This window comes from Candidatus Competibacteraceae bacterium (genome assembly GCA_016713505.1).
Lineage (GTDB): Bacteria > Pseudomonadota > Gammaproteobacteria > Competibacterales > Competibacteraceae > Competibacter_A.
Genome location: JADJPA010000001.1, coordinates 2622873 through 2737538, shown reverse-complemented (window position 1 = coordinate 2737538; position 114666 = coordinate 2622873). Strand labels below are relative to the sequence as shown.

Sequence of the window (114666 nt, the reverse complement as noted above, 5' to 3'; positions counted from 1 at the left end):
GCAAGCGGATCAGCCGCAATTGGCTGACCGGTTCCAGCGGGTGGCGAAGGTTATCGAGGATGGCGACGGCGGCGCGGCGGTCGTTGCAGGCCAGCACCATGTCGCAACCGGCGGCCAGCGCCGCGCGCGCCCGTTCCGGCGGCGGACCGGCTGCAACCGCGCCGGCCATGTCCAGATCGTCGCTGAAGATCACGCCCTGAAACTCCAAGTCGCGACGTAAGATGGCCTTCAGCCAGCGCGCCGAAAAGCCGGCCGGGCGGTCGTCCACTTGCGGATAGAGCACATGCGCCGGCATCAGCGCCGCCAAGCCGTAATGGATCATCCGTTCGAACGCCAGCAGGTCGGCGCCCGCTAAATCCTGGTAGGAGCGCGGGTCCACCGGCAGTTCCAGGTGAGAATCGGCCGCGATGCCGCCGTGGCCGGGAAAATGCTTGCCGACGCCTTCCATCCCGCTTTTCTGCATGCCGCTGACATAGGCGTGGGCCAGATCGGCCACCGCTTCCGGGTCGCGATGGAACGCCCGGTCGCCGATGATGCCGCTGACGCCGTGGTCTAAATCCAGAACCGGCGCAAAACTGAAGTCGACCCCGACCGCCCGCAGTTCGGCGGCCATCAACCAGCCGGTGGCGCGCGCCAGCTGCTTGGCGCGCATCCGATCGCGATCGTAAATCTCGCCGAGACAGCGCACCGCCGGCAGCCGGGTAAAGCCGTCGCGAAAGCGCTGTACCCGGCCGCCTTCGTGATCCACCGCCACCAGCAGGCGCGGTTGCCGCAGGGCGTGGATGGCCGCCGTCAGCGCCGCCACCTGCTCTGGGGATTGATAGTTGCGGGCGAACAGGATGACGCCGCCGACCAGCGGATGTCGCAACAGCTCGCCTTCCTCGGCCGTCAATTCCAAACCGTCCAGCCCCAACATCACCGGTCCCAACGCCATTGTTTGCGCCCCGTAGCGATTCTTGGCAGAAAACAGTTCTATGATAGCGTTTTATCGGACGATGACCAGTTGCCATGTCGATGTCGCGTGCCCTATCCAGCCGTAAGCGTCTCGCTCTTTCGCGGCGGCGCTTTGGGTCGAGCGAGCTGCTGGCGGCGGTGCTCGGCGCGCTGGCCGCGAGCGCGAGCGCTGCGAGCGATTGGTTTGGCGAGCCGATCGGCTCGGGCGTGACGGACGGAAAAATCAATTATACGGTTTTGATTCTGATTCCCGCGATCCTGCTCGCCGTCGTGGCGTTGTTTTGGTGCTGGCTACAGCGTCAGGAGGCGGTGCGACGCGCCCACCAGTTGCAGCGCGAGCTGAACGAAAGACAACGGGTGGAAACGGCGCTGCGCGAAAGCGAAGCCCGTTTCCGCGACGTGACGGAAGCCGCCAGCGACTGGATCTGGGAAATGGATGAAAACCTGCGGTTTATCTATTTGTCCGAGCGGTTTCAGGCTTTGACCGGGATCGAGACCCACGCCGTGCTGGGGCTCACGCGCTGGGAGCTGGCGGGGGTCGGCGCCAGCATCGACTTACAAAAATGGCGCAAACACCGCGAGACTTTGGAAAATCAGTTGCCGTTTCGCGATTTTATCTATCAAACTCAATTGCTCGGCGACCGGCAGAACGGGCGTTATCTGAAGGTGAGCGGTAAGCCTATCCACGACGAGCGGGGCCAGTTTCGGGGTTATCGGGGCACCGGCACCGACATCACCGAACAGGCCAAGGCGGAGGCGGCGCTCTACCAGAGCGAGCTGCGCTTGCGGCGCATCATCGATCTGGTGCCGCACATGATCTTCACCCGCGACCGCCACGGCCATTTCCTGCTGGCCAACCGCGCCACCGCCGCCGCGTACGGCGCCACGGTCGAGGCGCTGGTCGACCGCTCTCATCACCTCAGTCACAGCGTGCCGGAGGAGGTCGAACAAAGGCTGGCCGATGATCGGGCCGTGCTCGAAAACTGGGAATCCAGACTCATCCCCGAGGAGGTGTTCACCGATCACGCCGGTCGCGTCCGCACCTTGCAAACCATCAAGATCCCCTTTAACGAATCCGGCATGAGCGAGGCGGCGGTGTTGAGCGTAGCCATCGATATCACCGAACAAAAGCGCGCCAAGGAAGAAGTGGCGCGGATGCGGCTCTACCTCAAGAACATCATCGACTCGATGCCCTCGGTGCTGGTCGGCGTCGATCCCTGGGGCTACATCACGGTGCTGAACCAACCGGCCGAACAGACCGGCGGCGTGTCCTGGGCAGCGGCGCAGGGCCGGTTCTTCGGGGAGGTTTTTCCGCAGTTGCAAAGTCAGTTCGAACAGGTACGGCAGGCGATCCGGGACGGCCACCCGATCAAGACGCCCCGCATGACGCTGGAAGTAGACGGTGAACTGCATTATGCCGATGTGATGGTTTATCCCCTGATGGCGGACAACGTGAGCGGCGCCGTGATTCGAATGGATGATGTCACCGCCCGGGTCCGCATCGAATCGATGATGGTGCAGACCGAGAAAATGCTTTCGGTGGGCGGGCTGGCGGCCGGCATGGCGCACGAGATCAACAATCCGCTCGGCGCGATCTTGCAGGGCAGCCAAAACATCCTGCGGCGCATCGGGCCGGAGCTGACTCAGAATCGAGCCGCGGCCGACGCTTTGGGCGTCGATCTGAACCAGCTCAACCGCTACCTGCAAGAACGCGGTATTCTGCGCTTGCTGGAAGGCATCCGCGAAGCCGGCGCGCGCGCGGCCAAGATCGTGGCCGATATGCTGTCGTTCAGCCGGCGCAGCGAAGCGCAGTTTGCCCTGGTCGAGGTGGAAGACCTACTGGAAACCGTGCTGCGGTTGGCCGCTAGCGACTACGATCTGAAAAAGAAGTACGATTTCAAGCGAATCCGCATCGAACGCGCCTACGATCCCGCCTTGCGACTGGTGTATTGCGACAAGACCGAAATCGAACAAGTGATTCTGAACCTGCTCAAGAACGCAGCCCAAGCCATGGCCGAGGAAGAGACTCCGTCGCCCAGAATCCTTTTGCGAACCGCGCGCGAAGCGGATTACGCCGTGCTGGAAGTGGTTGACAACGGACCCGGCATGGAGGACAAAACCCTCAAACGCATTTTCGAGCCTTTTTTCACGACTAAGGATGTTGGAGTCGGTACCGGCCTGGGATTGTCGGTGTCTTATTTCATCGTCACCGAACAGCACAACGGCCGGTTGTCGGTGACCTCCAAACCTGGGCAGGGCGCCTGTTTCAGCATCCGCCTGCCGCTGGTGCGGGAGAAGTTGTCATGACGGGCTGGGTTTTGATCGTTGACGATGAGGAAATGATTCGGGAAAACTTGAAAGCGTATTTGGAAGACGAAGGCCTGGGCGTGGTCGCCTTCGAATCCGCGACCCACGCGCTGTTCTGGCTGCAAGCCGGCGTTAGTTGCCCGGTCTGCATCATGGACATGCGCCTGCCGGACATGGACGGCAACACCGCCATCCGCGCGCTTCACGAGTTATATCCCGAGATGAAATTCCTGATTCATACCGGTTCTTCCAGCTACAGCCTGCCCGAGGATTTACGCACCATGGGTCTCGACGACAGCCGCGTTTATCGCAAGCCGTTGGAGGACATGGGGCCGCTGGCGGCGGCGGTGCGGGCGTTGGCGAGCCCACAAGAGGTGCGACCATGAGCGAGCGAGCCGCGCGCATCCTGATGATCGACGACGAGCCCCTGCTTTTGGAAGTGCTCACCGCCTTTTTGGAAGATAACGGATTCGTCGTGCTCCAGGCCACCGATGGGCCGACCGGCCTTGAGCTGATCCGCCAGGAACAGCCCGATCTGGTGTTGTGCGATCTGCGCTTGCCGGGCATGGACGGCTTGCAAGTCTTGGCCGCCGTAACCCGCGATTACCCCGACCTGCCGATTCTGGTGGTGTCCGGTCTGGGCGGGATGAGCGACGCCATTCAGGCGCTCAAGCTGGGAGCCTGGGACTACGTGACCAAGCCGATCGAGGATATGGCGATGCTGGAGCACGCCATCGCCCATGCCTTGGAGCGCGCTCGGCTGCGGCGGGAAAATCGCGAACATCGCTTGCATCTGGAAGCCGTCAACGAGCAACTGCTGCAAACCTTGCGGCGCTTGCAGGAAGACGAAGCGGCCGCGCGGCGCATTCAGTTTCAGCTGCTGCCCGAAAACAACAAGCTCTATCGAAATTACCGATTCAGCCGCCATTTGTTCACCTCCCAATATCTCAGCGGCGACTTCGTGGATTATTTTCCCATCGACGGTGAGCATTTGGGGTTCTACATCGCCGATGTTTCCGGTCACGGCGTGTCCTCCGCGTTCGTGACAGTCATGCTGAAAAGCTATATCGGCCGTTACCGGGAACTGCACCGGCAGAACCGGGATCGCGGCATTCTGAATCCCGCCGAGACGCTGAGCCGGCTGAATCGGGAAGTGTTCAGTTGCCACATGGATAAGTACCTGACCATCTTTTTCGGGGTCATCAACTGGAACACCAACCACCTGCGCTACAGCAGCGGCGGCCAATTCCCCTTTCCGATCCTGTTCGATGGCCAGCAGGCGACGTATGTCGGCAAGAAAAGCCTGCCGGTCGGGCTGTTTGATTTCGCCAGCTACCAGACCGAATCCCTGCAACTCCCGTCCGAATTCGCACTTCTACTGATTTCGGACGGCATTCTCGAAACCCTGCCGCAAGCCAATCTGCGCGAGAAGCAAGCGTTCTTGCTGGACGTGGCGAGCAAGATCGATCTGACGCTCGACGGTTTGATTGCGGCGCTGGGGCTGGAGCACGCCGGCCTGCTGCCGGATGATATCAGCCTGTTGCTAGTCGAGAAGAGAGGTTGAAATGGACGAGGGCGCCGCTTTTTACGCCAAACAGGGAACGACCTATATCGTCAAGCTGGCGGGTGAAATTCGCTATACCATGGGTTGCGCGTTGGCGGATTTTCTAGACGGTTTGTTCGCCCGCGCCGATTATGACGATATCGTGGTGGATATCACGCAAACCCGTTCCATCGACAGCACCAGTTTGGGGTTGCTGGCGAAGATCGCCAATTTCAGCCGCGAGCGCTTCGGCCGCAAGACCACCTTGTTCTCGACGGACCCCGATGTGAATCAACTGCTTGAAACCATGGGATTTTATGAGATATTCGACATCCGCGACACCGGCGAAACCATCTCGGAAACGCTGCGACGGTTGGCGATTGAGGCGCCGTGCAAAGAGGAGCTAACCCGCATCGTATTCGAAGCGCATCGCACCCTCAGCGAACTCAACCCGCAAAATCAGGAAGTTTTCAAGGGGGTGCTGGACAACCTGCGCGCCAAGTTGGACCCGCATTAACGCTGGCGTTCGAGCGCGGGCCACGCGGCAACGGAGCGCGGGTTGCAACGCGCCGACGGAATGCGGGCGCGGCTGGATCGCTCGCTAGCAGCCGGCGATAAAGACGCGGTCGCCCGCCGCTACCCACTCGAACAAGGCGAGCAAGTCAGGGTTGTGCATGCGGATGCAACCGTGCGACAGCGGCACGCCCAGGGGCGCGGTATCCGGGCAGCCGTGAATGTAGATGAAGCGGCGCAAGGTATCGCGATCACCCCCGCGATTGCAGCCCGGTTCCAGCCCGGTCAGCCACAAAATGCGGGTCAGAATCCAGTCCCGTTCGGGATGGCGCGCCGCCAGTTCTGGATGGTAAATTTCGCCGGTCGGCCGCCGGCCGACGAATACGGCATCGGGCGGCAGGCCGTCGCCGATCTTGATGCGGATGCGGTGCCAGCCGCGCGGCGTGCAACCGCTGCCGCGCCGCTCGCCGGGGCCGTTAAGGGCGGTCGAGACCGGATAGCAGGCCAGCGTGCGCCCCCCCACCGCCAGCGTCAGTTGCTGCTCGGGAATGCTGACGCGGATCACCCGTTCGCGATTCACCATGTCGTGTAGGGACGGCGGGCCAGTTGCGAGTTGTAGTAGCGGATGTCGTGTGAAACGTCCTCACCCAGCCAGTCCGGTCGCGCGAAGGGTTCGTCGGGACGGCGCAATTCCACTTCGGCCACGATCAACCCGGCGTTGTCGCCGGCGAACTCGTCGATTTCCCACAGATGTTGGCCGTGACGCACGAAATGACGCGTTTTCTCCAGCAGCGGCTTCTCGCATAAGGCATCGAGGATTTCCTCGGCTTCCGTGGCGGGGATCGGGTATTCGTACTCGCTGCGCTGGATGCCGAGCGTACCGCTCTTGATGTTGAGAAAGCCCTGACCGTCCGCCAGTCGCACCCGCACCGAGCAGCGGGCGTCGCTGGTCAGATAGCCTTGGCGCATCCGCGCCGAACGTTCGACTTGCTGACGCCAGCCATCATTGCGAATCAAAAACTTGTGTTCGATTTCAATCCCCATGCCGCAAACTCCTGGCGACGGATCGCCCCGGTCGGATCGGGCGGGTAACGCGCGCCGCGTGGTGTTGTATGGTGTATGCTTGTTATTCAACTGCCTGGGAAGCGAGCCCCATGAGCGACCTCGATCTCAATGAACTGCCGCTGCTCGATGACGAGATCATCCTCGAATTGCGTGAGGTCATGGAAGACGAGTTCGCCGATCTGCTGCACAATTTCCTCGAAGACCTGCCGCTGCAATTGGATCGCTTGCAAGACGCCATCGCCCGTGGCGATGCCGGACAACTTTATCAGACCGGCCACAAATTTAAATCCAGTTGTGGCAGCCTGGGGGCGTTGCGCTTGGCCGAATGGGTGCAGCGCCTGGAACAGGCCGGCCGCTCGAACGCGCTGGAGGAGGCGCGGCGCTGCTGGCAAGCCGCTCGGGCCGTCGCCGCTGAAACGGCGGCGGCGCTCCAGTCTCAGTTGCAATAAAAGTCGCCGGGCGCGGCGCGACTGCAAACGCTCCCGCTGGCGAGACCGCATCATCGGCGCGATAGCGGTGTCAAACAATTCGGTCACGCCGACCGCCATTGCGAGAGCTCCATCATGTCCGAACCGCGGCACGCCAACCGGCTGATTCACGAAACCAGCCCCTATCTGCGCCAGCACGCCCACAATCCGGTGGCGTGGCAGCCTTGGGACGAAGCGGCGCTCGAACAGGCCCGGCGCGAGGAAAAACCGATCCTGCTGTCCATCGGCTATTCAGCCTGTCACTGGTGTCATGTGATGGCGCACGAATCCTTCGAGGATGACGCCACCGCTCAGGTGATGAACGAACGGTTCGTCAACATCAAGGTGGATCGCGAGGAGCGGCCCGACCTGGACAAGATTTACCAGACCGCTTTTCAGTTGTTGCAGCGCCGGGCGGGAGGTTGGCCGCTGACGATGTTCTTGACTCACGACGATCAAACGCCGTTTGTCGGCGGCACTTATTTCCCCAAGACGGCCCGCTACGGGATGCCGGCTTTCGTCGATATCCTGCACCGCGTCAGCGCGCACTATCGCCAACATCGGCATGATTTACACGAACAAAATCAAGCTTTACTGGACGCCTTGCGCGTCGAGAGCGACCTGCCCGCCGCCGCCGTGTCCGCCTTGGGCGCCGCGCCGCTGCCCGCCGCGCGCGAGCAGTTGCTGAGGAGCTTCGATCCGAGCCACGGCGGGTTTGGCGGCGCGCCGAAATTCCCGCATCCGACCCAGCTGGAGCGCTTGTTGCGGCAGTGGGCGGCCAGCGTCCGCCGCGGCGAACCCGACCGGCAAGCCGGAACCGCCGCTTTTTTCAGCTTGCATAAAATGGCGCTGGGCGGGATTTACGATCAACTCGGCGGCGGCTTCTACCGCTATTCGGTCGATGCCGAATGGCAAATCCCGCACTTCGAAAAGATGCTGTATGACAACGGCCCCTTACTGGCGTTGTACGCGCAAGCGTGGCGAGCGACTCAGGACCCGGTGTTTCGTCAGGTTGTCGAAGAAACCGGGGCGTGGGTAATGCGGGAAATGCAGTCGCCCGAGGGCGGCTATTACGCCACGCTGGACGCCGATTCCGAAGGGGAGGAAGGCAAGTTTTATCTATGGACGCGCGAACAGGCCCAAGCCGTACTGGATGCCGGTGAATACGCGGCGGTCGCTGCCCGTTACGGCCTGGACCGGCCGCCCAATTTCGAGAATCACGCTTGGCACTTGCGGGTCGTGGAGGAAAGCGCGGAACCGCCTTCAGAGCCGGCAATTGACGCCGCGCGGTGCTCCGACCGGCTCGCTAGCGGCCGCCGCAAGCTGTTCGAGAGCCGGGGGCAACGGATTTGGCCGGGCCGCGACGAAAAAATTCTGACGGCTTGGAACGGGCTGATGATGCGCGGCATGGCCATCGCCGGCCGTCATTTGGGCCGGATGGATTTGGTGGCTTCGGCCGAACGCGCCCTGGATTTCGTCCGCTCCCAGCTCTGGCGCGACGGACGGCTGCTGGCGGTCCACATGGCCGGTCAGAGCCGGTTGAATGCTTATCTGGACGACTATGCTTTCCTGATCGACGGCATTTTAGAGCTGCTGCAATGCCGCTGGCGCGACGGTGATTTCGATTTCGCGCTGGCGCTGGCCGATGTCTTGCTCGATCGGTTCGAAGACCGCGACGCCGGCGGGTTCTTTTTTACATCCTCCGACCACGAACGGTTGATCCATCGACCCAAGGCGGCGCACGATGAGGCCCTACCGGCGGGCAACGGCATCGCCGCGCAAGTCTTGCTGAAGCTCGGTCACCTGACCGGTCGAACCGCGTATCTGGACGCGGCCGAACGGGTATTGCGCTGGGCGTGGCCGGTGATCAAGCAAATTCCCTCCTCCTGCAACGCCTTGTTGGCAGCGTTGGACGATTATCTGGAGCCGGGGCAAACCATTGTGCTGCGCGGCGCCGGGTCAGAACTGGAGGCCTGGCGGCAACGCTGCGGACAGCCCTATGCCCCCGGCCGGCTGACGCTGGCTATTCCGGCCAACGCGAGTTTAGCGGTCGGATTGTTGGCCGAGCGGTCAGCGGGCGCGGGGCCGGTGATCGCTTACGTTTGCGGCGGACTGCAATGCCTGCCGCCGATTACCGTGCTGAGCGAGCTGGAGCGCGAGCTGGCTTCGGCCGAGCTGGCGGCGTCTTGAACGCGAGCTAACAGCAGCAACGGATCTGCGGTTGCCTTTGGCGTCGCCGTCATGCGGCGCGGGGAAATGTTGTGAGGTCTAGGCGCTCTATCGCCACACCTCATATAATGAAAGGGGTTAGAATTGAAAGGGCACTAGAAAAACTATACGGCTCTTGCCGAGCGCGCGATATTTTCTGGCGGAGCCATTTCGGAAATCCTGTTTTGGAGAGAATACGCACCATGACGATTCATCTTTATTTTTCGCTCATCCCCGAAGCGCTGATCGCTTCCATGTTGAGCCCGGAACAGTTCGGGCAATATTACTCGACCGGCCACAAGTACAAATCCAAGGGGCAAGCCATCTTTTTCGAGGTCGATCCCAATTTCCGGAATGACTATTTCAACATTGACGAGGGGCTTAAGCGTTGCGTGCCGCGCCCGGACGGGACCCCCAAAAACTCGGTTTACATCTCGGTTTACCGAGTGCTGGAGCACATTCCGGTCAGCGCGTTGGGCAAGCTATATCTCAGCACGGCCTACGGTCAGACCCTCGGCTTGAGCCGTACCGATGCCTTTCCAGCCAAGGAAAAGGGCTTGCACATGTATCAGGATCTCGCGCCGGTCAACAGCTTGGTGGTGAGCGCGCAAGATCCTCGCACGTATTATGAAAGCGTCACCAGCCAGCCGGCCAAATTCATTCGTTTTCCAGGATTGTGCTTCGTCGAGCTCGGCTTGGGCGCGCTGGCGACCGATCCGATCAACGGCGCGGTGGGCGATCTACCGTACTCCTTCATGCATCACTTGCGCGAAGCGCTGCTGGAAGTCGATCCGACCGGCAAGCAAAGCAAGCTGGTGCATCGGGTGCATTCGCTAGAATTCCCCTATCGGATGATCAAGAGCGGCGTCTATATGGGCAACGGTCCCGATCTGGCGTTTTACCAGATGCCGTCGCACGAGGTCTTGCGGCGGGAACATAATGCTTGGTGGCGCTCGGCCAATCTCAGCTGATTGAGCGTCGCTCGAACGCATTTGAAAAGCCGCCGCCAGAATCCTCTGGCGGCGGCTTTTTTTGACGGTTCGGCTGGAAAAACCGGTTCCAACCACGCCCGCAAAAGGCGGTCAGGCGCTTCCTCAATAGGGCGGACGGTCGTAGTAATAGCCCGGCGGTGGCCCGTCGTCGCGATAGTAACGGCGCGGTGGCAGACGGCGGTAGGGCCGATAGGGACCGTCGCTCTGATAGTTGTTCTGGTAATCCATCTGGTTGCCGACCGAACCGCCGATCAGCGCGCCGGCCAGGCCACCGGCGACCGCCCCGTTACGGTGGTCGAGCTGATGCCCGATCACCGCGCCGGCGGTCGCTCCCATCAGAGCGCCGTTCTGGGTGTGATAGTAAGGCGCGCCAGGCGGAGCACAGGCGGTGATCAAGCCCAAAGCCGCAGCGAGGAGGCCAATTTTGAACGGCGTTTTCATGGAAGCATCACTCCGAGTCATCTGGTCATGGGCAGCGATAAAAAATTGACGGCGGTCACTAACAGAGACAAAACGCTAATGACGCCGCCGCCATCAAAGTCCACATACACCCACACTGGTTGCGCGCAGTATTGCGCCGACAAGGTGAATGTTGCCTGAATACATCAGGCGGTGTTGGCGGAGGTTGAGGAAGCGGCGACGATCCGCGCCAGCGCCTCCTTTCCCAGGACCGCCGCCCGCCAGCCGCGCCGCAAGCGGGACTCTTCACCGAGCACCAGGCTTTCGATGTCGCGGCGGTCCGCGAGCGCGCCCGGCGCGATCTGGTAATCAGCGGCGCGGCTCTCGATCAGTTCTCGCAACTGGTTGGCGCGTGCCGTCTGTTCGGCTGAAAGTCGTAGCCGGCGCGGCTGCGTTGGCCAGCGTTCGGGCGGTTCGGCCTTGGCGGCGGCGATGCGCGAGAGCAGCGCGGCCTCATGCTGGCGGCGGAACGCGGCGGGCAAGCCGCGGACGGACGGTAGCTCGGCCGCCGTGGCCGGCATCCGCCGGGCGAGTTCGACCAGCACGGCATCGTCCAGAATCCAGCGGCGCGGCCGATCCTGCTGGATGGCCTGCTCCTCGCGCCAAGCCGTCAGCGAGCGCAGTACCGCCAGCGGCAGGCCGCGCAACCGGTGCTGTTCGCGAATCCGCCGCCACGCTTCTTGCGGCTGGGGGCGGTAGCGCTCGGGATCGGTCAGAGCCTGAAAATCCTCGGCCAGCGCCTCCGACCAGCCACGCTCCCGCAGCCGGGCGAGCTGTCGGGTATAAAGAGCTTCCAGATAGCGCACGTCATCGGCCGCATAGGCCAGCCATTCCGGCGGCAGCGGCCGCTGTCGCCAGTCGGCGCGGGTGTGGGCCTTGGCCAGTTCCACGCCAAGCATTTGCTTGACCAGCGCCGCATAGCCGAGTTGATCGCCGACGCCGAGCACCAGCGCCGCCAGTTGCGTGTCGAAAACGGGTGCCGGAACCGTACCGCCCAAGTAGAAAAAGATTTCCAAATCCTGATAGGCGGCGTGCAGCACCTTGGTGATGCTTGGGTCGTACAGCCTTTCCAGCAGTGGCTCCAGCGACGGCAGCGCCAGAGGATCGATGCAGGCCACTTGGCCGGGAATGGCGATCTGGATCAGACAAAGTTGCGGATAAAAAGTCTGCTCGCGAACGAATTCGGTATCCAGGGCCAACCAGGAGCAGCGATCCAGACGAGCGCAGAAAGCGACGAGCGCGGCGCGATCGACGATGTACAGGGGGTCGCTCATTCCCGCCGCCAGCGGCCGGAGTTGCCGCCGGTTTTTTCCAGCAGGCGGATGTCGGTCATGACCATGCCGCGATCCACGGCCTTGCACATGTCATAGACGGTGAGCAGCGCCACCTGGACGGCGGTGAGCGCTTCCATTTCCACACCGGTCCGGCCGAGCGTTTCGACAGTGGCTTGACAATGAACGGCGGAGAGCTCGGTGCTCGGTTGCAAATCCACCGCCACGCGGGTCAGCGCCAGCGGGTGACAGAGGGGAATCAGGTCGGCGGTGCGTTTGGCGGCCATGATGCCGGCGATGCGGGCGATGCCGAGCACGTCGCCCTTGGCGTGCGCGCCGGCCGCGATCCGTTGCAGGGTGGCCGGTTTCATGCGGATCCAGCCTTCGGCGACCGCCCGCCGGCGAGTGCTGTCCTTGTCGCCCACATCGACCATGTGGGCTTCGCCGGCGGCATTGAAGTGGCTCAGTTCAGCCACGCGGTCTCACTTCATCGCGACCAGCAGCGGCACGATCATCAACGCCACGATGTTGATGATCTTGATCAGCGGGTTGACGGCCGGGCCGGCGGTGTCCTTGTAGGGGTCGCCGACGGTGTCGCCGGTGACCGCCGCTTTATGCGCCTCGGAACCCTTGCCGCCGAAGTTGCCGTCCTCGATGTATTTCTTGGCGTTGTCCCAAGCACCGCCGCCGGCGGTCATCGAAATGGCCACGAACAGCCCGGTGATGATGGTGCCCATCAGCAGGCCGCCCAGCGCCTTCGGTCCGGCCGCCGGCCCCATCAGCCACGCCATGCCGAACGCCACCACGATGGGGGTCAGCACCGGCAACAGCGAAGGGATGATCATTTCCTTGATCGCGGCCTTGGTCAATAAATCCACCGCCCGTGAATAATCGGGTTTGGTAGTGCCTTCCATGATGCCGGAAATTTCCTGGAACTGGCGGCGCACTTCCAGCACCACGGCGCCGGCGGCGCGGCCGACCGCCTCCATCGCCATCGCGCCAAACAAAAACGGGATCATGCCGCCGATGAACAGGCCGATGATCACGACGGGATCGGTCAGCGAAAAATCGACCTTGACATTCGCGATGGCCAGCTTGTGCTCGAAATCGGCGAACAGCACCAGCGCGGCCAAGCCGGCCGAGCCGATGGCGTAGCCTTTGGTGACCGCCTTGGTGGTGTTGCCCACCGCGTCCAGCGGGTCGGTGATGCCGCGAATCTTTTCGTCCATCTCCGCCATTTCGGCGATGCCGCCGGCGTTGTCGGTAATCGGACCGTAGGCGTCCAGGGCGACGATGATGCCCGCCATCGACAGCATGGCGGTGGCGGCGATGGCGATGCCATACAAACCGGCCCAGCTATAAGCGAGACCGATGCTCAGGCACACGGCGAGGACCGGCAGCGCGGTCGCTTTCATCGACACCGCCAGCCCGGCGATGATGTTGGTGGCGTGACCGGTGGTGCAGGCTTCCGCCAGCTTCTGCACGGGACTGAATTCGGTGGCGGTATAGTATTCCGTGACGACCACCATGGCGGCGGTCAGGCCCAGCCCGACCAGCGCTGAACCCCACAAACCCCAGAAATGCTGGCTGCCCATGAACAGAAAGATGACCGGCATGAAAGTTACAGCGGAGATGCCGCCGGCCACGGCGAGACCGCGATAGAGCGCGTTCATGATCTTCTCGCCTTCTCTCGCCTTGACGAAGCCGCAGCCGATAATCGAGGCGATGATCGATACGCCGCCCATCACCAGCGGTAGCACCACGGCGTTTTGCGTCAGCTCGCCGGTGAACATCAGGCTGCCCACCAGCATGGTGGCGATGATGGTGACCGCATAGGTCTCGAACAGGTCGGCCGCCATGCCGGCGCAGTCGCCGACGTTGTCGCCGACGTTGTCGGCGATGACCGCCGGATTGCGCGGGTCGTCCTCGGGAATACCGGCTTCGACCTTGCCGACCAAATCCGCGCCGACGTCGGCGCCCTTGGTGAAGATACCGCCGCCCAGACGAGCGAAGATCGAAATCAAGGAGCTGCCGAAGGCCAAGCCCACCAGCGGGCCGAGATCGGGAACTCCTTCATGACCCATGGCCAGCAAGACGTAATAACCAGTCACGCCGAGCAGCCCCAAGCCGACCACCAGCAAGCCGGTGATCGCGCCGCCGCGAAACGCGACTTCCAGCGCCGCGTTCAGGCCGTTGTGAGCGGCTTGCGCGGTGCGGACGTTGGCGCGCACCGAAACGTACATGCCGATGTAACCGGCGACGCCCGAGCAGACCGCGCCGATCACAAAGCCGATGGCCGATAAGCCGCCCAAGGTGAATAAGATGATGATGCCGACGCCGACGCCGACGATGGCGATGGTGGTGTACTGTCGGTTCAGGTAAGCGCGCGCGCCCTCTTGAACGGCGGCGGCGATTTCCTGCATTCGGGCGTTGCCGGGGTCTTTGGATAAGACCCAGTTGACTGATTTAACCCCGTAAATCAAGGCGCCGATGGCGCAAAGTAACGCTAAGATCAGGCCTACCGTCGCCATGGCAAAGATCCTCCGCAGTGTAAGCAATTCAGAATCATGATTGTTCTCCGAATTATTGTGTGTGTTTCTCTTATTAAAGCGTCGACATGCGATCTTGCAACCGGCATGGCAGCCTCTGGTCCGAACAGCGTGAGAATACCACCGGCTCGTCGGGCATGAGAGACCCAAACCAGCATACCACGCTCTCTATGAAAAATAGGTCAAGATGACCGTCACAAACAGCGGGTTGTCGAGACATGCCAAGCTCCCTGGGAACGAAACGGTCAAACCCCGCCGGTCAAGGATAAACCACCAAAGGTTTGCGGTGACTGGCCGCATTTGACGATTGTGTAGTTTATTGAGGATTGGCGTAGTGTTCCACACACCGCAGAATTTCCGCCTTGGCTTCGTCGGCGTCGCCCCAGCCGTCGATACGAACCCATTTGCCGGAATCGAGATCTTTGTAATGTTGGAAGAAGTGAGCCATCTGCGCCAACTGGGTTTTAGAGACGTGTTCGACTGACTCGATGTGGTCGTAGAGCGCGCATTCCTGCTTGATGGGCACCGCCAGTATCTTGGCGTCGCCGCCGCTTTCGTCGGTCATTTTCAGCACCCCCAGCGGCCGACAGCGCACCACGCAACCGCTGACCAGCGCCAGCGGGGCTATCAACAGCACATCGAGCGGATCGCCGTCCTCGCAAAGGGTTTGCGGGATATAACCGTAATTGCAGGGATAGTGCATGGCGGTGTTCATGAAGCGGTCGACGAACAGCGCGCCGGTTTCTTTATCCACTTCGTACTTGACCGGGTCCGCGTGCGCCGGAATTTCGATGATGGCGTTGAATTCATCGGGAAGGTTATGACCGGCGCCTACTCTATCCAAAATCATGATATCGCCCTTTATATCGCGGTTGGCGGAGGTGTGTTTGCTGGAGCATGGCTATACTACAGTAAGGCCGACTGCTTGGCAGCTTGTCACGGACTGGCAGCGGGCGGGACGATTGACTGGGCGGTTGGCCGGTTCGTCCCTTGCGGGCGGCGCCGACCGCCGCGCCCGCGTTTGGCCCGGTCGCCCCGGAAGGCGATTTTGACCGCCATCGGATTTCCAATCTATTCCTACCCCCCCCACTGAAAGAGTGAAATTATTATGAGAATCGTTCTGTTAGGCGCACCCGGTTCAGGCAAGGGAACTCAAACCGACTCCATCATCGAACGTTACGGCGTTGCCACGGTCGCCACCGGCGATTTGCTGCGCGCCGAGGTGGCCGCCGGCACCGAACTGGGCCGGCGCGCCAAGCCTTACATGGATGCCGGCGATCTAGTGCCGTTCGATATCGTGCTGGGCATGATCGAAAACGGCGTGCGGTCGCTGGCCAAGACCAACCCCAAGGGTTTCATGATGGATGGCTTTCCGCGCGATCTGGCCCAGGCCGAGGCGCTGGATACGCTGCTGGCCAAGCTCGGTCAGCCGCTCGATAAGGTGCTGTTTATCGATGTGGATTACGAGGAAATCGTCAAGCGTTTGTTAGGGCGTGGCCGGGCTGACGATAACGAAGATACCATTCGCAACCGCTTGCGGGTTTTCGAGGAGAAAACGGCTCCACTCATCGATTACTACACCCGAAAAGCTTTGCTAAGCAAGATCAAAGGCACCGGCACGGTCGATGATATCGGCGCGCGAATCCGTGCGGTGCTCGACGGAATTACCTAATCCGACGCGCTGCCAAAGCGGGGATGTCCCGGTCGCCGCTTTGCCGCGGGGCGGGCCGGGGCATTCAGGGCCTGCCCGAACGGTTCGGCCGGCAGTCGTTTTCAACCGCCCAAATACGCCTTCCGCACCTCATCATTGGCCAGCAGGTTAGCCCCGCTATCGGCCAGCACGATGCGGCCGTTTTCCAGCACGTAGCCCCGGTCGGCCAGTTGCAGGGCGCGGTGGGCGTTTTGTTCCACCAGGAAAATGGTCACGCCTTCCTCGCGGATTTCTTTCAGAATTTGAAAAATCTGGGCGATGATGATCGGCGCCAAACCCAGTGAAGGCTCGTCCAGCAGCAGCAGGTTCGGTCGGCCCATCAGGCCCCGGCCGATGGCCAGCATCTGCTGCTCGCCGCCGGACAGCGTGCCGCCGCGCTGGTGGCGGCGCTCCTTCAAGCGGGGAAACAGTGTGAAAATCCGCTCCAGATCGGTGTCCAGCCGCGACTTGTCGGCGAAGAATCCGCCCATCTGCAAGTTCTCCCGCACGGTCAGGCCAGGGAAAATCCGCCGCCCTTCCGGCACCAGCGCCAGCCCGCACTGCATGATGACGTGGGTCGGTTTCTGGGTGATGTCCTGGCCCTCGAACACCACGGAGCCTTTGCTGGCGTGCGGCGAGCCGCAGATGGTCAGCAACAGCGTGCTTTTGCCCGCGCCGTTGGCCCCGATCAGAGTGACGATTTCGCCGGGATGCACGTCCAGCGACACGCCTTTTAGCGCCTCGATCTGGCCGTAGAAGGTGTGAACGTCCTCCAGCTTCAACATCATCACTCTTCTCCCAGATAGGCTTTGATCACCTTGGGATTGTTACGAATCTCCGCTGGCGTGCCGGTGGCGATGGGCCGGCCGTATTCCATCACCAGAATCTCGTCGGAGATGCCCATCACCAAGCTCATGTCGTGCTCGATCAGCAGCACGGCGACCTCGTGGTGGGCGCGCAGATCATTGATGAGCCGATCCAGATCGCGGGTTTCCTGCGGGTTCAAGCCGGCCGCCGGTTCGTCCAGCATCAGCAGCTTGGGGTGGGTGATCATGCAGCGGGCGATTTCCAGCCGCCGCTGCTGGCCGTAAGCCAGATTGCCGGCTTCGCGGTTGGCCACGGCCAGCAGCCCGACCTTTTCCAGCCAGAACGCCGCCCGCTCCAGCGCCTCGGCTTCGGCGCGACGGTATTGCGGTGTCTTGAACAAACCGGGCAGCAAGCGGGCTTCCAACTGAGTGTGCTGAGAAATCAGCAGGTTTTCGACCACGCTCATGGTCTTGAACAGCCGCACGTTCTGGAAGGTGCGCACCAACCCCAGCCGGGCGATGCGATGGCTGGGCAAGTGGTTGATGGCTTGGCCGTCCAGCGCCACGCTGCCGCTGGTGGGGTGGTAAAAACCGCCGACGCAGTTGAACACGGTGGTCTTGCCCGCGCCGTTGGGGCCGATGATGGCGAAAATTTGGCCGCGCCGCACTTCGAAGGCCACGTTATCGACCGCCAGCAAGCCGCCGAAACGCATACTGAGATCGCGCACCGCCAGCAGGGGTTGTCCGGCGGGCTGGGCAGCGGAAGCCGGAGCAGGGGCGAGGCTCATGGCGACCCCTCCGCATGGTCCGGTAATTTCAACGGCGGCCGCGACGCCGGAATCAGGCCCTGCGGCCGCCACATCATCATCAGCACCATCACCAAGCCGAAGGCCAGCATTCGATACTCGTTGAACTCGCGCGCCAGCTCCGGCAGCACGGTGATGGCGACCGCCGCCAGCATCACGCCGAGCTGCGAACCCATCCCGCCCAGCACCACAATCGCCAGCACCATCGCCGATTCGATGAAGGTGAAGGATTCGGGATTGATATAGCCTTGACGGGCCGCAAAAAAGGCTCCGGCAAAACCGGCGAAGGCGGCGCTCAAGGTCAGCGCCGACAGCTTGATGACCGTCGGATTCAAACCCAGCGACCGACAGGCGGTTTCATCTTCACGCAGGGCTTCCCAGGCGCGGCCCAGCGGCATCCGCAGCAGGCGGTTGATGACGAACAAGGTCGCCAGCACCAACGCCAGCCCCAGCAGATACATGAAAATCACTCCGTGATTACCGCTGTAGTCCAGGCCGAAAAATTCGTGAAAAGCTGTCCCACCCTCACTGGCGACACGGTTGAATTCCAGTCCAAACAGGGTGGGGCGGGGGATGTTGCCGATGCCGTCGGGGCCACCGGTCAGGAAATTCAAGTTGTTCAGCAGCAAGCGGGTGATTTCGCCGAAACCGAGGGTGACGATGGCCAAGTAATCGCCGCGCAACCGCAACACCGGCAGGCCGAGCAGAAAGCCGGTCAGCGCCGCCAGGCCGCCCGCGAGCGGCAGACAGAGCCAAAACGACAGGCCGTATTGCTGGGCCAAATAGGCGTAGGTGTAGGCGCCGACCGCGTAGAAGGCGGCGTAGCCCAACACCAACAAACCGGCGAAACCGACCACGATGTTCAACCCCAGTCCCAGCATCACGTAAATCAGCGCCAGCGTCATCACATCGACCGCGCCGCGCGAGGCGGTGAACGGCCAGATCAGGGCGGCGGCCAGCAGCAACAGCCATAGCGCCAGCCGCGCGTTGGGCCGCTCGGTCACCGACCGCAAACTGGTGGCGAGAGGGTTTTCGCGCCAAGTCGCCGGCGGGCGCAGCTTGGCCCAGAGCCGTTGCAGGGGCTGCTGGAACAAGCGCAGCAGAAAGACGATCACCACCGCGACGATGACCGGCATCGGGGTGCGATTGAGCGAGACGTTGACCCCATCGACGCGAAGGTGCAGGCCGAAGATCGGGGTGAGCAGCACGGCGGTCAATAGCGCCGCCAGCACAGCATCGGACAAAACGCGGGGCATGATTACACTTTCTCCACATCGGGTCTTCCGAGCAGGCCGGTGGGTCGCACCAGCAGCACCAGAATCAGCAACGTAAAGGCCACCACATCCTTATATTCGGTTTGCAGATAAGCCGAGGCGAAGCTTTCCGCCAACCCCAGCACCACCCCGCCCAGCATCGCGCCGGGAATGCTGCCGATTCCGCCCAGCACCGCCGCCGTGAACGCTTTCAGCCCGGCGATGAAGCCGATGAAGGGATTCACTAGCCCGTAATACATGCTGACCAACACCCCGGCCACCGCCGCCAGCGCCGCGCCGAGCACGAAGGTCAAGGCGATTACCCGGTCGGTATTGATGCCGAGCAGATTGGCCATGCCGCGATCCTCGGAGCAGGCGCGACAGGCCCGGCCCAGCCGCGAGCGGCCGATAAACAGGGTCAGGCCGCCCATGAACGCCACCGTAATCACCGCGATCAGCACCTGCATGTAGGACACGTAGACCTGAAAGCCGTCGGCCGGGCCGAAGCGCCAGCCGCCGGTCAGCACCGGCTGCATCGACACGTCGCGCGCGCCCTGGCCGATCTGCACGTAGTTTTGCAAAAAGATCGACACGCCGATGGCCGAGATCAGCGGCACCAATCGGGGACTGCCGCGCAGCGGCCGATACGCCAGCCGCTCCACCGTCCAGCCGTAGGAGCCGGTCACCAGAATGCTGATGGCCAGCGTCACCAGCAGAATCGCGGTGATGCTATGGACGCCGAACAGCCCAAGGCCGGTGATGACCATCAGCCCGACGTAAGCGCCGATCATGTAAATCTCGCCGTGGGCGAAATTGATCATGCCGATGATGCCGTACACCATGGTGTAGCCGATGGCGATCAGGGCGTAAATGCTGCCCAGCGTCAGACCGTTGATGATCTGCTGGAGAAATTCGAGAAAGGAGAACCCGGACATGGCCGCCGCGACTGAGAGAGTGGAATGCAAAAGCGCCGAGCGAGCGGCGCGCCAACAAGAAGGGCGAGGTTTTTAATCCTCGCCCTCGACGGTCAGCTCATTTGGCCGGGGTCTTGGTGGCGTCGGCGTGCCAAGTGAACACGACGAATTCGAATTCCTTCAAATCGCCGTTGTCCTTGAAGGCGACTTTGCCGATGGGGGTTTGAAAGCTGTTCTTGCGGACGTAATCGGCGATCTTCACCGCGTCCTCGGTTTTGGTCGCCTTGATCGCGTCGGCGATGATTTGCACCCCGGCGTAGGCCGGCATCACGAACGGGCCAGTCGGGTCTTCGTTCTTGGCCTTGAACGCCTTGACCAGATCGGCGTTGGCCGGATCGGCGCTGAAATCGGCCGGCAGCGTCACCAGCAAGCCTTCGGACGCCGGGCCGGCGATGGCGCTGATGTCCTTATTGCCGACGCCTTCCGGCCCCATGTATTTGGCGTCGAAGCCCTGTTCGCGCGATTGCCGCAGCAGCAGGCCCAGTTCCGGGTGATAGCCGCCGTAATAGACGAAGTCCACCCCGTCCTTCTTCATCTTGGTGATCAGAGCGGAGAAATCAGTTTGGCCTTTGTTGATGCCTTCAAACAGGACGGGTGTGATGCCGGCGGCCTTGACGGTCTTGTCCACTTCCTTGGCGATGCCTTCGCCGTACTGCTGCTTGTCGTGGATGATGGCCAGCTTCTTGGGCTTGATCTTGGTGGTGATATATTTGCCGGCGGTCGGGCCTTGCTGGTCGTCGGTGCCGATGGTGCGGAACACCATCTTGTATTTTTGCTGGGTGATGGCGGGGTTGGTGGCCGCCGGGGTAATCATGAAAACGCCTTCGTCCTCGTACAGCTTAGAGGCGGGCTGGGTGGAGCCGGAACAGAGATGGCCGATCACGAACTTGATTTTTTGGTTGACGATCTGGTTGGCGACCGCGACCGCCTGTTTCGGTTCGCAGGCGTCATCCATGACGACCCCTTCGAGTTTCTTGCCGTTGACGCCGCCCTTGGCGTTGATTTGCTCGACCGCCATCTTGGCGCCCATCATCTGCATGTCGCCGTATTGCGCGACCGGCCCGGTGGTGGGGCCAGCGAAGGCGATTTTGATGGTGTCCTCGGCCCGCGCCAGACCGCCCAGGCCCAGAATGACGGTGGCGACGGCGGCGCTCAGAACGTTGCGGCTGAATTTGTTCATCGACGGACTCCTCTCCAACTGATGGTGAAACCGGGGGATAGGTTTGAAATAATTTTAATCGTTAAGAATTAACCGAAATTTCCGCCCGCGACAAGCGGCGCAAACAAAATTCACGCCGCCGCGGGCGGGCGCCTCGGCGCGAGCAGGATTTGAGGTGTGGAATCAGATGACTTTGGAAAACCGCGGTTGTTGCTGTTCCCGCAAATAGCGGTCGAACGCCATGCAGATGTTGCGGATCAACAGCCGACCCGGCGGCAAGACCTGGATGCCGGTTTGATCCAGCGCCAGCAGCCCGTCGGCTTGCATCTCGGCCAGTTCCGCCAGTTCCGCCGCGAAGTAATCCGGGAAGCGAATGGCGAAACGCGGTTCGACCGCGACGAATTGCAATTTGAAATGGCAAATCAGCTCGGTGATGACCGCCCGCCGCAGCCGGTCGTCGGCGTCCAGCCGCACGCCCCGGAATACCGCCAGCCGGCCCTCGTCGATCCGGGCGTAATACTCCTCCAAGCCTTTGAGATTTTGGCTGTAGCTGTCGCCTACCATGCCGATCGAGGTCGCGCCGAGACCGATCAGATCGCAGTCGGCGTGAGTGCTGTAGCCTTGAAAGTTGCGATAAAGCGTGCCGGCCTGCTGCGCCAGCGTCAGCTCGTCATCCGGCTTGGCGAAATGATCCATGCCGATGTAGACGTAACCGGCATCGGTCAGCCGTTCGATGACGGTTTTCAGAATGTCGAGCTTCACCGCCGGCGACGGCAGCGCGCTGGCGTCAATCTGGCGCTGGGTTTTGAACAAATCGGGCAGATGGGCGTAGTTGAACACCGAAATTCGGTCGGGATTTTGCGCGATGATTTCCGTTACAGTCCGCTCGAAGCTGGCGACGCTTTGCAGCGGCAGACCGTAAATCAAATCGACACTGATCGATTTGAAACCCTCGCGCCGGGCGGCCTCGATCGTCTGTAAGGTAATTTCGCGGGATTGCAGGCGGTTGACCGCCTTCTGTACCGCTGGATCGAAATCCTGCACGCCCAGGCTCAGCCGGTTGAAACCCAGCTCCCGCAGCAGCGCGATGGTCTGTTCGTCGGTTTCGCGCGGATCGACTTCGATGGAGTATTCGCCGCTGTCATCGTCGAGCAACTGGAAATGCTCGCCGGTGACGCGCATCAGCTCGCGCATTTCATCGGCGCTGATGAATGTCGGCGTGCCGCCGCCCCAATGCAGTTGGGTCACCGGCCGAGCGCGATCGAACAGCGCCCCCTGCATCGCGATTTCCCGGTGGAGATGATCGAGGTAAGGCAGGGTATGGCGGCGGTTTTTGGTGATGATCTTGTTGCAAGCGCAGTAAAAACAAACCGTATCGCAAAACGGGATATGCAAGTACAGCGACAGCGGCTTGCCGGCGGCGTTGCTGGCTCGCGCTAGTTCCTGATAGGCCGCATCGCCAAAACCCGCGTGGAACTGCACGGCGGTCGGATAAGAGGTGTAGCGCGGGCCGGCCTTGTCGTATTTGCGAATCAGCGCGGGATCGAAAAGGAGGGTGGCAGTCATCTGGATTGGCCCCACGGCGCGGGTTTGCCGAAAAAATAACCTTGGGCGTAGTCCACGCCCAACTGGCGCAAGCGCTCGATAATCGGTTGGTTGTGCGTGTATTCGGCGACGGTTTGCAGGCCCAAGGTGTGGCTCATCTGATTGATGGCCGCCACCAGGGCGCAATCGCTGGGATTGTTGATGATGTCCTTGATGAAGCTGCCGTCGATTTTCAGGAAATCCACCGGCAGCGTCTTGAGATAATGAAAGGAGGACAGGCCGCTGCCGAAATCATCCAGGGCCAGCTGGCAGCCGTAGCGTTTGAGCACCACCATCAGTTGGGTCGCCTGACGCAGGTTGTGAATGGCGGCGGTTTCGGTGATCTCAAAGCAGACTTGGGCGGGAGCAAGGCCATACTTGGCGAACTGCGCCTCAATGAAATCCAACAACGCCTGATCGCTGAGGGAGGTGCCCGACAGGTTGATGGCCAAGCGGGCGCCGGTCTGGCTGGATCTCACCACGTGCTCGCGAAACGCCGCCTGAATGACCCAACGGTCGATGGCCCCCATCAGACCATAGCGTTCGGCGACCGGAATGAAAGCGGCCGGCAACACCAGTTCGCTGTTCTTTTTCAGCCCGTCTTGATGCGCCACCCGCAGCAACACTTCATGGCGCACGGTCCGATAGCCTTCCTCGCCCAACGCGACGATAGGCTGGTAGTAGAGGCGGAAGCGGTCCTGTTCCAGGGCCTCTTGCAGGCCGGTCGCCCCCAGGATTTCACCGTGACGCGACGCCGGTTCGCCGTCGGCTTGCTGGTAAACGTGCACCTGATTGCGGCCCAGCTCCTTGGCGGTGTAGCAAGCCGCATCGGCCTGGGTCAGCAGCTCGGCGGTGCTGCCGGCTTGGGCGTTGATCGGCACCAAACCGATGCTGACCCCGATCTGGTAGGAGCGTCCTTCCCAGTGGAACCGGTAATTGCGGATGGTTTTGACCACGGTCTGAGCGATGGTGAGCGCGCGATCCAACGGGCAGTTGTCGAGCAACAAGCCGAATTCGTCGCCACCGATGCGCGCCAGCGTATCGCGTTCGCGGAACATGCCGGAGAGCAGGCTGTTGACCTGCTTGAGCAGCTCGTCTCCGGCGGCGTGACCGGCCGTATCGTTGACGGTCTTGAACTGGTCCAGATCCAGATAGCAGACGGCATGACGGGCGCCGTACTGACGGGCGCTGCTCACGGCGCGCTCCAGCCGCTTCTCGAATTCCGCGCGGTTGACCAGGCCCGTGAGGGCATCGTGGCTGGCGTCGTGGGCCATTTGTCGGGCCCACTGCCGGGTCGCGGTGATATCGTGAAACACGAGCACCGCGCCCAAGATACGCTCATCCTGGCCGCGAATCGGCGCCGCCGAATCGTCGATGTCATATTCCTTGCCATCGCGGCTGATCAGCACGGTGTGATGGTCCAGGCCGGCGGTTGCGCCGTTCTGGAGACAGAAAGCCACCGGGTCCGGCGCGGGTTCGCGGTTTTGTTCGTTGACGATATGGAACACGTCCCGCAGTGGCTGTCCGCGTGCTTCATCGTCGGGCCAGCCGGTGAGCTGCTCCGCCACCGGATTCAGGTATTGCACGATGGCGGCCGCATCGGTGGTGATGACCGCATCGCCGATCGAATGCAAGGTCACCTGCGCCCGTTCCTTTTCGGCGAACAGGGATGCTTCGGCTTCCTTGCGCGAGGTGATGTCGACGCCGACCGATTGAAAGTGCTCCGCTTTGCCGCTGTCGTCAAACAGCGCAAAATCATGCCAAAGATGCCAGCGCGCGATGCCATCGGCCCGCACGGTTTTATGTTCGTATTGCCGCTCCGGCCTTTCGGGGGCGAACGCCGCCAGTTGCTCCACCACGTCGGCTCGTTCTGACGGGTTGAGGAAATCGATGAAACGCTTGCCGATCAGGTCTTGGGGCGGCTGCCCGAAGAAACGGGCGTAAGCCGCGTTGACGAAGGTCAGCGTGGTGTCCGGCAGAAACCGGCAAATCAAATCCGGCTGATTTTCGACCAATTGACGGTAATGCGCTTCGGCTTCGCGCAGGGCTGCCTCGGTTTGCGTGCGTTGGGCGATCTGCTGGCGCAGTTTGGCGTTGACTTGCAACAGCTCGGTGTTGCGGGTCAGTAGTTTTGCTTCCAATTCGGTGGCGGTCCGTTCGAGCGTCTGGCGGATTCGCCCGTACTCGCTGACGTCGCGCACGATCGCCACGATAAAAACGCCGGTCGCGGTGCGCAAGGGATTGAAACTGATTTCCGCCGAAAACTCGCTGCCATCCCGCCGCAGGGCCGACAGGGCCGGGCCGGCGCCCACCGGATGGGGATGCGGATGGCCGATATAGTCGGCGAAACGCTGGGTTTGCTGTTCTCGTAAATGCTGGGGGATGAGGCTGGCCAGGGATTGCCCCGCCAGCGCTCCCGGCGGGTAGCCGAACAATGCCTCGGCCAAGCCGTTGGCGTAGGCGAGCCGGCCGGCTGGGTCCACCACCAGCATGGCGTCCGGCGCGATGTCCAACAAACGATTTTCTAGGAACGCCAACTCTGTTGCCATCGCCATGCAGGGTTGCCCTTGATTGTTAATTCTAATTTTTTTCAGCAAGCGCCACCGGGGTCGGTCTGGAACGAAAAGCGGGCGGCTACTTTGGGTCGCAACCGTTCGAAGCGGGCCTACAGCCGCTTTAGCTGGGACGCATTGATCAAGAATACCCCTTGTCCGCCCCGCTCGAATTCCAGCCAGGTAAAAGGTACGTCGGGAAACGCTTCGCAAAGGGGGTACTGGGCCTTGCCGACTTCGACGATCAACAAGCCGTCGCGTTTGAGATAATCGCCCGCTTGGCGCAAGATTTCTGCCACGACATCCAGCCCGGTTTCGCCGGCGGCCAGGCCCAGCCTCGGCTCATGCTGGTATTCGACCGGCAAAGCGTCCAGTTCGGTCAGATCGACATAGGGCGGATTGCTGATGATAATGTCGTAGCGTCGGCCCTTCAGCGCCGAGAACAGATCCGACTGTAAAACCTCGATTTGGTCGTCCAAGCCGTGTTCCATGACGTTGCGCCGGGCGATTTCCAGGGCATCGGCGGAGACGTCCACCAAATCCACCCGCGCTTCTGGAAAGGCATAGGCGCAGGCGATGCCGATACAGCCGCTGCCGGTGCCGAGATCCAGGATCTGCTCCACTTTGCGGTTGCTGGACAGCCAGGGTGCGAAATGCCGCTCGATCAACTCGGCCAACGGCGAACGCGGCACTAGCACGCGCTCGTCCACATAAAAGGGCAGGCTCATAAACCAGGCGCGATTGGTCAGATAAGCGGCCGGTTTGCGTTCGGCGACGCGCCGTTCCAACAAGTGTAGCGCGGCCTGCTTTTCGCTCGGCGTCAGGTAGGACTGAAAATATTCGGTGTGCAGGTCCGGCGGTAAATGCAAGGCGTGCAACACCAGCGCCGCCGCCTCGTCGATGGCGTTGTCGGTGCCGTGGCCGAAATGCAAGCCGGCTTCGTTCATGCGGCTGGCGCCCCAACGAATGAGGTCGCGAATCGTGTGTAAATGGCGTAAAACGTTGTCGTGGCTGGTCATTGAAAGGTTCGGTCCTGAGATGGAAACGCCCGCTTTGCTAAAAGTGCGCGCGGTTCGAGCGAGCCGGGCTGGCCGGCCCGGCCCTCCATCAGGTTGCAGGAGATTCTACCGTTTCGTCGGCGAAGCGGATATGCTCTCCGATCGAGAAGGAAGAAGTAGCCACCATGATGGCTAATATGTAAAGAATAGGTGAGTGAGGCAAACGAAGCATGAGCCATCGGGCAACGTTGACCGGGCTGGCGCTGGCCGGGGTTCTGGCGCTGGGTATGGGCGTCTGGGTGGGGGATTGGCTGTTCGGCCATCGACCCGCGCCGGCTCCCGACATCGCCGGCGCTTACTTGACCGACCGGCAACCGCTTGAGGAGTTTCGCTTGATTCATCACAGCGGTCAACCGTTCACCCGCGCCGACTTGCGCGGAAAATGGACTTTTCTCTATTTCGGCTACAGCTACTGTCCGGATGTGTGTCCGCTGGCGCTGGTGGAGCTGAATCGCTTGCAGAAACTGCTGGTGGAGCGAGGCGTCGATGCGGATACGGCCTACGTCTTCATCTCGGTCGATCCGCAGCGCGATACGCCGCAGCGGCTACAGGACTATGTGAGGTACTTCAATCCGAAATTTCAGGGCGCGACCGGGCCCGCCGATGAGCTGAGCAAGCTGGCCAAACCGCTGTACGTGTTTTACCAGCGCGGAGCCGACGGCAAGGAAACGGGGAATTATACGATCGACCATACCTCGACCATCACCTTGATCGATCCTGACGGGTTGCCGCGCGCCATTTTCACCCCACCGCAAAATCCCGAACGGATGGCGCGGGATTTTCTGAAAATTCGGGCCGCTGCTTCTTGAAGGGCCGCCGGCCGTTTGGGTTTTCCATAGCCACTATTTGATCCTCATGCCTGACTCGCTTCCACCCGCCCCGGCGGTCACCTTCGGTGATCGCTTGCGCAATTTCCCGCAATATCTGCTGCCTCAGCGGTTATTGACCCGCTTGACCTATCGATTGACGCGAGCGCGCTCGCCCTGGCTGAAAGAGGCGCTGATCCGTGGCTTTGTCCGCCACTTTCAGGTTGATTTGAACGAGGCGTTGGAGCCCGACGCGCGAGCCTATCCGCATTTCAACGCTTTTTTCACGCGAGCGCTCAAACCAGGCGCCCGGCCGCTGGCCGCTGGTGAATCGGTAGTGTGCTGTCCGGTCGATGGCGCGGTCAGTCAAATCGGCTGCGCCGAGGCCGACAGGCTGGTGCAGGCCAAGGGCCGAAACTTTTCGCTGACGGCCTTGCTGGGCGGCGATGCCGAGCGGGCGCGGCCGTTCCAGGGTGGCGCTTTCGCCACCTTGTATCTATCCCCCCGCGATTACCATCGCATCCACATGCCGTTGGGGGGGATATTGCGGGAGATGGTGCACGTGCCCGGCAAATTGTTCAGCGTCTCGCCCTTGACGACGCGGGTGGTGCCGGATTTGTTTGCTTGCAACGAGCGGGTGGCGGCGCTGTTTGAGACGCCGTTGGGACCGATGGCGCTGGTGTTGGTGGGGGCGATCAACGTGGCCTCCATCGAGACCGTGTGGGCGGGTGCGATCACCCCGCCGCTGGGTTCCGCGCTGCGGCGGTGGAGTTATCCGCTCGACGGTGAGCGTGCGGTGCGGCTCGACAAAGGCGCCGAGCTGGGCCGTTTCAATATGGGTTCGACGGTGATCTTGTTGTTCGGTTCCGCAAGGGTTCGCTGGGAAAGCGGCATCCAGGCCGGCGCGACGGTGCGGATGGGGCAGCGCCTGGGGCAGAGCGTCAAAGTAACCGATTGAAAGCGGTGTCAGGCGCTGTCGACCGGAAAAGCGATGACTTCTTGAAGCAAGGTCTTGCCCGCCGCCGCCATCACCAGGCGATCGAAACCGAGCGCCACGCCCGCGCACTCTGGCAAACCGCTGTCCAGCGCCGCCAGCAGGTGCTCGTCGACCGGCATCGCCGGTAGCCCCAGCGCCGAGCGTTTCGCGTTTTCCCGCTCGAAGCGGCGGCGCTGTTCGGCGGCATCCCCCAGTTCGTGAAAGCCGTTGGCGAGTTCGACGCCGTGCAGATACAGCTCGAAGCGCTCGCCGACCGGCGGATCGCCTGGTCGCAACCGCGCCAAGGCCGCTTGCGAGACCGGATAATCGTATACGAAGCTCAGCCGCCCCTGCCCCAGTTCGGGCTCGATGCGGTGGGTCAACAGCAAATCCAGCCAGGGATCGAGCTCGGCCGCCGGCATTCCCGGCGGAATCGGAATGAGGTGACTCCGGGCGCAGGCGGCTAATTCTCGCACGCGCGCGCGATAGGGGTCCAAGCCCAGGAAGCGCTGAAACAATTCGCGGTAGCTCAAGCGTTCCGGTTCGGCCAATGCCATGCGTCCGGCCAATAGCGCCGTCACCAACTCCGCGACCTCAGACATCAGCCGGTGATGGTCGAAACCGAGCCGATACCACTCCAGCAAGCTAAATTCAGGATTGTGGCGGCGGCCCGCCTCACCGTCGCGAAACACCCGCGCGATCTGATAGATACAGCCGCTACCCGCCGCCAGCAAGCGCTTCATCGGGAATTCCGGCGACGTGTGCAGGTAAAGCATCTGTCCGTACCGCGGTCCCGGCCCCGAATAAAGCGTGCCGAAACTGGCCAACTGAGGGTCGGTGATCGCCGCCGCCGACAGGGCTGGCGTCTCGACTTCCAACACTTGCCGCTCGGCGAAAAAAGCGCGGATTTGCGCCAGCAATCCGGCGCGCAAACGCAAGGTGGACAGGTCGGCGCCGGGTCGCCAGCAAGCAGCCTGCTCCATGCGTTAAATCGCTGGCGGGTGAGGGCGGGAGGGCGGATCGGGGGCTATGCTATCATCGGCGAAGCAGACCCGGTTACGTCCGGCGTTCTTGGCGTCATAGAGCGCCGTATCGGCGCGCTGGATGAAGTCCAGCAGTAGTTCCCTTTGCTGGCGGACCGCGACGCCGAGGCTCAAGGTGACCGACCGACCGCTCAAGGGAGCGCCGAAGTTCAATTCCGCGATCCGCGCGCGCAGCCGTTCGGCGAAGCTGGCGATATTGGCCAATTCTTCGCCCAGCGAAAAAATCGCCAGCTCATCGCCGCCCAACCGCACCGGAATGTCGCTGGCGCGAATGGCGTGCAAGATTTCCTCCGCGATCCGATGCAAGACGATATCACCCTGATGGTGACCGTAGCCGTCGTTGATCGGTTTGAAGTGATCGATGTCCATTAACGTCACGGTCACCGGGCCGCCGGAGCCACGATCCTGAATATCGCACAAGCGCTGCACCACTTCCCGCATGTGGGCGCGCGTGAACAGCCCGGTCAACGGATCGCGGATCGACTGCTCGTAGACCCGTTGCCGCTCCAGATCGAGCTTGCGATGGATCACCTCCCGCTCCACCGCCACCTGAAGCGGCACGCTGATCTGCTCGACGATCTGGCGCAATTCGTCGCTGGCGGTCACCGCTTCGGAAAGCGCCACGATGGCGACGGCGTGCACCGTGCGCTTGTCGGGCGAAAACAGCGGCAGCATCAGAACGGGCGCGTCGTCGCCGTCGCGGGTCAGCATGAAGCCGGCGGCGCTGCTGGCGTTCAGCTCGTTCCACTGCTTTTGGTCCAGATCCAGAATCCGGGCGACCGCCGCCGGCGGCTCGATCTCCAGGCCGCTGTGCCGGGCCGCCGCCGACAGATTCAACACGCTGCGGTGGTCGAGCCGGGCGTAGAATTCCAGCGAAACCACCGGCAGCACCCGTTGGGTGATGGCCAGCAGGCTGCTGGCGATATCCCGGAAATCCCGATGAATCAGCATGGTGCTGGTGATGTCGCGCAGCGCTTGGTTGATCCGCAACAGCCGCTGGATGTCGGTGTCGCCCCGCGCGATCAGATACAGCCCGCAGTCCAGCGTTTTCAGCTTGTCGATCATCGGCCGGATCAAATGCTCGGGGATGATCGAGCCGTGCTGGGGCGCGATCATCCGGATGGGATGGCGCTCGATGGCGCTCAGGGCGTAATCGAGAATGTCCCGACTGGGCATGTAGTGTTCGTGAAACGGCCGCATGGCCTCGAAATAATGCTCGTCCTTGGCGACCAGCGCGAATTCGGAAGTCAGCCCGCCGAAGATGTCGCTGGAAAAGAGCACGCCGGTCGAGGAATCGAAGGTGCAGATGGCGCCGGGAAAATGGGCGTAAGGGGTGAAGATGAAGTCGAGCCGGCGATCCGGCAGCATCAGTTTCCAGTCGTTGGCGTCCACCAGCCAGAACGGCAGCCGTATCCCGTAGTGCTTGATCAGCATCTGGGCGCGCCAATGGGTGACCAACACCGCGTCGTCGCGGTCGATCAACTGATCGATCAAAGGCAGCGCCCCGGTGATGTCGGGGTCTTGGTGGTGGCAGACGAAATAACGGATGTGGGAAAACGGGATGACCTCCTCGATCTTGCGCAGGGTTTGTCGGAAAGTCAGCACCGAGCCGGGGTCGAACAATATGGATTGATCGCCCTGCTCGATCAGGTAAACGTGACACTGAAACACATCGTTTTTCAGCCGGTGGCCGACCCACCAGACCCGATCGGCAATTTGGACGGCGTGGTTGGTGTCGGCCCGTTCGATATCGTCAATCGTATAGGCAGCCATGCGCGCATTCTCCCGGTCCCGGTTGTCAGCCCAGCGGCGTCCGACGCCGGCGAGCGACCCGCCCGACGCCCGTGCGTCTCGGCCAAATCCAAGTCTTCATGGCTGGAGCCCGTAGCCTCGCTTATTCCTTGACGCGGGAAACGTATTCGCCGGTGCGGGTGTCCACCTTGATCACCTCGCCGCTTTGCACGAACAGCGGAACTCGGACCACCGCGCCGGTTTCCAGGGTTGCCGGCTTGCCGCCGCCGCCGGAGGTATCCCCGCGCAAGCCGGGATCGGTTTCCACGATGGTCATGATCACGAAATTGGGCGCGGCCACGCTCAGCGGCACGCCGTTCCACAGCGTGACCTGACAGAGCGCTTCTTCCTTCAACCACTTGGCGGCGTCGGTCACGGCCGCGGCATCGGCGGTTAGCTGCTCGTAGCTCTGCGGGTCCATGAAGTGCCAGTATTCACCGTCGTTGTAGAGGTATTGCAATTCGACATCGACCACGTCGGCGCCTTCCGCGCTGTCGCCCGACTTAAAGGTGCGCTCGATGACCCGTCCGGTTTTGAGGTTGCGCACCTTGACCCGGTTGAACGCTTGGCCCTTGCCGGGTTTGACGAACTCATTTTCGACGATGGCGTAGGGGTCGCCATCCAGCATGATCTTCAATCCGCTTTTGAATTCATTGGTACTATACGTTGCCATACAACATCCATCTCGGTTGTGGAAGGGTCAAAAAATAGTTGACTATGATACTGACAAAATCGAACAGGCGTCAGGTGCCGCGCTGGCAACGTGAGCTGGCTCGGGCCATCACCGATCCGGTCGAATTGCTGCAAGAATTGGACCTCGATTTGGAACGGTCGTGGCCGGCGCGGGCGGCGGCCGCGCGCTTTCCGCTGCGGGTGCCGCGCGGCTTCGTGGCCAGGATGCGCAAGGGCGATCCCGACGATCCGCTGTTGCGGCAAGTATTGCCGTTGGCGGCGGAACTGGCGCCAGCGCCAGGGTTCGTCGCCGACCCGGTTGCTGACGGGTCCGCGCGGGCCGCGCCGGGTGTGCTGCATAAATACCAGGGCCGGGCGCTGCTGGTCGTCACCGGCGCTTGCGCGGTGCATTGCCGGTATTGTTTCCGGCGCGAATATCCCTATGCCGAGCATCAGGCGGGCGCTGCGGAATGGCGGCCGGCGCTGGCTTATCTGGCCGGTGACGCCAGCATCCGGGAAGTGATTCTCAGCGGCGGCGATCCATTGTCGTTGTCCGACCGACGTTTGGACGCATTATTGGCACGTTTGGACCGAATTCCCCATCTACAGCGCCTGCGCATCCACAGCCGACAACCGGTCGTCCTGCCCGAACGGGTCGATGATGGGTTGCTGGATGTTCTCGCCAAGACTCGGCTGCGCCCGGTGCTGGTGATTCACGCCAACCACCCCCGCGAAATCGATGAAACCGTGCGCGAGGCGCTGGAACGCTTGGCCGCAGCCGGGCTAACGCTGTTGAATCAATCGGTCTTATTGCGGGGCATCAATGACGACGCGGCGGTGCTGGCCGAGCTGAGCGAGGTTTTGTTCGCCGCCCGCGTGCTGCCCTATTACCTGCATCTGCTCGATCGCGTGCGCGGTGCGGCGCATTATGAGGTGAACGAAAGCGAGGCATCAGCTATCATGGACAGATTGTTGCAGCTGTTACCGGGCTATCTTGTACCCCGGTTGGTACGGGAACAACCGGGCTATCCGGCCAAGGTCCCGGTAGGGAGCGCCTCCGCTAAGCCCTGGTTAGCGTCGGATTTCTGGCCATCCGTAGAGGTTGGAACGCGTGTCTGAGCCTTCCGTCATCAATCTGCTGATCGTGGATCGTTCGAGGTCCGCCATCGACCATGTCGTCAAGACCCTGCGGGCGGATGGCTACCAGCTCGAACTGACCGAAACCGACCAGGCCGAGCAGACTCGCAACGCCATTGATTATCAACTGCTGGATCTGATTTTATTGAGGCCGGGCGAAGACTTGCCGACCGTCGCCGAGGTGCGGCTGATGGTGGCCGAATCGGGGCAAGATATTCCCATCGTCGTGACGGTGGACGAGGCTTACCGCCAGCAGCACAAGCCCGCCCGCCTGCTGGAGGAAGGGGCGGACAACTACTTTGATCTGGAAGATGCCGACCATCTGGTGGCGGTGGCGCGCAAGGAACTGGCGCACTTGCGAGCGCGCAAGCGCGGGCAATCCTTCGAAACCCGTTTCAAGGAAAGCGAGAGCCGCGTTCAGGCGCTCTTGGAAAACAGCCAGGAAGCCGTCGCTTACATTCATGAAGGCGTGCATATCTACGCCAATCCGGCATACCTGCAACTGTTTGGTTACGAACACAAGGAAGAACTGGCCAACATTCAATTGGTCCACATGGTGCCTCCCACCTATCGGGACGCGTTAAAGAGCGTATTGCGTCGCAGCATCCGCTCTGGCAAAGCGGTCGAACCGGTCGAGCTGGTCGGGTTGCGCAGCAACGCTAAAACCTTTCCGATCATGTTGGAATGCGCGCCGACCCGGATGAACGACGAACCCTGCACGCAAATCATCGTGCGGGACGCCACCCCGGAGAGCAGTACGATCAGCCAGCAGCAGCTTGAAGATTTGCTCAAGCATGATGAGGTGACCGGTTTGTACAGCCGGCGGTTTTTTATGGAAACCTTGGAGATCGATCACGAAGGCAGCGTGTTGTACCTCTTGTTGACGGACTACGCCGCCATCCGTTACGCCATGGGGTTCGAGGCTGTCGAGCAGTTCGTGAGCGAAGTGGCTGGTTTGTTCAAGGAAATGCTCGCGCGCGAAGATATCGCCGCGCATTTCGCCAGCGGGGTGTTCGCGATTTTTTTGCCCGCCGGCTCGCCGACCGACGCGGTGGTGGTGGGCGGGCGGATTTGTGCGGCCATCGCCGAGCACAGCTTTCAAATCGGCAACAAAATGTTCACCACCACCTGCTGTATCGGGATTTGCAGGGCCAAGGATAGTCAGGAAAGCGCCGTGCAGATTTTGTCGCACGCCGACCGGGCCTGCGAGATGGCCCGGCAAAAAGGCGGCAATCGGGTCGAGGTTTACAACCCGCCCAGTCCTGAAAAGAAGAGCGGTGTGGTCAGCCCGCAGGATGAGGCGGTCATCAGGCTGATTCGAGCTGCCTTGACCAAGGGGCTGTTAAGTCTCAACTATCAACCGATCGTCAGTTTCGGCGCGGCCGAGGAAGCGCGTTACAAAACGTATCTGCAAATTGTCGATGAGGAGACCGGCAAGCCGCAGCCCATGGAAAAAGTAGGCGTGGTGGCAGCGCGCTATGGCGCGATGGCGGCGCTGGATAAATGGACGCTCATCCGCGCGCTGTCGGCGCTCATGGAAATCCGGCAGGATGCCTTGAAGCCGCCGCTGCTTTTCGTGCGGATTTCTCGCAACTCCATCGTGGACAAGCAATTTTTCGATTGGCTCACCAAGAGCGTCAAGGACAGTCGACTGCCGGCCCAGCACTTGGTGCTGGAGATCAAGGAGGACAATCTGGAAGATTGCTTCGAGGAAGCGAAGTATTTGCGCGTCCGCTTGCGGGAGCTGGGGTGCGGCGTGGCGCTGTCTCATTTTGGGGGCAAGCCGCATTCCGACCGCCTGCTGAAGGAGTTGACGCCCGACTATATCAAACTGGACGGCAGCCTGATCGAGCGTCTGGCCAAATCCAAGGACGAAAACAGCCGCCGGGCGATGGCGGATTTGGCCGCCCAAGCGCAGAACCTAAAGATTCGCGTCGTGGCCGCCGGCGTTGCGACGGCGCCGCAGATGGCGAGCATCTGGCAGTTCGGGGTCACGCTGGTGCAAGGCAGCATGGTCGCGGAAGCGAGCCCTAAACTGGATTTCGATTTCCGGCAATACGCCAGCTAAAACCCTCGAACGAAGGTCCGGGCAGCCGCGTGCCGCGGCATTCGTTCTCGTCGTGCCCGTCAGGCCTGCTGGCGCAGCGCGGCGATACGCTCCTCCAGCGGCGGATGCGTCGTCAGCAGCTTGCGCAAGCCCTGGCCAAAGCCGCCGTTGATACCGAACGCGGCCATCTGCGAGGGCAAGCGCGACGGTTCGTGCAACTGCCGCAACCGCTCCAGCGCCGCGATCATCTTGCCGCGACCGGCCAGCCGAGCGCCGCCGGCGTCGGCGTGAAATTCCCGCTGGCGGCTGAACCACATCACGATCAACGAGGCCAGCAAGCCGAACAGCAGCTCCAACACCATGCTGGTCAGGTAGTAGCCGATGCCGGAACCGCGATTGTCCTGGCCGCGAGATAAGCCCTGATCCACCACCGAGCCGACGAGGCGCGACAGGACGATCACGAAGGTGTTCAGTACGCCCTGCAACAGGCTCAGCGTCACCATGTCGCCGTTGGCGACGTGGCTGACTTCGTGGCCGAGCACGGCTTCGGCTTCGTCGGCCGACATCTGTTGCAGCAGCCCGCTGCTGACCGCCACCAAAGCCGCATTGCGGTTGGCGCCCGTGGCGAAGGCGTTCGGTTCCGGCGAGTCGTAAATCGCCACTTCCGGCATGCCGATTCCGGCTGCTTGTGCCTGGCGCTGCACGGTGTCGACCAACCAGCGTTCGGTCTGGCTACTGGGGTTTTGGATGACCTGTGCCCCGACCGACATCTTGGCGATCGACTTCGACATCAACAGCGAAATGATCGAGCCGCCCATGCCGAAAATAGCCGCGAAGATCAAAAGGCTCGAAAGGTTGAGGCCGGATTGATACAAATAGCGATCCACGCCCAGCAGCCGGGCGACGATGCCAAGCAGCAGCACGACCGCCAGGTTGGTGACGACGAACAAGAAAATACGTTTCATGACGGCACTCCGTTGAGGCGATTTTGAACTGTAGGGATGCGCTAGCCGCGATTGCAAGTGGTTTGGCGCCTGTTGGGACCAAAATGCGGCGATTTTGTTCAGGAAGCCGAGTGGCGGGTCAGCAACATGGCGTCGCCGTAGCTGAAAAAGCGGTAACGGCGTTCGACCGCGTGCCGGTAGGCGCGCAAAATCGCGGCATGACCGACGAAGGCGGCCACCAACATCAATAAAGTGGATTCCGGCAAGTGAAAGTTGGTGATCAGCGCGTCCACGCCGCGAAAGCGATAGCCGGGGTAGATGAAAATGCGGGTTTCACCGCGCCAAGGTCGCGGAATACCCGCGTCATCGGTGACGGTTTCCAGCGCCCTGACCGCCGTGGTGCCGACCGCGATCACTCGGCCGCCGCGCGCTCGGGCCGCGCGGATTTGCTCGCACGCCTCGGCGCCGACCTCGATAAGCTCGCCGTGCATGACGTGTTCCGTGATACGTTCGGCCCGCACTGGCTGAAAGGTGCCGGCGCCGACGTGCAGCGTGATGAAGGTTTGTGTAACGCCCGTGGCGGCGAGCCGGTCTAGCAGCGTTCGGTCAAAATGCAGGCCGGCGGTGGGCGCGGCCACCGCGCCGGACCGGCGAGCGTAAACGGTTTGATAGCGTTCGCGGTCCCGTTCGGTCGGTTCGCGGGCGATGTAAGGCGGCAGCGGGATTTGGCCGTGCTGCTCCAGCAGCGCCAGCAAGGGCCGATCGCTCTCGATGCTGATTTCGAACAGGTCGTGGTGGCGGGCGAGCACGGTGGCGGTGAATCCGGCGTCCAGCAGCAGCACGCCGCCGGGTTTGGGCGCTTTGCTGGCGTGCAAGTGAACCAGCGCCCGCCGCTGGTCCAGCAGCCGTTCCACCATTAGCTCGATGCGCCCGCCGCTGGTCTTGCGACCGTACAGTCGGGCCGGGATGACGCGGGTGTCGTTGAACACCAGCAGGTCATTGGGACGCAGCAGGCGCGGTAGTTCCTCAAACCGCCGATCATCGAGCGCCCCGGTGGCACCCTCCAGCACCAGCAGCCGGCTGTCGCCGCGCCGCGCTGGAGGGTGCTGAGCGATCAACTCCGTGGGCAGCTCGAAATGGAAATCCTGACGGCGCCATTGACGGCTCGGTTCCTCCGGTTGGGAGCGGTGATGCGATTCACCGAGCGGGTAGCCGTTGTGAAACTTCGACTTCCGGGTAAACTCTGAATCCATCATCCCGTTGCCATGCTGTAGGTATTGAAATGCGTAAAACCTTATTGATCGTCGCCGCTCTGTATTCCGCCGGCACGCTGGCCGCCGACCCCGCGCCCCCCGCGGCTCCGCCCAAGCAGCCTGATCTGGCCAAGCTGCAAGCGGCTTTGGAGGGCGACAAGCCCGACAGTGTGGCTCCCTCCGCGATTCCGGGCCTTTATGAGGTCGTAATCGGCGGCCAGGTCTTATATGTGAGTGAAGATGGCCGTTTCGCGGTGCAGGGCGATATTCTGGATTTAGGTACCCGCGACAATCTGACCGACCACCGGCGCGGCGAGTTGCGCGGCAAGGCCATCAAGGCGCTCGGCGAAAACAATATGGTGATTTTCGGTCCCGAGGGGCCGGTCAAGCACACGATTACCGTCTTTACCGACATCGATTGCGGTTACTGTCGCAAGATGCATAGCCAGATAGCCGACTATAACAAGGAAGGCATCAAGATACGCTACCTGTGGTTCCCGCGCGAGGGCATCGGTTCGGAGTCCTACAAAAAAGCGGTGTCGGTCTGGTGCGCGTCGGACCGGCGGGAGGCCATGACCAAAGCCAAGCGCGGCGAGAGCATTGAGAACAAGACGTGCGATAACCCGGTTCAGGCGGAATACGAACTGGGCCAGAAGTTGGGCGTGCGCGGCACGCCCAGCATGATTTTGGAATCCGGGGAAATGCTGCCCGGTTACGTGCCTCCCACCCAACTGGCGCAACTGTTGGCGGAGCAAAAAAGCCAAGGCTCCAAAACCACCGCGCAGCCTTGAGCGGCGATCTTTAGGCGGATTTCCAAATCAGCGTCGAGGGCGAACGATGTTTTTCGGCCAAAAAATACATCCCCTCAATTTCGACTATCCCGAACAGCTGAGCGGCGATCCTGAAAAAATTGAGTTGTTGGGCTCCGGTGTTCGGCTGCGGGTCGCTTGCGCGGCCATCTTGGAAGGCTGCCTGCGGTTGCGGTTCGAAAACGCCCAAGCGACCGATCCGGTTCAAGACTCCGACGCCGTGTTAGCGGATTATCGGATCGGCCGCGCCGCGCCGGCCAAGCTGGCGGGCGAGATCGCGATCTTTGAAGCGCCAGACGGCCGGGTCGAATGCAGCGCCAGCCAGCTTCAGGTGACGATGGCGGGCGTCGCGCTAGCGACTGTCGCCAACGGAATCGGCTGTTGCGGTGAGGCGTTGCTGCTGAATTTCGCTTTGACCGGAGCGAGCGGCTGTTACGGGCTCGGCGAGCGCGCCGGCCGTCTCAACAAGTTGGGCGAGACCGCCGATTTCCTGACCGTCGATGTCGTGGCGGTGTTTCGCCACACCTACGCCCGCGACGACTACGATCCGACCTACGTCGCCATTCCCCTGGCGATTCTTAAAGTCGGCGAGCGGTTTTTGGGCCTGTTTTTCGACAATCCCAACCGGGCGATCATGGATGTCGGTAAGACCCGACCGGGTGAATTCTGGTATCAAGCCTTCGGCGGCGTGACCGATCTTTATCTGCTGGCCGGACCGACCCTGGCGGAGGTGACCCGGCGCTATGCGGCGCTGACCGGCCGCGCCCCGTTGCCGCCGCTGTGGGCGCTGGGCTATCACCAATGCCGTTGGGGTTACCAATCCGAGCGGGAGTTTCGCGAACTGGCCGAGCGCTTCGCCGCCGCCGAGGTGCCGGTCAGCGCCTTGTGGTACGACATCGACTACATGGACGACTATCGGCTATTCACCTGGGATCGGACGGATTTTCCCGATCCGGCCGGGTTGAATCGCGACCTGAAAGCGGCGGGGATCCGCGCCGTCACCATCGTCGATCCCGGCGTGAAGCGCGAGCCCGGTTACGCGGTCTACGACGGCGGCCGCGAACAGGCGGTGTTCTGCCAGACCGCCAGCGGGCGCGAGTACGTGGGTAAAGTCTGGCCGGGTGATACGGTGTTTCCTGATTTTACCCTGGAGCAGACGCGCCACTGGTGGTCGCGATGGTTGGCGGATTTTTTGCGCGACAGCGCGGTGGATGGCGCGTGGCTGGACATGAACGACCCTGCCACCGGCTTCAGCCGCGCCGAGGAAATGCGCTTCCAGCACGGCGCGATCCCGCACCAGCGCTATCACAATCAATACGCACATTTCATGGCGATGGCCAGCCGAGCGGCTTGGGAGCGGGTCGATCCCGACGGCCGGCCGTTCTTGCTGACCCGCAGCGCCTGCGCCGGCACCCAGCGTCACACCGCGGTGTGGACCGGCGATAACGCCAGCAACTGGCAACACTTGCGGATGGCCTTGCCGTGTTCGCTCAATTTGGGTCTGTCCGGCGTCGCCTTCAACGGTCCCGATGTGGGCGGTTTCATGGACGATACCAACGCCGAGTTGCTGGTGCGCTGGCATCAAGCGTGCTGTCTGTTCCCGTTTTACCGCAATCACTCCATGCGCGATTCCCGGTTGCAAGAGCCGTGGCAGTTCGGGCCGGCCGCGCTGGCGGCGATTCGCGGCGCCATCCAAACCCGCTACCGGTTGTTGCCGTACCTGTATCAGTGTTTCTTCGCCCATTGGCGGGACGGCGATCCGGTGATCCGGCCGTTGCTGTATCATTACGACAATTCCGAATACGCCCATCTGGACGATCAATATCTGGTGGGTGACGCGCTGCTGGTCGCGCCGGTCTTGAACGGCGAGGGCCGGGGGCCGGAGACGATCCATCATGGCGTCAAATACCAAGAGCGCACGGTGGCGTTGCCGCCGGGTTGGTGGTTCGACCTGAATCACGGCGTTTGGGTGCATGGTGGGCGCGTGTTGCATTATGCCGCCGCGCTGGACGAGCTGCCGCTGTTCGCCCGTGACGGGGCGGTGCTGCCGTACTACGCCGGACCGCTGCATAACAGCGTCATGGATTTGAGTGCGGTCGAATTGCATCTGTTCTGTCGCGAACAAACCGCCCGTTTCGAGTACGCGCTCGACGACCGGGACACGCAGCGTTACCAACGCGGCGCGTGGGGCGGCGCCGAGATCGCCGCTGAAATCCAGGGAGAGCGCTTGAAGGTGCGGATCGCGGAGGCGGGTCATTATCCGCGCGACACGGTGACCTTTACCCCGGTCGTTTACGGCTGGCCGGAATTGGCGGAAATAGAGCTGACTGTCAATGGTAAAATGGTGACCCGCGCGTTGCGAGCCGACCGGCGGCAGTGGTTGTGCCGGGAGTGGGTGGTGCGGCTATGACGCGTCTTGTCGGTGCTGGCGAGGCTGTATCGAATCCTTGACTTAAGCGGCGGGGGCGGAGATACTTTTATTGGCGTAGGCTATTGGATTATCTTCTTTTTTGACCTATTTGTGATGCCTTGAAATTTCCCGCTCGCCCTTCGTTCCGGCAATCCTTGACGGTACCGTATGTAGTGCTGGTGCTTGGAGTGGCCTCGTTGATCGGCTTGCTGTCCTATCGCACGGGCAGTCAAGCGGTGGATACGGTTGCCGACCACTTGCTGCGTGAGACCGTCGGGCGCATCAGCCAGGCGGTGGACCGGCACATCATGGGTTCGGGCGCGGTGCTGGAGGCCGCCTTTCCCGAGGGCATGGCCGCTCCCGAGAACCTCGAAACCCATTTCGACGAGTTGCGCACCCGATTCTGGATTGCCACCTCCTTGCATCTGGACCCGAACAATTACGCCTACTACGGCACGCGGCAAGGCCATTTCTTCGGCTTGTGGCGTCATTCGCAGCAAGACGGCGAACTGCGCATCAAGTTCGACGCCAGCGCTCCGCGCGCGCTGTACCGATTCACCGGTATTAACGGCGCGCTGTCCGAACCGACCTTGGAGACCAAGCTCTACGACCCGCGGGAGAGGCCATGGTACCGGGCGGGCGAAGTCCATCCGTCCTATACGTGGACCTCCATCTACATCGATTTTCGTAACGCCGAGCTAGTAGCCACGAGAGCGCGTCGCGTGCTCGACGCGCAAGGCGCGCTGGCGGGCGTGGTCGCCACCGACGTTTCATTGCGCCAACTCAACGATTTTGTCCGCAAGCTGACCATCAGCAAGAATGCCTTGGCGTTCATCATCGAGCTGGATGGCAACCTCATCGCCTCGTCGCGCACTCCGAACACCAAGCTGCTGGCCGACGGCGCCAGCGTCCGTCTCAATGCCAGCGAGAGCGGTAATGCCTTACAAGTCGCGGCTTTCGAGCGCGTGCGTCAAGCGCTGGCCGCGCCGGCCGCGGCGGCGCCGCGCACGACATTGCACTTTGTGGGCCCGAACGGCGAAGTGATCGAACTCGCCTACGACCGGCTCAGAGATATGTCTGGGCTAGACTGGATCATGGTCGTGGCGGTACCGCGCAGCGATTTCATTCAGGGGGTGACCGAGAATGTGCTTCGGACGGCGATCATCGGCGGGGTGGCGGCCCTGGTGGCGGTCGCGATCGGTCTGACGATCCTGGGCTGGGTCAGTCGCGATCTGAAAAAGCTGGCCGAGGCCGCCCGCGCAGTGGGGAAGGGCCGGATTGATACTCCGTTGCACATCGACCGAGCTGATGAAATCGGCGATCTGGCGGCGAGCTTCCGGCAAATGCAACATTGGCTGCGAACCGATACGTTGACCAAGCTGGTCAATCGCGAAGAAATCCTGCGGACCATTACCGACCGGATTCACCAGCACCGGCGGCGGGCGGACGATACGCCGTTTGCGGTGTTCTTTATCGACTTGAATAACTTCAAGTTCATCAACGACCGTTTGGGCCATGCCGCGGGCGATAGGGTGTTGGTCGAAATTGGCGAGCGCCTGCGCCTGTCGATCCGTTCCGGCGATCTGGTGGCGCGCTATGCGGGGGATGAGTTCGTACTGCTGGCGAACGACATTCATGATGATGGCACCGCGGAGCAAATTCGAGAAAATATCGAAGGGGCCTTAAGGGAGCCATTGACGAGCGTGGATATGAACGGTTTGGCCGGACATGCGCTGGGAGGGGCGGTCGGGCTGGCTCGCTACCCCGCTGACGCCGCCACGGCGGACGGACTCATCAAACATGCCGATGCCGATATGTACTCCCGCAAGCACGCCAGCAAGTTGAAGTCGAGTTTATCGACCTCAATCGGCTCGCCGGAGCGTGGCCGGCGCGAGCTGTGAACGTCTTGCGGACGGCCGAGCAGGATGCGCTGCTGGCCGCTTTGCCGTCCGGCGCTCGATGCATCGCGTTTCCCAACTCCGGTCCCAATACCCATTGGGAGCCACCGCAAGCGGTGGCGGGGGCCATTCGCGCGTTCGTTGCGAATTGAGGCTTGAGCGGTCTCGGGCCTGAGCGCCCGAGCCTTCAGGTTATTGATGATCCCACAGCACATCGGCTTTCGCCGCCGCGGCCGCTTCCAACAACTGAATTAACGGTAACGCGCGCTGCGCTAAATCGATTGGAATTTCTTCCTTCTCCCCGTCCTCTTTTTGAGCGGGCCTTGCCGGTTGTGGTGTCGCCGCTTTATGAGCCGCCACCGCTTTTTTCAAACGATCCAGCGCCCCCGGTACCTCCTCGGCCACGAGGGCGCTCGGCACGGTCCCGCTGTGGCCCATCAGCTTAAGCAACTGGACGGCGATATCGCCAAACATCATGATGTCGGCGTGCGCTTTGGTCTTAAAGGTGACAATCATCACAGCCTCCTCACTGGGTCTCGATCGTTGGAGCGCGCTTCGAACGTACAAAAATTGCTAGGGGCCATTTTATATGGGCGACCGGTTACGACAACTCGAATTTCAGATTGAGATCGCTGCTGAAAGGTTCAAACCATGCTGGAGCTGATTGATAACTTGAACGGTTCGAACGGGCAAGCGTTGGCCGAAGCGCTCGGACTGGCTGAAATCGTCCCCGAGGCGCACGCCGCTTATCGACCGCTGGTGGTGGATGCGATGCTGTTCTTTCTGGAGCGCTTGTCGCCCTCGCGCCTGACCGCCATTACCGCCGAACAACTGGCCTTGCCGCCGAGCACTCACCCGACGCGTCGGCTGGGCCTGTTGTTTCGCCGCTGCCCGACCTTGCACAAGCTGGGACAGATGCTGGCGCGCGACCGGCGCTTGGCCCCCGAATTGCGCGCGAACCTGCAAGAACTCGAATCCCTTGAACCCACCACGCCGCTGGCTGACATCACCGCGCTCATCCAGCGGGAATGGGGGCACGTTGCGGGTCTTGAACTCGGTTCGGCGGCGCTCGCCGAGGCCAGCGTCGCGGTGGTGGTGCCGTTTGCGTGGCGTGGTGAAGGATCGACCGAACCGCGCCAGGGCGTGTTCAAGGTGCTGCGGCCCGGTATCGAGGAGCAACTGCACGAGGAACTGGAAATCTGGTCGGCGCTGGGCGTCTTTCTGGAACAACGCTGCGCCGAACTGGGCCTGCCGGTGCTCGATTATCGCAATACGCTGGATAGCATCCGCAAGCTGCTGGCGCGAGAGGTCCAACTCGACCACGAACAGGTCCATCTGGCGCGGGCGGCGGCGTTTCACGCCGATTCGCCCGGTGTGATCATCCCGCGACTGTTGCCGTTCTGCACGACGCGGATGACCGCCATGGAACGGATCGACGGCTGCAAGGTGACCGATTCCGCTTTGCCGCTCGGCCAACGCCAGCAACTCGCGAAAACCTTGATTGAGGCGTTGGTCGCCAAGCCGTTCTGGCATCCCGCGCCGTCGGCCGCCGTGTTCCACGCCGACCCGCACGCCGGCAATTTATTCGTCACCCGCGACGGCCGGCTGGCGATCCTGGATTGGGCGTTGGTCACCGTGCTGAGCAAAGCCCAATGCGTGGCGGTGGTGCAGGCCGTGGCCGGCGCGCTGACCCAGGATGAGGCGGCCACCGTTCAGGCCATCGAAACGCTGGGGCGCTCGTCCGATCCGGCTGCGTTGCGCGCCGCCGTTGCGACCGGGTTGCGCCAAGTACGGCGGGGAACCTTTCCGGGGTTCGGCTGGCTGATGGGGCTCTTGGACGGGCTGGGAACCGCCGGCGCGATCCAATTCCCCGAAGAACTGACGCTGTTTCGCAAAACCCTGTTGACCCTGGCCGGGGTGACCGATGATGTGTCCGGGCAGGTTTCCGTCGATGAGGTGCTGATTCGCGGCGCGCTCGTTCAATGCTACCGAGAATTGGCGCTGCGCGGGATGGCGCCCTTCGACTCCCGCGAGTTCGGCAGCCATTTGTCCAACGCCGACTGGTTCCGCCTGTGGGCTGGGCTGCCGATGACCGCCATCCGCTATTGGGTCGAAACGTGGCGGGACCTGCTCGAAGTCGGTCATCCGACCGTGGATGGCGGGGGTTGACCGCGCCTCGCCGCTGCGTGCTCCAGCGCGGCCTGAAATTCAGCTGGTCGAAGCGCGCGGGATGAACTGATACAGCCAAGTCTCCGAAAGCGCCTGCTCGCCCAACCGCAAGTAGGCGCGCAAGTCGATGGGTTCGCCGCCCTCCAGTTCGATTTCAAAATCCGCCCGCCAGCGGCGGGTGCCGGTCACTTGAAACGCGCCGGGGCTGCGCAGGGAACCGCGGGTGGCGCTGGCGACCAGTTGGACCGGCTCTTTCGGGTCGAGCCGGTCGAGCGGTCCGCCGGCGAAATCGATGGCGAACCAGATCCTGTGCGCCGGGCGCAAGGGGGCCTTGGGAAGGGCTCGCCAACTGATGCGAGTGGCGACGACCCGGCTGCGGGCCGGCGGGTAAGGCTCGTCGGCCACCCAATGCAGGCGATATTTGAAGGTGCGAGTGTCGCCAGCGCGCACGGGGTCGCGCGGGATCCAACAGGCGACGAGGTTATCATCCGCTTCGTAATCCGTGGGAATTTCAATCAACTGCACCGCACCCGCGCCCCACGGCTCCAGCGGCTCCACCCACAGCGTGGGCCGGCGTTCGTAAAATACCCGGTCGTCTTGATAGTTTTCGAAATTGCGATCCCGCTGGGACAACCCGAAACCCTGAGGATTGTCATCGACAAAAGTGCTGATCTGCACGAAAGGCGGATTGTTGATCGGTCGCCAGATGCGTTCGCCCGCTCCGGTCCACAGCGCCAGTCCGTCGCTGTCGTGCACTTCCGGCCGCCAGTCCCAACTGGGCTGATGGTTGCTTTCGGAGAACCAGTACATGCTGGTCAGCGGCGCGACGCCCAGGCGCTGAATGTCTTTCCGAAAGAACAGCGCCGCTTCGACCTCCATGATGACGCGCTCGTGGCGGATCGCCTGGATGCGATAAGCGCCGGTCAGGCTGGGACCATCGAGCAAAGCATAAATCATGACCGCCTGCGGATCGGCGGTCGGTTCCAGCCAAAACTGACTGAAGCGAGGAAATTCCTCCGGCGTGGGCAAGCCGGTATTGATGGCGACGCCTCGGGCCGAAATGCCGTATTGATCGAGTTCGCCGGCGCTGCGGAAATAGGACGCGCCCAGAAAGGCCAGCCAGTCGCGTTCTTCGGTCTTGGAGTGCATGATCCGAAAACCGGCGAAGCCCAAGTCGTCCGGCAGGTTTGCGGCGAATTCCGCTTCGCCGAAGGCAAACAGCCGAGATGAGTAAAGAAGCTCGCGCGCCGCGCCTTCGCGCACGGCGTGGATTTTGACCGGCGTGGGAAACAGTCGTCCCAAATGAAACAACCGAACCGGATACGGACCATCGCCTTGCCGCCAGAGCGCGGCGTCCGGTCTATATTGAATCTCTTGATGGGCGTCGTAGTCGATTTTTTCGATGGTCTCGGCGTGGCGGGGGACCGGGGCCTGATACGCCTGAGTCGCGAGCTGTTTGGCGTATTCGCGCAGCCTGTCGAAACTGAACGGTTGCGCCGGACCGAGCTGGAGGTCCGCCAGCAGTTTCTGATCGGCCCGAACCTCCGCCCCCAGCAGCATGGAAAGCCACGGGGTCAGGAGGGCGGTACTGAGGAAGGAACGGCGGGTGATCGAGCACTTCATGATGGCAAGGTGGCCCCATTGCAGCGGATGCAGAGCAAAACGGTGCGATGAAGCGATGATAGCTCATGCAGCGCCGTGGTGACAGAGACCTTGACCGTCGCGCTTGGAGCCGCCATGCCCTATGTCGTTACCTCACCCGAGTTGGATCCGGCGGAGCCCGCCGAGCGTGTTCTGTCGGACTGGCGCGATCCTCCAGAGGGGTTTGGATAGCATGTCCCTGTACTCATACAAGAATTTACTGTAGCGGAGTTTGAATGAACGCTTTCCTCCAGCAGATCGCTCTCGCCGCGCCGCTGTTTGTTCTTGTTTTCGTCGGTTATGGGCTGATGCGTTTTTCAGGCTGGCCGAAATCGATGTCGGATGATCTGACGCGCTTTGTCTTTACGGTGGCGCTGCCGGCCATGCTGTTCCGGCTGATGAGCGATTTTTCCAAATTGCCGCCGGTCGATGCCCGGCTGTTGTTGGCCTTTTTCGGCGGCTGTCTGATCGTCTTCGTCATCGGTCGGTTGGTGGCGTGGAAAGTCTTTGGACTGGATGGCGTGAGCCAGTCGGTGTTCGCGCTGGGCGGGGTGTTTTCCAACAATGTGATGCTCGGTCTGCCGCTGGCCAAAGTGGCGCTGGGGGAGACGGCGGTGCCGTCGGTGGCGTTGGTGCTGGTGTTCAACGCGCTGATTCTGTGGACGCTGGTCACGGTGTCGGTCGAATGGGCGCGGCATGGCCATTTTTCGCTGGGCGGTTTCGCGCAAACCACCCGCGCGGTGCTGACCAACCCTATCGTCGCCGCGATTCTGTCCGGCTCGCTGTTCGGCTTCATCGGCTTGCCCCTGCCGGCTTTGATCGAGACGCCGCTGGCGATGCTCGGCCAAGCCGCCGCGCCGCTGGCGTTGGTCGCGCTGGGCATGGGATTGGCGGAATACGGGGTGCGCGACGGCTGGCGGATCAGTCTGGCGATCAGTGCGATCAAGCTGTTGCTGCAACCGCTGGCGGTCTGGCTGCTCGCCCGCGCGCTCGGTTTGCCATCCATGGAAACACAAGTGGTGGTGCTGCTGGCGTCCATTGCGGTGGGGGCTAACGTGTATTTGATGTCGCGCCAGTTTCAAAGTTTGGAAGGCCCGGTGGCCAGCAGTCTGCTGTTGTCCACCGGGCTGGCGGCGCTGACCACGCCGCTGGTGCTTACGCTGCTCCGATTTTGAAATCGTCGCTGGCCCCAGCAAGCCGGTTTGGACGATGCCGGATCAGAAAACCAGCCAGCAACAACCCCATCAGCAGCAAACCGACCCACGTTTCCGGCTCCGGTCCGCCGTGGCCGGTGAACGCGCCGGCGCTGGTGATCGGCGCGGCGGGTTCGCCGTAGGCTTTTTCGGAGACGCCTTTGACCTGCGGCGTCGCCACCGGCAAGGTCGGGGTGTTAGCCGGATCGGGGTTGTAAATCTTTTCCGACACCGCGACGAAGGCGGTCCACGGCGTCACCAGGGCGAAGTTCAAGCCGAGATCGGTGATCCGCTGTTTGAGCGCGTCGGCGTTGGCGGCGTCGCTACCCAGTTGTTGCCTGCCGGTCGTGAGTTGATACTGCAAATCGCCGATGACGGAGCGCGCCCAAACGATCGGCACCGCTTCGCCTTGGGTGCTGCTTTCCGGCAGTTCGATTTTCAAGGGCAAAGTCGCCGGACGGCCGCGCACCAAGCCGCGCACGGTGATTTCATGCGCGCCGGGGCGGTTGTAGCGGCCTTGAATGCGCAACGACTGGCCGGCGAACAAATCCGGGATGCGGTCGGGGCTTTGCTCGCTCGCCTCCATCCCGCCCCAGTCGATCTGAATGTCGGTCAGCACCGGCGATTGCAGGCGTTCGGCCAATTCGCCCGCCACTTTTTCCAAATCCTCGGTCGGGTCCATGAAGCGGGTGAAGCCGCGCCCGACCCGGCCCATTTCGTGCAACAGATAGCGGTTGACCCCGGTGCCGACGCCGAAGGCGTACAGCCGGGCGTCGTTCAAATTAGCCTTGAGCAGCGCCAAAATTTCCGCCTCGTTGCCGATGTAGCCGTCGGTCAAGAAGGTGACGATGCGAATCGCGCCGCTCGGAACCGTCGGAGCCAGGGCTTGACGGATGCCGGCGCTCATCTCGGTGCCGCCTTCACCTTGCAGCGAATCGGTGTAACGCAAGCCGGCTTGAATGTTTTGCGGGGTCGCCGGCAGCGGCTGGCTGGAAAATTCGTTGGCGGAGTCGCTGAAGCGGATGATGCGGAAGCTGTCGGTCGGGCGCAGCTTGCGTAGCGCCGAGCGCATGAAGGCTTTGCTGGCGTCCATCGGCAAGCCGCTCATCGAACCGGAGCAATCCAGCACGAACACCATTTCGCGCGCCGTAACCTCGGCGTCGGCCGGAACTTGCGGCGGTTCCAGCATCAGACTGAAAAAGCCGCCGCGCTGATCCCGATAGGCCAGCAATCCGGCTTGGGTCCGCGCGCCGGCCAAGGTGTAGCGCAACACGAAATCGCGGTTGTCCAAGGTGCGGCCGCTCGCGAGGCGGATTTCGGCTTTGCCGGCTTCCGTGGTTTGCGTGGTGATGGGATGGGTGCGGCTTTCGATGGCCTCAATCGCCATGCCGGCGTTGAGATGAATCGTCAAACCGACTCGTTCCGGGTCGATCTGATCGGGCGCGTTCAGTTCGAACACCGGTGGATAGGCCGGCAACTGCTCGACTTCCCACTGGCCGTAAGCGGCTTTGCTGTCCGCCCTGGTCGCGCCGCCGGACGTGCCGGTCTTCGCGCCCCAATGCTGGATACCGCCGCGCGGCGCGGCCTCGTTCGGCGCGACGCCCGCGCCTTGCGGCTGGTAGCGCGGCCCCACCACCAGCGGCACCACCAACTCATACGCGCCGTCCACGCGCGGCACGGTCTGGGCGTATTTCAGGCTCACCTTGATCGGCAGCCCCGGCATCAGGTTGGCGATGTCCTGGGTGAACATGTTGGGGCGGTGCTGGGTCAGCAGCGCGGCGCTGCGGCCTTCGCTTTGGGCTTTTTTGAAAGTGGCGCGGGCTTCCTCGATCCGTTGAATCTTGGCTTGCACCCGCTCGTCGCCGACTTCCATCACCATCGCGTTGACGGCGGCGGTTTCGTTGAGTGGAAACAGATAGGTCGCGTTGACGGCCTGATTCAAGGGATTGGCGAAAGTCTGGGTCACGGTCACGGTCGCCAGATCGCCTTGCACGTCGGCGTCGATGTCGGTCTTGAGCAGCGGGAAGGTGACTGGCTTGCCGTCCACCTGGGCCTCGATCCGCCCGCCGAGATCGTCGGGGACGACGGCCAGCGCGCCGCTCAGAGGCAGCCAAGCCAGGAGGCCGATGAGGAGTGCTTTAAATTTCTTCATGGGATTTTCCTCGAAAAGTTAGAGTTTCACGGTCAGGGGTTGCGGGGTGCCACGATAGGCGGACGGCGAGAGGTCCAACGCCCGCCATACCGCGACGTCGAAGTTTTCCACCAGGGGTTCCGGCAATTCCCACGGCGCGATCCGCTGGATCATCCGCCAAGTGGTGCCGGGGGCTTGCAGCCAGCGCCAGATCGCCTCGGCGACGTGGGGTGTCCATTCCCCGCGTTCCGAAACGAAGCTGACGGTGATCCGCCAATCGCGGCCTTGCGGGTCGGTGCTGCGGTACACCGCGCTGGGGGTGATTCCGCCGGTTTGGCCGAGATAGCGCACCGTGTGGCCGCTGCCGGCCAGACATTCCTCCGGCGAGTGCAGGTGGCGCAGCGGGGCGGAGGTGCTCACCACCAAGAGGCCGAACGGGCCGTAAGCCGCCCGCGCCGCGCCGCCGCCGTAGCGGGTGAAGTAGCTTTGTTCCCGGTCGGTCAGCGCGCCGGGCAGGGCCGCGAAGATGTCGATCCGGTCGGGCAGTCGCGGCGCGGCCTGCGGGCGGGCGACATCCAAGGGTTGCGGCGGCACGCTGACGATGCCGGCGCAGGCGATCAGGAAAGCCACGCCCGCGAGCGGGCGGACCCTCAACAGGGCCGGCGCGGCAACGGTCGCGGACGCGGCGGACGGCTGAGGGAGGACGGCGCGTCGGCTCCAGTGCGCCCACCACCCCAACGGCAAGGCCGACAAGGCCAAGGTGAGCAGGCCGAGGCCGCTGTGCCAGGGTTCGGCGAAGACATCCAAGCCGCCCAGGGCGTCGCGGTGAACCAAGCCCACCGCGAGGGCGACGATGCGCAGGCTGTTGCCGAGCGCCGCCGACGCCAGTGCGATCAGCGCGCCCCAAACCGCCTGACGCGGCGTCGGTCGCACCCGCGCGGCGAGCGCCGCGAACAACAGCAGCAACAGCAGCAAGCCGCGCGTGCCGGAGCAAGGCAGATCGACCAGCACGACGTGTTCGTGCCATTGGATTTGCAATCCGTCGCAATGAACCGGCGCGTTTCCCAATTTGAGCGCGCCGCACGCGCCGGCGGCGGACGCCTGTTGCAAGGCGAAACCGAAGCCGCGTTGCAAGATGCGCTCGACCGGCAAGGCGAAGGCGAACAGCACCGCCAGCCAGCCGGGCGACAGCGGGCGGGCGCGGCGGCGCAGCCCCAGCAATAGACCGATGGCGCAAACATCCACCGCCAGCGCCGCCGCGCCGACGGTGTTGACGCCCGACCATTGGCCGAGCAAGCGCAACAAGGCGGTCAGCCCCAGCAAACCGACGCCGTTCATGCGCTGGCGGGCGTCGATCCCTTGTAAGGGGCTGGTCGCGCTCCACAGCAGCAAACCGCCGGCCAGCGCCGCCACCCACAAGCCCTGGGAATCGTAGGCGGGATCGAACCAAGTCTGAACCAGCCACAACAGCGGGTGCGCGGCTAGCAGTATGAGTCCCCCGATCAGGGCGGCGGGACCGAGGAGTGGAAGCAGGGGTTGGCGCATGGCGAGTCTCCGTTGGATCGCCAGCGCAGTATGGAAAGCGGAGGTGCGCGCCTGATGGCGCGCTGGTGCAAAAGCGAGGAAGAATCGTGCAAAACCGGTGCAAGCGGTTCCGCCGCTCCCGCAACGGCGCTAAGCTGTTGCCCCGCTGGTATCTGCTGCGTTTAAGCTGACGGACTCATGCCCACCATCCTGGTTGTCGACGACGATCCGCACATCCGCGACGTGATCTGTTTCGCCTTGAAAAAAGACGGCTTCACGACCGTGGAAGCCGAGGACGGCGAACAGGCCCTCAAGCGGTTTCAGGAAACCCGGCCCGATTTAGTTGTGCTGGATATCGTGATGCCGGAGCTGGACGGCACTGAAGTCTGTAAAGCGCTGCGTCGGACCAGCGCCGTTCCCATCATTTTTCTGTCCTCGCGCGACGATGAGGTGGATCGCATTTTGGGCTTGGAACTGGGCGGCGACGATTACGTGACCAAGCCGTTTAGCCCGCGCGAGCTAGTAGCCAGAGCAAAAGCGATCCTGCGGCGCGGCAAGGAAGAACGGCGCGATCCTGCGGCTTCGAGCGGACGCTGGCTCGAACACGGGCGGCTGCGGTTGGACGCGGATCGCTACGCCGCCTTTTGGCAAGGGCAGGAGGTGGTGCTGACCCTGACCGAATTCAGCATCTTGCGTACCTTACTCGCGCATCCCGGCAAGGTGTTCAACCGCGATCAACTGATGGATGGGGGCTATCAGGATTATCGGGTGGTCAGCGACCGCACCATCGACAGCCACGTCCGCCGGGTCCGCGCCAAATTCAAGTCCCTCGGCGCGGACCCCATCGAAACCTTGCACGGGATCGGCTACCGGCTGGGGCCGTGCTAGATGGCGGCGTCCCGGCCCCGGCTCAAGCTGCATCACCTGTTGCTGGCGGTCAATCTGACCGCGCTGTGGCTGCCGCTGTTGGGTTTGGAGGCGCTGCGGCTGTACGACAGCGCCCTGGTCCGGCAAACCGAATCGGAATTGATCGCGCAAGCCGCTTTCGTCGCCGCCAGCTACCGCGCCGCGCTGGAGCGGCTGGCTCCCCAAACGGCGGCCGATCCTGAATATGGGTTGCCGCTCGCGCCGCCCTGGCTCCAGTTTCACACCCGCGAAGCGCGCTGGCGGCCCCGTCCGGCGCGTTTGGATTTAGCGCAGGACACCGTGCATCCGCCGCCGCCGGAAACGGTCGAGGCGTTCGCGTCGCCCGATCCTCACGCCCAAGCGGTCGGTCAGGAGTTGCAAGCCTTGCTGGTGGACGCCCAAGTGATGACCTTGGCGGGCATCGCCGTCACCGACACGCGGGGGACGGTAGTCGCCACCACCGGCCCCAGTCTGGGCCGCTCCCTGACGGGGTTTGACGAAGTGCGCCGAGCCTTGAACGGCGAGCCGCTCAGCCTGCTGCGCGAGCGCCTGCCCGACGCCGCGCCGCCGGCCATCGACTCCATCAGCCGCGGAACGTTGTTACGGGTGTTCGTCGCCGCGCCGATCCTCCACGACCGGCGGGTGGTGGCGGCGGTGCTGTTGTGGCGCACGCCCGCTTCGCTGTCCCAGGTGCTGCACGGCAAGCGCTATCACCTGCTGGCGGCGGCGGGTTTGTTGCTGGCGACCGTGATCGCGATGTCGGTGCTGACCTCGTTCGCGGTGGTGCGGCCGCTGCGGCGGCTGGTCCGGCAAGCGCGGCGCGCCACCGCCGGCGAAAAGGGCGCGATGACGGCGCTGGCTCGGCCAATCACCCGCGAAATCGCCGATTTATCGCAAGCCGTGGTGACGATGGCGGGCCATCTGGAACAGCGCGCCGATTACATCCGCACCTTCGCCGCTCACGTTTCCCACGAGTTCAAGACGCCGCTGACCGGCATCCGCGGCGCGGTGGAGCTGCTGCGCGACCATCTCGACACCATGACCGCCACCGAGCGCGAGCGCTTTCTGGACAATCTCGATCAGGACGCGCTGCGCTTGGAGCGCTTGGTGCGGCGGCTGTTGGAATTGGCCCGCGCCGACGTGATGCAGGCCGCGCCCGCCGACCGCGCTGAAATCGCCGCCGCGATCGGCCGTCTCGTCGCCCGCTATCGCGAGGCGGGTTCAAAGGTCGAAGTCGTCGAACCGCTGCCGGCGTCGAGCGTGGCGATGGCCGAGGAGGTGCTGGATTCGCTGTTGAGCAATCTGCTCGACAACGCCCGCCAGCACGGCGGCGAGGCAGTGACCGTGACCGTGGCGTGCTCGGACTTCAAAACCGAGACGGGCGACGGTCGTTTGCGGCTTGAGGTCGCGGATGATGGTTCGGGCATTTCCACCGCCAACGCGGCGCGGGTGTTCGAGCCGTTTTTCACCACCGCCCGCGCCCGAGGCGGCACCGGCTTGGGTTTGGCGGTGGTCAAATCCCTGCTGGCGGCTCACAATGGGTCCATCGAACTCGCGCCCTGCACGGCGGGCACGCGGTGGTTGATTGAATTGCCGCGCGCGATTTAGGACCCCGCACTCATCAGGTTTCAGAGCCGAATCATTTTCGATTTGCTGGAGGAACCCATGAATCGTCGAACGAGATCGCTCATCGAAGCTTCGGTTTTTGGTTCCGCTCTAGGGTTTGCCCTGCCGGCGCTGGCGGCGGGCGGCGCGCCTGGAGCGCAACAATCCCAGAGTAACGCCACTTGGACCTATGCTGGAAAAACGGGAATCGGCACGTCCTACGAGCGTTACGTCAACCGACAGTACCAAGATAACGGGCCGACCGGACCTATTTCAAAAGTCTGGTTTTCCATCGCGCAGGGCATCATTACCGAGACCGCTTACGGGCGGATCGATGAGGCGCAAATTAAGGATTTGCAGTTTCTGGTCGCGGGAAACGGCTTTTTCGATGAGGAGAAAAAGGCCACCGATCATAAAGTTGAATACTTATATACCGATTCCAGCGGCCGACCCAAATCGCTCGCTTACAAGATCGTCAACACGGCCAATAACGGCAAATACGTTATCGAAAAGAGCGTCTTCACCGACCCGGACCGACAAACCCTGTTCGTGCGCGTGAAGTTCACCGCCAAGGAGAACAACGTCACACCCTATATTTTGATCGATCCGCACATCGGCAATTCCGGTCGTTACGATGTGGCCTATGTCGGCCGGGACGCTCGCGGCGAGGGTTATCTGAACGCCCGCCAACATCAAGACAAGTTTCTCAGCCTGCGCGCCACGGCTCAGTTCGTGAAGATGTCGGCCGGTTTTGAGGGCACATCCGACGGCTGGACCGATCTGCGCGATAACGGCGTCATGGACTGGGATTACGACTGGGCCGATGACGGCGGCGGCAACGTGGTCATGATGGCGAAACTGGAAACCCTCAACGCCAACCAGTCCAAGATCTTCGATATCGCCGTCGGCTATGGGTCTTCGCACGACGCCGCCATGAGCCAAGCCGACGGCTCGCTTCAGGAAGGCTACGATTCGCTGCTGAAGAAATACAACGGGGAAGGAGCCGCCATCGGCTGGGAGGACTATCTGAACAGCTTGCCCAATTTGTCGGCCATGACCGGGGCGACGGCCGACGGCGGCAAGCTGCTGTACGCCAGCGCGATGGTGCTCAAGGCGATGGAGGACAAACAAAATCCGGGAGCGCTGATCGCGTCCTTGTCGATCCCCTGGGGCGAAACCCGGCCGGCCAATGAATTCGAGACGGGCTACCGGGCGGTTTGGCCGCGCGATTTCTATCAATGCGCGATGGCTTTGCTGGCTTTGGGCGATCGGGAAACGCCGCGGGTCGCCTTCGAGTACCTGCCCCAAGTTCAGGTGCGAACCCCTGCGATCACCCGCGCCGGACTCAAGATCGAAAGCAGCCGCCCCGGCTGGTTTCTGCAAAAAACCCATGTCGACGGCAGCCTGGAGTGGGTCCATCTCCAGATGGACCAGACCGCGATGCCGGTCATGCTGGGCTGGAAACTGTGGAAGAACGGCGTGCTTTCCGACAGCGAAATCAACGGCAAGTATTGGTCGATGATCAAGCCGGCGGCCGAGTTTATGTCCAACGGCGGTCAGATCAAGCTGACTTTCCAAGACGGCAACACCAATGACTATGCGGTGACGCCTCCCTGGACTCGGATGGAACGCTGGGAGGAGCAAGCCGGTTATTCGCCCTCGACCGAAGCGGCGATCATCACCGGACTGCTGGCCGCCGCCGACATCGCGCGCCACGCGGGCGATCCCGGAGCCGCCGCCTGGTACGAACAAAAAGCCGATCAAATCAAGAGCAAGCTCGCCAATACGCTATTTACCACCAGCGGCGTTTTTAATAGCGGCCCGGACAACGGCCGGTATTATCTGCGCATCACCAAGAATGAAAATCCGAACGACGGCGATTCCATCGACGGCAGTAATGGCAAACCGGCGCTCAGCGAAAAGGAAGTGCTGGACGCGGGCTTTCTCGAACTGGTTCGTTACGGCGTGCTGCCGGCGAACGATCCCCAGATCATCGATTCCCTGGACGAGTTGGACGACACGAGCCTGCCTGAGAATCTGCGAGTCAAATATCTGTTCACCTTTAGCGGACGGTCCGATTATCCGGGCTGGCGGCGCTACGGCAACGACGGCTACGGCGAACGCACGGATAACGGCGGCAATTATGAAGGCGGAAACACCGCGCAGCGCGGCCGGGTGTGGCCGATCTTTACCGGCGAGCGCGGCCATTTCGAGTTGGAGCGCGTCAAGGCGGCGAACGGCGGCCAAATTACGGTTCAGCAAATCAATGATTTGAAAATGGTCTATGCCGGCGCCATGGAACAGTTCGCCAACGAGGGATTGATGTTGCCGGAGCAGGTTTTCGATGGGGTCGGCGACAATTCGACGCACCATTTCGCAATCGGCGAAGGCACCGACAGCGCGACCCCGCTGGCGTGGTCGCACGCCGAATACATCAAACTGGTGAAGTCGCTGGCCGACCGCGCCATCTGGGATTCTTATTCAGTCGCGCGCAGGCCCTGAGCAAGGTTTTCTCAGTCGGTCGGTCAGGCCACAGTCAGGAGGGTTGCCCGCGCGCTCGCCAATTTCCCTCGCCCTGTGGTTTTGTTGGCTAGACTTTTAACACTCGATTATCCTTATACGGTCATTTTTTTAATGAGGATAAAGACTTAGTAAAATTCTAAGACAATGATCGACGAGCTTTAAAAGCGTCCGTGACCGAATAACAAAACGACAGCGCGAGGAGGTTGCACCATGGGTTCTTACGACAGTATTTACCGCCGTTCCATCACCGATCCCGTCGGATTTTGGAGCGAGGCGGCGGCGGCCATCGACTGGTTCAAACCGTGGGACAAGGTGCTGGACGACAGCCGAGCGCCGTTTTATCGCTGGTTCGCCGGCGGTGAGCTGAACACCTGCTATAACGCGCTCGACCGGCACGTCGCGGGCGGGCGGGCGGATCAAGTCGCCCTGATTTACGACAGCCCGGTGACCGACACCGTCCGTACCTTCACCTTCCGCGAAATGCTGGATTTGGTGTCGCGCTTCGCCGGCGCGCTGCGGAAAGTGGGCGTCAACAAGGGCGATCGGGTGATCATTTACATGCCGATGGTACCGCAAGCGGTGGTCGCCATGTTGGCCTGCGCCCGGCTCGGCGCGATTCACTCGGTGGTGTTCGGCGGCTTCGCCTCCAACGAACTGGCGACCCGCATCAACGACGCCACCCCCAAGGCGGTGGTGTCGGCCTCGTGCGGCATCGAAGGCGCGAAGGTGCTGCCCTACAAGCCGCTGCTCGACGCCGCGCTCGACATGGCCTCTCACAAGCCGTCCGCCTGCGTCATCCTGCAACGGCCGCAGGTTAAAGCGCCGTTAAAAGCCGGCCGCGATCACGACTGGGACGAACTGATGGCGGGGGCGAGTCCGGTCGATTGCGTGCCGGTGGCCGCCACCGATCCGTTGTATATCCTGTATACCTCCGGCACCACCGGCCAACCCAAGGGCATCGTCCGCGACAACGGCGGCCATACGGTCGCCACCTGTTGGACCATGCAGAATTTCTACACCGTCAAGCCGGGCGAGACCATGTGGGCCGCCTCGGACGTGGGTTGGCAGGTCGGCCATTCCTACATCGCCTATGGGCCGATGATCCACGGGGCCACCGCGACCCTTTACGAAGGCAAGCCGGTCGGCACCCCCGACGCCGGCGCGTTCTGGCGGGTGATCAGCCAGCATCGCATCCCGGTGCTGTTCACCGCCCCGACCGCCTTCCGCGCCATCAAGCGGGAAGACCCCCACGGCGAGCTGCTCAAAAAATACGACCTCTCCCACTTCCGCGCCCTGTTTTTGGCGGGCGAGCGCTGCGATCCCGACACCTTGCACTGGGCCGAGGACCATCTGAAGGTGCCGGTGGTGGATCATTGGTGGCAGACCGAAACCGGCTGGGCCATCGCCGGCATTCCGCTGGGGATCGAGCGCTTGCCGGTCAAATACGGCTCGACCAGTAAAGCGATGCCGGGTTGGAACGTGCAAGCCCTGGGCGCGGACGGTCATCCGGTGCCGGCCGGCAACGAAGGTTCGCTGGTGATGAAACTGCCGATGGCCCCCGGCGCGTTCACGACGCTGTGGAACGCCGACAAGCGCTGCCGCGACGCCTATTACGAGGAGAATCCCGGCTACTACACCACCGGTGATTCCGGCTACATCGACGAAGAGGGTTACATCTTCGTCATGGGGCGGGTGGACGACGTGATCAACGTGGCCGGCCACCGGCTGTCCACCGGGGCCATGGAGGAGGTGCTGGCCTCGCATCCCGACGTGGCCGAATGCGCGGTGATCGGCGTCAACGACGAGATGAAAGGCCAATTGCCCTTGGGCTTCATCGTGTTGAAGAGCGGCGTCGATCGCTCGCACGAGGACATCAGCAAGGAAGTCGTGGCGATGGTCCGCGAGCGGATCGGCCCGGTCGCGGCCTTCAAGAACGCGGTGGTGGTCAACCGCTTGCCCAAGACCCGTTCCGGCAAAATCCTGCGCGGCACCATGCATAAGATCGCCGATAGCGTGGAGTACAAGGTGCCGGCTACCATCGACGATCCGGTGATCTTGGATGAGATCAAGGACGCGCTGAAAACCATCGGCTACGCAGCTAAGGGTTAACGTCGCGGCCGAGCGGCGGGCGGCTGATGGCTTTTGCGCCATCGACCGCCCGCGTTTTAGCGGCCACCCCTTCCAAATGGATGCGCCGGGCTTCCACTTTCCGGCTTCTTTCCTGCTGGCGGCAGGGCCGACAGCGCACCGCGACCGTCCACACGTCGCCGTGCGCTTCTTCGTACCACCAGCGCTGCTGCGCCGCTGTCCAGATTTCTTCTTTCCCGCAGCCCTTGCACCGAAACGGATAGTCCTGATAGTAGCCCCGGCGCACGAAATCCGGGGTGCCGTAGCTGTTGGTTGGGGATAGTAAGGCGGGGGTCACTGGCTCGGTGCCGACGGGGCGGTAGATAGGCCGATTCTCTACGCAACGGATTTTTCGCGCGGCGCGTTTGGCGCGGCGTTCCTTGATTTCTTGGCGGCGTTGTTTGGGGCTTTTCATGGCGGCTCCAAGATAGGGCTGTCAATCGGCGTCGCTGGTGGGTTGACTGGCTCCGAAAGCGTGATGCCATTCAAAGCCGCGGTCGGCCAGTTTATAAAATTGGGTTTTTAGCTCAAAAGGTTCGTCGATCTGATAGTTAAGAGCGGCGGTCGCTAAATCTTCTCGCGTCCACGTCAGCCAAGCATTGGCAACAGTCGGGGAGCGCGTGACCAGCGAATCATGCTCAACCCAATCACCGCCTTTTTTCTTCCGCTCCCACAGCTTGAACTTATCTTCTTCAGTCAGCAGCCACGTTTGCTGGATTTCATCTTGATCCCGTAGCGGGTAATTCTCATAAGTTGCTTCAACCATCCAAGCGCGGGGTTTGGCTTCCATGCACAGGATTTTGAGCGGCTCGGCCAGCATCGAAGTCAGGTTTTCATCGTCCAGGCGGGCAAAGGGGTGATCGCGAAAACGCAGACCGGCGTCGAGCGCCGACAGTCGGTTCCAGTCGATGAGATAGGCCAAATTATGTCCGCGTGGATTGCGGCCATAGCGGGAATCGATGTAGGGCATCTCCTTGGTTTCAAGTCCCGGCCGCGTGAAGGCGATGGGACTTTTCCCGCGTATTTTTCGGAAGTTGGCCTGCAATAGCGCGATATTGGGGCCGCTACGCACCAACAGCCGATGGCGGTTAACCCGCCCGGCGGTTTGGACGATGGATTGCGTACTGGACGGCTCGATAACCGCCCAATCAAAATCGTGATCACGCCCGATTTCCTCAACAGGCGTCGCAACCACAATGAAGATGACATTTTGTGCATCCGTGCGCGCGACTCGTTCGCGGATGTCAGGATCGCCGGTGATTTGTTCATCATCCAGCTTCTTCCGGGTCAGCAAGCGATCCAGCGTTCTCTCCTTCATAAAACGCTGAACCTTCAAATCCGCTGCGTGATAGCAGGCGACATGCGCGTTCGGCAACTGTTTGGCCAGATAACAGGCGACTTCTACAGCGGGCCGGATATTGGCGATGCGCACTAATCCAAAGGAAACTCGTTTGCCGGTTTGCGCGAAGGGCCAAGCGTTATGGTCATGTAGTTTCACAACGGCTTGTTGGATAGTGTCTTGCCAAGCCGCGATGCCTGGTTTGGAAACTCTCGCTAGCCACGGGATACGGTACGCCTCGCCGTGTAACGCGCCCAGCAAGCGGTCGATACGAGCGTTATAACGCTGTTCTAGTTCGCCCTGATCCTTGGCAACGAAGACTTCAGGATCGAGCCGATCATCAATTAGCGCGCAAAGAAAATCGCTACTTGTTCGACCGTCCAGCGCCGCCCGCATCGCCATGCCGTTGCGATAGGCTCGACTCAGGGCAAACGCCACCGGCCGGGCCAGGGTCGCGGATGAGGCAATCACATTGCGCCCGAACAGCCCCGCAAGCTGCACCAGCCGCAACACGGCCACCAACGCCTTCGGGTCGTAACTGTCGATTTCATCCAAGATCAGATCGCTATCCACCAACCGCAACAGCGCCAACGCATGATGGCCTTGGCGGTGCGGTTCGCCAGCAGCGATCAAAAAATCGACGGTTGAAACCAACACCGGCGCGCCGATTACCGGCCGCAGTTTGGGCTTGTGCTTGATAAAAGGCTCGACCCATTCCGGGACGAAGAAAGCATGGCCGAAGGTTTCAAACTCGGCTTCCTGCGGATTTTCGTCTTCGTCGGCAAATTCATCGACCGGCGAGCGTGGGCCGCTTTTGAGAGTCTGAACCGCGCTCTGATCGCCGATGACGCAAGCCAGCTCATCCCAGTCAATGTCAAATTGCTCGTGATACGCCATACCGGTTTGTAGGCTCAGCGTGCGCAGATTCAAAGCGGTGGCGAAGCGTACCAGTCGCTCGCCCGCCAGCGCGCAGGCGCATTTGGCGTTCATGCGGGTTTTGCCCGTACCCGTACCCGCCAGATTGAGCACCAACGCGGGCCGTTGCGAATTCCGCCGCGCGTTTTCCAAGGCATTGGCGGCGCGGTTTTGCCAGAGGAAGCGCGTCTCTGTCGTCCGCTCCATGATCCGTTCGACGGCTTCGGGCGATAAGCCCGGTAATCGCAGCGTTCCTAATCGGTAGGTCATCCGTCCAGCCAGGCTGGAAACATCCGATAAATGCTGGTCGAGCGGTTGATTGAGCGGGCGATGGTTTTGGCCTTTGATCTGCTGGGTGTTGGCATACAGTTCGGCCGCCTTCGTTTTGGTCAGGCTCGAAATGGCATGGTCGGCGAGAATGAGACCCGCGCGGGCAATCAGCGATAACGCGCGCCAGTACAGCGGGATAGAAACGTCGGCGGGTGGGGTGATTTTTTCGAGTCGGCGTAATTTCTTATGAAGCAGCGCCAGGCTCAGCACGGGCAATTCGGCATGGGGTCGATACTGCGCCAGTTCAAATGCCGGCGTCGAGCGCACATGATTTTCAGCACTGAGTGCGGCGTCGCCGGCGCGCGGCCCGAATAACCCATGATGGCTGACCACTAGAAAATCAAAAGCGTCAACTACGTTGGTTAATCCGCGTTCGTCAAAAGGTACGCCTTCGCGTTCGGGCTGAGTTTCTAACCGCCGCCAAGCGGTGTCCCAATCCGCGCCTGTGCGGAGTGCCTGAATGATTTTGAGCGACACCCATTCGTGCCGCAGGCTGTCCTTTTGTTCCAATTTGAAATCGCGCAGTTTCAGTTGAAACGCTTTACTGGCTTTGCCGACATCATGACCCTGCCCGGCGGCGTCGGCGAGTAATGCGGCATAGCGTATCCACGACGGAATTTCCGGCTTTTTGCGGCGGGTGGTTCCGGCTGGAAAGTGGCCGTGCGGCCCGAAATGGCGAGCGCTACCGACGATCCACAGCAAGCACATTCGCCGCATTCCCTCATTGCGATAACAGGCTACCGCTGTATGCCGGGACGCCGTGCGTTTGAGCGCTGCCCGCAGTTCCTGCAAGCCTTCGAGGGTGATTGGGGTAGCCCAGGCGCGTTCGCCCGCCCGCAGCGCGTAACTGTCTAGGATCGCTCGCGATCTTTTAAGGGCGCGCTTTTCACAAGCTGAAATCAAGACAACATGCATTCCAAGATTCCTCTGGAGCGGTTCTTGCTAATTCACTTTATTTTAAACAGTGTATTTAAACGAGTAGTCAAAAAACGTAATTTTTAACTTTCAGAAACCTGACTCAAGGAGAAATGATGGCAACTAAGAAGCCAAAAAAATCCGCTGAAGCGAAGGAATGGGTCGAGTTCCCCCTCAATAGTTACCAAGAAGAATCCGCTCGACTCGTGCATTTTTCGGGCAAAACCGTCAATTCCAATGTATCGGCTTGTGGGGTTCGAGTCGGGCCAGAGAGTGGCCTTGATTTGCCGCTAGTTGGAGTCAGAACTTTGTTGGCTGATGGGGTGGCCGTGCCGCTGGATTACACCCAAAACGCTGGTAAGACCGCGACTATTTACAAGCAACTGCGATGGGTTGAGAGCGCCGAAGCGCCAGAAACCGCGCCTACGGAACAGGTGCAAGCTATTCAACGCTTCATGGTTGAGGCCAAGACAAGCGCTTATGAGGAAGGCACTGAGAACCTATCGCCCCGCTTGCGGCAGATTTTGTTGCCGAAAGGCGATGGTCAGTATGTGGCGGTTACTCCCCTGGGGTCCAGCGGGTTTAGCGCGGTCTTGAACCGGAAATTGGCGGAGCGGGCCGAGCAGAAAAAACCGCCGTTCTCGCGCGCGCTACTGGGGATGGGCGGCAGTAATTCCCAGAACGTCGGTGGATTAGTGCGCGAAATGCGCAATCCGTTGCTGTTTCGAGCGCCGCCTGAAAAACCCTTGCTGCGTCGTGCTCTGATCATCCATTACCGGGGGATTTCACTCAAGCCGCCGCCGCGTTTGCTGAAAGAGTACTGCGAGTGGGCCAGGGCGCAGATTGAAAGCACCCACAAAGAGCACATGCCGTCCACCAAGGATATCCGGCAGGAGGAGCAGGAATGGATAGGGCGTATTGCCCACGCCGTCATCGAACGCGGACGGCAGGCGCGAGAAATTTTGGAAGTTCATCATTACGTGTTGCCGCAATGTTCCGACGGAGACTCGTTACTGTCATCAGAAATCGACAGCCTCATTCGCGGCTTGATTGAACCACGGTGGCGTGATGCCGATTGGGCTTACCTCTTTGGCCTGCAACTCGCCCGGATCATTGCCGAGCAATTGAGCGAGCAATGGCAAAGGCCGCTAGCGGATTCCGCTATCGCGCAAATTGCCCGCTGGATTGAGGACGCTATCCGATGAACGGCGTTTATCTGTTGATTCCTCGACTCCGCGTCCAGGGTGCGAACGCGCAAGCGGCGTGGTGGCTGATCAATACAGCTCCAGTGATGGCCTGCACGATGTTCGGCCATGCCTTGGGTCGCCACTTGAGCAAACCCGCTACCGGGGTCGCCATCATCCATCACGCCGCGCAATTGCATGGCGAATATTTCTACGGTCAATTGCGGCCAGAACAGCGCCGGGGTGCGGTTTTCATTAACAAGGATGATTATTCATCCAAGAATAAATACGCCCTGTCGTTGCAGCCAACCGCCAGTTTTTCTGGAGAATTTTCGCTAATCATTGAGTTCGAGGAAATGGCGGAGATCGATCTGGCAAAGGTCAGGGAATTTCTGTTCAAGGCGCGGCTGGCGGGTGGACAAATCATCAAGCACGATGAATGCGAACTGATTAAACCGGGCGACCGCGAAAAGTGGGAAAAGCGTATTCGCCCCGGTTTTTGGCTCATTGATCGCCGCGATTTGATGCAAAAAACCGAAGGTGAAGATTGGCTGGATGTGCTGTTACGGATCACGGCTCGGCCAGAGCGGCGTAAAACTGAGGCTGCGTCGCCAGCGCCAGCGTCGGACGCTGAATCTGAAATAGCTGACGACGAGGATGCCGGAGATTGGCTGGATCGTCCGCCGGTGCGAGCGTCGTTGCCGTCGGCTTGGCTGATTGCAACCACTTTGGGTTATGCCTTGCTGACGCCGACCGCCACGCGCGCGGGCGTGCGCGAAGGTTATCCCCATGCCTTTGCCGAGCCGCTGGTTGGTCCGGCTCAGTATGTGTCTTTTTACCGATTCGGCGATCGCGCTTTACCCATCTGGCGACCCCATTGGCCGCATGATGACGTTTTTCTGCTTTCTCAATCTGATCTGGAGATTTAATTCATGGCGACTGTAACGGCACCTGTTTTCAAGAAGCTTCCTGGCGTTTTGGCGTTTCAGCGTGGTTTGGTGATTTCGGACGCCGAATTGTTCAGCGAGATCAATAAACAGTATGACTCGTATCCGGTGGAAGTGGTGCGTCATGGCATTCGCGGTACGCAAAATGTGAATACCAGTGGAACCGGAGATACGGCGACCTCTGGCGATACCAAGCATCGGGCAGTTTCCAATATCCAACAGACCGATTCCGCCAAACTGGCCAGTGATGCCGAGGCCATGATTGCCCGTTTCTCCATTCGCTTTCTTGATCTAAAAGACGCGCTATTTGCGTGTGCGCCTGGAAAAGACGACGGCAAAAAGGAGACTCAGGAGAGCCGCGATCAGGAGGTTACGGCGTTACGGGATAGCATCTCTGGATTTGTGCAACGGGCAAAAGAGGCCGCTGGCATTGATGAGATTGCCTGTCGGATCGCACGTAATATCGCTAACGGCCGTTGGCTGTGGCGCAATCGCTTGATTGCCAGCGCTATTGAAATTGTGGTGGAGAGTGAGACGAAAGAGCTAGCTCGATTTGAGGATGCCTTAAAAATTTCACTACTGGAATTTGGCAACTATTCTGAAGCCGAGCAGGCGGTGGCCCACGTTATTGCGGATGGATTGCGAGGGCGTAATGTGGCGGCGTTGACTGTCGTCGCTCGCTTGGAATTTGGTTTCCGAGGGGCAATTGAGGTTTTCCCATCGCAGAACTACATCGAGGATAAACCCAAAGGCTTTGCACGTTCCCTCTATCGGCTCGGCCAACCTTCAGAAAAATCAAAGCCAGAGGACGGCCCGCGCATCATGGGCCGGGCGGCGATCCGCGATCAGAAAGTTTCCAACGCATTGCGCACTATCGATACTTGGTATCCCGATTTTGAAAAATACGGCCGTCCGATTCCGGTTGAGCCGAATGGGGCGAATCTGGACGCGCAACATTTCTTTCGAAATCAGAAGGGATTTTCTGCTTTCGATATGGTGCGACGCCTGAATCAAATTGACCCGGCCACGCCAGATGGGATGTTTCTCACGGCTTGTTTGATTCGCGGCGGGGTTTATTCGGAAGGAAGCTGAGTATGAAACCGTTGATCTATGTCGATTTGGAGATTCTGGCGGGTGATCCTGACGGGGAGGCGATGTCCGCGCCGGTGTTAGCGGGTGCGGCGCTAGAGGTTTTGCATGGTGCATTCCGGCGGCAGCCGGGCCGCTATGCGTTGGCGCTGCCGGGTGTATTGATGGAGGAGGCTCGAATACAGCACTGGACTTTGCGAGTGTTCGCAGGTAGCCGCGACGATCTGGATGCACTGGTGGCCGCCGTTGCCGATCATGCGGTGGTCCGAGATTACGCGCGCTTGGGTTATCCGCGTCTGGTGCCGGAAGCGTTTTCCGGGCCGTGGATCGAATATCGCCGCTATCGGATTCCGGCGCAGCGTTCGTTGCGCAAGCCCGCCGATACCTTGCGAGAACGACGGATGGAGGCTGCCCACGAGCAAAAACTGCCGTTCTTCCAGACGCGCAGCCGCAGCAACGAGCAGTTTTTTCGCCTATTTGTGCAGGCACTTGAGGGTACGTCTGGTGGCGCGGCGTGTCAGCCCGACAGTTATGGTTTGTCGGTGTCCAGCCGTCCGTTCGCGGTGCCGCGTTTATGAAACCGCAGATTAAACCGCGCGCCGTTCTGCTGTCCAAGCGCGCCAACGTGTTTTACCTGGAGCATGTGCGGGTGATGCAAAAGGATGATCGCGTGGTGTATCTGACCGACACCGGCGCGGACATTGAGCAGTTTTTCAACATTCCGGAACGCAATACGGCGTTTTTGCTATTGGGCAAAGGCTCGTCGCTGACCGATGCGGCGGCGAGGAAGCTAGCGGATTCCAACGTCGTGGTCGGCTTTTGCGGGTCTGGCGGTTCGCCGCTGTTCTGCGCGGCCGATATGACGTTTCTGACCACGCAAAGCGAGTACCGACCAACCGAGTATATGCAAGGCTGGATGCGGCTGTGGTTGGATGAGGCCAAGCGGGTCGAAGCCGCCAAGCAAATGCTGAAGAAGCGCCTGCGCTGGGCTTTGGAATCCTGGTCGGCTGATGCGGAATTGCTCCGGTGGCGAGTCGTGCTAGATGACGGGTTACTGCGCTGGTTCGAGAGTGGTGTCGATAAGGCGGTTACGACCGGGGATTTGCTATCACTGGAAGGTGCGTGGGCAAAGCGTCTTTTTGCGAAGCTGGCCGAGGGCTTCAAGCTTGCCAATTTCAAGCGTGAGGAGGGTAAGGGGTCGCATGAAAACCGGGAAGATGATGTGAACGGCTTTCTGGATCACGGTAATTACATCGCTTATGGCTATGCTGCGGTGACCTTGAATGGTTTGGGGATCAGTTTCGCGTTGCCGTTACTTCATGGAAAAACACGGCGCGGCGGTTTGGTTTTCGATGTGGCTGATCTGGTGAAGGATGCGTATGTGATGCCGTTGGCTTTTTCCAGAGGTAGTTCCGGAGTCAAGCAGCAGGTTTTTCGTGATGAGCTGATCGAGCGGTTTCACGAGGTGAACATCCTGGATCGACTCTTTACCTTCGTGGAGGAGCTTTCTCAAGAAGATTTATGATTTCAAATACTTGCTGAATGGCCTCGCTCAGGAAGCCAAAAGCTTTTCTGATTGGCTAACTTCATGAAATTTAGGAGGATTATGCATAAAAAACTACAGTTTTCCGCCGTGTAGGCGGTTTAGAAGTCGCCGTCGCTCAGCTCGAACGCTACGCGGAAGTTTTCCGCCGTGTAGGCGGTTTAGAAGGCGAGAAGCAAAAGGCGTTCGAGATACAACTTGTTTTCCGCCGTGTAGGCGGTTTAGAAGAACTAGCACAGGTGTGACGCAGCAGGTGCGCAGTTTTCCGCCGTGTAGGCGGTTTAGAAGGAGTTCAGTGCGAGCGACGCGCGGGCGATGTTGTTTTCCGCCGTGTAGGCGGTTTAGAAGCGAACCGAGAAGCGCAGGCAAAACGAGTAGCGGTTTTCCGCCGTGTAGGCGGTTTAGAAGTCCTTCGAATTTTTGACTTTCCTCCGCTGCTGGTTTTCCGCCGTGTAGGCGGTTTAGAAGGGCAAGAATATCGCGAAATCGGCAGCCGGAACGTTTTCCGCCGTGTAGGCGGTTTAGAAGTGAATGTCGGCGCTCGTGAACTGGCGTCGGACGTTTTCCGCCGTGTAGGCGGTTTAGAAGTTCCGGCAAAGTGGCGGTACACAACCGCCAGTGTTTTCCGCCGTGTAGGCGGTTTAGAAGTGACTGAGAAGGTGATATAGCCCGCACCTTTGGTTTTCCGCCGTGTAGGCGGTTTAGAAGAGCCTCATGCGGAAGCTGGGAGACACCACCGGGTTTTCCGCCGTGTAGGCGGTTTAGAAGGCAAGACGGCGACGTGGTGCCAAAGCGCGCTCGTTTTCCGCCGTGTAGGCGGTTTAGAAGCTGCTCGTGCGCGACATGGAGCGCAACGCCTGGTTTTCCGCCGTGTAGGCGGTTTAGAAGAGATATTCCCGCGCGTTGAGTCGCAGCATGATGTTTTCCGCCGTGTAGGCGGTTTAGAAGATGATCGAGCACCGGACTGAAAATCCGCGTGTCGTTTTCCGCCGTGTAGGCGGTTTAGAAGCAACGCAACCGCGTTTCTGCCTCGCGCATCTTCGTTTTCCGCCGTGTAGGCGGTTTAGAAGGATGCTAGCCTGACCGGTCATGGCTTTCGAGAGTTTTCCGCCGTGTAGGCGGTTTAGAAGTGCCCGGTGCCCCCTCCTTCACACGTTCGCCGGTTTTCCGCCGTGTAGGCGGTTTAGAAGGTGACCGGCTCTAGCCCAGCCCTGACGCTCGCGTTTTCCGCCGTGTAGGCGGTTTAGAAGACGTGATGGGGGAGGACCGGCCCGAACGAGCCGTTTTCCGCCGTGTAGGCGGTTTAGAAGAACTCGCGCAGGTGTGACGCAGCAAATGCGCCGTTTTCCGCCGTGTAGGCGGTTTAGAAGGGCTATTTCTATCAGTACGCGCAAGACGCGAAGTTTTCCGCCGTGTAGGCGGTTTAGAAGACGATCCGGAAGCCAGCCGAGTCAAAAAAAAAGTTTTCCGCCGTGTAGGCGGTTTAGAAGTCTTTTTCCCGGCTCAGCGTGTCGCGCGTTTTGTTTTCCGCCGTGTAGGCGGTTTAGAAGGCGTCGGGCGCGCGCGCGCCGTAAGCCAGCAGGTTTTCCGCCGTGTAGGCGGTTTAGAAGCCGTGCTGTTTTACCGTCTCGACGGCGGCAAGGTTTTCCGCCGTGTAGGCGGTTTAGAAGGACTTTCAAAAGCTGGCGCTCCGACAGCCGCAGTTTTCCGCCGTGTAGGCGGTTTAGAAGCAAATCATGATGAGGCAAAGTGCCAACCTGACGTTTTCCGCCGTGTAGGCGGTTTAGAAGTTTTGCTCTGAGCGCAGCGCGCCGACGCGGGCGTTTTCCGCCGTGTAGGCGGTTTAGAAGGTCATAGCCCTTTGCGAGCAGTCGCAACCGCAGTTTTCCGCCGTGTAGGCGGTTTAGAAGGCAAACCGCATGGCCTGCTGCCGCTCTCCGACGTTTTCCGCCGTGTAGGCGGTTTAGAAGTCAGCGGCAGTCCGCTTTCCAGTTCGGCATCGGTTTTCCGCCGTGTAGGCGGTTTAGAAGGGTAGACGTTGGGCAGCCGGCCGGAACCGTCGGTTTTCCGCCGTGTAGGCGGTTTAGAAGGCGATGCAGGTTTCGGCGAACGCCTTGGGGATGTTTTCCGCCGTGTAGGCGGTTTAGAAGACCCCTGATTCCGCGAGGTGCCGGTCGGGCGTGTTTTCCGCCGTGTAGGCGGTTTAGAAGAGAGCTATCACAATTTTGGAATCGCCTGGGACGTTTTCCGCCGTGTAGGCGGTTTAGAAGGGCCGCGCGTCGCCCCGCTCGGTCCAGTACAGGTTTTCCGCCGTGTAGGCGGTTTAGAAGAGTGTCCCAGCTCGTGAAAGGCGACCGCGTAAGTTTTCCGCCGTGTAGGCGGTTTAGAAGAAGAACAGCTTCACCGTGTCGCCGCCGCTGTAGTTTTCCGCCGTGTAGGCGGTTTAGAAGTTTATCGCGTCGTACAGGTTGGCGGCGGAGTGGTTTTCCGCCGTGTAGGCGGTTTAGAAGCGGTTCGTCTCGGGGCATCTCGCGCGGGTCTCGTTTTCCGCCGTGTAGGCGGTTTAGAAGGAGGTGCCGACCGAAACCTTGCAGGAGATTATGTTTTCCGCCGTGTAGGCGGTTTAGAAGAACCGGCGTCCAGTGGTTGTGCCGGTATAAAAGTTTTCCGCCGTGTAGGCGGTTTAGAAGGCGACCGTATCGCTGTTTCCGCTCCAGTTCAGGTTTTCCGCCGTGTAGGCGGTTTAGAAGTGAAAGGCGCGGCGTTGCAGTCGCGCCTCAACGTTTTCCGCCGTGTAGGCGGTTTAGAAGACGTTCAGGATGCTATTAATGGTGTCGGACGCGTTTTCCGCCGTGTAGGCGGTTTAGAAGGAAAGTGCGTCTGGCTTGGTGGTGCGGCCCGCGTTTTCCGCCGTGTAGGCGGTTTAGAAGCTGGCGTGCAGACCAGTTACACGGGGCTTGTAGTTTTCCGCCGTGTAGGCGGTTTAGAAGTTCGTCCACGTCGACACCGGCCCGGTCAGGACGTTTTCCGCCGTGTAGGCGGTTTAGAAGTACCGTCAACAAGCGAGGTGTCATCTCGCTGAGTTTTCCGCCGTGTAGGCGGTTTAGAAGGCTATCTCGCCAAACTCGCCCGCCTCCATCAAGTTTTCCGCCGTGTAGGCGGTTTAGAAGTGCCGGTAGCGCAAAGATCGGTTATAGACATAGTTTTCCGCCGTGTAGGCGGTTTAGAAGTCATCAAAGCCGGCGCGATGCCGGCGATCCTGGTTTTCCGCCGTGTAGGCGGTTTAGAAGGCCAACAAATACCACCAGTGAGTGTCGTCCGGGTTTTCCGCCGTGTAGGCGGTTTAGAAGCCATCGAACGGCGTCTATGCGCTTCAAGCTCGCGTTTTCCGCCGTGTAGGCGGTTTAGAAGGCCGTGGCCGCTCTAGGACTGCAAAAAAGCGCGTTTTCCGCCGTGTAGGCGGTTTAGAAGAACCGAACGTCCGCTGACCGGATGCGGAACGGGTTTTCCGCCGTGTAGGCGGTTTAGAAGGAGAGCAGGTCACGCCACCGCAAACCGCAAATGTTTTCCGCCGTGTAGGCGGTTTAGAAGGTACACGTATGGAGGATAGGCATCCTGTTCCCGTTTTCCGCCGTGTAGGCGGTTTAGAAGTGGCGCGACGACGCCTCCGGGGCGATCAGCGTGTTTTCCGCCGTGTAGGCGGTTTAGAAGTTGGCCTCTTCGAGGAAACTGTAAACGTTCGGGTTTTCCGCCGTGTAGGCAGTTTAGAAGCTTCAGCCGCAGCCCGGTATTAGGCGAACAAGGTTTTCCGCCGTGTAGGCGGTTTAGAAGTCACTGACTTCCATGATGCCGCTGATGGTGGACTTTTCCGTCGTGTAGACGGAGAAGAATAGAAATCCACCTCGATCATCATTCACTCAGGGTTCCTCCCATCGGAATAAGACATGTGCCCGTGATTGGGTGGATTCGATCAGCGCTGCGTTGGGGTCGTCGGTTCGAGCAACCCAATCTCGCGCCGCTTGGGGCGAGCGGCCAAACTGTTCGTGACGCTCAATCAATCGTTTCCGCCGAAGGTCGGGGTCGACCTCCACATACCACACCTCATCCAGCAGGTCGCGCACCTTGGCCCAGTGGCAGCGATCGAGCAACAGATAGTTGCCTTCGGTAATGACCAACAGCGTGTTGGCCGACACCGGAATGGCGTTGGCGATAGGCTCCTCAATTTCACGACGGAACTCGGGCGCATAAACCACTTCATCAGACGGCTGCGTCCTGAGGCGGCGCAGCAGGGCGACGTAGCCGGCGCTATCGAAGGTATCTTCCGCGCCCTTGCGCGTAGCCCGATCCAGTCGGGCAAGTTCCCTGTTGGCGAGATGAAAACCGTCCATGGGGACCGTCACCGCTCGCTCGCCGAAATGATCGAGCACGGCTTGCGCGAGGGTGGATTTACCCGAACCGGGCGGTCCGACGATCCCCAGTATCTTGCGCTCGCCGCTGGCCAGCAGCGCCTCCAGCCGTGCCTGATAAAGTTGCCCGATCATCTCAACAGGTTCGTCATCTCGAAAATGCGAGCGATCAGGTTCGCTTCAGAAACGCCACCCGGTTGCGCAGCCGCTTCACCCAGCTTTCCGTCAGGCCCACAGCGTCGGCCAGCGCCTGCAATTCTTGTGGGTCGGGACGATGTTGGTTGACGACTGTCCAGAAATAATCCAGGGTCAATTCCGGGTTGGGTCGCGCTTGCAAGGTGATGGCCGCGCCGCGCTCGACCGCGCCTTCCTGGAGCACCCGGTAGTACCAGCCGGTGATGCGTTCGTCCAGCACGAAGCGCGCCAGGTCGTCCTCGCCGAAACGTTGGTTGATCTTCGCGCACGGCGTGCGCGGTTGGGAGATTTCCAGCTCCACTTTTTCTCCAAGCCGGTAACGGTCGCCGATGCACACCGTCTGTTCGGTCATACCGGCGCTGGAAAGGTTTTCGCCCAATCCGCCCGGCGCGGCATGTACCGCCGCCGTCGGGAAGCGCTCCGCGATCCGGGAATAGTGATCGGGCGCATACTGATGTAGCGCTTTCTCCGGGCCGCCGTGGTAGCGGCGGTCGGCTTGGTGATCGCCAACGAGGCCCAGGCGGCTCACCGTCGCTCGTTCCACCGGTTCCTTGAACAAGCCGGTCCGATGACCGGTCGCTTCCAAAATCCGAATTTCGCCGATAAATAAGCCGTCCACGATCAACATCAGAAACTACCCCACTTGCTGGAAAACAGGCCGCAACCATTTTCGACCATTGTTCGGCTGTCGCAGCCATCGCCATGAGAACAGCAAACGCTTCCGGCGTGGTTTTGCCAGCGTGTCCGTAATCGATCATGCGGCTTCCACCACAAGACGCTTGCCCTCAGGCTTGAAAGTAGCGCCCTGCTGGATTAACCAACGTTTGAACTCGCTGCTTTTTACCGACACTCCCCGATCGACCCCGGCCGGCAGCGCCGCCGGTCGGTCCAAATGGTGCTGTCGAGCTTGGTATCGGTGAAGCGAGCGCCGTCGATGCGGGCGTCGGCCAGCGTCGCTTCCGATAGCTCCGCGCCGGTGAAATCGACCGCCAGCAGGTTTGCGCCGTCCAGCTTGGCGCCCCGGAGTTTGGCGTGAGTCATGACCGCATTTTCCAGAACCGCCCGGCTGAGCGTCGCCCCGCTCAAATCGGCGTTGGATAGCTTGGCGTCGGTCAGGTTGGCCTGCGCCAAGACGGCTTTACTCAGGTTTGCGCCGCTCAAATCGGCCGTATTGAGATCGGCCTGATCCAGCCGCGCCCCGCTCAAATCGGCATCGCTCAGATTCGTTTGCGTTAAGGTGGCGCGTTCCAGCCGCGCGCCGGCCATGCTGGCGTTGGCGAAAATCGCTTGTTCTAGTTTTGCCGAGACCAAGCGCGAACCGACCAACGCCGCGCCGGAGAAATCGGCCCGACTCAGCGTCGCGCCGCCCAAATCCGCGCCGCTCAACCGCGCGTTGGTCAGTTTGACTCCCGCTAAATTGACTTGAGTCAGCACCGCTTCACGCAAATCCGCCCCCTGCAAATCGATCCCCTGTTTGTCGCAGTGCAACCAATTGACCCGCCGGGCGGGCGGGTCGTCGCAGGCGCTCCAACCGAGCGCGGGCCAATACAGCCAGATCGACAAAAACAACGGTAGGCAAGCGGTAGCCGGGCGGCGAAGCGTCACAATCGTCCTCTCATTACGCTGCTTTGGCATCGAACACCAACGCAACGACTTGCTGGAAGCGCTCTACAAAGTGAACGGTCAAGCCTTCCTTGATGTGATCGGGCAATTCCTCGACATCGCCCCGGCAGCCTTCCGGCAGAATCAGCTCGAACAGGCCGACCCGGCGGGCGGCGATCACTTTCTCGCGAATCCCGCCCACGGGCAATACCTGTCCGCTCAAGGTCAGCTCGCCGGTCATCGCCAGCGGCCGGTTGGGCTGCTGGCCGCGCGCCAATGACAGCAGGGCGGTCGCCATGGTGATGCCCGCGCTGGGGCCGTCCTTGGGCGTCGCCCCTTCCGGGACGTGCAGGTGGACAAACGCCTCGTCGAAGAACTTGGGGTCGGCCTGATAATCCGCCAGATGGGCGCTGACGTAGCTGTAAGCGATGTTGGCCGATTCCTGCATCACCTCGCCCAGCCGGCCGGTCAGCTTGAAGCCCCGATTCTTAGTGTGGACCAAGCTGGCTTCGACGCTGAGCGTCGCCCCGCCCATGGCGGTCCACGCCAAGCCGGTGATCACGCCCACACCGGACATCAGCGTTTCCAGCTTGAACGGCGGCTTGCCCAGGTAGTCGTCGAGCCGCGCGGCGTCCACCGTGATCGCACCTTCGCGGCCCTGGACGATTTCCACCGCGATCTTGCGGACGATCCGGCCCAACTGCTTTTCCAGATTGCGCACCCCGGCCTCGCGGGCGTAGCCCTCGATGATCTGACGCAACGCCGCGTCGTCGAGCTGGATGCGGTCTTGCGCCAGCCCGCTGCGCTCCAACAGCCTCGGCCACAGATGGTTGCGGGCGATCTGCACCTTTTCGTCGGTGATATAGCCGGACAACCGAATCGTTTCCATGCGGTCGAGCAGCGGCCCCGGAATGGTGTCGAGCTGGTTGGCGGTGCAGATGAACAACACCTTGGACAGATCGAAGCGCACGTCCAGATAATGATCCAGAAACTCGCTGTTCTGTTCGGGATCGAGCACCTCCAGCAGGGCGGACGCGGGATCGCCCCGGAACGACGCGCCGATCTTGTCGATCTCGTCGAGCATGATGATCGGGTTGGCGGTCTTGGATTCCCGCAACGCCTGGATGAACTTGCCGGGCAGCGCGCCGATGTAAGTGCGGCGGTGGCCCTTAATTTCGGCCTCATCGCGCATTCCGCCCAGGCTGAAGCGGTAAAATTTGCGATCCAACGCGTCGGCCACCGAGCGGCCGATGGAGGTCTTGCCGACGCCGGGCGGGCCGACCAGCAGGATGATCGAGCCGCCGACCTGGCCTTTCAGCGCGCCCACCGCCAGAAACTCGATGATGCGGTCCTTCACATCGCCCAGCCCGTCATGGTCGCGGTCGAGAATTTCGCGGCCGTGCTTCAAATCCAGGTTGTCGGTGGAGTAAACACCCCACGGCAATTCGGTCATCACATCCAGATAGTTGCGGGTGACGGCGTATTCCGGCGAGCCGGTTTCCAGGATCGCCAGCTTCTCCAGTTCCTCCTCGATCCGTTTCATGGGGGCTTCGGGAACGGTTTTGCTCGCCAGCCGCTCGCGGAAGCGGTCCACGTCGGCGGTGCGGTCGTCCTTGGCGATGCCGAGTTCCTGCTGGATGGCCTTGAGCTGCTCGCGCAAGAAGAACTTGCGCTGGTGCTCGCTCATCTTCTCCTCGACCTGCTTGCGGATGTGGGTCTGGAGCTGGGCGACTTCCAGTTCCTTCTTGATCAGCACGATCACTTTTTTCATCCGCTCCAAAATCGGCGCGGTCGCCAAAATATCTTGCAATTCCTCCTTGCTGGCGGTGGTCAAGCTGGCGGCGAAATCGGCCAGCGGCGACGGATCGTGGGTGTTGAAGCGGTTGAGGAAGAACTTCAATTCCTCGGAATACAGCGGGTTGAGCGGGATCAACTCTTTCAGCGTGTTGATGATCGCCAGCGAATAGGCGCGCAATTCCTCGACGCCCGCTTCGTCCTCCTCGTTCAGGTATTCGACCTGAGCGTGATAAGGCGGGGTCTCGGATAGCCAGCTTTGAATGCGAAAGCGCTTGAGGCCCTGGGCGATGAATTGCAGGCGCCCTTCGTTGCGGGCCAGCTGGTGCATCCGCGCGACCGTGCCCACGTCGTAAAAGTCGGCGGGACTTTCGGCCTTTTCCGCGCTGTCGGGCTTGACCAGCATCAGGCCGATGACTCGTTGCTCGCGTTCGGCGGCGGCCTCGATGGTCGGCAACCACGGTTCTTCGTTCAGCAGCAACGGCAGCGCCTGCGCCGGAAAAAACGGCCGTTCGGACAGCGGCAACAGGTAGAGCGTGCTGGGCAGAATATCGGCGGCGGCGACGATGGTGTTGGCGGTCGTGCCGTCGGAAATATCGTCTTCACGCACGACTTCCGCTTCAAGAGTTTCGATTTCGTGATCGGTCATGCTGTTTCTCGCGGCTGAGAGTAGATTTCTCCCTAAATGCGGGCGAGGCAAGGCATTATCAAGGGCTGCCCCAACCGCCGGACGAGAATGCGGCAGCCGGCGGCGGTTCTCCCTTATGCGCCGGTTTTGCGCAGCACGATCCGCCGGAACCAGCCGCCGGCCAGCGCCGGCTGGTCGGAGACGATTTCCAATCCCGGCGTCCGCGCCAGCACCCGTTCGAACACCACATCGGTGCGGGTGGCCAGCAGCCCCAGCAACGGGCTGAGCAGCCGGCGCACGGGCGCTGCTTGGCCAGGCCGCAGAAATTTATCGAAAATCAGTAGCTGGCCGCCGGGCCACAGCACCCGCGCCGCTTCCGCCAACACCTGCTCCGGTTGGGGAGTCACCGCCAGAATAAGATGCAACACCACGCTATCGAAGGTGGTATCGCGGTAGGGCAGGCGGCGGGCATCCCCCACATCAAGCCGGATCGGCAGATTCGCGGCGGCGGCCTTGCGGCGGGCGCGCTCCAGCATGGCGGGCGTCAGGTCGAGGCCGGTGTAGCGCGGCCCGCGCGGCAACAGCGGGATGTCCAGGCCGCTACCGACGCCGACCAGCAGCACGTCGGCGTCCGGCGTTTGCGGCAACAAGGCCAGATTGTCCCGCCGCGCGGCGGCGGTGGCCGGCGCGACGAAGGCATCATAAAGCGGCGCCAGCAGGGTGTAGCTATAACGCAGCGACATGGCGGCTCGCTCGTTCGGCCGTCAATGCAGGGTGCGGGGAATGGACAGGACGAACGCCGGGATAGCGGCATCGAAGGTGATGCCGTCATCGGCCAGCATCTGGTAGCTGCCCTTCATGCTGCCGACCGAGGTTTCCAGGATCGCGCCGCTGGTGTACTGGAAGCCTTCGCCGGGACGCAGATACGGTTGTTCGCCGACCACGCCCTCGCCGCGCACTTCTTCAATCTTGCCGTTGGAGTCGGTGATGATCCAGTGCCGGCTGAGCAGCTTGGCGGGAATGTTGCCGTGGTTCTGGATCACTACGGTATAGGCGAAGACGTAACGGTCGTGGGCCGGGTCCGATTGTTCGTCCAGATAAAAAGCCTGCGCGGCCACTTTGATGGTGTAGTCGGTTTTGCCCTGGGCCATGGAGGAACAACTCCAAAGTGTGAGAGGGAGCGCCAAAGCTCGCGGGATGAGCGTCGCTGCCGGGCCTTGAGAACGTTAAAGCGATTGTAGCAACTATTCGTTTTGCCGCGGACGGCTCCGACGCCGGCCGGAGCGCGGCGGGCGGATCGCGTCAGAGCGCGAAACGATCTCGTCCGTCCTGCTTGGCGCGATAGAGCGCTTCATCGGCATGTCGCAACCAGCTCGCAAGCTCATCCTGAGGATTGAGTTCGGCGACTCCGATCGAGACCGTGACCGAGATCTCGTGATTCTCGTAGTGAATTCGCAAGGCCCGCACCGCTTGCAGCAATCTTTTCGCCAGCATCGCGGCGACATCGGTGGAAACCTCTTGTACGATGATCGCGAATTCCTCGCCGCCGTAGCGAGCCACGAAATCGCTGCGGCGCGGAAAGGTTTGCGCGCAACAATCGGCGAATTTCTTGAGTACCGAATCGCCCGCCAAATGTCCGAACTGGTCGTTGATTTGCTTGAAGTGGTCCAGATCGGCCATCAGCAGGCAAGCGGGTTGACCGGAAAGCTTGTTGAATTCGAAGGTGCGTTGCAACTGCTGGTCGAACGCCTTGCGGTTGTACAGCCGAGTCAAGGGGTCCAGTTCCATCTCCCGCCGCGCCGCGCTCAGCTCCTCGCGCATGGCTCTCAGTTTGCCGGACAGTTGCTTGAGGATGTCGCGCTGCGCTTGCTGGCGCTGTTCGGCGATGACGCCGATCACGCTGACCACCCGCATGGCCTCTTGCTTGAGCTTTTCTAGCGGCGCATTGCTTTCGATCGCGCTTTTGAGATGGTTGAGCTGGTCGGCGATTTGAGTCTGGTCTTCCTGATTTTCGGCGATGACCTTGCCCAGCGTATCGATGAAATCGCCGAGAACGTTGCGGATTTCCTTGAAGTGGGTGGAAACGAAGGTTTTTTCCTGTTGCCGCAACTGGGTGACGAACTCGCGCAGACCTTGCCAGTTGCGTTCGGCGAGCGCGCTGGCGTCGGCGTTGTCGGCGGCCCCTGGGTAGGGCGAACCGATCAGGATATGCCTGGCCCATTGCTCGCAGAGTTCGTTGACGGTTTGCGCGCTGTATTGATCGAGATCGAAGGCGTATTTGCCCAGAATGCGCAGCAACCCCGCGGCGGCATCCAGCGCGGAATCGCCCTCCGCCGCAGGTTTGGGGTTTGCCGATCGCGGTTCATCCGACGGTTTTTTATCGGTTTTCTTAGCAAAGAACATAAATACCCCGCAAAGAGAACAGCAAAATCGGCGTAAAGCTCCGAGGCGACCGCAGTCTGCTCAGGCCCTCTTTCAAGCGTCCGCCACCGAAGGCAATCCCGAGAGCGCCATCGCCAGTTCGGCTTCGTTGTAATCCTGATCGGTCAGTTTGCCGGCGAAATAGTCCATGTAGGCCTGCATGTCGAAGTGGCCGTGGCCAGATAGGTTGAACAGGATCGCCTGGCTCGTTCCTTCTTCCTTGCAGCGTAGCGCCTCGTCGACGGCGGCGCGCACCGCGTGATTGCTTTCCGGCGCGGGCAGTATGCCTTCAGTGCGGCCAAACAGCACGCCCGCTTCGAAACAACCGATCTGATGGTAAGCGCGGGCTTCGATCAGACCCAGTTTTTCGGCGTGACTGACCAGCGGGGCCATGCCGTGGTAGCGCAGCCCGCCAGCGTGAAAGCCGGGCGGGGTAAAGGTCGATCCCAGCGTGTGCATCTTGGTCAGCGGCGTCAGATGCGCGGTATCGCCGAAATCATAGGCGTAACGGCCGCGCGTCAGAGTAGGGCAGGCCGCCGGCTCCACCGCTACGGCCCGCACTTTGGGGCCACCGCGCAGTTGCGCGCCGATGAAGGGAAAGGCGATGCCGGCGAAATTGGAGCCGCCGCCGGCGCAGCCGATCACCACGTCGGCATAGTCATCGGCCATTTCCAGTTGCGCGATGGCTTCCAGGCCGGTCACGGTTTGATGCAGCAGCACGTGGTTCAAGACCGAACCGAGCGCGTAGTTGGTATCGTCGCGCTGGGCGGCGATTTCCACCGCTTCGGAAATGGCGATGCCGAGGCTGCCGGGATGGTCCGGGCGACGGGCCAGCACGGCCCGGCCGGAGGCGGTTTCCTCGGAGGGTGAGGCCACGCAGCGCGCCCCATAGGTCTCCATCAACGCCCGCCGATACGGTTTCTGCTGGTAGGACACCCGCACCATGAACACCTGCACCTCGATGCCGAACAGCGCGCCGGCAAAAGCCAGCGACGAACCCCATTGACCAGCCCCGGTTTCGGTGGCGATGCGCTTGATGCCCGCTTGCTGGTTGTAAAAGGCTTGCGCGACGGCGGTGTTGGGCTTGTGGCTGCCGGCCGGGCTGACGCCCTCGTACTTGTAATAGATCCGCGCCGGGGTATCGAGCGCCTTTTCCAAGCGGCGGGCGCGATAAAGCGGGCTGGGCCGCCACTGGCGATAAATGGAGCGGACCGGCTCTGGAATCTCGATGTCGCGCTCGGTGGCGACTTCTTGCATGATCAGCGCCATCGGAAACAGCGGGGTCAGATCGTCCGGGCCGATGGGTTGTAGCGTTCCTGGATGCAACACGGGCGGCGGCGGTTTCGGCAAGTCGGCGACCAGGTTGTACCAATATTTCGGCATCCGGCTTTCATCGAGCAGGTATTTGACGGTTTCGCTCATGTTCGGTGTCCAGAAAGCAAAAGCCCGCCGTGAACCGGCGGGCTGAATTGAGGTGGCGCGGTGGCCGGGCGTCGCTGATTTTACCCGAGTTTTAGCCGAGATTGACGCCGAAATCGCGCGCGACCGCCGCCAGTCCGCCGGCGTAGCCCTGGCCGATGGCCTTGAACTTCCACTCGTCGTTGTTGCGGTACAGCTCGCCGAAGATCATCGCGGTTTCGGTGGAAGCGTCCTCGGACAGATCGTAGCGGGCGATTTCCTGATCGCCCTCGGCGTTGAGCGCGCGGATGTAGGCGTTGCCGACTTGACCGAAGTTCTGCTTGCGCTGGTCGGCGTCGTGGATGGTGACCACGAACGACACCTTGGCGGCGGTGGCGTCCATCGAATCGAGCGTGATCTCGATGACCTCATCGTCGCCCTCGCCCTCGCCGGAGCGGTTGTCGCCCTTGTGCTCGACTCCGCCGCCCGGAGCCTTGGGGTTGTTGTAGAACACGAAATGCTGGTCGCTTAACACCTTGCCGCCGGCGTCCAGCACGAAGGCCGAGGCGTCCAGATCGAACGCCGCCCCGTCGGTTTTGCGCAAGTCCCAACCCAGGCCGAATCGGATCCGCTTCAGTCCGGGGGCTTGCTTGCTCAGCGACACGTTGCCGCCTTTTTGCAGTGAGATCGCCATAATCGTTCCTCCAAGCGGTAAAAATTGAAAAGTGGGGAAATCCCGATCAGATGTTGACGCCGTATTGCCGGCACATCGCCGCCAGCCCGCCGGCGTAGCCTTGGCCGACGGCTCCAAACTTCCACTCGCTGCCGTGGCGGTAAATCTCGCCGAAGATCATCGCGGTTTCGGTGGAGGCGTCCTCGCCGAGGTCGTAGCGGGCCACTTCGGCGTTGGTTTCGGCGTTGACCAACCGGATGAAGGCGTTCTGCACTTGGCCGAAATTCTGCTTGCGCTGGTCGGCGTCGTGGATGGTGACGGTGAAGGTGATTTTGTGGACCTCCGCCGGCACCCGGCTCAAATCCACCATCAGCGCTTCGTCGTCGCCCTCGCCCGCGCCGGTGCGGTTGTCGCCGGTATGCTGCACCGACCCGCAGGTCGATTTCAGTTGGTTGTAAAAGATGAAGTCGGCGTCGGAGCGGACCTTGCCGTTGGCGTCGAGCAAGAACGCCGAGGCGTCCAGATCGAAGTCGGCGCCGTCGGTGGCGCGGGCGTCCCAGCCGAGCCCCACCAGAACTTTCTTCAAGTCTGGCGCTTCCTTGCTCAGGGATAACTTGCCGCCTTTGTTGAGGGAAATGGCCATGAGATTGTGCTCCCGTGGGTGAATGCGGATAGTTTTGTCAAACGATTTGGATTTGGCCGACGCGGGGTTGCAACCCGCCGCGTCGGCCAAACCGCCTGACGATGCTTAGGAAGGCCCCTGTTCGCGGGCTTCCTCGATCTCGCGAGTTTCGATTTTTCCTCCACCTTCGCTTGGCGCGCCGCGCTCGCGTCCTCCGGCTCGTCTTTCGCCGGGAACACCAGCGAGGCGATCACGCCCACCGCCAGCGTGCCGAGGATGATCATCAGGCTCAGATTGGCGGAGATGTTGAAGCCGGGCCAGTGAAACATGTGGTTGGAGGCTTGCAGCGCCAGCTTGAACGCGATGAAGAACAACAGCGCCGCCACCGCCTTGTCCAGATGGACCAGATACTTCTGCGCCGCCGCCAGCACGAAATACAGCGAACGCAAACCCCAGAATCGCGAAAATCACCGCCGAATAGACCAAAAGCGGCTCGCGGGTCACCGCGATGATCGCCGGCACCGAATCGAAGGCGAAAATGATGTCGGAAACCTCGATGACCACCAAGCACAACAGCATCGGCGTGGCGTATAGCGCCGCCTTGCGGGCGACCACGATGCTGGAGTCTTGCGCCGTTATCTCCTCCACATGTTTGCGGTCCACGAAGAAATGGTGGCCGTGCAAGCGTGGATAGACCGGAATCAGCTTTTGGGTCATCTTCACCGACCAATGGTCGGAATAATCCTCGATCTCATCGTCACCGCCGACGCCGGCCAGCATTTTCCAGCCGGTCCAGGCCACGATGGCGGCGAACACGAATTCGATCCAGGTGCTCAGGCCGAACAGTGTCGTGCCGAAGGCGATGAAAAGCATTCGAAAAACCACCGCGCCAAGGATGCCGAAATACAAGATTCGGTGTTGCAAGGCACCTCTGATGCCGAAGGAGGAAAAGATGGCCACAAACACCATCAAATTGTCCACCGACAGCGATTTTTCCAAGATGTAGCCGGCGAGATACAATTCGGCGAATTCGGCGCCGTGATGGATCTTGATGTAGAAATAAAAGGCGATAGCCAAGAAGATCCAAAACAGCGACCAGGCCATGGCGTTGGCGATGCTGATGTCCTTGCCGTCCCGGTGCAGCCGCAGGTCCAGCCACACTGAGAAGATCACCACCGCCGCGAAGATGGCGATGGTCTCCAGGGGATAACCGATGTGGTGTTCCATGAGGTCTCGCGCGCTCAGAGATCGAAGTCTTTGGGGTTAAGGCCTAATTCATTGCAGATTTTGCGGACCACTCCCTTTTCCTGATCGTCGAAATTGCCGTCGGCCGCGCCGATGGCGCAACAGACCCGCACCATCAGCCGTGCTTCCGAGTCCTTGCCCTTGAGCTTGCCGACTACTTGCAGCACGGCGGCCTGACCGATTTGGTGATCGAACTCGAACTGTTTGGCGTATTTTTCGAAGATGGCGATGACTTCCTGCGGGTCGAACACCGACAGCACGTCGGAGTTGCGCAGAAAGCCCATCATCTTCTGCTTTTCCTCGGGTTTGACCACGCCGTCGGCATGGGCCACCAAGGCGCAACCGGCCACCACCGCCTCCAGAAACGTCTTGTTCTTAAGTTTGGTGACTTCGGTTTTCAAGTTGGCGGTGACTTCACTGTAACGTTGTTTCAACCATTCGAGCGCCACGGTAATTTCTCCAAAAGTGGATTAAAAAAAACACCATCAATCTTTCGATCCCGCCACCCAGCGCAAGCCGAAACCGTAGGCTTGGTCCATGTAGCGATGATCCTGAAAATATTCGACCAATTTAGTGACCTTGAGGTTGCCGCCTTGGTTCTCCAGCAGCGCCAAGGCGCACATGCGTTGATCGTTGCGGTGGCTGTCGATGCGGATTTCCAGCATCGGCTGGCCGGGGGCCTGAAGGGTGACCACAGCGTCGGTTTCCGCCCAGTTGGGCGCGCCCTCGTAAATCATTGCGAACAACACCACCCGATCCAATTCGTTCCAGTATTGGCCGTTGATGTGCAGGAATTCGCCCTGGGCGCTGGCGCCGCTGCGGTCGTCGCCCAGCAGTTGGATGTAGGGCGGCTGGCGCAGGCTGCCGAAATTCTCTCCCAGCGCCTGCACCGCGCCGCCCCGGCCGTCGCGCAGCTTGAACAGGCAGCCGAGGTCCAGATCGATCTTGCGCCCGCCGGTCAGGCGGCCGAAAAAGCCCTTAGCCCCACCGCCGCTGTCCTGGTGCCAGTTCAGATTGACCACGATTTCGCCGAAGCCCTGGCCCTTCTTCTCCAGTGAAATGCTGGGATTGCGCTTGTCCAGGGTGATTTTTTCCAGCCGTACCGGTTTGGGGGCGGACGGTGGCGCAGCGGCGGGAGCGGCGGCGGGCTGAGGCGCTGGGGTTGGCGTCGTCGGAGGAGAAACCGGTGCGGGAGGCGCTTCAGCGGCATCGGGATCGTCGCCGACATCCACGCCGTATTGACGGGCCAGCGGTCCCAGCCCGCCAACGAAGCCCTGACCGACCGCGCGGAACTTCCATTCGCCGTTGCGCAAATAGAATTCGCCGACGATGAGGGCGGTTTCCGCCATCGTTCCGGTCTTCAGCGGAAAAGTCGCTAACGGCGCTTTGCTGTTCGCGTCGCGGACGTCCGCCTTGACCTGACTCAACTGGCCGAACGACTGACCGCGCCGGTGGCCCTGATCGATGGTCAGCGCGACCACGACCTTTTCGATGGCCGGCGGTAATTGGGCGAAAGTGACGGTGAAGGCGCGGCCGTCGCCGGCGCGCTGGACGCCGCCGCCGGCCAGCGAGGGCTGGTTGTAAAAAACAAAGTCCCCATCGCCGCGCACCTTGCCCTGCGCGGTCAGCGCAAAGGCGCTGGAATCCAGCGTCAGCGGCGTGCCGCCCGGCTCCCAAGCCAGCGCGATTTCGACGGCGGCCGGCGCGGGCGTTGCTTTGGTGATGGAGAAGTTCTGACCCGGTTGCAGGTCCATGCTGGGATTCTCTGGCGGAGTTTACAGATAGGGTTGCAGCGCCGGCAGCAGATCGTGAAAAGTGCGGCCGCTGGCGTGTTCGCCGATAGCCTGCAACTTCCATTCATTGTTGTGGCGGTACAGCTTGGTCATGAGCAAGCCGGTGTAAGTGCCGCCCTCCAGCGACAGGTCGAAACGGGCGATTTCGCCGCCGCCGGCGCCGTCCACGATCCGGCAAAAGGCGCTGGGGATGCCGGCGAAGCCTTCGCCGCTGAAGCTGTTGACGGTAAAGATCAGCGCTTGCACGGTCGCCGGGAGCTGGTTGAGGTCGATGCTGATGCGTTCGTTCTCAGCGCCGGCCTCACCGCCGCCGGAGCGGTCGTCGCCGCTGTGCTGGACGGAGCCACAGCGGCTTTTCAGTTGTCTGAACCACACGGTGTCCGCGAGATTGCCGCCGGCGTCGAACAACAAACAGGAGGCATCCAGGTCCACGGCTTCCTGGCGAGCGCCGCCGCCGAAGCCGAGAAAGCCGCGGGACTGAACCTGTTTCATGCCCCAACCCAAGCCCATGACGACCCGGTTCAGGCTGCGACCGGCCTCTTTTTCCAGGCTGATGCGCTGTCCTTTCTGCAAATTGACGGCCATGCGGATATCCTCATTAAAGTGGCTGATTTTCGATAAGGCCAGTGATGATCGCAAATCATTTCGAACCTCCGTCCTACTGCTGGCCTGCGATGCAGCGGCGGAAAATGGTCGGACGGATGAAGGTCGCTGTATTGTCCGATTAAGGATATTGAGGCAGTTTATGGTAATTCAAGTGATTCCAACATTCTCGATGCGGAGATGATCATGCGCAAGCTGGCGTTGTTATTGAGCGTGATGATCGCCGGAGCCCACGCCGCTCCAGCGCCTGAGGCGAACCTTAAAAAATGGCAGGATGATAAGGGGGTATGGCATTACGGCGACAGCCAACCGATATCGCCCGACGCCGTGACCAACAGCGCCGCCGATGCTTACCGACGCGGCGATTACGGAGCGGCTTTTGAGGAGTATATGACCTGGGCGAAGCAGGGCGATCCCAGAGCGCAGACCATGGTGGGGCTCATGTATTTGCGCGGCCAGGGCGTGACCCAAAGTCAGAGCAACGCCGCCGAATGGTTGCGGCGCGCGGCGCTGCAAGGTAACGCGAACGCGCAATTCAATCTGGCCATGATCTACGTGCTAAACCCCAGCGCGGCGCCTAACGAGCGAGAGCCGCTGCTATGGTTGCGCAAAGCGGCGGAATACGGCAATGCCGAGGCGCAACTCGTGCTGGCCAACCGCTACGCGGGCGGTCAGGGCATCGCGCGCGATGATCGGGAGGCCATGAACTGGTACCAGAAAGCGGCCGCGCAAGGGAACGCCGCCGCCCAGTCCGAACTGGGAAACTTTTACGCGAGCGGCCGAGGCGTGTCGCGCAACGACAAGGAGGCGGTGAAGTGGTATCAGAAAGCGGCGGCGCAGGGCCAGGCTGGCGCTCAATTCGCGCTCGGCGCGATGTACGCGGCCGGGCGCGGGCTGACGGCCAGCGATCAGGACGCGGCGCAATGGTATCGCAAGGCGGCCGAACAGGGGCACGGCGAGGCTCAATATAACTTGGCTGTACGTTATCTGGGGGGCCGGGGGGTATCGGCCAGTCCGGAGGAGGCGTTCAACTGGTTTCGCAAGGCGGCCGAACAGGGTTTGGGGTTGGCGCAACTGAATCTGGGTAGGCTGTACGCCGAAGGCAAAGGTACCGCCCGCAACGATGTCGAAGCGGTGAGGTGGTACCGCAGCGCCGCCGAGCAAAATTTGCCGCTGGCGCAATATTATCTGGGACGCATGTATGCCGACGGGCGCGGGGTGGCGCGCGATGATCGGGAGGCCCTGCAATGGTTCCGACGCGCCGCCGACCAGAATCTGCCGGTGGCGCATCTGGAACTGGCCAACGGTTATTTCAACGGCCGCGCGGTCGAAAAGGATAAGACCAGAGGTATGCAGTTATTGGAGCTGGCGGCCAAGGGCGGCAGCCCCGAGGCACAGCTTCAACTGGCCGAACGGCACTTGGTCGGTCGCGACACGCCGCGCGACAACCAGGCCGGCCTGGATTGGCTGCGCAAGGCGGCGGATCAAAACTATGCCGAGGCGCAGTATTTATTGGCCACGCTCAACGCCAGGGGCGAGGGGGGGGTTGGCCGCAATGACGCTCAAGCGGTGGGATGGTATCGCAAGGCGGCCGAACAGGGTCACGTGCCGAGCCAACTGCGCCTTGCCGGGATGTACGCCGGCGGTCAGGGGGTATCGCAGGACGACCGGCAGGCCTTGCAATGGTTTCGGGAAGCCGCCAAACAGGGTGACGGCCAGGCCGAGTTCAATGTCGGGGTGCTTTATGCCCTGGGTCGCGGCACCCCGCGCGACGACGCGCAAGCCGCGGCGTGGTACCGTAAGGCGGCCGAGCATAATTTGCCGGTGGCGCAGTTGAATTTGGGGTTATTGTATTCCGACGGTCGCGGCGGGCTGGCGCGCGATGAGGCCCAAGCCGCGGCGTGGTACCGTAAGGCGGCGCTGCAAAATTTGCCGCTGGGCCAGTTGGCGTTGGGTTTGGCTTACGCGACCGGTCGGGGTATGGCCCGCGATGACCGACAGGCGGTGGTCTGGTTCGAAAAGGCCGCCAATACGGGATTGCCTCTGGCCCAATACGGTTTGGGAATGCTCTACAGCAACGGCAGAGGGGTCGAGCGCGACTGGGTCAAAGCGCATTTGTGGCTGAATCTGGCGGCTTCCGGGGGCTATGTCGGCGCGGCCCAGCCGCTGGAGTACGCAGGCAGCCAACTCGGCGAAAAAGAATTGGTGCGGGCGCGGGATCTGGCGCGAGAGTGGCGGCCGGTCACCGTGGCGGAAAACAAGGCAAACTGAAAGTCGGTGCGGCTATGAGTGAAAACAGTGAGCGCCAGTTGGCGGAACGGGTGCGGGTGGCTTGCGTGCGAGCGGCTCTGGAAGCGTATCAGGATGCCGGGCTGAGCGGCCTGTGCGCCGAAGGGCGCTGGGAATATACCATCGGCGTGCTCAGACAACTGGATCTAGAACCGCTGTTGCGCGAGGAGACGCCGGAGGCTTTGCAGCTTGACGGACGGTGAGCGGCGGCTGCCAGGAAACCTCGCGCTGTTTCGCGGCCGGCGTAGGCGTCCCCCGCGCGGGGGCACTGGCGGTGGCTCAGTGGCTTTTGCGGTTGGGATCCAGCAAGTGCTGCCCGAGATTTTTCACGAAATCCTCAAGCCGCGCCGACTCGGCGTGCAAGCGCTCGTTGACTTGGCATAGCGCGTTCGCCAGCCGGTAAGTGCGAGACAGCAGTTGTTCCAGGTCGTCCGTTTGCCACAGCTTGTCGAGGTTGACTTCCGGCGCGCCATCGTTCAGCGCCACGGCGCACCATTCGGGGATGCGATACATCAGCACCGATTCCCGGTCGTTGGCCAGACAGAGCGTGACCCCGAGTTCGTATTTACGCAATACCGTCACCACCTCATCAAGGCAGCGCTGCATTTCCTCGCTGGGCCGCTCTTCGGTTTTCGGAACCTCCCCCTCGTTCGGAAGCTCCAGATCCTCATCTACCCTGCTCATCTTGATGTGCCTCCCATGGTCCGGGTCGGGTTTGGGTTCAAACGGAAACCCCCGCGCGGGGATCTCGGTGGAGCGGGGTCAAGCGTTCGGATTGATGTCCCAAGCACAGGATCGCGAGTTGGTAAGGCGTCGTGTGAAATAGCGATTTTCGAGTGAACGGCGCATTCGAAAACCAATCCTATTATTATCGAAATAGTACGCCAATCATCGATTGTCCGCCAGTTAGGTCTGGTGATCGCCAGCGCTGGGTTGGGAGGTTTTGCGCCATGTCTCGAAGCGCGCTGCTGTCCGCGTTAGTGATTCTGTCAGTTTTGACCGAGCGAAGTTTCGCCGACCCCCCGTTGGAACGCATTCGCTTGCCGCCGGGGTTCACCATCAGCGTTTTCGCCGATCGGGTGCCGAACGCGCGGGTCATGTTGCTCGGCGAGCGCGGTACGCTGTTCGTCAGCACGCGGGATGAAGGCGAGGTTTATGCGTTGCGCGACGCTGACGGAGACGGTCGCGCCGAAACCCGCCGGACCATCGCCAGCCACCTCAACATGCCAAACGGCATCGCCTTTCGCGACGGGGCGCTGTACGTCGCCGCCGTGGATCGGATCTTGCGCTACGACGCCATCGAAAGCCGGCTCGACGATCCGCCCGAGCCGGTGCTGATCACCGCTGCCTTACCGAAAGATCGCGCGCACGGCTGGCGCTATATCGCCTTTGGGCCGGACGGCAAGCTGTATGTTGCAGTCGGCGCGCCTTGCAATATCTGCGACGAGCCGGGCTATGCGGAGTTGCGGCGGTTGAACGCCGATGGCTCAGGCATGGAAACCGTGGCGCGCGGCATTCGCAATACGGTCGGCTTTACCTGGAACCCACAAGATCGAACCCTTTGGTTTACCGACAACGGTCGCGACTGGCTGGGCGACGATCGGCCGCCGGACGAACTCAATCAGGCTCCCCGACCCGGCCTTCACTTCGGCTACCCTTACTGCCACGGAGGCGATCTGCTCGACCCCGATTTTGGTAAAGGCAAAAATTGCGCGGATTACACGCCGCCCGTACAGAAACTGGGAGCGCATGTGGCGGCGCTGGGGCTGGCGTTCTACACCGGCGCTCAATTTCCCAAACGCTATCGCGGCCAGCTTTTCATCGCCGAACATGGTTCCTGGAACCGCAGTTCGAAAATCGGCTATCGGGTGTCGCTGGTCACGTTGCGCGACGGTCGGGCCGTCAGTTACGAGCCTTTTGCCGAGGGTTGGTTGAGCGGCGAGCGGGCTTGGGGCCGACCGGCTTACCTTTCGGTCATGCCGGATGGCTCGCTGTTGGTGTCCGACGATCATGCCGGGCTGATTTACCGTATCCGCTACGATCGAGCGCGTGCGCCCAACACCTGACCGAGCGAACCTGCGAGACATCCGATTTTCATGGAAACAGGCGATGGTGGCGGCGCGGCGGCCGCAGCGGCGGATTCCGGCCGGCTGACTTCTTTCAAGTTGCTCCTCGGATTGTTCGTCCTCAACTCGGCGCTGACCTTTCAAAACCGCTGGCCGACGGTTGGGGTGCGCTGGGTTCCCGAACTGTCCATCGAGCTGGCGGGGTTGCTGCTGGTTCTTAGCCTGGTCGTGGGGTGGCGTGGACCGCCGGGCCGGGTGTCGCGACGGGTCGGGGTCGGCGGGTTGCTCGCGTTCGTGCTGGGGCGCTATCTGGATGTCACCGCGCCGGCGCTGATGGGCCGATCTCTCAATCTATACTGGGACAGCCAGCATGTTTTGCGGGTGGCGGCCATGTTTGCGGACCACGTCGCCAGCTGGCAATTGCTGCTGGCGGCTGTGGGGCTGCTGGCGCTCCTGGTCGGGTTGCTCGCGGTTCTGCATTGGGCGCTAGCAGCCGTTCTGGGGGGAATGGCGCGTCCAGCCGGCCGACGCTGGTTGGCCGCGCTGGCCCTGGTTTTGCTGGTACTGTATGGCGCCGGTCGATTGAGCGTGCGCCTGCCGACCGAACGAGCGTTCGCGCTGCCGGTTTCCGGGATGGTCGCCGAGCAGTTGCGGCTGATGCTGGTTGCGACGCTGTTTCGGGATCGGAGCTGGCTGGCCGCACAGCCGCCGTTGCCGGGATCGAATTTGCGGCGGTTGGGGCGAGGAGATTTGTGGGTCTTGTTCTTCGAGTCCTACGGCGCGCTGGTTTTCGACGACCCCCGCTTCGCCGTTCCGCTGGCGGGCGAGTTCGCCGCGCTGGAGCGGTCGCTGGCGGCCGCCGGCTGGAACAGTGCTTCGGCGCGGGTCGAGTCTAGCACCTTCGGTGGCCTGTCCTGGCTGGCGCATTCCAGTTTGTTGTCCGGGGCGCGCGTCGCCGATCCGGGCGATTATCGCGACTTGCTGGCCTCGGATCGCGACACGCTCGTCGGCCGTTTCGCCGCCGCCGGTTATCGCAGCGTCGCGATCATGCCGGGCCTCAAATATCCGTGGCCGGAGGGCGAGTTTTACCGTTTCGACCGGATCTACGACGCCGGACGGTTGCGCTATGCCGGGCCGGCTTATGGTTGGTGGGCCATACCCGATCAATACAGCCTGTATCGGGTCCACCAAACGGAGGTGGTACCGGCGGGCCGGCCACCGCTATTGATATTTTTTCCGACCATCAACAGCCATATTCCCTTCGCGCCGCTGCCGCCTTACCGGCCGAAGTGGGCTGAGGTCGAGGCCGGCGGCACTGCCGATACGGTTCCGGCGGCAACGACCTTGAACGACCGGCTGGATGGCGGCGAACTGGCCACTGCCTACATCGAGAGCGTTCGCTATAACCTGGCGGTGGTGGGCGGCTATCTGCGCCAGCACGCGCCGAAAGACGCTGTGCTGTTGGTGCTCGGCGACCACCAGCCGCCGGCGGTGGTGGGCGGCCGCGATATTCCCTGGCAAGTGCCGGTTCATCTGTTCTCGCGAAACGCTGGGATGATTGCGGCGTTTCTGGCGGCGGGGTTCGAACCGGGGCTGCGGCCGAGCGCGACCGTTCTGGGCGGCATCGAAACCCTGGGGCCGTTGTTGTTGAAAACCCTGGATGGCGACTGGCCAACTCCAGCGCCGGCGCTGACCGGCGGCGGATCTCCAATTCTGATGAGTCGATGATCAGCGCCACCGCGAGTGCCGGCGGGCCAGCCAGACGGCATCCAAGGCAAAGGATGTCGCCAGCAAGCCGAGGGCGCCAGCGGCCAGCAGGTTAGTCCAGGGCGGGACCAAGATCGGGGTCAGACAGAGGACCAGCGCCACGCTTTGAATCACGCAGATGGTTTGGCGGCGCTTGCGCGGCGGCAGCGGCTGTTTCAACCAAGGCAAAACCTGACCGAGCGCGACGAAGCCATAGCGCATCCCGCCCGATAGCAGCACCCACCCGCCGGCTTTAGCGGAGTGATACACCAACACGGCCAGTACCAGAATCAGGAAGGCGTCCACTTCCATGTCGAAGCGAGCGCCGAACCGGCTTGTCGACCCGTGGTGTCGGGCCAGCCAGCCGTCCGCGCCGTCGAGCAGCAAGGCCAAACCGGCCAGGGCGGCGATGGACCAGCTCAAGGCGGGGGTCGGCTCAAAAGGACCGATCAGGCCGGCCGCCAGCGCGGCGATGCCGGCCCGCGCCAGCGTGACTCGATTGGCCGCGCCAAACCGCTGCAAGGGCAAATGCTGGGGCAGGAACGGCAGCAGTGCGAGCAACAGGCCCACAAAGACCGTCACGGATCGGCCGACATAAGCCGGAGACAGGTGGAATTGCCGGCTGATAACGGCCGCCAGTCCCGCGACCAGCAGCAGCGCGGTTACGCTATCGAACAGGGTGCTGATCGCGAGCGGCCGCAGTCGGGCACGGAACGACGGAGCGTTCGGCGGGACGGACGACGATGGCTCCTCCATCGGTTCAGTCCAGCGGCTGAATCAGCTCGCGCAACACCGTTGTCGCATAGGCGCCAGCCGGCAAGCCAAAACTGAAGATGGCGGTGCCGGGGGTCGGTAACGCCACCGCCAGGTCGCGCACCATCAGCCGCAAGGCGCGGCGTTCCTGTCGCAAGCCTTCCGCCGCCAGTCCGGCGCGAAACACCGGCAAGGTCGCCGCAATCGCTTCTTCCAGTTCCCGCGCCGGGCCGCTGGATAGCAGCTCGCCGGCGCCCCACAGCGGCCCGGTCGGGTGCAGGTCGAATTCCGCCACTCGCCGGCGGATCGTTTCATCCGGTTCGGCGACGGTGAAAATGCTATGGCTGCCGGCCAGCATCAGCACCTCGCCCGGCAGCGGTTGATTCCAGGTGCGATCGCCGACCCGTCGCGCCAGCACCGCATTGAACAACACCGAGCGGGCGGCGGACAGATACAGGCCGCGCCGGTGCCGGTCCCGCACCGTTTCCTCGCCGCGCAGCATGGCCGCGGCCCGTTCCAGGTTGCCGCCCTCGCGGCCGAAACGTTGCTCGCCGAAGTAATTGGGCGCGCCGTTCGCGGCGATGAGCGCCAAGCGTTCGGTCAGTTTGGCGGGATCGCCTTCGAGGTCGCGCGCGACGATGCGAAAGACGTTGCCGGCCAGCGCGCCGCGCCGCAACTTGCGCGAATGACGCACCGCTTTCAGTACCGTGAATTCGGCAGCCGGGTCGCCTGTCCAATCCGGCTCAGCCCGGCCGGGCAACGGGACTGAAAACCACTGTTCGGTCACGGCGCGCCGGTCTTTGAGTCCGGCGTAGCCGACCGCTCCGGCCGGCACGCCCGCCCGTTCCGCCAAGCGCCGCGCCACCCAATCGGTATTGGCGTCGCGCTTGCGCACCCAAAGCCAGACATGCTCGCCGGCGCCCTCCAGCGCGAAACTCAGTTCCTCGCGGACCTGAAAATCATCCGGCGTGACGCGCAACCGGCCCTGCAAGCACGGTCGGCCGCAGGCGTAGGGGAGTTCGGCAAGGGGTGAGTCGGGCACGGCGGCACGTCGGAATCCGTTGGCTTGATTAACCCGCTTGAGCGCTGTAATCCGGCGCGGCCAGCGGGATGACGTAAAACAAAATCGCAAAGAAATGCAAGATGCTACCCGCCAGCACGAAGCCGTGCCAGATGGCGTGATGGTAGGGCAACCGCTTCCAGACATAGAAAACAACGCCGAGCGTGTAAGCCAGTCCGCCGGACAGCAACAGCAGCAGCCCACCCGGCGCGACGCTGTTGAGCAGCGGCTTGCTGGCGACTAGGACCGTCCAGCCCATGCCGATGTACAGCCCGAGCGACAGCAGCGTCGAACGGCGGCCGCGCGCGACGCGCAGCCCGATTCCCAACAGCGCCAGCCCCCAAATGACCGCGAACAGCGACCAACCCCAGGGACCGCGCAAGTTCACCAGCAGGAACGGGGTATAAGTACCGGCGATCAGGAGGAAAATCGCGGAATGATCGAGCGTGCGCAATACCGTTTTGACGCGCGGTAGCGGAATACTGTGATACAGCGTCGAGGTGGTGTAGAGCAGGATCAAGGCCGCGCCGAAGATGCTGCAGCCGACGATGTGCCAGGCGTCGCCGTGCAGGCTGGCGAAGGCGGTCAACACCCCGAGTCCGGCGATGCCCAGCACGATGCCCACACCGTGAATCACGCTGTTGGCGATTTCCTCACCCAAGGTGTAATGCGGCGGATGACGTTCGACGGTCACGGCGGTCTCCTCCTTGGCGATGGCGATGGCGATGGCGGACAGGACAGCGCCGGCTGTCCGTTACACGCTGTTGGTATGTGCTCAATCAGACTCGCAAGAGCGCTCTTGGTTTCAGCCCGCCGGTCCCGACGGGTTGGTGCTGGCGGGCGCTCCGGACTCTGTTATTCACCGCCGGCGGGCGGTCCCCATGTTATCCGTCGGCGATCGGCTCCTGTCAACGTCCGGCGGCATGTTACAATGCATCCTTTCGTTCGGACGGGCTATGCGGGGCGAATGACGGCGTTTGATGAGTATCGAACAGGCCATTATCGAGGGTTGCGAGGCGCTGGCTATCCGGTTACCGGAGGGCGCCAGCGTGCGCCTGAGCGCTTATTTGACCCTGCTTGAGCGCTGGAATCGGGCCTATAATCTGACGGCCGTGCGCGACCCCGAGGCGATGGTGGTCCGGCATGTGTTGGACAGCCTGTCGATTCTGCCCTGGCTGGAGGGTCCGCGCGTGCTGGATGTGGGCAGCGGCGCCGGCCTGCCGGGGATTCCGCTGGCCGTCGTCCGACCGGACTGCCAATTTTACCTGCTGGACAGCAACGGCAAGCGGACTCGGTTCCTGACCCAAGTCGCTGGCGAACTGCAACTGCACAATGCCCGCGTGGTGCGCGGCCGGGTCGAGGATTATCGGCCGGAGAGCCTGTTTGATACCGTGGTATCGCGAGCGTTTGCGACCTTGGCCGACATGGTCGCGGACGCCGGCCGCTTGTGTGCTCCCACCGGCCGCTTGCTGGCGATGAAAGGCGTGTTTCCCGACGATGAGCTGGCGCGTTTGCCCGCCGGTTATGTCGTGGTGGACGTTTACCCGCTGCGGGTTCCGAGCCTGGACGCCGAACGCCATCTGGTCCATTTGGCCCCCGCGCCCGCTTCCTGAGGTTGAGATCATGGCTACCATCATCGCGATCGCCAATCAGAAAGGCGGGGTCGGCAAGACCACGACCGCCGTCAATCTGGCCGCCTGTTTGTCGGCGCTGCGGCAGAACGTGCTGCTGATCGATCTCGACCCTCAGGGCAACGCCACCATGGGCTGCGGCGTGGACAAACACGCCGTCACCGCCACCAGCTACGATGTGCTGTTGGGCGAGGCGACCTTGACCCAAGCGCTGCAATGGGTCGAGAAGGCGCAAATGCAGTTGCTGCCGGCCAACGGCGATCTGACCGCCGCCGAGATCAACTTGCTGAAAACGGAAAACGCGCCGGGCCGCTTGCGCGCCGCGCTCGCGCCGGTGGAATGGAATTTCGACCTCATCATGATCGACTGCCCGCCGTCGCTGAACATGCTGACGGTCAACGCGCTCACCGCCGCCCAAGCGGTGCTCATTCCCGTCCAGTGCGAGTATTACGCGCTGGAAGGCTTGTCGGCGTTGCTCGACACCATCGATAAGGTGCGCAAATCCACCAATCCGGACTTGCGCGTCGAGGGTGTGCTGCGGACCATGTTCGACCCCCGCAACCGGCTGGCCAATGAAGTGTCGGCTCAGTTGCAGGCGCATTTCGGCAAGGCGGTGTTCGAAACGTTGATTCCGCGCAACGTGCGGCTGGCGGAAGCCCCCAGTTACGGACTGCCGATCATTCATTACGATGACGGCTCGCGCGGCGCGCAAAGCTATCGGGAACTGGCGAAGGAAGTGCGTAAACGATTGCGACGTCCGGCGGCGAAAAAGACGGCGGGGAACGAGGCGGGGACATGATCAGAAAAAAAGGCGGCCTCGGTCGTGGCCTGGATGCCTTGCTGGGCGCGGGGGCCGCGGCGGCCGGTCGGAATGAATCAGCATCGGAGCCGACGTTTGCGGAGACCCTGCGTTCCCTGCCGCTCGAATGCATCGTCAGGGGGCGCTACCAGCCCCGGCAGGATTTACGCGAAGACCGCTTGCGGGAGCTGGCGGAATCGATCCGAGCGCAGGGCGTGGTGCAGCCGGTCGTGGTGCGGCCGCTCGCTGGAGAGCGCTACGAGCTGATCGCCGGGGAGCGGCGCTGGCGGGCCGCGCAACTGGCTGGATTGCGCGAAGTGCCGGCGGTCGTGCGCGAGGTCACGGATCGGGCCGCCATCGCCATGGCGCTGATCGAGAACATCCAGCGCGAAGACCTCAATCCCCTGGAGGAAGCGACCGCGCTCCAACGGCTGATCGATGAATTCGAGCTGACCCACCAGCAGGCGGCCGAAGCGGTGGGCCGGTCGCGAACGGCGGTGAGCAACCTGCTGCGCTTGCTGGAGCTGAGCGAGGAAGTCCGCCAGTGGGTGCGCGAGCGCAAGCTCGATATGGGCCATGCCCGCGCCCTGCTGCCGCTGCCGTCCGCCTTGCAGCAGGAAGCCGCCCGCCAGGTGTTGCTAAGAGGCTTGTCGGCGCGGGAAACCGAGGAACTGGCGCGCCGCCTGCAACAGCAAACGGCGGCTACGCCCGCGCGCGCCAAAGCGTTCGATCCTAATATTCGTACCTTACAAGACGATCTATCGGAACGGCTGGGCGCGCGAGTCCAATTGCGACACGATACCACCGGCAAAGGTCAAGTGGTTATTCACTACAACAGCCTAGATGAGCTGGACGGCATTATTGCACGGGTGAAGTGACACGGTGATTTTCGTTGACCCCGCCGCGCTAAATTCCCTATAATCCGTGGCACTCTGCGGGAGCCGAAAGGACCAGGGAAACCGGATTTTAGGCAAAAGATCGGGCTTTGGCAGGGTGAGAAAATCAAATAAACAAAACAGAATATAACAATTTAAAACATGCCCGGCGCAATGCGGTGCCTGCACAATTAAAACGAATGCGAGCCATGGGCGCAAAACAGGTCACCCGAAAGATCACCACCCTTCAATTGCTCCTCACGCTGTTGATCGCGGTTGGTTCTTTTGCCTTCGGCAACGTCAAGACGGCTTACTCCGCCTTGATCGGCGGCGGCATCAGCACGCTCGTCACCCTGTATTTCGCCAGTAAGGTCTTTTCGGTGCGCGTCGGCGCGCCCGCCGCCAAAATCGCCCGCGCCTTCTACTTGGGCGAAGTGGTCAAGCTGCTGTTGACGGTGCTCTTGTTCGGCGGCGCTCTGTTCTGGCTCGATGTCTCGCCCCTTCCGCTGCTGCTGGCGTACAGCGCCGCGCTGATGGCCTACTGGCTGGCTTTACCCTTCACATTCGACGCTTCGGTGAGCACGCTATGAGCGAATCCGGTCATTCCGCAACGGGATACATCATTCACCATTTGACCAACCTCAAGGTTGGTGAGGGCTTCTGGTCCCTGCACCTGGATACGCTGTTCTTCTCGATCGCCTTGGGCAGCTTTTTCCTGTGGCTGTTCATGAAGGCGGCGAAATCGGCCACCAGCGATGTGCCCGGACCTTTGCAAAATTTGTGCGAGATTCTGGTCGAGTTTGTCGATACCCAGGTCAAGGATTCTTTCCACGGCCGCAACCCGGTCATTGCGCCGTTGGCCCTGACCATTTTCGTTTGGGTGTTTCTGTGGAATTTCATGGATTTGTTGCCGGTTGACCTATTGCCGTCCATCGCCGCCCTGTTCGGCGTTCCCTATCTGCGCTCCGTGCCCTCCACCGATTTGAATTCGACCTTCGGCCTGTCGATTTCGGTGCTGCTGCTGCTGTATTACTACAGTTTCAAGGTCAAGGGTCCGACCCATTTCACCATGGAAATCCTGACCCATCCCTTCGGCATCTGGTTCATGCCCTTCAACCTGCTGCTGCGGATCGTCGAGGATCTGGCCAAACCCATCTCGCTCGGCTTGCGTCTGTTCGGAAACCTCTACGCCGGTGAGTTGATTTTCATTCTGATCGCGCTGTTGCCCTGGTGGATCCAGTTCGTGCTGGGCTGGCCGTGGGCGGTGTTCCACATTCTGATCATCACCTTGCAAGCTTTTATCTTCATGGTGCTGACCATCGTCTATCTCAGCATGGCCCACGAGGATCATTGAGTGTCGCCAATAGCTGGAGCGGTCCGAACGACAGTCGCGGCGGGTCCGCGTTAATCGGTTTTTTTCATCCACACCACAATCTCTAGACGGGAGACACTAATGGAAGCTGCAAGCCTGATTGCCAACGTGCAGGGTATGACCGTTATCGCCGTGGCTTTGATCATCGGCCTGGGCGCGCTGGGTACCGCCATCGGTTTCGCCCTGTTGGGTGGCAAGTTCCTGGAAGGCGCCGCCCGCCAGCCGGAAATGATTCCCGCGTTGCAAGTGAAAATGTTCATCGTTGCGGGTTTGCTCGACGCGGTGACCATGATCGGCGTCGGCGTGGCGTTGTTCTTCACCTTCGCCAACCCGTTCCTCGGTCCCGTCAACGCGGCCTTAGGGCATTGATCGTCCGACTCTTTGACGCGTTCATCCGTGTACCCGAGGAGATAATCGCGTGAACTTCAATGCCACTCTGATAGGGCAGATGATCACGTTCGGCCTGCTGGTGCTCTTTACCATGAAGTATGTATGGCCGCCGATCATCCAGGCCATGCAAGAGCGCCAGAAGCGGATCGCCGACGGCTTGGCCTCGGCCGAGCGCGGCGTGCGCGAGCAGGAGCTGGCCAAGGTCAAGGCCGCGCAAATGCTGAAGGAAGCCAAGCAGCAAGCCGCCGAGATCGTCGCCCAAGCCCACAAGCGCGCCAACGAAATCATCGAGCAATCGAAACAGGAAGCCCGCGTCGAGGGCGACCGCCAGCTCCACGCCGCCAAGGCCGAGATCGAGCAGGAAGTCAATCGCGCCCGCGAACAGCTTCGCAATCAAGTCGTCAGCCTCGCCGTCGCCGGCGCCAGCAAGGTGCTCAAGCGCGAAGTCGACGAAGCGGCCAACGCCGCCATGCTGGATGACCTGGTCGCTCAGCTATAACCACACGGACCACGCCCATGGCTGATGACCCGACACCCGTCGTCCGACCGACCTCCGCCGCCCGGCCCTACGCGCGCGCCGCTTTTGAGGATGCGCAGGCCGCCCAGGCGCTGCCGCTCTGGTCCGAGCTGTTGCAGAGCGCCGCCGCCGTGGCCGCCGATCCGGCCATGCAACGGTTGCTAGGACCCTGGAATCCCCAACTGCGCGGCGAACAGAAAGCCGCGCTGGTGGCCGACTTGTGCCGCGATATTCGCGGCGGCGAGGCGGCAGCGATTCCGGAGACCTTCGTCACGTTCCTCAAGATGCTGGCCGAGTTTCACCGCTTGCACCAGCTTCCCAGCATCGCCGCCTTGTTCGAGCGGTTTCGCGCGGAGGCCGAAAGCATTCTCCGCGCCGAGCTGATTTCCGCCTCCGTCGTGACCGACGCCCAGCGCAAGCGCGTGACCAAGGCGCTCAAGGCGAAGTTCAAACGCAGCGTCGTGCTCGATTGCAAGACGGACCCGGCGTTGATCGGGGGCGCGGTGATCCGGATCGGTGATCGGGTGATCGACGGTTCGGCGCGCGGTCGGCTGGACAAACTCGCCACGGCCTTGAGCCAGTAAGGGGATTACCGTTTTATGCAACTCAAACCATCCGAAATCAGTGATCTGATCCGGCAGCGCCTGCAAGGCTACCAAGCGACCGCCGAAGCACGCACGGAAGGAACCATCGTCAGCCTGTCTGACGGCATCGCCCGGATTTACGGCCTCGACAACGCGATGCAGGGCGAAATGATCGAATTTCCGGCGCCCAGGGAAGGCGATCCGGTGACTTATGGCTTGGCCATGAACCTGGAGCGCGATTCGGTCGGCACCGTGATCTTGGGCGACTACGAGCATTTGTCCGAGGGCGACAAGGCGCTGTGCACCGGCCGCATCCTGGAAGTGCCGGTCGGCGAGGCGCTGCTGGGCCGCGTGGTCAATTCCCTCGGTCAGCCCATCGACGGCAAGGGTCCGATCAATTCCACGAAAACCTCGCCCGTCGAAGTGATTGCGCCGGGCGTGATCGAACGCCAGTCGGTGAGCCAGCCGGTGCAGACCGGTTTGAAGGCCATCGACGCCATGGTGCCGATCGGCCGTGGCCAGCGCGAGTTGATCATCGGCGACCGCCAGACCGGCAAGACCGCCGTGGCGATTGACACGATCATCAACCAGAAGGGCACTGGCATCAAGTGCATCTATGTCGCCATCGGCCAGAAGAACTCGTCGATCGCCAACGTGGTGCGCAAGCTGGAAGAGCACGGCGCGATGGATCACACCATCGTGGTGGCCGCCAGCGCCTCCGAATCGGCGGCGATGCTCTACACCGCGCCGTACTCCGGCTGCGCGATGGGCGAATACTTTCGCGACCGGGGCCAGGACGCCTTGATCGTCTATGACGATCTGTCCAAGCAAGCCGTGGCCTACCGCCAAGTCTCGCTGCTGCTGCGCCGCCCGCCAGGCCGCGAGGCCTTCCCCGGCGACGTGTTCTATCTGCACTCCCGCCTGTTGGAGCGCGCCTCCCGCATCAACGCCGCCGAGGTCGAGCGGCTGACCAACGGGGAAGTCAAAGGCCAGACCGGCTCGTTGACCGCGCTGCCGATCATCGAAACTCAGGCCGGCGACGTGTCCGCGTTCGTGCCGACCAACGTGATTTCGATCACCGACGGCCAGATCTATCTGGAAACCGACCTGTTCAACGCCGGTATCCGGCCCGCCATCAACCCTGGCTTGTCGGTGTCCCGCGTCGGCGGCGCGGCCCAGACCAAGATCATCAAGAAGCTCGGCGGCGGCATCCGCTTGGCGCTCGCCCAGTACCGCGAACTGGCGGCCTTCGCCCAGTTCGCCTCCGATCTGGACGAGGCCACCCGCAAGCAGCTCGAACGCGGCCAGCGCGTCACCGAACTGATGAAGCAGAAACAGTACTCGCCGATGTCGGTGGCTGAAATGGCGGTGTCGCTGTTCGCGGTGGATCGGGGCTATCTGGACGATGTGGCGCTGAACAAGATCGGCGCTTTCGAGGCCGGCCTTCTGGCGTACGCGCGGGCCAACCATGCGCCGTTGATCGATCAGATCAACGGCTCGGGCGATTTCAACGATGAGATCGAAAGCGGTTTGAAGAAGATCGCGGAAGATTTCAAGCCCACTTTCGTCGGATAGGCGGGATCGAGCATGGCCGGCGCCAAAGAGATACGAACCAAAATCAAGAGTATTCAAAGTACTCAAAAGATCACCAAAGCCATGGAAATGGTGGCGGCGAGCAAGATGCGCAAGGCCCAGGAACGCATGAAAGCAGCCCGGCCTTACGCGACCAAGATTCGTAACGTGATCTCGCACTTGGCCCACGCTCATACCGAGTATCGCAGTCCGGGGCTGGTGGAGCGCGAACTGAAGCGGGTCGGGCTGATCGTGGTGTCGACCGATCGCGGTCTGTGCGGCGGCTTGAACACCAACCTGTTCAAGGCCACCATCCTGACCATGCAGGACTGGCGCAACCGCGGTATCGAAATCGATATCTGCACCGTCGGCACCAAGGCGTTTCAGTTTTTCCGACGATTGAAGGGCAACATCGTCGCTCACGTTTCTCATTTGGGCGACTCGCCCCGCTTTGAGGATGTGCTGGGCCCGGTCAAGGTGATGGCTGATGCCTTCGCGGAAGGCAAGGTCGATGCGATCTATCTGGTGTATAACGAATTCGTCAACACCATGAGTCAGAAACCCAAGATCGAGCGCCTGGTGCCTATCCTCGCCGAGGTGCAAGATGCGGCCCCGGTTCATCGCTGGGATTACATCTACGAGCCCGATCCCAAGGATCTCATCGAACTGCTGCTGCGTCGTTATAGCGAATCGGTGGTCTACCAGTCCTTGGTGGAGAACGTCGCCAGCGAGATGGCCGCGCGCATGGTCGCCATGAAGAGCGCTTCCGACAATGCGGGCGCGCTCATCGATGAATTGCAACTGATCTACAACAAGGCCCGACAAGCGTCGATCACCCAAGAACTGGCCGAGATCGTGGGTGGCGCCGCTGCGGTATAGGGAACGCGGCAAGCGCCCGTCGCCAGCGGCGGGTGCCCGGTGAAACAAGTTTAAGGGGAACCCAATAATGAGTTCTGGCAATATCGTGCAAATCATCGGCGCCGTGGTGGACGTCGAGTTCCCGCGCGGCGCGGTGCCCAAGATCTACGACGCGCTGCGTCTCGATGAAAACGGGCTGACCTTGGAAGTCCAACAGCAATTGGGCGACGGGGTGGTCCGCACCATCGCCATGGGCGCGACCGAAGGTCTCAAACGCAACATGGCGGTCTCCAACACCGGCGCGCCGGTGACCGTGCCGGTGGGTACCGGGACTTTGGGTCGGATCATGAACGTGTTGGGCGTACCCATCGACCACAAGGGGCCAGTGGAAACCGACATCTACCGCGCCATCCATCAACCGGCCCCCAGCTATGAAGATCAGTCGGGCGCGACCGAACTGCTGGAAACCGGCATCAAGGTCATCGACCTGCTCTGCCCGTTCGCCAAGGGCGGCAAGATCGGCTTGTTCGGTGGCGCGGGCGTGGGCAAGACCGTCAACATGATGGAATTGATCCGCAACATCGCCATCGAGCATTCCGGCTACTCAGTGTTCGCCGGCGTCGGCGAGCGCACCCGCGAGGGCAACGACTTCTATCATGAAATGAAGGAGTCGAACGTGCTGGACAAGGTGGCGCTGGTCTACGGCCAGATGAACGAGCCGCCCGGCAACCGGCTGCGGGTCGGCCTGACCGGCCTGAGCATCGCCGAGAATTTCCGCGACGAAGGCCGCGACGTGCTGCTGTTCATCGACAACATCTACCGCTATACCCTGGCCGGCACCGAGTGCTCGGCGCTGCTGGGCCGGATGCCGTCGGCGGTGGGTTATCAACCGACGCTGGCTGAGGAAATGGGCGTGTTACAAGAGCGCATCACCTCGACCAAGACCGGCTCCATCACCTCGATTCAAGCGGTGTACGTGCCCGCCGACGACCTGACCGACCCCTCACCGGCCACCACCTTCGCTCACTTGGACGCCACCGTGGTGCTGTCCCGCCAGATCGCCGAATTGGGGATCTATCCGGCGGTGGACCCGCTGGATTCCACGTCCCGGCAATTGGACCCGCTGGTGGTCGGCCAGGACCACTACGACGCCGCCCGCGCCGTGCAAAGCACGCTGCAACGCTACAAGGAATTGAAGGACATCATCGCCATTTTGGGCATGGACGAACTGTCCGAGGAAGACAAGCTGGTGGTGGCGCGCGCCCGCAAGATCCAGCGCTTCCTATCGCAGCCGTTCTTCGTGGCGGAAGTGTTCACGGGTTCGTCCGGCAAATACGTCGCGCTCAAGGACACCATCGCGGCCTTCAAGGGCATCGTCGCCGGCGAGTACGATCATCTGCCCGAGCAAGCCTTCTACATGGTCGGCGGCATTGATGAGGCCGTGGAAAAGGCCACCAAGCTGTAAGGGTCCAACGGCCCCGACCGTGGGGCCGTTTCCCATGCCAACCGACCAGGAGACGCACGCATGGCCATGACATTGCACGTCGACATCGTCAGCGCGGAGAAGGAGCTATTCTCCGGCGCCGCCGAGATGGTGACCGCGCCGGGCGAATTGGGCGAGCTCGGTATTTTGCCCCGCCACAGCCAGCTGTTGACCCGGCTAAAACCCGGTCAGGTCCGCGTCCGGTTGCAAGGCGGCGAGGAGCAACTGTTCTACGTATCGGGCGGACTGCTGGAAGTGCAACCGAGTTTGGTGACGATACTGTCCGATACCGCCGAACGGGCCCGCGACCTGGACGAAGCGTCCGCGCAGGCCGCCAAACAGCGCTCCGAGCAAGTACTTGCCGCTCATCAGGGTGATTTTGAATACGCCAGAGCCAAGGCCGAACTGGCTGAGGCTATCGCGCAGTTGCAGGCTATCGAAAAGCTGCGCAAGCTGCGTAAAGCAGGATAAAAGGCTAATAATAATAATATATTGGATCCTCTATTGGGCCGTGACAACGTCACGGCCTTTTTATTTTGCAGCACGCTGAGAGCGTTCGTGGCCGAGTATTCGTCGCGGGTTGCTCATTCCGTTGCTAAGGTTCGTTACAATAGCGAGAGATTTTTTGGAGGCGTAGCCGTCATGCAGCAGCTTTCGGTCGTGATTCTTGCCGCCGGCAAGGGTAAGCGGATGGTTTCAGATTTGCCCAAGGTCCTGCACCGTATCGCGGGTAAACCGTTGTTGGGCCATGTGCTGGCCACGGCGAGTCAACTTGAGGCGACAACTCGACTGGTGGTGTACGGACACGGCGGGGAGGCGGTCAAGGCCGTTTTCGCGGGGGATTCGGATGTAGTCTGGGTCGAGCAGGCCGAGCAGTTAGGAACGGGTCACGCTGTCGCGCAAGCATTGCCGTCAATCGATCCCGCCGGCGTGGTGCTGGTGCTGTATGGCGACGTGCCCTTGATCCAGACCGAGACCCTGCAACCGCTGGTCGCGGACGCCCGACAGGGCCGGTTGGCGTTGCTGACGGTCGAATTGGGCGACCCGACCGGCTACGGGCGCATCGTCCGCGACGAGTGCGGGCGGGTGTTGCGCATCGTCGAACATAAGGAAGCGACGCCCACCGAGCGAAATTTGCGCGAGATCAATACCGGAATTTTGGCCGTTTCCGCCGATAGGCTGAAAGATTGGGTCGCCGAACTGGATAATGACAACTCGCAGGGCGAGTACTATCTGACCGATATCATCGCCTTGGCGGTGCGCGACGGCGTGCCGGTCGAAGCCTTCACGGTGGCCGAACCGGCCGAGGTGCAGGGGATTAACGACCGCCAGCAACTGGCTGAACTGGAGCGTTTTTATCAGGCGCGACAGGCTGAGGCGCTGTTGGCGGGCGGCGCGACCCTGCTAGATCCAGCGCGCGTCGATGTTCGGGGTACGCTGGTTGCCGGCAAGGATGTCATCATCGATGTCAATGTGGTGTTCGAAGGCACCGTGCGCTTGGGTGACCGGGTGCGGATCGGACCGTTCTGCGTGTTGCGGGACGCGGTCATCGGCGATGATGTCGAAATTCTGTCGCATTGCTGGATCGACAGCGCCGAGGTCGGCGCCGGCGCGCATATCGGGCCTTATGCCCGGTTGCGGCCCGATACCCGGTTGGCGCCAGGAGTGCATATCGGCAATTTCGTCGAGACCAAAAAGGTGGAGATCGGTCCTGGTTCCAAGGTCAACCATCTCACTTATATCGGCGATGCCGAGATCGGATCGAACGTCAATGTCGGCGCCGGCACCATCACCTGCAACTACGATGGCGCCAACAAGCATAAGACCGTGATCGGCGACGGTGCTTTTATCGGTTCCAACAGTTCGCTGGTGGCGCCCGTGCGGATCGGCAAGGGCGCGACGGTCGGCGCCGGCTCGGCGGTCAGCGGCGAAGTGCCCGAGGGCGGCCTGTCTCTGACCCGAGCGCCGCGCAAGGATGTGGCGAACTGGGAGCGGCCGACCAAATCGGGCAAGCGTTGAAGCAGCCCATCCACATTCAGCGGTTTGATGACGAATCCTATGGTCAAGACTCGTTTCGCTCCCAGCCCCACCGGTTATCTCCACATCGGCGGCGCTCGCACGGCCCTTTTTTCCTGGTTGTACGCGCGCCGGCACGGAGGGCCGTTCGTGCTGCGCATCGAGGACACCGACCTGGAGCGTTCCACCCCGGAAGCGGTGAACGCCATTCTGGAAGGCATGAACTGGCTGGGGTTGGACTATGACGAGGGGCCTTTTTATCAGACCCAACGCTTCGACCGCTACCGCGAGGTGTTGCAGCACCTGTTGCGGGCGGGTAGGGCTTACTACTGCTATTGCACGCGCGAGGAATTGGAGGCGCTGCGCGAAAAGCAACGCAGCCGCAAGGAAAAACCGCGCTACGACGGCCGCCACCGCGATTATCAGGGACCGCCGCGCCAGGGCGTGGAGCCGGTGGTCCGCTTCAAAAATCCGGTCGACGGCGATGTCGTGGTCGAGGATTTGATTCGCGGCGACATCGTTTTTCAGAATGCCGAACTCGACGATCTGATCATCGCTCGCGCGGATGGGACGCCGACCTATAACTTCTGCGTGGTGGTGGATGACATGGACATGGGCATCACCCACGTCATTCGCGGCGACGACCACCTCAACAACACGCCACGGCAAATCAACATTCTCAAGGCGTTGGACGCGCCGGTGCCCAAGTACGGACATGTGCCGATGATTCTCGGGCCGGACGGTCAAAAACTGTCCAAACGGCACGGTGCCGCCAGCGTCATGGAGTGCCGGGATTTGGGTTATTTGCCGGAGGCGGTGCTGAATTATCTGGTGCGACTGGGTTGGTCGCACGGCGACCAGGAAATCTTTTCACTGGATGAGATGGCGGAATTGTTCGATCTGCAAGGCTGCAACAAGGCCGCCTCGGCGATCAATCCGTCCAAGCTGCTCTGGCTGAACAAGCATTATCTGAAAACGCTCGATCCGGCCCATGTCGCCCGCCATCTGAGCTGGCACATCGGCGAGTTGGGGGTCGACCCCTGCCAGGGGCCGCCGCCGACCGAGGTCGTCAAGGCGTTCGCCGAACGGTCTGACACGCTAAAGGACTTGGCGGAAGCCGCGAAATTTCTCTATCAGGATTTCGAGCACTACGATCCGAAAGCGGCGGGTAAGAACTTGACGGCTGTCGCCGCAGCACCTTTGGGGAGACTGCGAGAGGCGCTGGCGGCCTTGCCCGAGTGGCGGGCGGAGCCGATCCATGACGCGGTCAAACGGAGTGCCGAACAGGAAGGCTTGGCCTTGGGCAAGGTCGCGCAACCGCTGCGAGTGGCGGTATCCGGCACGGCGGTATCACCCCCCATCGACATCACGTTGGCGCTGTTGGGGCGAGCGAAGACCCTGGCGCGGATCGACCGTGCGCTGGACTACATCCACCGAGGTTCCCGCGCTGACACTGAAGTAGTGATTGACAGGGCCTAGGGAGTCTTTTAAATTAGTTGTCTCGGATTTTTGGGGCCATAGCTCAGCTGGGAGAGCGCCTGCATGGCATGCAGGAGGTCGTCGGTTCGATCCCGTCTGGCTCCACCACCATCAACCGTCCCATGTTGGCGGTTTATTTTTTTCCGTCTTTTGTCCCCATCGTCTAGAGGCCGAGGACACCGCCCTTTCACGGCGGTAACAGGGGTTCGAATCCCCTTGGGGACGCCACTATTCCCATGATCCACGTTACACTAGTCGCCAATTTCCCGATGGGATGGTGACGATGCGTGGTTTTGGACCCCGGACGCTGACTCCGCGCGATGGCTGGAATTGGTTGATACAGGCGTGGCAACTGATGCGACGGCGCCCGTGGCTGTTCGTGACGGTGGCGTTGTTCGCACCGACCGGCAGCGCGCTGCTGCTGGCGCTGCCGGTGTGGGAGTGGTGGCTACCGCTGGCCGGCGGTTGGGTGACACTGATCGCCACGATGTTCTGCTATGGCTTGCCGTTGAGCCTGACCGTGACCTTGGCCTGCGGTCTGGCCAGAGCGGTCAATCGCAAGCGGCAACCGGCGTCGAACCAACTGTTCAATCGAACCGCACTCAAGGCGCTGTCGAAAACCGCGCTGTTTTTATTTTTGTTGCTGCTGCAAGGTTATCTGCTGGCGTATTGGGTGCAGGATCAGCTATTGACGGTCGACGCCGCCAGCGGTGGCTCTCCAACACCACCCTCCGCAACCTTCGGCATCGCCGGGACCATTCTGGGGACCCAGCTCAGCGTGTTGGGTAGCCTGCTATTGATCCTGCAAATCGTGCTGGGCATTTTTACCGTGCCGCTGCAACTGTTTCGCGAGCTGCCGCTTTCGGTGTGCTGGCGGCGTAGCGCGCTGGCCATGCAACTCAATCCATGGCTGTTTCTGGTGCTGGGCCTGGGCGGGCTGGCGCTGCTGGCCTTGCCGTTTTATCCGGTGTTTTCCGTCATCGCTCAGGTGCTAGCGCTACCGTTGCCGGTTTATCTGGGCGTTCTGTTGTATGTGGCTTGGAACGATGTGTTCCAAGGCGGCGCCGAGGAAGCCGAAATCCTAGAAGTGCAGGAGCAGTGGCGGGCTAGCGTCAGCGGTGGTTCCTTGTCTCGGCAATCAGATCGGGCGGATTGCTAGCGGGCCTCTCGGACGCGTCCGGGCGCTGCTGGGAGTGGCCGAGCGTTTCTGTCTGATCCGGCCTGTTCGATTGGCTACTTCAGCATGGCCATTCATGGACCGGCAAACCGCCGCGCTGCCGGTCCAGATACGCCAGAGTCAGCGCGGTCGGATCGGTGCCATGCCGGATGAAAAAGTCTCGCTGCCACCCGGCGCCGGTGCGGCCGGTTTCCACCCGCGCGGCGATGATGGCCAAATAGTCACGGGCATCCGCGGTATCGATCTCCAGCGCCAGCAACCCACGCCGGGCCAACGGCAGCAGTTCCTCCAGCACGAGTTGCCGCAACGGCAGGGTGCGACCGTTCAGCCAGATCACGTTCGCGGCCAAACCGTCCCGCGCGGCCGCGTAGAAGTTCGCCCGACACTGGGCGAATTCCAGCAGCGTGTCGACAGGCGGCCGTTCGCGCGCCAAGCCGTGGACCAATCCGTAATACAGCGCCGCGTTGGCGATGGTGTCGGGAATGCTGGGGCCGGCCGGCATCACCCGATGCTCGATGCGCAGGTGCGGCGTCCCATCCGCTTCAAAACCCAGCAACGGTCGGTTCCAGCGCCAGATGGTGCCGTTATGCAGGCGTAGATGAGGCAAGTTTTCCAGCGGTTCAGCACTCAAATCGACCGGCAGCAGCGCTGGATAATGCCTCAGATTTTCGTCGAACAATGCCAGCAGCGACTCTTTGACATAGCCGCTGCCGAAACTGACTCGCGGATGGCTTGGATCGTCCGACGCTTCGCCGCCCGCCAAGGCTACCCCCTGTTCGAATAGCGGGATGCGGGTTTCTTGCCACAAGCGCTTGCCGAACAACAAAGGCGAGTTGGCCGCCACCGCCACCATGGGAGCGGTCACCGCCAAAGCGGCATTGAAAAACGCCGGGCCGTCGGCCGCCGCAACCTGCAAATGCGTTTGAAACGAGGTGGTGGCTGCTTCGAGCATGACATCGGGATGAGTCAGTTGCAGGGTGTCGATCCCATGGATCGTCAGCTCCATCGGACGGCCGCGCCGCCGCGCCAGGATTTGCGCGTTGATGGCTCGAAAACGCTCCTGATCCGACATGTGATCGAGCGTCAAATCGTCCGCTTGCAAGGTTGGCGGAATCCCGATCAGCATGACCGTGCTCGCCAAACCAGCGGCGACATGCTGGCAGCGTTGCCAGAGGCATTCGAGGCTGGCGTGCATCTGGCGCAGCGCCGGCCCGCGCAAGGGTAGCGGCGGGGTGTTGAGTTCGATGTTGAACACGCTCAGTTCCGGCACCACCAGCGGGTCGGCCAGCCGCTCCAGAAAGCGTTGGTTGAACGGCGCGGGCCGTCCTTGCCGGTCCACCAGCCACGCTTCGATCTCGAAACCACCGACGCCGCTGGTCGGCGCAAACCGTCCCGCGCGGAACCAGTCGGCCAACTGGGCGGTTTCTTCGCGCAACCGCGCCTGAAACCGTTGGAAATCTCGCGGGTTGAACTGCGATCGCGCTATGCCCTGACCCATGTTCCAGCCCTCCAGATCGGGATGGCCGTCCGCGATCCTTGGCTGCGCCCGACGGACAGGAGAGGCAACCGAACAAAATCGGTCGCTCGTGTCAACTATAGCCGGTGTCGTTCGTCCCGAAACGAGAAACCACACAGTGAAGCATCGATGCCGCGCGTCAGAGCGATGGCTTTGAAACGTTCGCCCATTTCGCCGGGCAGCGTCAGCACTTTGACCTGACGAGCCTGTTCCAGATAGTGAACCAGGTCGGCGGGATCGACTTCAGCCAGCAAATCCAGCAACCCGCAGCCGAACAGAAAATAATTCTGGTGGGTGTAGCCGGCCAGCGCCAGTCCGAGCGCTTGTCCCGCCTCGGCCACGGCGGTGAAATCGACGCTGGCGGTAATGTCTTGCAGGCCCGGCAGCAGCAGCGGATCGGCGTGGACGCGGTGGCGGTAGTGGCAGAGCAGGGTGCCGTCGGTTCGTTCGGGGTGGTAGTATTCTCGGCGCGAATAACCGTAATCGACCAGCAGCAAAGCCCCGGCCGCCAGCGGTTCGGCGATGGCGCGCACCCAGTCCGCCAAGTGAGGGACGTACTCGGAGGTATACCCTTCCGGCAGAGGCCAGCCGCTAGCGCTCTGGATTCGCGCCACGGCGTCCGTCACGGCCGGATCTTCCGGGCCTTCGGTCCAAGCCAACCCGTTCGCCAAGCCCGTTAGAGGCGCGGTTTGCGTCCAGCTGACCATCAACCGGCGCGGCCCGTTCGCGGTGATGCGAAATCGCTCGACCGGCAGCGCATCGACGACCTCGTTACCGAGGATTACCCCCCGAAAACCAGGATCGGGCAGGGCGTCCAGCCAGCGGACCCGCTCCAGTAAATCCGGCGCTCGTTCGGCCAAGGTTTGGCGCTGGCGTTCGCGCAGTTCGCCGCTGACCTCCAGAATCGCGTAATGGTCCGGCAGCGCGTTTGACGCGCGCAATGCGCTCAAGAGGTCGGCCGCCATGATGCCGGTGCCAGCGCCCAGTTCGAGCAGCGCGCCGCCGCCGATCGCATCCAGTATTTCCCGGCACTGCCGGGCCAGACAGCGGGAGAACAGCGCTGACAGTTCCGGTGCGGTGACGAAATCACCGCCGGGGCCGAATTTGCGGGTTCCGGCGCGGTAGTAGCCCAGCTCCGGCGCATAAAGCGCCAGTTCCATGAAGCGGGCAAAGGAAATCGCGCCGCCGCCTGTGGCGATTTCGGAACGAATCCGCTCCAACAGGCGAGCGCTGTGCGCGCTGGCGGCGGGATCGGGCTCCGGCAGAGTCGTGTGACGGTCGGTGGATCGGGTGGTCGCCATAAAACGGGTTCGAAGCGGGTTTGGACGATCGGCTTGGAAGCCGTTCCTGTGCGTAGTAAGGTGATGAGAGTCAAAAATGCGGATGCTGGTTTGGCCGAACTTTTACCACAAACGCGGATCGCGAAGGTGTGAAACCCGTTAAATTTTCTAGGGGCTGTTTCAGGAATATTTAAACGTCATTATGGTATTTAACGATATAAACAGCCGCTGCAAACAGGTAAAATCATCTAAACCTTGTTATTGTCGATCATCGCTGTTACTGCTATTGGCCGTCGTTTCCCATGAAGCTCTTAGTGACTCTATTGTTAGGGCTGGTGGTGCTGCCGTTCGCCGCCGTTCCAGTCCAGGCCCAGCCGGAATCTCAGCCCCAATCCCGAACTACGGCCTATGTCAGCGATATGGTCGAGGTACCGCTGCGCGCGGGCGCTTCCAACCGCTACAAGATCGTGGGCGCGGTTCGCAGCGGCTCGGCCGTCACCGTGTTGAAGGCCGACGCAGTGAAGGGTTATACCCAGATTCGGGCGTCTTCAGGCGCCAGAGGTTGGATTTCCAGCGATCAGTTGACCGAGACGCCCAGCAGTCGGGAGCAGTTGCTGGAGGTCCGTCAGGAACTGGGCCAACTGGAAGCGCGCCACGCCGATCTCCAGCAGCATGTCGACGGCGCGGCCGGCCGGCCAGACAGCGAGCAGCTCAGCTATTCACAACTGTACGAGGAAGCGCTACGCCTGCGCCAGCAGTTGGCGCAGTATCGCAAGGTGGCCTCCGATACCGTGGCGATCGACGAGCGTAACAAAGCCTTGCAAGAACGGACCGTCACTCTGGAGCGCGAGCTGCAAATCATTCAACAGGAAAATCAGGCGCTGCGGAACGACAACGGCACCGTCCGGTTTTTGATGGGTGCGGTGTTGTTGGGTGCGGTGCTGTTGGTCGCCCTGTTGATGCCTAAAATCCGCGAACAGCGCCGCGTGCAATGGAGCCAGCTGTAAGCTTTGACGGTCGGCACCGGCGCTTAGCCTGCGGTTACAGCTTCAGATCGACGGGCCGCAAGAGTTCCCGCGACCGGTCGAAATGCGCCCAGAGTTCGGCGAAAGTGACGCCCAGCAGCGGATGGCGGCGGTTGCCGGCTATTTCCGCCAGCGGCCGCAATACGAAGGCGTAACGCAGGATTTCTTCGCGGGGAACGCGGATGCCGTTCTCATGCAGCACCAGATCGCCATAAAGCAGCAAATCCAGATCTAGGGCGCGCGGTAGTAATTTAGTTCCCTGCCCGCGGGGTTGGTGGACGGTTTCGATCTCGCGCAGCGCGGCGGCCACCGCCCGCACCGACCAGTCGGTAGCGAATTTCACCGCCAAGTTCAGGAAATCGTCGCCGACAAAGCCGATGGCCGGATTGGCGTAGACGGTGGAAACGGTCAGCGGGCTAAAGCGCCGGCGCAGCTCCGCCAACCCGGCTCGAATATGTCGCTCCGGTTCGATATTGCTGCCGATGCCGACGCAGACCCAGACCTTCTCCTTCAAGTTCGGACACCGCGTTCGATGATGATGCCGACTGCGCGCGTGCCGGGCACCGCGCCGGGCTTGCGCAGGGTCAGCCGCAGCCAGGGGACGTTGAATTCCCGCTGGAGCAGTTCGGCGATCCGCGCGCCCAGGGTTTCCACCAACTGGAAGGAACTGGCGCTGGCGAACTCGTCGATTCGTCGGGCCACGGCCTGATAATCCAGCGTATCATCGAGTCGGTCGGTCACGGCCGCCGCGCGGGTGTCGGCGCCCAGTTCCACGTCGAGCAGCAGGTTTTGGCGGTTCTCGCGTTCCCAGGGATGAACGCCGATGAGGGTTTGCACGCGCAGTTCGTGAATGAAAATGATATCCATGATGGAAGTCCGCACAGGGTGGTTTATCTTAACGTAAACACCGCAGTCCGGCCCGACCTCATCCGGGACCGATCGTTTATTCGGCACCGCTGGATCTATCGATGACGACCTCTCTATTCGCGACCGTCCTTTCGGTCGTTTTGGGCTATCTGGCGGGCTCTGTGTCCACCGCCATCATCGTTTGCCGGATCATGGGCCTACCCGATCCGCGCAGCGAGGGTTCGCGCAATCCTGGGGCCACCAACGTGCTGCGGTTCGGCGGCAAGAAAGCCGCCGCCATCACCTTGGCGGGCGATTTTCTCAAGGGCTTGGCGCCGGTGCTGCTGGCCCGGCTGGCGGGGCTGGAGGAGACCGGGCTGGCGCTGACTGGGCTGGCGGCGTTTTTGGGGCATTTATATCCGGTGTTCTTTGGTTTCGAAGGCGGCAAGGGAGTGGCGACCGCATTCGGTGTTATCCTCGCCCTGTCCTGGCCAGTGGCGCTGGCGGCGTTGGTGACTTGGCTGTTCATGGCCTTCGTCGTGCGCGTTTCTTCGCTGTCGGCCTTGACGGCGGCGGCGCTGGCGCCGTTGTTCGCCTGGTGGTTTGGTCTGCCGGGCGGCTATCTCGCCGCCGTTTTGGTCATGGTCGGCTTGTTGATCTGGCGGCACCGTTCTAACATCCGCAACTTGTTGGCCGGCACCGAGGGTAAAATCGGTACCGACCGCTCCTGAGGGGCCTCGGGTGGTGTTCAGAACGATGTATGCCTGGGATTCATCGGGTGCGGTTAGGCCGGATCGAGGGTGGACTTATTGGCCGTGCGGCAAAAAAAACCCTTATAATTTGTCATTTAAGGTGTCGGCCGCATCCCGCTGTTCCAAGTTCGATGATATATAAGGGTATTTCTGATCGTGCTCAAACAATCCAGCTACAGTCGCGAAGAATTGATCGCCTGCGCCCGCGGCGAGTTGTTCGGTCCCGGTAACGCGCAGTTGCCGTTGCCGAATATGTTGATGGTGGATCGCATCGTCCACATCGGCGCCGAAGGCGGGCAGTATGGCAAGGGCGAGATCGTCGCGGAACTGGATATTCATCCCGATCTTTGGTTTTTTGGCTGCCACTTTATCGGCGATCCGGTGATGCCGGGTTGTCTGGGGCTGGATGCGATGTGGCAGCTGGTCGGATTTTTTCTGGGCTGGATGGGAGGCCAGGGGCGGGGCCGGGCGCTCGGTTGCGGTGAAGTGAAGTTCACCGGCCAGGTTCGTCCCGAAGCCAGAAAGTTGACCTATCACATTCAGATGAAGCGGGTCATTTTGCGCAAACTGGTTATGGGTATCGCCGACGCGAACCTGGAAGTCGACGGCCGGACCATTTATACCGGCAAAGACTTGCGGGTCGGCTTGTTCACCTCGACCGACGGCTTTTGAGGATAGCGACGATGAGACGGGTGGTGATTACCGGTATCGGTATCGTATCCAGCATCGGCAACGACCGCTGGGAAGTGTTGGAATCGCTGCGCCAAGGCCGCAGCGGCTTGGAATTCGCGGAAGATTACAAAGAGATGGGTTTGCGCTCGCACGTGCGCGGCCCCATCCGGCTCGATCTGGCGGCGCGGATCGACCGCAAAATCTTGCGGTTCATGGGCGATGCCGCCGCCTTCAACTACATCGCCATGCGCGAGGCCATCGAAGATGCCCGGCTGCCGGAGGAGCTGGTGTCCAACCCGCGCGCCGGGCTGGTGACCGGCACCGGCGGCGGCAGCCCGCAGAATATGGTCGAGGCCGCCGATCTTTTGCGCAACAAGGGCTTGAAACGGGTCGGGCCGTATATGGTGCCGCGCACCATGAGCAGCACCACCACCGCCTGTCTGGCCACGCCCTTCAAGATCAAGGGCGTGAATTACAGCATCGGCTCCGCCTGCGCCACCGGCGCGCACTGCATCGGCCACGGCGCCGAGCTGATTCAGTGGAACAAGCAAGACATCGTGTTCGCCGGCGGCGGCGAGGAAGTCCACTGGAGCCTGAGCCACCTGTTCGACGCGATGGGCGCGCTCTCCACCAAGTACAACGCCACGCCGCGGACCGCATCGCGCACCTACGACGCCAACCGCGACGGCTTCGTGATTTCCGGCGGCGGCGGGGTGGTGGTGCTGGAGGAGCTGGAGCACGCGCGCCGGCGCGGCGCGCGGATCTATGCCGAACTGGTCGGATACGGCGCGACCTCGGATGGTTACGACATGGTGCAACCGTCCGGCGAAGGCGCCTTGCGGTGCATGAAACAGGCGCTGGAAGGCGTCGGCGAGCCGGTGGATTACATCAACACCCACGGCACCAGCACGCCGGTCGGCGACATCCGGGAACTGGAGGCGCTGCGCGAGATGTTCGGCGAGCGGATACCGCCGATCAGTTCCACCAAACCGCTGACCGGTCACGCCTTGGGCGCGGCGGGCGTGCATGAGGCGATCTATTCGCTGCTGATGATGGACAATCGGTTTATCGCGGCTTCGGCCAACATCGAAACCCTCGATCCGGCGGCGGAAGGTTTTCCCATCGTCCGGGAGCGGGTCGATGACGCCGACCTCAAGGTGGTGATGTCCAACAGCTTTGGCTTCGGCGGCACCAACGCCACGCTGGTGTTCCGCCGGTTGGCGGCCTGAAGCGCAGCCGACGTGACCGGGCCGCCTTTCCCAAGGCGGCCTTGTTGTTTGCCGTGGAGAAGAAGTGATGGCCAGTTTTCCCTTGCTTGCGATTGTCGTGGTGGTGTACACGCTGTTTGCGCTGACCGCGCCGGCTTGGCTGGAGGCGGTGCGGTTTCAGTTACCGCTGCTGTCCGGCGCGACGCTGCCGTTCCGGGGTGGCGACCTGCTGCTGGTGCTCGGCTTGATCCTGTTGTGTGTCGAAGTCTACCGCGCGACCAGCAGTTCCAGCGGCGCCATTCTCAATCATGTGCTCTCGCTGGTGGTTTTCATTGTTGCCTTGATCGAATTGCTGGTCATGCCGCGCATGGCCAACATCACGTTCTTCCTGATCATGCTCATGGCGCTGAGCGATGTGGTGGCCGGTTTCACCGTCACCATCTCTTCCTCCCGCCGGGATTGGCAGCGCCAATGAGGGTTGCCGATCCGGCCTTAGAGAGAGCGGGCGGAGCCCCGGCTCTCTGATGCCCGCATCCGAATTTTCCCTGATCGACCGCTATTTTTCCGCGCAGAGGGTGCGCCGCGCCGACGTGGCGCTGGGGATCGGAGACGATGGCGCCCTGCTGCTCCCGCCCGACGGCCAACAACTGGTGGTGACGCTGGATACCCTGGTGTCGGACGTGCATTTCTTTGCCGGCGCCGACCCGGAAGGCATCGGCCACAAGACGCTGGCGGTGAATTTGAGCGATCTAGCGGCGATGGGCGCGACGCCGGCTTGGGCCACGCTGGCGTTGGTGTTGCCACAGGCCGACGAGGCGTGGTTGGCGCGCTTCCGCCGGGGGTTGTTCGCGCTGGCGGACCGCTACGAACTGGAAGTGGTCGGCGGCGACACCACGCACGGACCGACGACCGTCATCACCTTACAAGCGCACGGTTTCGTGCCGCCCGGTTTGGCGTTGCGTCGCGACGGAGCGAAGCCGGGCGATGGGATTTATGTCACCGGCACGCCGGGCGATGCGGGTTTGGCGCTGGCGGTGGCTTACGGCAAAACCACCGTCGCCGCCGAGCATCGCGACTATCTCCAAGCCCGGTTGGAACGACCGCAGCCGCGCATCGCGCAAGGCGTGGCGTTGCGCGGAGTCGCCAGCGCCGCCATCGACATCTCCGACGGGCTGGCGCAAGACCTCGGCCATATTCTCAAGCGGAGTGGGGCCGGCGCGCGGCTGGAGGTGGATCGCCTGCC

The 114666-nt window shown here is 61.8% G+C and carries 100 protein-coding genes, 2 tRNA genes, 1 pseudogene and 1 CRISPR repeat array (2 of these 104 running past the window's edge); of the genes and pseudogenes, 54 read left to right on the top strand and 49 right to left on the bottom strand.

Annotated elements, in window-relative coordinates; translation table 11 throughout:
• Positions 1–934: the 5' portion of a beta-N-acetylhexosaminidase gene (gene nagZ / locus IPK09_12495; protein MBK7984432.1), read on the bottom strand. The gene continues 113 nt to the left of window position 1, outside the view; the window shows 934 of its 1047 coding nt (coding positions 1–934); it begins with the start codon at positions 932–934; its stop codon lies beyond the left edge, outside the window.
• Between the two features lie 74 nt (positions 935–1008).
• On the opposite strand from nagZ, the gene IPK09_12490 reads away from it, so the two are divergent.
• From IPK09_12490 to IPK09_12475, 4 genes are read left to right on the top strand one after another with little or no spacing between them, the layout of a single operon-like run.
• A complete protein-coding gene (locus IPK09_12490; GenBank protein ID MBK7984431.1) occupies positions 1009–3261 on the top strand; it encodes a PAS domain S-box protein in 2253 nt (750 codons plus the stop codon).
• Positions 3258–3647 carry a response regulator gene (locus tag IPK09_12485; protein MBK7984430.1) on the top strand — a complete coding sequence of 130 codons (390 nt, stop codon included), beginning with the start codon at positions 3258–3260 and terminating at the stop codon, positions 3645–3647. Before IPK09_12490 ends, IPK09_12485 begins: the two co-directional genes overlap by 4 nt.
• The gene (locus IPK09_12480; protein ID MBK7984429.1) at positions 3644–4825 is read left to right on the top strand and encodes a SpoIIE family protein phosphatase; all 1182 of its coding nucleotides are present in this window, start codon (positions 3644–3646) and stop codon (positions 4823–4825) included. Before IPK09_12485 ends, IPK09_12480 begins: the two co-directional genes overlap by 4 nt.
• A 1-nt stretch (position 4826) precedes the next feature.
• Positions 4827–5321: an STAS domain-containing protein gene (locus IPK09_12475; GenBank protein MBK7984428.1), complete on the top strand. Its 495-nt coding sequence runs from the start codon at positions 4827–4829 to the stop codon at positions 5319–5321.
• 84 nt (positions 5322–5405) lie between these two features.
• Here IPK09_12475 and IPK09_12470 read toward each other — a convergent pair whose 3' ends face one another.
• A complete protein-coding gene (locus IPK09_12470; protein MBK7984427.1) occupies positions 5406–5900 on the bottom strand; it encodes a L,D-transpeptidase in 495 nt (164 codons plus the stop codon).
• Entirely contained in the window at positions 5894–6361 is a 468-nt protein-coding gene (locus IPK09_12465; GenBank protein ID MBK7984426.1) for a CYTH domain-containing protein, read from the bottom strand. The genes IPK09_12470 and IPK09_12465 overlap by 7 nt, the downstream gene beginning before the upstream one ends.
• A gap of 110 nt (positions 6362–6471) precedes the next feature.
• Between IPK09_12465 and IPK09_12460 the strand changes: the two genes are divergently transcribed.
• The 3 genes from IPK09_12460 to IPK09_12450 all read left to right on the top strand — a co-directional run bounded on the left by IPK09_12460 (position 6472) and on the right by IPK09_12450 (position 10028).
• Positions 6472–6831 carry an Hpt domain-containing protein gene (locus IPK09_12460; GenBank protein ID MBK7984425.1) on the top strand — a complete coding sequence of 120 codons (360 nt, stop codon included), beginning with the start codon at positions 6472–6474 and terminating at the stop codon, positions 6829–6831.
• A 114-nt stretch (positions 6832–6945) separates the two neighbouring features.
• The gene (locus tag IPK09_12455; protein MBK7984424.1) at positions 6946–9039 is read left to right on the top strand and encodes a thioredoxin domain-containing protein; all 2094 of its coding nucleotides are present in this window, start codon (positions 6946–6948) and stop codon (positions 9037–9039) included.
• A gap of 221 nt (positions 9040–9260) precedes the next feature.
• A complete protein-coding gene (locus tag IPK09_12450) occupies positions 9261–10028 on the top strand; it encodes a hypothetical protein (protein ID MBK7984423.1) in 768 nt (255 codons plus the stop codon).
• 123 nt (positions 10029–10151) lie between these two features.
• Here IPK09_12450 and IPK09_12445 read toward each other — a convergent pair whose 3' ends face one another.
• The 5 genes from IPK09_12445 to ppa all read right to left on the bottom strand — a co-directional run bounded on the left by IPK09_12445 (position 10152) and on the right by ppa (position 15178).
• On the bottom strand, positions 10152–10490 hold the full coding sequence (locus tag IPK09_12445; protein MBK7984422.1) for a glycine zipper 2TM domain-containing protein: 339 nt from the start codon (positions 10488–10490) through the stop codon (positions 10152–10154).
• Between the two features lie 164 nt (positions 10491–10654).
• Positions 10655–11782 carry a ribonuclease D gene (gene rnd, locus IPK09_12440; protein MBK7984421.1) on the bottom strand — a complete coding sequence of 376 codons (1128 nt, stop codon included), beginning with the start codon at positions 11780–11782 and terminating at the stop codon, positions 10655–10657.
• Complete coding sequence (gene moaC, locus IPK09_12435) at positions 11779–12255, bottom strand: cyclic pyranopterin monophosphate synthase MoaC (protein ID MBK7984420.1); 477 nt, start codon at positions 12253–12255, stop codon at positions 11779–11781. Before moaC ends, rnd begins: the two co-directional genes overlap by 4 nt.
• A 6-nt stretch (positions 12256–12261) precedes the next feature.
• Positions 12262–14310 (bottom strand): sodium-translocating pyrophosphatase, encoded by a 2049-nt coding sequence (locus IPK09_12430; GenBank protein ID MBK7984419.1) that lies wholly within the window; start codon positions 14308–14310, stop codon positions 12262–12264.
• Positions 14311–14644: 334 nt separating this feature from the next.
• On the bottom strand, positions 14645–15178 hold the full coding sequence (gene ppa / locus IPK09_12425; GenBank protein MBK7984418.1) for an inorganic diphosphatase: 534 nt from the start codon (positions 15176–15178) through the stop codon (positions 14645–14647).
• A gap of 258 nt (positions 15179–15436) precedes the next feature.
• Between ppa and IPK09_12420 the strand changes: the two genes are divergently transcribed.
• Positions 15437–16000, top strand: coding sequence for an adenylate kinase (locus IPK09_12420; protein MBK7984417.1), 564 nt, complete (start codon positions 15437–15439; stop codon positions 15998–16000).
• Between the two features lie 101 nt (positions 16001–16101).
• Here IPK09_12420 and IPK09_12415 read toward each other — a convergent pair whose 3' ends face one another.
• The 8 genes from IPK09_12415 to prmB form a co-directional block, all read right to left on the bottom strand.
• Positions 16102–16803, bottom strand: a complete 702-nt coding sequence (locus tag IPK09_12415; GenBank protein MBK7984416.1) for an ABC transporter ATP-binding protein — start codon at positions 16801–16803, stop codon at positions 16102–16104.
• Positions 16804–16805: 2 nt separating this feature from the next.
• Positions 16806–17612, bottom strand: a complete 807-nt coding sequence (livG, locus tag IPK09_12410; GenBank protein ID MBK7984415.1) for a high-affinity branched-chain amino acid ABC transporter ATP-binding protein LivG — start codon at positions 17610–17612, stop codon at positions 16806–16808.
• Entirely contained in the window at positions 17609–18886 is a 1278-nt protein-coding gene (gene livM / locus IPK09_12405; protein MBK7984414.1) for a high-affinity branched-chain amino acid ABC transporter permease LivM, read from the bottom strand. Before livM ends, livG begins: the two co-directional genes overlap by 4 nt.
• 2 nt (positions 18887–18888) lie before the next feature.
• Positions 18889–19818: a high-affinity branched-chain amino acid ABC transporter permease LivH gene (gene livH, locus IPK09_12400; GenBank protein MBK7984413.1), complete on the bottom strand. Its 930-nt coding sequence runs from the start codon at positions 19816–19818 to the stop codon at positions 18889–18891.
• A 97-nt stretch (positions 19819–19915) separates the two neighbouring features.
• Positions 19916–21037 carry a branched-chain amino acid ABC transporter substrate-binding protein gene (locus IPK09_12395; protein ID MBK7984412.1) on the bottom strand — a complete coding sequence of 374 codons (1122 nt, stop codon included), beginning with the start codon at positions 21035–21037 and terminating at the stop codon, positions 19916–19918.
• Positions 21038–21199: 162 nt separating this feature from the next.
• A complete protein-coding gene (hemN, locus tag IPK09_12390; GenBank protein MBK7984411.1) occupies positions 21200–22582 on the bottom strand; it encodes an oxygen-independent coproporphyrinogen III oxidase in 1383 nt (460 codons plus the stop codon).
• Entirely contained in the window at positions 22579–25155 is a 2577-nt protein-coding gene (locus tag IPK09_12385; protein ID MBK7984410.1) for an EAL domain-containing protein, read from the bottom strand. The genes hemN and IPK09_12385 overlap by 4 nt, the downstream gene beginning before the upstream one ends.
• 110 nt (positions 25156–25265) lie before the next feature.
• On the bottom strand, positions 25266–26171 hold the full coding sequence (gene prmB, locus IPK09_12380) for a 50S ribosomal protein L3 N(5)-glutamine methyltransferase (protein MBK7984409.1): 906 nt from the start codon (positions 26169–26171) through the stop codon (positions 25266–25268).
• 209 nt (positions 26172–26380) lie between these two features.
• On the opposite strand from prmB, the gene IPK09_12375 reads away from it, so the two are divergent.
• Entirely contained in the window at positions 26381–27019 is a 639-nt protein-coding gene (locus IPK09_12375) for an SCO family protein (GenBank protein MBK7984408.1), read from the top strand.
• A gap of 46 nt (positions 27020–27065) precedes the next feature.
• Positions 27066–27974: a phosphatidylserine decarboxylase gene (gene psd / locus IPK09_12370; protein MBK7984407.1), complete on the top strand. Its 909-nt coding sequence runs from the start codon at positions 27066–27068 to the stop codon at positions 27972–27974.
• Between the two features lie 8 nt (positions 27975–27982).
• Here the strand turns inward: psd and genX are convergent, their stop codons facing one another.
• The 3 genes from genX to efp all read right to left on the bottom strand — a co-directional run bounded on the left by genX (position 27983) and on the right by efp (position 31499).
• Positions 27983–28975, bottom strand: a complete 993-nt coding sequence (gene genX, locus IPK09_12365; protein MBK7984406.1) for an EF-P lysine aminoacylase GenX — start codon at positions 28973–28975, stop codon at positions 27983–27985.
• Between the two features lie 3 nt (positions 28976–28978).
• On the bottom strand, positions 28979–30808 hold the full coding sequence (locus IPK09_12360; GenBank protein ID MBK7984405.1) for a diguanylate cyclase: 1830 nt from the start codon (positions 30806–30808) through the stop codon (positions 28979–28981).
• A gap of 121 nt (positions 30809–30929) precedes the next feature.
• Positions 30930–31499 carry an elongation factor P gene (gene efp / locus IPK09_12355; GenBank protein MBK7984404.1) on the bottom strand — a complete coding sequence of 190 codons (570 nt, stop codon included), beginning with the start codon at positions 31497–31499 and terminating at the stop codon, positions 30930–30932.
• Positions 31500–31543: 44 nt separating this feature from the next.
• On the opposite strand from efp, the gene epmB reads away from it, so the two are divergent.
• Positions 31544–32617 (top strand): EF-P beta-lysylation protein EpmB, encoded by a 1074-nt coding sequence (gene epmB / locus IPK09_12350; GenBank protein ID MBK7984403.1) that lies wholly within the window; start codon positions 31544–31546, stop codon positions 32615–32617.
• Complete coding sequence (locus IPK09_12345) at positions 32610–34703, top strand: EAL domain-containing protein (protein ID MBK7984402.1); 2094 nt, start codon at positions 32610–32612, stop codon at positions 34701–34703. Before epmB ends, IPK09_12345 begins: the two co-directional genes overlap by 8 nt.
• 59 nt (positions 34704–34762) lie before the next feature.
• Here the strand turns inward: IPK09_12345 and htpX are convergent, their stop codons facing one another.
• Both htpX and queA read right to left on the bottom strand, forming a co-directional pair.
• Positions 34763–35647, bottom strand: coding sequence for a protease HtpX (gene htpX / locus IPK09_12340; protein MBK7984401.1), 885 nt, complete (start codon positions 35645–35647; stop codon positions 34763–34765).
• 98 nt (positions 35648–35745) lie between these two features.
• Positions 35746–36879 (bottom strand): tRNA preQ1(34) S-adenosylmethionine ribosyltransferase-isomerase QueA, encoded by a 1134-nt coding sequence (gene queA, locus IPK09_12335; protein ID MBK7984400.1) that lies wholly within the window; start codon positions 36877–36879, stop codon positions 35746–35748.
• 29 nt (positions 36880–36908) lie between these two features.
• On the opposite strand from queA, the gene IPK09_12330 reads away from it, so the two are divergent.
• The 4 genes from IPK09_12330 to IPK09_12315 all read left to right on the top strand — a co-directional run bounded on the left by IPK09_12330 (position 36909) and on the right by IPK09_12315 (position 42148).
• Complete coding sequence (locus IPK09_12330) at positions 36909–37670, top strand: DsbC family protein (protein ID MBK7984399.1); 762 nt, start codon at positions 36909–36911, stop codon at positions 37668–37670.
• Between the two features lie 46 nt (positions 37671–37716).
• Positions 37717–40098 carry an alpha-glucosidase gene (locus IPK09_12325; GenBank protein ID MBK7984398.1) on the top strand — a complete coding sequence of 794 codons (2382 nt, stop codon included), beginning with the start codon at positions 37717–37719 and terminating at the stop codon, positions 40096–40098.
• A gap of 119 nt (positions 40099–40217) precedes the next feature.
• Positions 40218–41999: a diguanylate cyclase gene (locus IPK09_12320; protein MBK7984397.1), complete on the top strand. Its 1782-nt coding sequence runs from the start codon at positions 40218–40220 to the stop codon at positions 41997–41999.
• Positions 41996–42148, top strand: coding sequence for a hypothetical protein (locus tag IPK09_12315; GenBank protein MBK7984396.1), 153 nt, complete (start codon positions 41996–41998; stop codon positions 42146–42148). Before IPK09_12320 ends, IPK09_12315 begins: the two co-directional genes overlap by 4 nt.
• A gap of 40 nt (positions 42149–42188) precedes the next feature.
• Here IPK09_12315 and IPK09_12310 read toward each other — a convergent pair whose 3' ends face one another.
• The gene (locus IPK09_12310) at positions 42189–42512 is read right to left on the bottom strand and encodes a DUF1840 domain-containing protein (protein MBK7984395.1); all 324 of its coding nucleotides are present in this window, start codon (positions 42510–42512) and stop codon (positions 42189–42191) included.
• 135 nt (positions 42513–42647) lie between these two features.
• Here IPK09_12310 and IPK09_12305 point away from each other — a divergent pair, with 135 nt between their 5' ends.
• The gene (locus tag IPK09_12305) at positions 42648–44165 is read left to right on the top strand and encodes a hypothetical protein (GenBank protein ID MBK7984394.1); all 1518 of its coding nucleotides are present in this window, start codon (positions 42648–42650) and stop codon (positions 44163–44165) included.
• Between the two features lie 39 nt (positions 44166–44204).
• Here IPK09_12305 and IPK09_12300 read toward each other — a convergent pair whose 3' ends face one another.
• Complete coding sequence (locus IPK09_12300; protein MBK7984393.1) at positions 44205–45788, bottom strand: glucan biosynthesis protein; 1584 nt, start codon at positions 45786–45788, stop codon at positions 44205–44207.
• 254 nt (positions 45789–46042) lie between these two features.
• On the opposite strand from IPK09_12300, the gene IPK09_12295 reads away from it, so the two are divergent.
• Entirely contained in the window at positions 46043–46981 is a 939-nt protein-coding gene (locus IPK09_12295; protein ID MBK7984392.1) for an AEC family transporter, read from the top strand.
• Here the strand turns inward: IPK09_12295 and IPK09_12290 are convergent.
• Positions 46962–49151, bottom strand: a complete 2190-nt coding sequence (locus tag IPK09_12290) for a VWA domain-containing protein (GenBank protein MBK7984391.1) — start codon at positions 49149–49151, stop codon at positions 46962–46964. The two genes, IPK09_12295 and IPK09_12290, sit on opposite strands and share 20 nt — an antisense overlap.
• Positions 49152–49169: 18 nt before the next feature.
• Positions 49170–50675, bottom strand: a complete 1506-nt coding sequence (gene xrtT / locus IPK09_12285) for an exosortase T (protein ID MBK7984390.1) — start codon at positions 50673–50675, stop codon at positions 49170–49172.
• A gap of 177 nt (positions 50676–50852) precedes the next feature.
• Here xrtT and IPK09_12280 point away from each other — a divergent pair, with 177 nt between their 5' ends.
• The 4 genes from IPK09_12280 (at position 50853) to IPK09_12265 (ending at position 57797) form a co-directional block, all read left to right on the top strand.
• Positions 50853–51542, top strand: coding sequence for a response regulator (locus tag IPK09_12280; GenBank protein ID MBK7984389.1), 690 nt, complete (start codon positions 50853–50855; stop codon positions 51540–51542).
• Positions 51543–53168 (top strand): histidine kinase, encoded by a 1626-nt coding sequence (locus IPK09_12275; GenBank protein ID MBK7984388.1) that lies wholly within the window; start codon positions 51543–51545, stop codon positions 53166–53168.
• Between the two features lie 57 nt (positions 53169–53225).
• Positions 53226–55667 carry a glucan 1,4-alpha-glucosidase gene (locus IPK09_12270; protein ID MBK7984387.1) on the top strand — a complete coding sequence of 814 codons (2442 nt, stop codon included), beginning with the start codon at positions 53226–53228 and terminating at the stop codon, positions 55665–55667.
• A 231-nt stretch (positions 55668–55898) separates the two neighbouring features.
• On the top strand, positions 55899–57797 hold the full coding sequence (locus IPK09_12265; protein MBK7984386.1) for a propionyl-CoA synthetase: 1899 nt from the start codon (positions 55899–55901) through the stop codon (positions 57795–57797).
• On the opposite strand, the gene IPK09_12260 is transcribed toward IPK09_12265, so the two are convergent.
• Both IPK09_12260 and IPK09_12255 read right to left on the bottom strand, forming a co-directional pair.
• Positions 57787–58230: a zinc-ribbon domain containing protein gene (locus IPK09_12260; protein MBK7984385.1), complete on the bottom strand. Its 444-nt coding sequence runs from the start codon at positions 58228–58230 to the stop codon at positions 57787–57789. The two genes, IPK09_12265 and IPK09_12260, sit on opposite strands and share 11 nt — an antisense overlap.
• 21 nt (positions 58231–58251) lie before the next feature.
• A complete protein-coding gene (locus tag IPK09_12255) occupies positions 58252–61314 on the bottom strand; it encodes a type I-F CRISPR-associated helicase Cas3 (protein MBK7984384.1) in 3063 nt (1020 codons plus the stop codon).
• Between the two features lie 308 nt (positions 61315–61622).
• Between IPK09_12255 and IPK09_12250 the strand changes: the two genes are divergently transcribed.
• From IPK09_12250 to cas1f, 5 genes are read left to right on the top strand one after another with little or no spacing between them, the layout of a single operon-like run.
• The gene (locus IPK09_12250; GenBank protein MBK7984383.1) at positions 61623–62519 is read left to right on the top strand and encodes a hypothetical protein; all 897 of its coding nucleotides are present in this window, start codon (positions 61623–61625) and stop codon (positions 62517–62519) included.
• The gene (locus IPK09_12245; protein ID MBK7984382.1) at positions 62516–63427 is read left to right on the top strand and encodes a hypothetical protein; all 912 of its coding nucleotides are present in this window, start codon (positions 62516–62518) and stop codon (positions 63425–63427) included. The genes IPK09_12250 and IPK09_12245 overlap by 4 nt, the downstream gene beginning before the upstream one ends.
• A gap of 3 nt (positions 63428–63430) precedes the next feature.
• Complete coding sequence (gene csy3 / locus IPK09_12240) at positions 63431–64537, top strand: type I-F CRISPR-associated protein Csy3 (protein ID MBK7984381.1); 1107 nt, start codon at positions 63431–63433, stop codon at positions 64535–64537.
• 2 nt (positions 64538–64539) lie between these two features.
• Positions 64540–65112, top strand: a complete 573-nt coding sequence (locus IPK09_12235; protein ID MBK7984380.1) for a type I-F CRISPR-associated endoribonuclease Cas6/Csy4 — start codon at positions 64540–64542, stop codon at positions 65110–65112.
• Complete coding sequence (gene cas1f, locus IPK09_12230) at positions 65109–66059, top strand: type I-F CRISPR-associated endonuclease Cas1 (protein MBK7984379.1); 951 nt, start codon at positions 65109–65111, stop codon at positions 66057–66059. Before IPK09_12235 ends, cas1f begins: the two co-directional genes overlap by 4 nt.
• Before the next feature lie 98 nt (positions 66060–66157).
• Positions 66158–69968: direct repeats of the CRISPR family, unit length 28 nt; unit sequence GTTTTCCGCCGTGTAGGCGGTTTAGAAG.
• Positions 69969–69994: 26 nt separating this feature from the next.
• On the opposite strand, the gene IPK09_12225 is transcribed toward cas1f, so the two are convergent.
• From IPK09_12225 to IPK09_12160, 14 genes and pseudogenes are all read right to left on the bottom strand, one after another.
• Positions 69995–70618, bottom strand: a complete 624-nt coding sequence (locus IPK09_12225; protein ID MBK7984378.1) for a nucleoside/nucleotide kinase family protein — start codon at positions 70616–70618, stop codon at positions 69995–69997.
• A gap of 34 nt (positions 70619–70652) precedes the next feature.
• On the bottom strand, positions 70653–71309 hold the full coding sequence (locus IPK09_12220; protein MBK7984377.1) for an MOSC domain-containing protein: 657 nt from the start codon (positions 71307–71309) through the stop codon (positions 70653–70655).
• 209 nt (positions 71310–71518) lie between these two features.
• Positions 71519–72283 (bottom strand): pentapeptide repeat-containing protein, encoded by a 765-nt coding sequence (locus IPK09_12215; GenBank protein MBK7984376.1) that lies wholly within the window; start codon positions 72281–72283, stop codon positions 71519–71521.
• Positions 72284–72296: 13 nt separating this feature from the next.
• Entirely contained in the window at positions 72297–74723 is a 2427-nt protein-coding gene (gene lon, locus IPK09_12210; protein MBK7984375.1) for an endopeptidase La, read from the bottom strand.
• Positions 74724–74836: 113 nt separating this feature from the next.
• On the bottom strand, positions 74837–75445 hold the full coding sequence (locus tag IPK09_12205) for a class I SAM-dependent methyltransferase (GenBank protein MBK7984374.1): 609 nt from the start codon (positions 75443–75445) through the stop codon (positions 74837–74839).
• A gap of 21 nt (positions 75446–75466) precedes the next feature.
• Positions 75467–75853: a Co2+/Mg2+ efflux protein ApaG gene (gene apaG, locus IPK09_12200; protein MBK7984373.1), complete on the bottom strand. Its 387-nt coding sequence runs from the start codon at positions 75851–75853 to the stop codon at positions 75467–75469.
• 151 nt (positions 75854–76004) lie between these two features.
• On the bottom strand, positions 76005–77105 hold the full coding sequence (locus tag IPK09_12195) for a diguanylate cyclase (protein ID MBK7984372.1): 1101 nt from the start codon (positions 77103–77105) through the stop codon (positions 76005–76007).
• A gap of 72 nt (positions 77106–77177) precedes the next feature.
• Positions 77178–78545 carry a TrpB-like pyridoxal phosphate-dependent enzyme gene (locus IPK09_12190; protein MBK7984371.1) on the bottom strand — a complete coding sequence of 456 codons (1368 nt, stop codon included), beginning with the start codon at positions 78543–78545 and terminating at the stop codon, positions 77178–77180.
• 91 nt (positions 78546–78636) lie between these two features.
• Positions 78637–79215: a TerD family protein gene (locus tag IPK09_12185; GenBank protein MBK7984370.1), complete on the bottom strand. Its 579-nt coding sequence runs from the start codon at positions 79213–79215 to the stop codon at positions 78637–78639.
• Between the two features lie 46 nt (positions 79216–79261).
• Positions 79262–79837, bottom strand: a complete 576-nt coding sequence (locus IPK09_12180) for a TerD family protein (protein ID MBK7984369.1) — start codon at positions 79835–79837, stop codon at positions 79262–79264.
• A pseudogene (locus IPK09_12175) lies at positions 79798–81043 on the bottom strand (TerC/Alx family metal homeostasis membrane protein). The gene IPK09_12180 and the pseudogene IPK09_12175 overlap by 40 nt, the downstream one beginning before the upstream one ends.
• A 14-nt stretch (positions 81044–81057) precedes the next feature.
• Complete coding sequence (locus IPK09_12170) at positions 81058–81510, bottom strand: tellurite resistance TerB family protein (protein ID MBK7984368.1); 453 nt, start codon at positions 81508–81510, stop codon at positions 81058–81060.
• 36 nt (positions 81511–81546) lie between these two features.
• Positions 81547–82815, bottom strand: a complete 1269-nt coding sequence (locus IPK09_12165; protein ID MBK7984367.1) for a TerD family protein — start codon at positions 82813–82815, stop codon at positions 81547–81549.
• A 21-nt stretch (positions 82816–82836) separates the two neighbouring features.
• Positions 82837–83439, bottom strand: a complete 603-nt coding sequence (locus tag IPK09_12160) for a TerD family protein (protein ID MBK7984366.1) — start codon at positions 83437–83439, stop codon at positions 82837–82839.
• A 204-nt stretch (positions 83440–83643) separates the two neighbouring features.
• Between IPK09_12160 and IPK09_12155 the strand changes: the two genes are divergently transcribed.
• Together IPK09_12155 and IPK09_12150 are read left to right on the top strand one after the other, a co-directional pair.
• On the top strand, positions 83644–85728 hold the full coding sequence (locus tag IPK09_12155) for a sel1 repeat family protein (protein ID MBK7984365.1): 2085 nt from the start codon (positions 83644–83646) through the stop codon (positions 85726–85728).
• 14 nt (positions 85729–85742) lie between these two features.
• Positions 85743–85949: an acetyltransferase gene (locus IPK09_12150; GenBank protein MBK7984364.1), complete on the top strand. Its 207-nt coding sequence runs from the start codon at positions 85743–85745 to the stop codon at positions 85947–85949.
• A 76-nt stretch (positions 85950–86025) separates the two neighbouring features.
• Here IPK09_12150 and IPK09_12145 read toward each other — a convergent pair whose 3' ends face one another.
• Positions 86026–86430 (bottom strand): hypothetical protein, encoded by a 405-nt coding sequence (locus tag IPK09_12145; protein ID MBK7984363.1) that lies wholly within the window; start codon positions 86428–86430, stop codon positions 86026–86028.
• Between the two features lie 266 nt (positions 86431–86696).
• On the opposite strand from IPK09_12145, the gene IPK09_12140 reads away from it, so the two are divergent.
• Positions 86697–87812 carry a sorbosone dehydrogenase family protein gene (locus tag IPK09_12140; protein MBK7984362.1) on the top strand — a complete coding sequence of 372 codons (1116 nt, stop codon included), beginning with the start codon at positions 86697–86699 and terminating at the stop codon, positions 87810–87812.
• Between the two features lie 30 nt (positions 87813–87842).
• Positions 87843–89540 (top strand): hypothetical protein, encoded by a 1698-nt coding sequence (locus IPK09_12135; protein ID MBK7984361.1) that lies wholly within the window; start codon positions 87843–87845, stop codon positions 89538–89540.
• Here the strand turns inward: IPK09_12135 and IPK09_12130 are convergent, their stop codons facing one another.
• The 3 genes from IPK09_12130 to IPK09_12120 are packed head-to-tail and all read right to left on the bottom strand — an operon-like array spanning position 89541 to position 92065.
• Positions 89541–90314, bottom strand: a complete 774-nt coding sequence (locus IPK09_12130) for a CDP-alcohol phosphatidyltransferase family protein (GenBank protein ID MBK7984360.1) — start codon at positions 90312–90314, stop codon at positions 89541–89543.
• A gap of 4 nt (positions 90315–90318) precedes the next feature.
• A complete protein-coding gene (truD, locus tag IPK09_12125) occupies positions 90319–91353 on the bottom strand; it encodes a tRNA pseudouridine(13) synthase TruD (protein MBK7984359.1) in 1035 nt (344 codons plus the stop codon).
• 28 nt (positions 91354–91381) lie between these two features.
• Positions 91382–92065: a hemolysin III family protein gene (locus IPK09_12120; GenBank protein MBK7984358.1), complete on the bottom strand. Its 684-nt coding sequence runs from the start codon at positions 92063–92065 to the stop codon at positions 91382–91384.
• 286 nt (positions 92066–92351) lie between these two features.
• Between IPK09_12120 and rsmG the strand changes: the two genes are divergently transcribed.
• The 17 genes from rsmG (at position 92352) to IPK09_12035 (ending at position 106106) form a co-directional block, all read left to right on the top strand.
• A complete protein-coding gene (rsmG, locus tag IPK09_12115; protein MBK7984357.1) occupies positions 92352–92984 on the top strand; it encodes a 16S rRNA (guanine(527)-N(7))-methyltransferase RsmG in 633 nt (210 codons plus the stop codon).
• A gap of 10 nt (positions 92985–92994) precedes the next feature.
• A complete protein-coding gene (locus tag IPK09_12110; protein ID MBK7984356.1) occupies positions 92995–93801 on the top strand; it encodes a ParA family protein in 807 nt (268 codons plus the stop codon).
• Complete coding sequence (locus IPK09_12105; GenBank protein ID MBK7984355.1) at positions 93798–94679, top strand: ParB/RepB/Spo0J family partition protein; 882 nt, start codon at positions 93798–93800, stop codon at positions 94677–94679. Before IPK09_12110 ends, IPK09_12105 begins: the two co-directional genes overlap by 4 nt.
• Before the next feature lie 206 nt (positions 94680–94885).
• Positions 94886–95266: an ATP synthase subunit I gene (locus tag IPK09_12100; GenBank protein MBK7984354.1), complete on the top strand. Its 381-nt coding sequence runs from the start codon at positions 94886–94888 to the stop codon at positions 95264–95266.
• Positions 95263–96030 (top strand): F0F1 ATP synthase subunit A, encoded by a 768-nt coding sequence (gene atpB, locus IPK09_12095; GenBank protein MBK7984353.1) that lies wholly within the window; start codon positions 95263–95265, stop codon positions 96028–96030. Before IPK09_12100 ends, atpB begins: the two co-directional genes overlap by 4 nt.
• 99 nt (positions 96031–96129) lie before the next feature.
• Complete coding sequence (gene atpE, locus IPK09_12090; protein MBK7984352.1) at positions 96130–96417, top strand: F0F1 ATP synthase subunit C; 288 nt, start codon at positions 96130–96132, stop codon at positions 96415–96417.
• A gap of 49 nt (positions 96418–96466) precedes the next feature.
• Complete coding sequence (locus IPK09_12085; protein ID MBK7984351.1) at positions 96467–96937, top strand: F0F1 ATP synthase subunit B; 471 nt, start codon at positions 96467–96469, stop codon at positions 96935–96937.
• A gap of 17 nt (positions 96938–96954) precedes the next feature.
• Positions 96955–97539, top strand: a complete 585-nt coding sequence (locus tag IPK09_12080; protein ID MBK7984350.1) for a F0F1 ATP synthase subunit delta — start codon at positions 96955–96957, stop codon at positions 97537–97539.
• A 15-nt stretch (positions 97540–97554) separates the two neighbouring features.
• On the top strand, positions 97555–99114 hold the full coding sequence (locus IPK09_12075) for a F0F1 ATP synthase subunit alpha (protein ID MBK7984349.1): 1560 nt from the start codon (positions 97555–97557) through the stop codon (positions 99112–99114).
• Between the two features lie 12 nt (positions 99115–99126).
• Positions 99127–99990, top strand: a complete 864-nt coding sequence (gene atpG, locus IPK09_12070; protein ID MBK7984348.1) for a F0F1 ATP synthase subunit gamma — start codon at positions 99127–99129, stop codon at positions 99988–99990.
• Between the two features lie 67 nt (positions 99991–100057).
• On the top strand, positions 100058–101434 hold the full coding sequence (gene atpD, locus IPK09_12065) for a F0F1 ATP synthase subunit beta (GenBank protein ID MBK7984347.1): 1377 nt from the start codon (positions 100058–100060) through the stop codon (positions 101432–101434).
• A gap of 60 nt (positions 101435–101494) precedes the next feature.
• The gene (locus IPK09_12060; GenBank protein ID MBK7984346.1) at positions 101495–101923 is read left to right on the top strand and encodes a F0F1 ATP synthase subunit epsilon; all 429 of its coding nucleotides are present in this window, start codon (positions 101495–101497) and stop codon (positions 101921–101923) included.
• A 171-nt stretch (positions 101924–102094) separates the two neighbouring features.
• On the top strand, positions 102095–103471 hold the full coding sequence (glmU, locus tag IPK09_12055) for a bifunctional UDP-N-acetylglucosamine diphosphorylase/glucosamine-1-phosphate N-acetyltransferase GlmU (protein MBK7984345.1): 1377 nt from the start codon (positions 102095–102097) through the stop codon (positions 103469–103471).
• 39 nt (positions 103472–103510) lie between these two features.
• On the top strand, positions 103511–104947 hold the full coding sequence (gene gltX / locus IPK09_12050) for a glutamate--tRNA ligase (protein MBK7984344.1): 1437 nt from the start codon (positions 103511–103513) through the stop codon (positions 104945–104947).
• Positions 104948–104979: 32 nt separating this feature from the next.
• Positions 104980–105055: transfer RNA gene (locus tag IPK09_12045), tRNA-Ala, on the top strand.
• Positions 105056–105099: 44 nt separating this feature from the next.
• Positions 105100–105175: transfer RNA gene (locus IPK09_12040), tRNA-Glu, on the top strand.
• A 55-nt stretch (positions 105176–105230) separates the two neighbouring features.
• Positions 105231–106106, top strand: coding sequence for a hypothetical protein (locus tag IPK09_12035; GenBank protein MBK7984343.1), 876 nt, complete (start codon positions 105231–105233; stop codon positions 106104–106106).
• Between the two features lie 79 nt (positions 106107–106185).
• Here IPK09_12035 and IPK09_12030 read toward each other — a convergent pair whose 3' ends face one another.
• Positions 106186–107622 carry a glutamate--cysteine ligase gene (locus tag IPK09_12030; protein ID MBK7984342.1) on the bottom strand — a complete coding sequence of 479 codons (1437 nt, stop codon included), beginning with the start codon at positions 107620–107622 and terminating at the stop codon, positions 106186–106188.
• Between the two features lie 95 nt (positions 107623–107717).
• Positions 107718–108941: an SAM-dependent methyltransferase gene (locus IPK09_12025; protein ID MBK7984341.1), complete on the bottom strand. Its 1224-nt coding sequence runs from the start codon at positions 108939–108941 to the stop codon at positions 107718–107720.
• A 293-nt stretch (positions 108942–109234) separates the two neighbouring features.
• On the opposite strand from IPK09_12025, the gene IPK09_12020 reads away from it, so the two are divergent.
• A complete protein-coding gene (locus tag IPK09_12020) occupies positions 109235–109927 on the top strand; it encodes a TIGR04211 family SH3 domain-containing protein (protein ID MBK7984340.1) in 693 nt (230 codons plus the stop codon).
• A gap of 34 nt (positions 109928–109961) precedes the next feature.
• Here the strand turns inward: IPK09_12020 and folK are convergent, their stop codons facing one another.
• Positions 109962–110459, bottom strand: a complete 498-nt coding sequence (gene folK, locus IPK09_12015; GenBank protein ID MBK7984339.1) for a 2-amino-4-hydroxy-6-hydroxymethyldihydropteridine diphosphokinase — start codon at positions 110457–110459, stop codon at positions 109962–109964.
• Positions 110456–110812: a dihydroneopterin aldolase gene (folB, locus tag IPK09_12010; GenBank protein ID MBK7984338.1), complete on the bottom strand. Its 357-nt coding sequence runs from the start codon at positions 110810–110812 to the stop codon at positions 110456–110458. The genes folK and folB overlap by 4 nt, the downstream gene beginning before the upstream one ends.
• Before the next feature lie 101 nt (positions 110813–110913).
• Between folB and plsY the strand changes: the two genes are divergently transcribed.
• The 5 genes from plsY to thiL all read left to right on the top strand — a co-directional run.
• Complete coding sequence (gene plsY / locus IPK09_12005) at positions 110914–111522, top strand: glycerol-3-phosphate 1-O-acyltransferase PlsY (protein ID MBK7984337.1); 609 nt, start codon at positions 110914–110916, stop codon at positions 111520–111522.
• A gap of 177 nt (positions 111523–111699) precedes the next feature.
• A complete protein-coding gene (fabA, locus tag IPK09_12000) occupies positions 111700–112215 on the top strand; it encodes a 3-hydroxyacyl-[acyl-carrier-protein] dehydratase FabA (GenBank protein MBK7984336.1) in 516 nt (171 codons plus the stop codon).
• Between the two features lie 11 nt (positions 112216–112226).
• On the top strand, positions 112227–113444 hold the full coding sequence (gene fabB / locus IPK09_11995) for a beta-ketoacyl-ACP synthase I (protein MBK7984335.1): 1218 nt from the start codon (positions 112227–112229) through the stop codon (positions 113442–113444).
• A gap of 67 nt (positions 113445–113511) precedes the next feature.
• Positions 113512–113898, top strand: coding sequence for a hypothetical protein (locus tag IPK09_11990; GenBank protein ID MBK7984334.1), 387 nt, complete (start codon positions 113512–113514; stop codon positions 113896–113898).
• A gap of 49 nt (positions 113899–113947) precedes the next feature.
• Positions 113948–114666 carry the 5' portion of a thiamine-phosphate kinase gene (gene thiL / locus IPK09_11985; GenBank protein MBK7984333.1) on the top strand. The gene runs 256 nt beyond the window's last position, so only the first 719 of its 975 coding nucleotides appear in the window; it begins with the start codon at positions 113948–113950; its stop codon lies beyond the right edge, outside the window.

Excerpts from the sequence above, each read along its gene's own strand:
- IPK09_12270 (MBK7984387.1), top strand. The coding sequence starts at position 53,226 with ATGAATCGTCGAACGAGATCGCTCATCGAAGCTTCGGTTTTTGGTTCC.
- IPK09_12140 (MBK7984362.1), top strand. The coding sequence starts at position 86,697 with ATGTCTCGAAGCGCGCTGCTGTCCGCGTTAGTGATTCTGTCAGTTTTG.
- IPK09_12155 (MBK7984365.1), top strand. The coding sequence starts at position 83,644 with ATGCGCAAGCTGGCGTTGTTATTGAGCGTGATGATCGCCGGAGCCCAC.
- IPK09_12430 (MBK7984419.1), bottom strand. The coding sequence starts at position 14,310 with ATGGCGACGGTAGGCCTGATCTTAGCGTTACTTTGCGCCATCGGCGCC.
- livG (MBK7984415.1), bottom strand. The coding sequence starts at position 17,612 with ATGAGCCTCGCCCCTGCTCCGGCTTCCGCTGCCCAGCCCGCCGGACAA.
- IPK09_12490 (MBK7984431.1), top strand. The coding sequence starts at position 1,009 with ATGTCGATGTCGCGTGCCCTATCCAGCCGTAAGCGTCTCGCTCTTTCG.
- IPK09_12235 (MBK7984380.1), top strand. The coding sequence starts at position 64,540 with ATGAAACCGTTGATCTATGTCGATTTGGAGATTCTGGCGGGTGATCCT.
- lon (MBK7984375.1), bottom strand. The coding sequence starts at position 74,723 with ATGACCGATCACGAAATCGAAACTCTTGAAGCGGAAGTCGTGCGTGAA.
- IPK09_12225 (MBK7984378.1), bottom strand. The coding sequence starts at position 70,618 with ATGATCGGGCAACTTTATCAGGCACGGCTGGAGGCGCTGCTGGCCAGC.
- atpD (MBK7984347.1), top strand. The coding sequence starts at position 100,058 with ATGAGTTCTGGCAATATCGTGCAAATCATCGGCGCCGTGGTGGACGTC.
- IPK09_12300 (MBK7984393.1), bottom strand. The coding sequence starts at position 45,788 with ATGAAGTGCTCGATCACCCGCCGTTCCTTCCTCAGTACCGCCCTCCTG.
- IPK09_12330 (MBK7984399.1), top strand. The coding sequence starts at position 36,909 with ATGCGTAAAACCTTATTGATCGTCGCCGCTCTGTATTCCGCCGGCACG.
- folB (MBK7984338.1), bottom strand. The coding sequence starts at position 110,812 with ATGGATATCATTTTCATTCACGAACTGCGCGTGCAAACCCTCATCGGC.
- IPK09_12275 (MBK7984388.1), top strand. The coding sequence starts at position 51,543 with ATGGCGGCGTCCCGGCCCCGGCTCAAGCTGCATCACCTGTTGCTGGCG.
- IPK09_12105 (MBK7984355.1), top strand. The coding sequence starts at position 93,798 with ATGATCAGAAAAAAAGGCGGCCTCGGTCGTGGCCTGGATGCCTTGCTG.
- IPK09_12360 (MBK7984405.1), bottom strand. The coding sequence starts at position 30,808 with ATGGCTGCCTATACGATTGACGATATCGAACGGGCCGACACCAACCAC.
- xrtT (MBK7984390.1), bottom strand. The coding sequence starts at position 50,675 with ATGCGCCAACCCCTGCTTCCACTCCTCGGTCCCGCCGCCCTGATCGGG.
- prmB (MBK7984409.1), bottom strand. The coding sequence starts at position 26,171 with ATGACCAGCCACGACAACGTTTTACGCCATTTACACACGATTCGCGAC.
- ppa (MBK7984418.1), bottom strand. The coding sequence starts at position 15,178 with ATGATTTTGGATAGAGTAGGCGCCGGTCATAACCTTCCCGATGAATTC.
- IPK09_12295 (MBK7984392.1), top strand. The coding sequence starts at position 46,043 with ATGAACGCTTTCCTCCAGCAGATCGCTCTCGCCGCGCCGCTGTTTGTT.
- IPK09_12130 (MBK7984360.1), bottom strand. The coding sequence starts at position 90,314 with ATGGAGGAGCCATCGTCGTCCGTCCCGCCGAACGCTCCGTCGTTCCGT.
- IPK09_12255 (MBK7984384.1), bottom strand. The coding sequence starts at position 61,314 with ATGCATGTTGTCTTGATTTCAGCTTGTGAAAAGCGCGCCCTTAAAAGA.
- IPK09_12325 (MBK7984398.1), top strand. The coding sequence starts at position 37,717 with ATGTTTTTCGGCCAAAAAATACATCCCCTCAATTTCGACTATCCCGAA.
- IPK09_12165 (MBK7984367.1), bottom strand. The coding sequence starts at position 82,815 with ATGGACCTGCAACCGGGTCAGAACTTCTCCATCACCAAAGCAACGCCC.
- IPK09_12100 (MBK7984354.1), top strand. The coding sequence starts at position 94,886 with ATGGGCGCAAAACAGGTCACCCGAAAGATCACCACCCTTCAATTGCTC.
- efp (MBK7984404.1), bottom strand. The coding sequence starts at position 31,499 with ATGGCAACGTATAGTACCAATGAATTCAAAAGCGGATTGAAGATCATG.
- IPK09_12305 (MBK7984394.1), top strand. The coding sequence starts at position 42,648 with ATGCTGGAGCTGATTGATAACTTGAACGGTTCGAACGGGCAAGCGTTG.
- queA (MBK7984400.1), bottom strand. The coding sequence starts at position 36,879 with ATGGATTCAGAGTTTACCCGGAAGTCGAAGTTTCACAACGGCTACCCG.
- IPK09_12110 (MBK7984356.1), top strand. The coding sequence starts at position 92,995 with ATGGCTACCATCATCGCGATCGCCAATCAGAAAGGCGGGGTCGGCAAG.
- livM (MBK7984414.1), bottom strand. The coding sequence starts at position 18,886 with ATGCCCCGCGTTTTGTCCGATGCTGTGCTGGCGGCGCTATTGACCGCC.
- genX (MBK7984406.1), bottom strand. The coding sequence starts at position 28,975 with ATGGAGCAGGCTGCTTGCTGGCGACCCGGCGCCGACCTGTCCACCTTG.
- fabB (MBK7984335.1), top strand. The coding sequence starts at position 112,227 with ATGAGACGGGTGGTGATTACCGGTATCGGTATCGTATCCAGCATCGGC.
- htpX (MBK7984401.1), bottom strand. The coding sequence starts at position 35,647 with ATGAAACGTATTTTCTTGTTCGTCGTCACCAACCTGGCGGTCGTGCTG.
- IPK09_12420 (MBK7984417.1), top strand. The coding sequence starts at position 15,437 with ATGAGAATCGTTCTGTTAGGCGCACCCGGTTCAGGCAAGGGAACTCAA.
- IPK09_12485 (MBK7984430.1), top strand. The coding sequence starts at position 3,258 with ATGACGGGCTGGGTTTTGATCGTTGACGATGAGGAAATGATTCGGGAA.
- atpG (MBK7984348.1), top strand. The coding sequence starts at position 99,127 with ATGGCCGGCGCCAAAGAGATACGAACCAAAATCAAGAGTATTCAAAGT.
- IPK09_12480 (MBK7984429.1), top strand. The coding sequence starts at position 3,644 with ATGAGCGAGCGAGCCGCGCGCATCCTGATGATCGACGACGAGCCCCTG.
- IPK09_12205 (MBK7984374.1), bottom strand. The coding sequence starts at position 75,445 with ATGTCGCTGCGTTATAGCTACACCCTGCTGGCGCCGCTTTATGATGCC.
- IPK09_12395 (MBK7984412.1), bottom strand. The coding sequence starts at position 21,037 with ATGAACAAATTCAGCCGCAACGTTCTGAGCGCCGCCGTCGCCACCGTC.
- IPK09_12080 (MBK7984350.1), top strand. The coding sequence starts at position 96,955 with ATGGCTGATGACCCGACACCCGTCGTCCGACCGACCTCCGCCGCCCGG.
- IPK09_12265 (MBK7984386.1), top strand. The coding sequence starts at position 55,899 with ATGGGTTCTTACGACAGTATTTACCGCCGTTCCATCACCGATCCCGTC.
- rsmG (MBK7984357.1), top strand. The coding sequence starts at position 92,352 with ATGAGTATCGAACAGGCCATTATCGAGGGTTGCGAGGCGCTGGCTATC.
- IPK09_12445 (MBK7984422.1), bottom strand. The coding sequence starts at position 10,490 with ATGAAAACGCCGTTCAAAATTGGCCTCCTCGCTGCGGCTTTGGGCTTG.
- psd (MBK7984407.1), top strand. The coding sequence starts at position 27,066 with ATGCCTGACTCGCTTCCACCCGCCCCGGCGGTCACCTTCGGTGATCGC.
- IPK09_12475 (MBK7984428.1), top strand. The coding sequence starts at position 4,827 with ATGGACGAGGGCGCCGCTTTTTACGCCAAACAGGGAACGACCTATATC.
- gltX (MBK7984344.1), top strand. The coding sequence starts at position 103,511 with ATGGTCAAGACTCGTTTCGCTCCCAGCCCCACCGGTTATCTCCACATC.
- IPK09_12260 (MBK7984385.1), bottom strand. The coding sequence starts at position 58,230 with ATGAAAAGCCCCAAACAACGCCGCCAAGAAATCAAGGAACGCCGCGCC.
- cas1f (MBK7984379.1), top strand. The coding sequence starts at position 65,109 with ATGAAACCGCAGATTAAACCGCGCGCCGTTCTGCTGTCCAAGCGCGCC.
- IPK09_12030 (MBK7984342.1), bottom strand. The coding sequence starts at position 107,622 with ATGGGTCAGGGCATAGCGCGATCGCAGTTCAACCCGCGAGATTTCCAA.
- IPK09_12385 (MBK7984410.1), bottom strand. The coding sequence starts at position 25,155 with ATGGCGATGGCAACAGAGTTGGCGTTCCTAGAAAATCGTTTGTTGGAC.
- glmU (MBK7984345.1), top strand. The coding sequence starts at position 102,095 with ATGCAGCAGCTTTCGGTCGTGATTCTTGCCGCCGGCAAGGGTAAGCGG.
- IPK09_12160 (MBK7984366.1), bottom strand. The coding sequence starts at position 83,439 with ATGGCCGTCAATTTGCAGAAAGGACAGCGCATCAGCCTGGAAAAAGAG.
- IPK09_12135 (MBK7984361.1), top strand. The coding sequence starts at position 87,843 with ATGGAAACAGGCGATGGTGGCGGCGCGGCGGCCGCAGCGGCGGATTCC.
- IPK09_11990 (MBK7984334.1), top strand. The coding sequence starts at position 113,512 with ATGGCCAGTTTTCCCTTGCTTGCGATTGTCGTGGTGGTGTACACGCTG.
- IPK09_12470 (MBK7984427.1), bottom strand. The coding sequence starts at position 5,900 with ATGGTGAATCGCGAACGGGTGATCCGCGTCAGCATTCCCGAGCAGCAA.
- IPK09_12195 (MBK7984372.1), bottom strand. The coding sequence starts at position 77,105 with ATGTTCTTTGCTAAGAAAACCGATAAAAAACCGTCGGATGAACCGCGA.
- IPK09_12180 (MBK7984369.1), bottom strand. The coding sequence starts at position 79,837 with ATGGCCATTTCCCTCAACAAAGGCGGCAAGTTATCCCTGAGCAAGGAA.
- IPK09_12245 (MBK7984382.1), top strand. The coding sequence starts at position 62,516 with ATGAACGGCGTTTATCTGTTGATTCCTCGACTCCGCGTCCAGGGTGCG.
- IPK09_12185 (MBK7984370.1), bottom strand. The coding sequence starts at position 79,215 with ATGGCGATCTCACTGCAAAAAGGCGGCAACGTGTCGCTGAGCAAGCAA.
- IPK09_12290 (MBK7984391.1), bottom strand. The coding sequence starts at position 49,151 with ATGAAGAAATTTAAAGCACTCCTCATCGGCCTCCTGGCTTGGCTGCCT.
- IPK09_12060 (MBK7984346.1), top strand. The coding sequence starts at position 101,495 with ATGGCCATGACATTGCACGTCGACATCGTCAGCGCGGAGAAGGAGCTA.
- IPK09_12375 (MBK7984408.1), top strand. The coding sequence starts at position 26,381 with ATGAGCCATCGGGCAACGTTGACCGGGCTGGCGCTGGCCGGGGTTCTG.
- plsY (MBK7984337.1), top strand. The coding sequence starts at position 110,914 with ATGACGACCTCTCTATTCGCGACCGTCCTTTCGGTCGTTTTGGGCTAT.
- IPK09_12310 (MBK7984395.1), bottom strand. The coding sequence starts at position 42,512 with ATGATTGTCACCTTTAAGACCAAAGCGCACGCCGACATCATGATGTTT.
- IPK09_12450 (MBK7984423.1), top strand. The coding sequence starts at position 9,261 with ATGACGATTCATCTTTATTTTTCGCTCATCCCCGAAGCGCTGATCGCT.
- hemN (MBK7984411.1), bottom strand. The coding sequence starts at position 22,582 with ATGACTGCCACCCTCCTTTTCGATCCCGCGCTGATTCGCAAATACGAC.
- csy3 (MBK7984381.1), top strand. The coding sequence starts at position 63,431 with ATGGCGACTGTAACGGCACCTGTTTTCAAGAAGCTTCCTGGCGTTTTG.
- livH (MBK7984413.1), bottom strand. The coding sequence starts at position 19,818 with ATGTCCGGGTTCTCCTTTCTCGAATTTCTCCAGCAGATCATCAACGGT.
- apaG (MBK7984373.1), bottom strand. The coding sequence starts at position 75,853 with ATGGCCCAGGGCAAAACCGACTACACCATCAAAGTGGCCGCGCAGGCT.
- IPK09_12460 (MBK7984425.1), top strand. The coding sequence starts at position 6,472 with ATGAGCGACCTCGATCTCAATGAACTGCCGCTGCTCGATGACGAGATC.
- atpB (MBK7984353.1), top strand. The coding sequence starts at position 95,263 with ATGAGCGAATCCGGTCATTCCGCAACGGGATACATCATTCACCATTTG.
- rnd (MBK7984421.1), bottom strand. The coding sequence starts at position 11,782 with ATGAGCGACCCCCTGTACATCGTCGATCGCGCCGCGCTCGTCGCTTTC.
- IPK09_12415 (MBK7984416.1), bottom strand. The coding sequence starts at position 16,803 with ATGTTGAAGCTGGAGGACGTTCACACCTTCTACGGCCAGATCGAGGCG.
- IPK09_12455 (MBK7984424.1), top strand. The coding sequence starts at position 6,946 with ATGTCCGAACCGCGGCACGCCAACCGGCTGATTCACGAAACCAGCCCC.
- IPK09_12465 (MBK7984426.1), bottom strand. The coding sequence starts at position 6,361 with ATGGGGATTGAAATCGAACACAAGTTTTTGATTCGCAATGATGGCTGG.
- IPK09_12025 (MBK7984341.1), bottom strand. The coding sequence starts at position 108,941 with ATGGCGACCACCCGATCCACCGACCGTCACACGACTCTGCCGGAGCCC.
- IPK09_12190 (MBK7984371.1), bottom strand. The coding sequence starts at position 78,545 with ATGAGCGAAACCGTCAAATACCTGCTCGATGAAAGCCGGATGCCGAAA.
- epmB (MBK7984403.1), top strand. The coding sequence starts at position 31,544 with ATGATACTGACAAAATCGAACAGGCGTCAGGTGCCGCGCTGGCAACGT.
- IPK09_12280 (MBK7984389.1), top strand. The coding sequence starts at position 50,853 with ATGCCCACCATCCTGGTTGTCGACGACGATCCGCACATCCGCGACGTG.
- IPK09_12150 (MBK7984364.1), top strand. The coding sequence starts at position 85,743 with ATGAGTGAAAACAGTGAGCGCCAGTTGGCGGAACGGGTGCGGGTGGCT.
- IPK09_12075 (MBK7984349.1), top strand. The coding sequence starts at position 97,555 with ATGCAACTCAAACCATCCGAAATCAGTGATCTGATCCGGCAGCGCCTG.
- IPK09_12035 (MBK7984343.1), top strand. The coding sequence starts at position 105,231 with ATGCGTGGTTTTGGACCCCGGACGCTGACTCCGCGCGATGGCTGGAAT.
- IPK09_12145 (MBK7984363.1), bottom strand. The coding sequence starts at position 86,430 with ATGAGCAGGGTAGATGAGGATCTGGAGCTTCCGAACGAGGGGGAGGTT.
- atpE (MBK7984352.1), top strand. The coding sequence starts at position 96,130 with ATGGAAGCTGCAAGCCTGATTGCCAACGTGCAGGGTATGACCGTTATC.